The sequence below is a fragment of the Streptomyces sp. SAI-135 genome, assembly GCF_029893805.1.
Lineage (GTDB): Bacteria > Actinomycetota > Actinomycetes > Streptomycetales > Streptomycetaceae > Streptomyces.
Genome location: NZ_JARXYP010000002.1, coordinates 3,436,127 through 3,551,469, shown reverse-complemented (window position 1 = coordinate 3,551,469; position 115,343 = coordinate 3,436,127). Strand labels below are relative to the sequence as shown.

General features: G+C 72.4%; 96 protein-coding genes, 1 tRNA gene and 1 pseudogene (1 of these 98 cut by a window edge). 46 read left to right on the top strand and 52 right to left on the bottom strand.

Annotated elements, in window-relative coordinates; genetic code table 11:
* Nucleotides 1–98: 98 nt before the first annotated feature.
* Nucleotides 99–488, top strand: a complete 390-nt coding sequence (locus tag M2163_RS20435; protein ID WP_280851361.1) for a hypothetical protein — start codon at nt 99–101, stop codon at nt 486–488.
* A gap of 110 nt (nt 489–598) precedes the next feature.
* Nucleotides 599–2,038: a S28 family serine protease gene (locus M2163_RS20430; RefSeq protein WP_280851362.1), complete on the top strand. Its 1,440-nt coding sequence runs from the start codon at nt 599–601 to the stop codon at nt 2,036–2,038.
* Between the two features lie 25 nt (nt 2,039–2,063).
* Here M2163_RS20430 and M2163_RS20425 read toward each other — a convergent pair whose 3' ends face one another.
* Nucleotides 2,064–2,702, bottom strand: coding sequence for a hypothetical protein (locus tag M2163_RS20425; protein WP_280894655.1), 639 nt, complete (start codon nt 2,700–2,702; stop codon nt 2,064–2,066).
* A 133-nt stretch (nt 2,703–2,835) separates the two neighbouring features.
* On the bottom strand, nt 2,836–4,620 hold the full coding sequence (locus M2163_RS20420; RefSeq protein ID WP_280851364.1) for a glycoside hydrolase family 3 protein: 1,785 nt from the start codon (nt 4,618–4,620) through the stop codon (nt 2,836–2,838).
* A 358-nt stretch (nt 4,621–4,978) separates the two neighbouring features.
* Here M2163_RS20420 and M2163_RS20415 point away from each other — a divergent pair, with 358 nt between their 5' ends.
* The 5 genes from M2163_RS20415 (at nt 4,979) to M2163_RS20395 (ending at nt 9,366) form a co-directional block, all read left to right on the top strand.
* The gene (locus M2163_RS20415; protein WP_280894654.1) at nt 4,979–5,236 is read left to right on the top strand and encodes a hypothetical protein; all 258 of its coding nucleotides are present in this window, start codon (nt 4,979–4,981) and stop codon (nt 5,234–5,236) included.
* Between the two features lie 59 nt (nt 5,237–5,295).
* Nucleotides 5,296–6,561 (top strand): 3-phosphoshikimate 1-carboxyvinyltransferase, encoded by a 1,266-nt coding sequence (gene aroA / locus M2163_RS20410; protein WP_280851366.1) that lies wholly within the window; start codon nt 5,296–5,298, stop codon nt 6,559–6,561.
* 7 nt (nt 6,562–6,568) lie between these two features.
* Nucleotides 6,569–7,210 (top strand): GNAT family protein, encoded by a 642-nt coding sequence (locus M2163_RS20405; RefSeq protein WP_280851367.1) that lies wholly within the window; start codon nt 6,569–6,571, stop codon nt 7,208–7,210.
* A 284-nt stretch (nt 7,211–7,494) separates the two neighbouring features.
* Nucleotides 7,495–8,811 (top strand): cytochrome P450, encoded by a 1,317-nt coding sequence (locus M2163_RS20400; RefSeq protein ID WP_280894653.1) that lies wholly within the window; start codon nt 7,495–7,497, stop codon nt 8,809–8,811.
* 27 nt (nt 8,812–8,838) lie between these two features.
* Entirely contained in the window at nt 8,839–9,366 is a 528-nt protein-coding gene (locus tag M2163_RS20395) for a GNAT family N-acetyltransferase (protein ID WP_280894652.1), read from the top strand.
* On the opposite strand, the gene M2163_RS20390 is transcribed toward M2163_RS20395, so the two are convergent.
* The gene (locus M2163_RS20390) at nt 9,337–10,284 is read right to left on the bottom strand and encodes a LysR family transcriptional regulator (protein WP_280894651.1); all 948 of its coding nucleotides are present in this window, start codon (nt 10,282–10,284) and stop codon (nt 9,337–9,339) included. The genes M2163_RS20395 and M2163_RS20390 overlap by 30 nt on opposite strands.
* Nucleotides 10,285–10,331: 47 nt before the next feature.
* On the opposite strand from M2163_RS20390, the gene M2163_RS20385 reads away from it, so the two are divergent.
* A complete protein-coding gene (locus tag M2163_RS20385; protein WP_280894650.1) occupies nt 10,332–10,910 on the top strand; it encodes an alpha/beta hydrolase in 579 nt (192 codons plus the stop codon).
* Here M2163_RS20385 and M2163_RS20380 read toward each other — a convergent pair.
* The 6 genes from M2163_RS20380 to M2163_RS20355 form a co-directional block, all read right to left on the bottom strand.
* A complete protein-coding gene (locus M2163_RS20380) occupies nt 10,894–12,129 on the bottom strand; it encodes an MFS transporter (protein WP_280851372.1) in 1,236 nt (411 codons plus the stop codon). The two genes, M2163_RS20385 and M2163_RS20380, sit on opposite strands and share 17 nt — an antisense overlap.
* An 85-nt stretch (nt 12,130–12,214) precedes the next feature.
* Nucleotides 12,215–13,015: a sugar phosphate isomerase/epimerase family protein gene (locus M2163_RS20375; protein ID WP_280894649.1), complete on the bottom strand. Its 801-nt coding sequence runs from the start codon at nt 13,013–13,015 to the stop codon at nt 12,215–12,217.
* A 109-nt stretch (nt 13,016–13,124) separates the two neighbouring features.
* Complete coding sequence (locus M2163_RS20370; protein WP_280851374.1) at nt 13,125–14,057, bottom strand: bifunctional helix-turn-helix transcriptional regulator/GNAT family N-acetyltransferase; 933 nt, start codon at nt 14,055–14,057, stop codon at nt 13,125–13,127.
* Between the two features lie 77 nt (nt 14,058–14,134).
* Nucleotides 14,135–14,731 (bottom strand): dihydrofolate reductase family protein, encoded by a 597-nt coding sequence (locus M2163_RS20365; protein WP_280894648.1) that lies wholly within the window; start codon nt 14,729–14,731, stop codon nt 14,135–14,137.
* Between the two features lie 111 nt (nt 14,732–14,842).
* Nucleotides 14,843–15,781, bottom strand: coding sequence for a GntR family transcriptional regulator (locus tag M2163_RS20360; RefSeq protein ID WP_280894647.1), 939 nt, complete (start codon nt 15,779–15,781; stop codon nt 14,843–14,845).
* Between the two features lie 451 nt (nt 15,782–16,232).
* Nucleotides 16,233–17,279, bottom strand: coding sequence for a LacI family DNA-binding transcriptional regulator (locus M2163_RS20355; protein WP_280851377.1), 1,047 nt, complete (start codon nt 17,277–17,279; stop codon nt 16,233–16,235).
* 265 nt (nt 17,280–17,544) lie between these two features.
* Here M2163_RS20355 and M2163_RS20350 point away from each other — a divergent pair, with 265 nt between their 5' ends.
* The 3 genes from M2163_RS20350 to M2163_RS20340 are packed head-to-tail and all read left to right on the top strand — an operon-like array spanning nt 17,545 to nt 20,683.
* Nucleotides 17,545–18,702 carry a Gfo/Idh/MocA family oxidoreductase gene (locus M2163_RS20350; protein ID WP_280851378.1) on the top strand — a complete coding sequence of 386 codons (1,158 nt, stop codon included), beginning with the start codon at nt 17,545–17,547 and terminating at the stop codon, nt 18,700–18,702.
* Nucleotides 18,699–19,853 carry a dihydrodipicolinate synthase family protein gene (locus M2163_RS20345; RefSeq protein WP_280894646.1) on the top strand — a complete coding sequence of 385 codons (1,155 nt, stop codon included), beginning with the start codon at nt 18,699–18,701 and terminating at the stop codon, nt 19,851–19,853. Before M2163_RS20350 ends, M2163_RS20345 begins: the two co-directional genes overlap by 4 nt.
* Nucleotides 19,854–19,885: 32 nt before the next feature.
* Complete coding sequence (locus M2163_RS20340) at nt 19,886–20,683, top strand: sugar phosphate isomerase/epimerase family protein (RefSeq protein WP_280897287.1); 798 nt, start codon at nt 19,886–19,888, stop codon at nt 20,681–20,683.
* A gap of 201 nt (nt 20,684–20,884) precedes the next feature.
* On the opposite strand, the gene rbsD is transcribed toward M2163_RS20340, so the two are convergent.
* From rbsD to M2163_RS20315, 5 genes are all read right to left on the bottom strand, one after another.
* Entirely contained in the window at nt 20,885–21,274 is a 390-nt protein-coding gene (gene rbsD / locus M2163_RS20335; RefSeq protein WP_280851380.1) for a D-ribose pyranase, read from the bottom strand.
* Entirely contained in the window at nt 21,271–22,173 is a 903-nt protein-coding gene (locus tag M2163_RS20330; protein ID WP_280894645.1) for a ribokinase, read from the bottom strand. Before M2163_RS20330 ends, rbsD begins: the two co-directional genes overlap by 4 nt.
* A 66-nt stretch (nt 22,174–22,239) precedes the next feature.
* Nucleotides 22,240–24,177, bottom strand: a complete 1,938-nt coding sequence (locus M2163_RS20325) for a substrate-binding domain-containing protein (protein WP_280894644.1) — start codon at nt 24,175–24,177, stop codon at nt 22,240–22,242.
* The gene (locus tag M2163_RS20320) at nt 24,167–25,693 is read right to left on the bottom strand and encodes a sugar ABC transporter ATP-binding protein (protein WP_280851383.1); all 1,527 of its coding nucleotides are present in this window, start codon (nt 25,691–25,693) and stop codon (nt 24,167–24,169) included. The genes M2163_RS20325 and M2163_RS20320 overlap by 11 nt, the downstream gene beginning before the upstream one ends.
* Nucleotides 25,690–26,709, bottom strand: coding sequence for a LacI family DNA-binding transcriptional regulator (locus M2163_RS20315; protein ID WP_280851384.1), 1,020 nt, complete (start codon nt 26,707–26,709; stop codon nt 25,690–25,692). Before M2163_RS20315 ends, M2163_RS20320 begins: the two co-directional genes overlap by 4 nt.
* A 719-nt stretch (nt 26,710–27,428) precedes the next feature.
* Here M2163_RS20315 and M2163_RS20310 point away from each other — a divergent pair.
* Together M2163_RS20310 and M2163_RS20305 are read left to right on the top strand one after the other, a co-directional pair.
* Nucleotides 27,429–29,678 (top strand): ATP-dependent RecD-like DNA helicase, encoded by a 2,250-nt coding sequence (locus M2163_RS20310; RefSeq protein WP_280894643.1) that lies wholly within the window; start codon nt 27,429–27,431, stop codon nt 29,676–29,678.
* A 231-nt stretch (nt 29,679–29,909) separates the two neighbouring features.
* Nucleotides 29,910–31,199 (top strand): citrate synthase, encoded by a 1,290-nt coding sequence (locus M2163_RS20305; protein WP_280851386.1) that lies wholly within the window; start codon nt 29,910–29,912, stop codon nt 31,197–31,199.
* Between the two features lie 631 nt (nt 31,200–31,830).
* On the opposite strand, the gene M2163_RS20300 is transcribed toward M2163_RS20305, so the two are convergent.
* Nucleotides 31,831–34,044: a heavy metal translocating P-type ATPase gene (locus M2163_RS20300; RefSeq protein WP_280894642.1), complete on the bottom strand. Its 2,214-nt coding sequence runs from the start codon at nt 34,042–34,044 to the stop codon at nt 31,831–31,833.
* 78 nt (nt 34,045–34,122) lie between these two features.
* Nucleotides 34,123–34,362: a heavy-metal-associated domain-containing protein gene (locus M2163_RS20295; protein ID WP_031037814.1), complete on the bottom strand. Its 240-nt coding sequence runs from the start codon at nt 34,360–34,362 to the stop codon at nt 34,123–34,125.
* Nucleotides 34,363–34,512: 150 nt separating this feature from the next.
* On the opposite strand from M2163_RS20295, the gene M2163_RS20290 reads away from it, so the two are divergent.
* Nucleotides 34,513–35,556, top strand: a complete 1,044-nt coding sequence (locus M2163_RS20290; protein ID WP_280851388.1) for a zinc-dependent alcohol dehydrogenase family protein — start codon at nt 34,513–34,515, stop codon at nt 35,554–35,556.
* On the opposite strand, the gene M2163_RS20285 is transcribed toward M2163_RS20290, so the two are convergent.
* The 3 genes from M2163_RS20285 to M2163_RS20275 all read right to left on the bottom strand — a co-directional run bounded on the left by M2163_RS20285 (nt 35,537) and on the right by M2163_RS20275 (nt 37,539).
* Nucleotides 35,537–36,103, bottom strand: coding sequence for a GNAT family protein (locus tag M2163_RS20285; RefSeq protein WP_280894641.1), 567 nt, complete (start codon nt 36,101–36,103; stop codon nt 35,537–35,539). The two genes, M2163_RS20290 and M2163_RS20285, sit on opposite strands and share 20 nt — an antisense overlap.
* A 21-nt stretch (nt 36,104–36,124) precedes the next feature.
* Nucleotides 36,125–36,325 carry a MerR family transcriptional regulator gene (locus tag M2163_RS20280; protein ID WP_031037805.1) on the bottom strand — a complete coding sequence of 67 codons (201 nt, stop codon included), beginning with the start codon at nt 36,323–36,325 and terminating at the stop codon, nt 36,125–36,127.
* 296 nt (nt 36,326–36,621) lie between these two features.
* A complete protein-coding gene (locus M2163_RS20275) occupies nt 36,622–37,539 on the bottom strand; it encodes a sugar phosphate isomerase/epimerase (protein WP_280894640.1) in 918 nt (305 codons plus the stop codon).
* Between the two features lie 131 nt (nt 37,540–37,670).
* Between M2163_RS20275 and iolC the strand changes: the two genes are divergently transcribed.
* The 10 genes and pseudogenes from iolC to M2163_RS20225 all read left to right on the top strand — a co-directional run bounded on the left by iolC (nt 37,671) and on the right by M2163_RS20225 (nt 52,662).
* Entirely contained in the window at nt 37,671–38,621 is a 951-nt protein-coding gene (gene iolC / locus M2163_RS20270) for a 5-dehydro-2-deoxygluconokinase (protein ID WP_280894639.1), read from the top strand.
* Complete coding sequence (locus tag M2163_RS20265) at nt 38,618–39,499, top strand: deoxyribose-phosphate aldolase (RefSeq protein ID WP_280851392.1); 882 nt, start codon at nt 38,618–38,620, stop codon at nt 39,497–39,499. The genes iolC and M2163_RS20265 overlap by 4 nt, the downstream gene beginning before the upstream one ends.
* Before the next feature lie 10 nt (nt 39,500–39,509).
* Nucleotides 39,510–40,325: a 5-deoxy-glucuronate isomerase gene (iolB, locus tag M2163_RS20260; RefSeq protein ID WP_280894638.1), complete on the top strand. Its 816-nt coding sequence runs from the start codon at nt 39,510–39,512 to the stop codon at nt 40,323–40,325.
* Nucleotides 40,322–42,199 (top strand): 3D-(3,5/4)-trihydroxycyclohexane-1,2-dione acylhydrolase (decyclizing), encoded by a 1,878-nt coding sequence (gene iolD / locus M2163_RS20255; RefSeq protein WP_280851394.1) that lies wholly within the window; start codon nt 40,322–40,324, stop codon nt 42,197–42,199. The genes iolB and iolD overlap by 4 nt, the downstream gene beginning before the upstream one ends.
* 16 nt (nt 42,200–42,215) lie before the next feature.
* Nucleotides 42,216–43,718, top strand: coding sequence for a CoA-acylating methylmalonate-semialdehyde dehydrogenase (mmsA, locus tag M2163_RS20250; protein ID WP_280894637.1), 1,503 nt, complete (start codon nt 42,216–42,218; stop codon nt 43,716–43,718).
* A gap of 197 nt (nt 43,719–43,915) precedes the next feature.
* Complete coding sequence (locus M2163_RS20245; protein ID WP_280894636.1) at nt 43,916–45,307, top strand: APC family permease; 1,392 nt, start codon at nt 43,916–43,918, stop codon at nt 45,305–45,307.
* A 218-nt stretch (nt 45,308–45,525) separates the two neighbouring features.
* Entirely contained in the window at nt 45,526–48,150 is a 2,625-nt protein-coding gene (locus M2163_RS20240) for a CocE/NonD family hydrolase (protein ID WP_280894635.1), read from the top strand.
* Nucleotides 48,147–49,014 (top strand): annotated as a pseudogene (locus M2163_RS20235) (ABC transporter permease). The gene M2163_RS20240 and the pseudogene M2163_RS20235 overlap by 4 nt, the downstream one beginning before the upstream one ends.
* 147 nt (nt 49,015–49,161) lie before the next feature.
* Nucleotides 49,162–50,679, top strand: a complete 1,518-nt coding sequence (locus tag M2163_RS20230) for a von Willebrand factor type A domain-containing protein (RefSeq protein WP_280894634.1) — start codon at nt 49,162–49,164, stop codon at nt 50,677–50,679.
* Between the two features lie 72 nt (nt 50,680–50,751).
* On the top strand, nt 50,752–52,662 hold the full coding sequence (locus M2163_RS20225; RefSeq protein ID WP_280894633.1) for an AMP-dependent synthetase/ligase: 1,911 nt from the start codon (nt 50,752–50,754) through the stop codon (nt 52,660–52,662).
* A gap of 61 nt (nt 52,663–52,723) precedes the next feature.
* Here the strand turns inward: M2163_RS20225 and M2163_RS20220 are convergent, their stop codons facing one another.
* Nucleotides 52,724–53,122, bottom strand: coding sequence for a rodlin (locus M2163_RS20220; RefSeq protein ID WP_280851400.1), 399 nt, complete (start codon nt 53,120–53,122; stop codon nt 52,724–52,726).
* 250 nt (nt 53,123–53,372) lie between these two features.
* Between M2163_RS20220 and M2163_RS20215 the strand changes: the two genes are divergently transcribed.
* The 3 genes from M2163_RS20215 to M2163_RS20205 all read left to right on the top strand — a co-directional run bounded on the left by M2163_RS20215 (nt 53,373) and on the right by M2163_RS20205 (nt 55,254).
* Complete coding sequence (locus M2163_RS20215) at nt 53,373–53,765, top strand: rodlin (protein ID WP_280851401.1); 393 nt, start codon at nt 53,373–53,375, stop codon at nt 53,763–53,765.
* 242 nt (nt 53,766–54,007) lie between these two features.
* Nucleotides 54,008–54,259, top strand: a complete 252-nt coding sequence (locus M2163_RS20210; protein WP_280851402.1) for a chaplin — start codon at nt 54,008–54,010, stop codon at nt 54,257–54,259.
* 128 nt (nt 54,260–54,387) lie between these two features.
* Nucleotides 54,388–55,254, top strand: a complete 867-nt coding sequence (locus M2163_RS20205) for a chaplin (protein ID WP_280894632.1) — start codon at nt 54,388–54,390, stop codon at nt 55,252–55,254.
* 58 nt (nt 55,255–55,312) lie between these two features.
* Here the strand turns inward: M2163_RS20205 and M2163_RS20200 are convergent, their stop codons facing one another.
* Complete coding sequence (locus M2163_RS20200; protein ID WP_280854195.1) at nt 55,313–56,599, bottom strand: NAD(P)-binding domain-containing protein; 1,287 nt, start codon at nt 56,597–56,599, stop codon at nt 55,313–55,315.
* Entirely contained in the window at nt 56,599–57,903 is a 1,305-nt protein-coding gene (locus tag M2163_RS20195) for an ATP-grasp domain-containing protein (protein WP_280894631.1), read from the bottom strand. Before M2163_RS20195 ends, M2163_RS20200 begins: the two co-directional genes overlap by 1 nt.
* Before the next feature lie 116 nt (nt 57,904–58,019).
* On the opposite strand from M2163_RS20195, the gene M2163_RS20190 reads away from it, so the two are divergent.
* Entirely contained in the window at nt 58,020–59,330 is a 1,311-nt protein-coding gene (locus M2163_RS20190) for a glycosyl hydrolase (protein ID WP_280894630.1), read from the top strand.
* 22 nt (nt 59,331–59,352) lie between these two features.
* Here the strand turns inward: M2163_RS20190 and M2163_RS20185 are convergent, their stop codons facing one another.
* From M2163_RS20185 to M2163_RS20145, 9 genes are read right to left on the bottom strand one after another with little or no spacing between them, the layout of a single operon-like run.
* Complete coding sequence (locus M2163_RS20185; protein ID WP_280894629.1) at nt 59,353–60,450, bottom strand: GNAT family N-acetyltransferase; 1,098 nt, start codon at nt 60,448–60,450, stop codon at nt 59,353–59,355.
* Nucleotides 60,447–61,103 carry a lipopolysaccharide biosynthesis protein gene (locus tag M2163_RS20180; RefSeq protein WP_280894628.1) on the bottom strand — a complete coding sequence of 219 codons (657 nt, stop codon included), beginning with the start codon at nt 61,101–61,103 and terminating at the stop codon, nt 60,447–60,449. The genes M2163_RS20185 and M2163_RS20180 overlap by 4 nt, the downstream gene beginning before the upstream one ends.
* Complete coding sequence (locus M2163_RS20175) at nt 61,100–62,245, bottom strand: glycosyltransferase (protein WP_280894627.1); 1,146 nt, start codon at nt 62,243–62,245, stop codon at nt 61,100–61,102. Before M2163_RS20175 ends, M2163_RS20180 begins: the two co-directional genes overlap by 4 nt.
* A gap of 1 nt (nt 62,246) precedes the next feature.
* Nucleotides 62,247–62,999, bottom strand: coding sequence for a polysaccharide deacetylase family protein (locus tag M2163_RS20170; protein ID WP_280894626.1), 753 nt, complete (start codon nt 62,997–62,999; stop codon nt 62,247–62,249).
* Entirely contained in the window at nt 62,989–64,848 is a 1,860-nt protein-coding gene (locus M2163_RS20165; protein WP_280894625.1) for a lipid II flippase MurJ, read from the bottom strand. The genes M2163_RS20170 and M2163_RS20165 overlap by 11 nt, the downstream gene beginning before the upstream one ends.
* Nucleotides 64,845–66,209, bottom strand: coding sequence for an O-antigen ligase family protein (locus M2163_RS20160; protein ID WP_280894624.1), 1,365 nt, complete (start codon nt 66,207–66,209; stop codon nt 64,845–64,847). The genes M2163_RS20165 and M2163_RS20160 overlap by 4 nt, the downstream gene beginning before the upstream one ends.
* A gap of 6 nt (nt 66,210–66,215) precedes the next feature.
* Nucleotides 66,216–67,640, bottom strand: coding sequence for an exopolysaccharide biosynthesis polyprenyl glycosylphosphotransferase (locus M2163_RS20155; protein ID WP_280894623.1), 1,425 nt, complete (start codon nt 67,638–67,640; stop codon nt 66,216–66,218).
* Complete coding sequence (locus M2163_RS20150) at nt 67,637–68,812, bottom strand: glycosyltransferase (protein WP_280894622.1); 1,176 nt, start codon at nt 68,810–68,812, stop codon at nt 67,637–67,639. Before M2163_RS20150 ends, M2163_RS20155 begins: the two co-directional genes overlap by 4 nt.
* 16 nt (nt 68,813–68,828) lie before the next feature.
* The gene (locus tag M2163_RS20145) at nt 68,829–69,962 is read right to left on the bottom strand and encodes a DUF3344 domain-containing protein (RefSeq protein ID WP_280894621.1); all 1,134 of its coding nucleotides are present in this window, start codon (nt 69,960–69,962) and stop codon (nt 68,829–68,831) included.
* Nucleotides 69,963–70,216: 254 nt separating this feature from the next.
* Between M2163_RS20145 and chpG the strand changes: the two genes are divergently transcribed.
* The 8 genes from chpG to M2163_RS20105 all read left to right on the top strand — a co-directional run bounded on the left by chpG (nt 70,217) and on the right by M2163_RS20105 (nt 75,021).
* Nucleotides 70,217–70,456, top strand: a complete 240-nt coding sequence (gene chpG, locus M2163_RS20140) for a chaplin ChpG (RefSeq protein ID WP_037721718.1) — start codon at nt 70,217–70,219, stop codon at nt 70,454–70,456.
* A gap of 155 nt (nt 70,457–70,611) precedes the next feature.
* The gene (locus M2163_RS20135; protein ID WP_280894620.1) at nt 70,612–71,229 is read left to right on the top strand and encodes a hypothetical protein; all 618 of its coding nucleotides are present in this window, start codon (nt 70,612–70,614) and stop codon (nt 71,227–71,229) included.
* 85 nt (nt 71,230–71,314) lie between these two features.
* Entirely contained in the window at nt 71,315–71,596 is a 282-nt protein-coding gene (locus M2163_RS20130; RefSeq protein WP_280851416.1) for a hypothetical protein, read from the top strand.
* A 187-nt stretch (nt 71,597–71,783) separates the two neighbouring features.
* Nucleotides 71,784–72,284: a DUF5949 family protein gene (locus M2163_RS20125; protein WP_280851417.1), complete on the top strand. Its 501-nt coding sequence runs from the start codon at nt 71,784–71,786 to the stop codon at nt 72,282–72,284.
* Between the two features lie 4 nt (nt 72,285–72,288).
* On the top strand, nt 72,289–72,894 hold the full coding sequence (locus M2163_RS20120) for a vitamin K epoxide reductase family protein (RefSeq protein WP_280851418.1): 606 nt from the start codon (nt 72,289–72,291) through the stop codon (nt 72,892–72,894).
* Between the two features lie 124 nt (nt 72,895–73,018).
* Nucleotides 73,019–73,534: a hypothetical protein gene (locus tag M2163_RS20115; protein WP_280851419.1), complete on the top strand. Its 516-nt coding sequence runs from the start codon at nt 73,019–73,021 to the stop codon at nt 73,532–73,534.
* Nucleotides 73,535–73,679: 145 nt separating this feature from the next.
* A complete protein-coding gene (locus M2163_RS20110; RefSeq protein ID WP_280851420.1) occupies nt 73,680–74,171 on the top strand; it encodes a tyrosinase family oxidase copper chaperone in 492 nt (163 codons plus the stop codon).
* Complete coding sequence (locus M2163_RS20105) at nt 74,155–75,021, top strand: tyrosinase family protein (RefSeq protein ID WP_280851421.1); 867 nt, start codon at nt 74,155–74,157, stop codon at nt 75,019–75,021. Before M2163_RS20110 ends, M2163_RS20105 begins: the two co-directional genes overlap by 17 nt.
* Before the next feature lie 90 nt (nt 75,022–75,111).
* Here the strand turns inward: M2163_RS20105 and M2163_RS20100 are convergent, their stop codons facing one another.
* The 4 genes from M2163_RS20100 to M2163_RS20085 all read right to left on the bottom strand — a co-directional run bounded on the left by M2163_RS20100 (nt 75,112) and on the right by M2163_RS20085 (nt 77,254).
* Nucleotides 75,112–75,405: a chaplin gene (locus M2163_RS20100; protein ID WP_280851422.1), complete on the bottom strand. Its 294-nt coding sequence runs from the start codon at nt 75,403–75,405 to the stop codon at nt 75,112–75,114.
* A 138-nt stretch (nt 75,406–75,543) separates the two neighbouring features.
* A complete protein-coding gene (locus M2163_RS20095; RefSeq protein WP_280894619.1) occupies nt 75,544–76,503 on the bottom strand; it encodes a D-2-hydroxyacid dehydrogenase family protein in 960 nt (319 codons plus the stop codon).
* 73 nt (nt 76,504–76,576) lie between these two features.
* Nucleotides 76,577–77,059, bottom strand: coding sequence for an SAM-dependent methyltransferase (locus M2163_RS20090; RefSeq protein WP_280894618.1), 483 nt, complete (start codon nt 77,057–77,059; stop codon nt 76,577–76,579).
* A gap of 122 nt (nt 77,060–77,181) precedes the next feature.
* Nucleotides 77,182–77,254: transfer RNA gene (locus M2163_RS20085), tRNA-Arg, on the bottom strand.
* A 324-nt stretch (nt 77,255–77,578) separates the two neighbouring features.
* Here M2163_RS20085 and M2163_RS20080 point away from each other — a divergent pair.
* From M2163_RS20080 to M2163_RS20060, 5 genes are all read left to right on the top strand, one after another.
* The gene (locus tag M2163_RS20080) at nt 77,579–79,186 is read left to right on the top strand and encodes a dynamin family protein (RefSeq protein WP_280851425.1); all 1,608 of its coding nucleotides are present in this window, start codon (nt 77,579–77,581) and stop codon (nt 79,184–79,186) included.
* A 3-nt stretch (nt 79,187–79,189) separates the two neighbouring features.
* Complete coding sequence (locus M2163_RS20075) at nt 79,190–81,100, top strand: YfjP family GTPase (protein WP_280894617.1); 1,911 nt, start codon at nt 79,190–79,192, stop codon at nt 81,098–81,100.
* Nucleotides 81,101–81,297: 197 nt separating this feature from the next.
* Complete coding sequence (locus tag M2163_RS20070; RefSeq protein ID WP_280851427.1) at nt 81,298–81,759, top strand: single-stranded DNA-binding protein; 462 nt, start codon at nt 81,298–81,300, stop codon at nt 81,757–81,759.
* Nucleotides 81,760–82,085: 326 nt separating this feature from the next.
* Nucleotides 82,086–83,498, top strand: a complete 1,413-nt coding sequence (locus tag M2163_RS20065; protein ID WP_280851428.1) for a TQXA domain-containing protein — start codon at nt 82,086–82,088, stop codon at nt 83,496–83,498.
* A 33-nt stretch (nt 83,499–83,531) separates the two neighbouring features.
* On the top strand, nt 83,532–83,894 hold the full coding sequence (locus M2163_RS20060) for a hypothetical protein (protein ID WP_280894616.1): 363 nt from the start codon (nt 83,532–83,534) through the stop codon (nt 83,892–83,894).
* Nucleotides 83,895–84,070: 176 nt separating this feature from the next.
* Here the strand turns inward: M2163_RS20060 and M2163_RS20055 are convergent, their stop codons facing one another.
* Both M2163_RS20055 and M2163_RS20050 read right to left on the bottom strand, forming a co-directional pair.
* Nucleotides 84,071–84,475 (bottom strand): hypothetical protein, encoded by a 405-nt coding sequence (locus tag M2163_RS20055; protein WP_280894615.1) that lies wholly within the window; start codon nt 84,473–84,475, stop codon nt 84,071–84,073.
* A 429-nt stretch (nt 84,476–84,904) separates the two neighbouring features.
* Nucleotides 84,905–88,000 carry a tetratricopeptide repeat protein gene (locus M2163_RS20050; protein ID WP_280894614.1) on the bottom strand — a complete coding sequence of 1,032 codons (3,096 nt, stop codon included), beginning with the start codon at nt 87,998–88,000 and terminating at the stop codon, nt 84,905–84,907.
* 1,488 nt (nt 88,001–89,488) lie between these two features.
* On the opposite strand from M2163_RS20050, the gene M2163_RS20045 reads away from it, so the two are divergent.
* Nucleotides 89,489–91,540 (top strand): tetratricopeptide repeat protein, encoded by a 2,052-nt coding sequence (locus M2163_RS20045; RefSeq protein ID WP_280894613.1) that lies wholly within the window; start codon nt 89,489–89,491, stop codon nt 91,538–91,540.
* A gap of 43 nt (nt 91,541–91,583) precedes the next feature.
* On the opposite strand, the gene M2163_RS20040 is transcribed toward M2163_RS20045, so the two are convergent.
* The 4 genes from M2163_RS20040 to M2163_RS20025 form a co-directional block, all read right to left on the bottom strand.
* Nucleotides 91,584–91,943 carry a hypothetical protein gene (locus M2163_RS20040; RefSeq protein WP_280894612.1) on the bottom strand — a complete coding sequence of 120 codons (360 nt, stop codon included), beginning with the start codon at nt 91,941–91,943 and terminating at the stop codon, nt 91,584–91,586.
* Between the two features lie 269 nt (nt 91,944–92,212).
* Nucleotides 92,213–93,466: a hypothetical protein gene (locus M2163_RS20035; protein ID WP_280894611.1), complete on the bottom strand. Its 1,254-nt coding sequence runs from the start codon at nt 93,464–93,466 to the stop codon at nt 92,213–92,215.
* A gap of 402 nt (nt 93,467–93,868) precedes the next feature.
* Complete coding sequence (locus M2163_RS20030) at nt 93,869–94,279, bottom strand: PIN domain-containing protein (RefSeq protein WP_280894610.1); 411 nt, start codon at nt 94,277–94,279, stop codon at nt 93,869–93,871.
* Nucleotides 94,276–94,497: a type II toxin-antitoxin system VapB family antitoxin gene (locus tag M2163_RS20025; RefSeq protein WP_280851436.1), complete on the bottom strand. Its 222-nt coding sequence runs from the start codon at nt 94,495–94,497 to the stop codon at nt 94,276–94,278. The genes M2163_RS20030 and M2163_RS20025 overlap by 4 nt, the downstream gene beginning before the upstream one ends.
* 286 nt (nt 94,498–94,783) lie before the next feature.
* Between M2163_RS20025 and ettA the strand changes: the two genes are divergently transcribed.
* Genes ettA through M2163_RS20010 form a run of 3 tightly spaced genes read left to right on the top strand, consistent with a single transcriptional unit; the run spans nt 94,784 to nt 97,529 of the window.
* Entirely contained in the window at nt 94,784–96,448 is a 1,665-nt protein-coding gene (gene ettA, locus M2163_RS20020) for an energy-dependent translational throttle protein EttA (protein ID WP_280851437.1), read from the top strand.
* 2 nt (nt 96,449–96,450) lie between these two features.
* Nucleotides 96,451–96,864, top strand: coding sequence for a thioesterase family protein (locus tag M2163_RS20015; RefSeq protein WP_280851438.1), 414 nt, complete (start codon nt 96,451–96,453; stop codon nt 96,862–96,864).
* On the top strand, nt 96,861–97,529 hold the full coding sequence (locus M2163_RS20010) for a hypothetical protein (protein ID WP_280894609.1): 669 nt from the start codon (nt 96,861–96,863) through the stop codon (nt 97,527–97,529). Before M2163_RS20015 ends, M2163_RS20010 begins: the two co-directional genes overlap by 4 nt.
* 54 nt (nt 97,530–97,583) lie before the next feature.
* On the opposite strand, the gene M2163_RS20005 is transcribed toward M2163_RS20010, so the two are convergent.
* The 5 genes from M2163_RS20005 to M2163_RS19985 all read right to left on the bottom strand — a co-directional run bounded on the left by M2163_RS20005 (nt 97,584) and on the right by M2163_RS19985 (nt 105,376).
* Nucleotides 97,584–98,540 (bottom strand): ABC transporter ATP-binding protein, encoded by a 957-nt coding sequence (locus M2163_RS20005; RefSeq protein WP_280894608.1) that lies wholly within the window; start codon nt 98,538–98,540, stop codon nt 97,584–97,586.
* Nucleotides 98,537–98,761 carry a hypothetical protein gene (locus tag M2163_RS20000; protein ID WP_280894607.1) on the bottom strand — a complete coding sequence of 75 codons (225 nt, stop codon included), beginning with the start codon at nt 98,759–98,761 and terminating at the stop codon, nt 98,537–98,539. Before M2163_RS20000 ends, M2163_RS20005 begins: the two co-directional genes overlap by 4 nt.
* Nucleotides 98,762–98,805: 44 nt before the next feature.
* Nucleotides 98,806–101,586, bottom strand: coding sequence for an FtsX-like permease family protein (locus tag M2163_RS19995; RefSeq protein WP_280894606.1), 2,781 nt, complete (start codon nt 101,584–101,586; stop codon nt 98,806–98,808).
* Nucleotides 101,579–104,773, bottom strand: a complete 3,195-nt coding sequence (locus tag M2163_RS19990) for an FtsX-like permease family protein (RefSeq protein WP_280894605.1) — start codon at nt 104,771–104,773, stop codon at nt 101,579–101,581. Before M2163_RS19990 ends, M2163_RS19995 begins: the two co-directional genes overlap by 8 nt.
* Nucleotides 104,774–104,962: 189 nt before the next feature.
* Nucleotides 104,963–105,376 (bottom strand): globin, encoded by a 414-nt coding sequence (locus M2163_RS19985; RefSeq protein ID WP_280851444.1) that lies wholly within the window; start codon nt 105,374–105,376, stop codon nt 104,963–104,965.
* A gap of 68 nt (nt 105,377–105,444) precedes the next feature.
* Here M2163_RS19985 and M2163_RS19980 point away from each other — a divergent pair, with 68 nt between their 5' ends.
* A complete protein-coding gene (locus tag M2163_RS19980) occupies nt 105,445–106,425 on the top strand; it encodes a methyltransferase domain-containing protein (RefSeq protein ID WP_280894604.1) in 981 nt (326 codons plus the stop codon).
* Nucleotides 106,426–106,437: 12 nt separating this feature from the next.
* Here M2163_RS19980 and M2163_RS19975 read toward each other — a convergent pair whose 3' ends face one another.
* The 6 genes from M2163_RS19975 to M2163_RS19950 all read right to left on the bottom strand — a co-directional run.
* Nucleotides 106,438–108,279, bottom strand: a complete 1,842-nt coding sequence (locus M2163_RS19975; protein WP_280894603.1) for an FHA domain-containing protein — start codon at nt 108,277–108,279, stop codon at nt 106,438–106,440.
* Between the two features lie 49 nt (nt 108,280–108,328).
* Nucleotides 108,329–109,675, bottom strand: a complete 1,347-nt coding sequence (locus tag M2163_RS19970) for a VWA domain-containing protein (protein WP_280894602.1) — start codon at nt 109,673–109,675, stop codon at nt 108,329–108,331.
* 100 nt (nt 109,676–109,775) lie between these two features.
* Nucleotides 109,776–111,098: a protein phosphatase 2C domain-containing protein gene (locus tag M2163_RS19965; protein WP_280851448.1), complete on the bottom strand. Its 1,323-nt coding sequence runs from the start codon at nt 111,096–111,098 to the stop codon at nt 109,776–109,778.
* The gene (locus M2163_RS19960) at nt 111,099–113,603 is read right to left on the bottom strand and encodes a serine/threonine-protein kinase (protein WP_280851449.1); all 2,505 of its coding nucleotides are present in this window, start codon (nt 113,601–113,603) and stop codon (nt 111,099–111,101) included. It abuts the gene before it with no gap.
* Complete coding sequence (locus M2163_RS19955; RefSeq protein ID WP_280851450.1) at nt 113,600–114,934, bottom strand: hypothetical protein; 1,335 nt, start codon at nt 114,932–114,934, stop codon at nt 113,600–113,602. Before M2163_RS19955 ends, M2163_RS19960 begins: the two co-directional genes overlap by 4 nt.
* 56 nt (nt 114,935–114,990) lie before the next feature.
* Nucleotides 114,991–115,343: the end of a glutamate ABC transporter substrate-binding protein gene (locus M2163_RS19950; RefSeq protein ID WP_280851451.1), read on the bottom strand. The gene runs 712 nt beyond the window's last position; only the last 353 of its 1,065 coding nucleotides appear in the window; the start codon falls outside the window, past its right edge; its stop codon occupies nt 114,991–114,993.

The following is a 115,343-nucleotide window of genomic DNA, read 5'->3' as shown; positions in this document are numbered from 1 at the left end:
GGCGCGGTGGTCGGGGTGTCTCGTTGACGGTCGTGCAACCGTCCGACATACGTTGTGCGTCCGTACACCTGTACGCCCGAGCTGCGGGAGGGACGGCTGTGAAGAGTGGAGCGATACGGCGGCTGGCGCAAGGGCTGGCCGTGACGGCGGTGGCCGGCATGCTCGCGGTCGCCGCGCCGGGGCACGCGCATGCCGCGGCCACGTCGTGCGAGGGACGCAAGGTCAGGTCGTTCCCGTTCTCCACCGGCACCGTGGAGGTCTACAAGCGGCGCGGTTACGTGTGCGCGATCACGCTGCCCAAGCGTCCGGGGGTCCGCCAGTACATGAAGGTGTACCTGCGCGCGTACGGGTTGCTGCCGGTCGAGGACGCCGACAAGTACAAGTACCGCGCCGGACCCGTCACCGTGCACGCCGGGCAGCGGAAGGTGTGGGTGAAGGGCCAGGTCGGCCGGGGCAAGTACGACTCGGACGGCTGGATCCGGCTCTGAGGCACGGATTTCTCACAGGGTTTTCCCCATCGAGGCGCCATCTCCCCTGGTGCGGACCGCACTTGCGCCGCTAGCGTCCGGCGCACATCTGTACTCACAGGGGAGGGTGCATGCGCAAGGCGCTCAGATGGCTCCTCACGCTGGTCGTGCTCATAGGCACGGTCGGCACGGCAGGCGCGGCCACCGCCGCCGAGCCGGAGGCCCAAGGCACCGGTGCCACCACCGACATCAAGGATCAGCTCCTCGCCGTCCCGGGGATGAGCCTGATCGAGGAGAAGCCGTACACCGGTTACCGCTTCTTCGTGCTCAACTACACCCAGCCGGTCGACCACCGGCACCCGTCCAAGGGCACGTTCCAGCAGCGCATCACCGTGCTGCACAAGGACGTGAGCCGGCCGACGGTCTTCTTCACCGGCGGCTACAACGTCTCCACCACGCCTCGCCGCAGTGAGCCGACCCAGATCGTGGACGGCAACCAGGTCTCCATGGAGTACCGCTTCTTCAAGCCGTCGAGGCCCGACCCGGCCGACTGGAGCAAGCTGGACATCTGGCAGGCCGCCAGCGACCAGCACCGCATCTTCAAGGCGCTGAAGAAGATCTACGCGAAGAACTGGATCTCCACCGGCGGCTCCAAGGGCGGCATGACCGCCACCTACTACGAGCGCTTCTACCCGCGCGACATGGACGGCGTCGTCGCCTACGTCGCCCCCAACGACGTGGTGAACAACGAGGACTCCGCCTACGACCGCTTCTTCGCGAGCGTCGGCACCAAGGAGTGCCGCGACCGGCTGAACGCGGTGCAGCGCGAGGCCCTGGTGCGGCGCGAGCCGCTGGAGAAGAAGTACGCCGACTACGCGGCGGCGGAGGGCCTCACCTTCACCACCATCGGCAGCCTGGACAAGGCGTACGAGGCCGTCGTACTCGACTACGTCTGGGGCTTCTGGCAGTACAACCTGCTGGCCAACTGCGGTGACGACGAGCTGATCCCGCCGGACGCGAAGACCGCGACCGACGACCAGATCTGGAACTCCGTCGACACGATCTCCGGCTTCGCCGCCTACGCCGACCAGGGCCTGGACACGTACACGCCGTACTACTACCAGGCCGCCACCCAGCTCGGCGCGCCGACGATCGAGTTCCCGCACATCGAGAAGAAGTACATCCGCTACGGCTACCAGCCGCCGCGCAACTTCGTCCCGCGCAGCATCCCGACGAAGTTCCAGCCGTACGCCATGCGGGACGTGGACACCTGGGTGCGCCACAACGCCCACCACATGCTGTACGTCTACGGCCAGAACGACCCGTGGGGCGCGGAGCGGTTCCGCGTCGACAAGGGGGCGAAGGACGCCTACGTGTTCACCGCGCCCGGCATGAACCACGGGGCGAACGTCGCCGGTCTGGTCGCCGACCAGAAGGCGTTCGCCACGGCCAGGATCCTCTCCTGGGCGGGCGTGTCCGCCACGGCCGTGACCGAGGCCAAGCCGCTCGCGAAGTTCGACCGGAAGCTGGACGTACGGGACGTGGAGCGCGAGCCCGCCCTGCGTCCGTAGTCCGCTCGCCGCGCCCGGCCGGGGATCACAACGGCCGGGCGCAGCCCACCGGTTGAGGGCCGCCGAGCTGGACGTACAGGGCGGTCGACAGCGGGCACCGGCTGCGCGCGTCGACCGCCTTCACCACCTTGTACTGCGGCCGCCTGCCGCCCGTTCCGTCGCAGGCGGTCTCCCTGACCTGCCCGCTGCCCGAGCCGTACACGCAGTCGCCGACGATGGTCCGCGGCCCGCCCCCGCCGCCGGGATCGCCCGGGTGCGGCGGTTGCAGGTTGCGCATGCAGGCGTACCCCTGGGGCACAGCCCCGTCGCCGTCCTCGTCGGAGATCCGGCTCTGCTCACTGATGTGCAGCACGAAGTCGGTGGTCCCCGGGCACGGCGGCCCGTCGGTCGTGGTGCCGTCGTGCCGGGCCACCACCCGCGCCGCCGCCCGCTCACTGGTGCAGGGCACCTCGGTGAAGCTGGCCTTGCCGAAGGAACTGCACTCGTCGACCCCGAGGAACACCGCGCCGAATCCGGAGGCGCGGGGGGCGGACGGCGACACGGAGGCCGTCGCCGCCGGTGCCTCGTCCTGTCCGCCGGCGGCCGGCTGGGTGCACCCCGTCAGCAGGGCGGCGAGCAGCGCCGGCAGTACGCACACCACCCCCGTGAAGCTCTTCCCGCGCATCGCCATCCCCCCGGACCGTCCCCGCCGTCCAGCGTGACCGTCGCGACGGGGCCACGCCAGACGTGTGGGGTCCTTTGCGCCTTTCCGGGGTGATGTGCGAGTTGTGAGTCGTACGGGAACTACGTCCCGCGCCCTACCGGCCGTACGACAGCCCGTACCCGACGGGGTACAGCACCTTCGCCGGGTCGTCCGCCCGCTGCACCGGCACCGGCAGCCTCCCGCGCGGTGCCGCCTCACCGGCGATCACCCGCGCGGCCGCCCGCAGTTCGACGTCGGTCCAGGAGTAGGCCGCCAGGCAGGCGGGGACGGCGGACAGCTGGGCCACGTCGTAGGGGTTGCGGATCGCGACGGCCACCACCGGCCTCCCGGTCGCCACGAGCTGCTCGACGAGCGTCTTCTGGGCGGCCGTGATGTTGTACGTCCCCACGATCACCGCGTCCGCGTCGCGTGCCGCCGTGACGGCCCGGTCGACGACGGCCGCCGTGGGGGCCGTACCGGTGGACAGGGCGGTGGCCGTGAAGCCCAGTTCGGTCAGGGCGGCGGCCAGGACTCCGGTGGGCGGGCCCGTCGTACCGGACGGGGAGGCGGGGTCGGCGCCGACCACGAGCAGCCTGCGGTGGGTGCGGCGGGACAGGGGCAGCAGCCGCCGCTCGTTGACCAGCAGGGTCGTGGTGCGCTCCGCGATCCGGTCGGCCGCGGCGAGATGGGCCGGGGTGCCGACGGTCCGGGTGACACCGTCCTGGCCGACGTACGGGTTCTCGAAGAGCCGCAGCCTGGACTTGAGCCGCAGGATCCGCAGGATCGACTCGTCGAGGCGCGCCTCGGTGAGCTCTCCGTCCCGTACGGCCTTCAGGACCGCGTTCCACGCCACGTCCAGGGAGGGCGGGTTGAGGAGCTGGTCGACACCCGCCTTGAGGGCGAGGACGGGGACGCGGTCGTCGCCGTACTTGGTGCGGACGCCCTCCATGCCCAGGGAGTCGGTCACCACGACCCCGTCGTAGCCGAGTTCACCGCGCAGGATGCCGGTGAGGATCGGACGGGACAGGGTGGCCGGGTCGCCGGAGGCGTCGAGGGCCGGGAACTGGATGTGCGCGGTCATGATCGAGTCGATCCCGGCCCGGATCGCGGCCCGGAAGGGGACGGCGTCCAGCTTCTCCCACAGCTCCCGGCTGTGGGTGATGACAGGGAACCCGTAGTGGCTGTCGACGGCGGTGTCCCCGTGCCCGGGGAAGTGCTTGGCGGTCGCGGCGACCCCCGCGCCCTGGTAGCCGGCGACCTCGGAGGAGACGAGCCCGGCGACCGCGCCGGCCTCGGAGCCGAACGAGCGGACGCCGATGACCGGGTTGGCCGGGTTGACGTTGACGTCGGCCACGGGGGAGTAGTTCTGCCGGATACCGAGGGCCCGCAGCTCCTGTCCGGCGATACGGCCGAGGGTGCGGGCGTCCTTGCGCGAGCCGCCGGCGCCGACGGCCATGGCCCCCGGGAAGAGGGTGGCGGGCTCACCGACCCGGCAGACGATCCCGTGCTCCTGGTCGGTCGAGATGAGCACCGGCAGCCCGCGCGGCTGTGCCAGCGACGCCCGCTGGATGCCGTTGGAGAGGTCGGCGATCTGGTGCGGGTCACGGGTGTTGTGCGCCCAGGTGAAGTAGATGATCCCGCCCACCCGGTACCTGGCGATCATCTCGGCGGCCGTGCGGACGCCGATCTCCTTGAGGTTGGCGTCGATGTCGGCCTGGTCGGGGGCGGTGGCGGAGTGGCCGTAGACCCGCATCACGAAGAGCTGGCCGACCTTCTCCTCGAGCGTCATACGGGAGATGAGGGAGCGGAGCTTGTGGTCGTCGGCGTGTGCGGTCCCGCCGACGGCGAGGGCTGCGGCGGCGCCTGCCGTGGCGGCGAGGACGGTACGTCTGGAGGGCACGTGCGCTCCTTCCGGAGGTGATCCGCTGAAGGAAACTTCCGTGGGGTCACCAATATCCGGGAAGTTTCTGCCAGTCAAGGGAGTGCACAGTAACCAGGAAGGGGCCGCCATCGGCGCAGTTGGAGGGGGGCGCGCCGATGACGGCGTGCTGCCGGCCGCAGTACGGAGGAGAGGGTTGGTCAGCGTTCGCAGCCAGCAGCGAGGCCGACGCCGTACCGCGGTGACTCTCCGGCAGCTTGCGGATTGGACGAGCGGGGGCCGGGCCGGGTTCCCGCCTCCGGCCCGGTTTCCGCAAGTTGGTGGTGCCGGGGCCAACGGGGCGGACGAGACGCCGACTTGTCCGGCGTACGGTTGCCGTATGGGTCCTGTGCTGCCGCTTCTGGCCGTGGTCGGAGCTCTCGCCGTCGTGCTCGCTCTCCTCACCGCCCTGGCCGGTCATGTCCGCAGACGGGGTACCGCGGGCGGAGGCCTGCGCGGGGCGCTGGCCGCACACGACGAGGCGTACCACGGCACGGCGGCCGACTCGTACTACGAGATCCAGGTGCAGACGGACCGCAGGGCGCCGCTGCCCGACGACCGGTGGAAGCGGGGGCCACGCCCCGGCCGGCGCGCCTGACCGGGTCCATCCCGTGGACGTGCCGGCGTCGGAGGCGGCCGGGCGGCGATCATGAGGGCATGCCCGTCGACACGCCCGCCCCGCGGTCCCTCGCCCTGCCCGGCTCCAAGTCCATCACCGCCCGCGCCCTCTTCCTGGCCGCCGCGGCCGACGGCGTGACCACCCTCGTGCACCCCCTGCGCTCGGACGACACGGAGGGCTTCGCCGAGGGCCTGGTACGACTCGGCTACCGGGTGGGCCGTACGCCCGACACCTGGCAGGTGGACGGCCGTCCGCAGGGACCGGCTCTCGCCGAGGCGGACGTGTACTGCCGGGACGGCGCCACGACCGCCCGCTTCCTGCCCACCCTGGCCGCGGCCGGCCACGGCACCTACCGCTTCGACGCCTCGCCCCAGATGCGCAGGCGACCTCTGCTGCCGCTGTCGCGCGCGCTGCGCGACCTGGGGGTGGACCTGCGGCACGAGGAGGCGGAGGGGCATCATCCGCTGACCGTGCGGGCGGCGGGCGTCGACGGCGGGGACGTGGTGCTGGACGCGGGCCAGTCCTCCCAGTACCTCACCGCACTCCTGCTGCTCGGCCCCCTGACCCGCCGGGGGCTGCGCATCCGGGTCACGGACCTGGTCTCGGCGCCCTACGTCGGGATCACCCTCGCGATGATGCGGGCGTTCGGGGTGGAAGTGGCCCGGGAGGGCGACGTGTTCGTGGTCCCGCCGGGCGGCTACCGCGCCACGACCTACGCGATCGAGCCGGACGCGTCCACCGCGAGCTACTTCTTCGCGGCGGCGGCCCTGACCCCGGGCGCCGCGGTGACGGTCCCGGGCCTCGGCACGGGCGCCCTCCAGGGCGACCTCGGCTTCGTGGACGTCCTGCGGCGGATGGGCGCGGACGTGTCCGTCGGCGCCGGGGCCACCACGGTCCGGGGCACCGGCGAACTGCGTGGACTGACGGTCACCATGCGCGACATCTCGGACACCATGCCGACCCTGGCGGCCATCGCCCCCTTCGCCTCCGCCCCGGTCCGCATCGAGGACGTGGCCAACACGCGGGTCAAGGAGTGCGACCGCCTGGAAGCCTGTGCGGAGAACCTGCGGCGGCTCGGCGTGCGGGTGTCGACGGGACCGGACTGGATCGAGATCCACCCGGGGACGGCCGCTTCGGCCGGCACGGAGATCAGGACGTACGGCGACCACCGCATCGTCATGTCCTTCGCGGTCACCGGCCTGCGGGTGCCGGGAATCTCGTTCGACGACCCCGGGTGCGTACGCAAGACTTTCCCCGGTTTCCACGAGGCGTTCGCGGAGTGGCGCAGGAGCAACGGGAGTTGATGAGACGGTGGGCTTCCAGCTGAAAGGGCCGGTCCTTGAGGGCGAGTTGGTGCGCCTGGAACCCCTGAACCACGGACACACGGCGGACCTGGCCGAGGCGGCGGAGGAGAACCGCGGCACGTACGCGTACACCTGGGTGCCCAGGGCCGACGAGGTCGGCGCCTATGTCGACGCGCAGCTCGCGCGGGCGGCGACGGGAGTGCTCGCGCCCTACGCCCAGCTCTCGGTGGCGACGGGGCGGGCGGTGGGGGCCACGTCCTTCTGGGAGCCGCGCTGCTGGCGCTCGCCGGAGCAACTCGACGCCGTGGAGGTCGGGTTCACCTGGCTGGGAGCCTCGGCGCAGGGCACGGGCATCAACGCCGAGGCCAAACTGCTGCTCTTCCGGCACGCCTTCGAGGAGTGGGGCGTCCTGCGGGTCGACCTGAAGACGGACGCCCGCAACGACCGCTCGCGGGCCGCGATCCAGAGCGTCGGCGCCCGCTTCGAGGGCGTCCTGCGCAACTGGTCCCGCTCCTGGGCACCGGGCGAGGACGGGCTGCTGCGGGACTCCGCGATCTTCTCCGTCACGGCCGAGGAGTGGCCGCAATGCCGGGAACGGCTGGAGGAACGGGTGGCCGGATTTGTGTCCCGCACAAAGGCCGGCGCTTGATGTCCTGCGATTCTCGCACCCTTGACCGGGTCAAGGGCGCTGTATAGCCTCGCCGTGTCATAGATCCACTACGCCGGTTATATGCCAGGGGGTGCATTGCTATGCGTAAGCTGATTCTTACGGGCGCACTGTTCGCTCGACTCACTCGCAAGGACCGACTCACGGCTCCGTACATGTACTACTGAGAGCACGGGCGGTACCGGAAAATGCCGGGGCGCGGACACTTCCGCGCCCCGGTGTTTCCTTGAGGCGACGGCTGCGAATTCCGGACACGTGGGGGCGCGATGGCGCTGCGTACGCCGGCCGAAATGCCGGGACCCGACGGAGGGCGGGTGCTCGGAAATCTGCCGGACTTCTCGGCGGACCCGCTGGGCTTCCTCACCCGGTGCGCCAGGGAGTACGGCGACGCGGTCCGGCTGAGCCCGCGGAACGTGCTGCTGACCTCCCCCGAGGACGCGGTCCGCATGCTGGTGGACCGCGGGTCGGACTTCGTCAAGCAGGGCCCGGGCACCCGGCGCGCGGGCCGCCGGCAGTCCCTGCCGCTGTCCACGATGAGCAGCGACGGCGAGGAGTGGAAACTCCGCCGGGCACGCATCCACGGTGCCTTCGGCCGTGACCTGTCGGCCACCGCAGCCGCGGCGATGCCGGCGCAGGCGGAGCGGATGCTGGCCTCCTGGCGTCCCGGTCAGGTGCGCGACCTGCAGCAGGACGTCTCCGTCGTCACCCTGCGCCTGGTCACGCGGCTGATGTTCGGCGCCGAGTACACGGACGCGGAGATCGCGGACGTCGCCGGGCTCGTCGCGCCCATCATGGACCTGTCCACCTCGCCGGTGGTGCTCCCTGAGTGGGTGCCCACCCCGGCCAAGCTGCGGATCCGCCGCCACCTCAAGCGGGTCGTCACGACCCTGGAGCACCTCACGCGCTCCCCGGCCGCCGCCGATCCCGGGGCGGCCCCCGTCCTGTACGCGCTGCTGCACGGCACTCCGGCGCCGGGCGCCGACGAGATCCGTGACGAGCTGGCCACCCTGCTGATGGCCGGATTCGAGACCACCAATGACGCCGTGGTGTGGGCGAGCGTATTGCTGGCACAGCATCCCGATGCCGCGGAACGCGTCCACGGGGAGGCCGAAAAGGCACTCTCGGAAGACCTGAGCGGAATGGCACTGCTCAACGCGATGCCGTTCACCGACGCGGTGCTGAGGGAATCCCTCCGCTTGTATTCGCCCGTCTGGATAACCAGCCGGGACGCCCGGGTGGACGTGGAACTCGGCGACCATCTCATTCCGGCCGGAACCACGGTCACCGTGAGCCAGTGGGTGAACCACCGGGACCCGCGTCACTGGCCCGAAGCCGATGTCTTCCGGCCGGAACGCTGGCTCGAAAAAGAAACGTCCGCCATTCCCCGAGGCTCCTATTTCCCCTTCGGTCTGGGGCCGCGCACCTGCGTGGGCGCCGCCCTGTCGACCGTCGAGAGCGTGCTCCTCCTGGGCGCCGTCTGGTCCGCCCACCGCCTGCGCCTCAACACCCCCGACACCGTCCACCCCCGCCCGGCCCTCGCCTTGCAGCCGATGAACGCGGAGTTCGTCGTGGAGCGGTGGTGAGGCGGGCCATGGCTCCTGGAGGCCGTGATGCTGCTGCGTGACGTCACGGAGGCCGACCTCGGCGCCTACATAAGGATGCGCTGCGACCCCGTCATGATGGCGGACCTCGGCGGACCGTTGCCGCGCGACGGCATGGCGGACAAGGTGCGCCGGGACGCGCGGGAGGCGGCGGCCGACGAGTCCTGGATCAAGATGATCGTCCCCGACCCGGACCGACCCGAGGTGGTGGCGGGAGCGTTGACCATCTGGTCCCACGACCTGGGGGACGGACCTCTCTCGGAGATCGGCTGGATGGTGCTTCCGGAGTTCCAGGGGCGAGGATGGGGCAAGCGCTCGGTTGGTGCGCTGCTCGAAAGGGCGTGGCAGGACGGCCGTTGGGGAGACATCCACGCCTTCCCGGCGACCGGCAACGGCCCCTCGAACGGCATCTGCCGTTCGCTGGGCTTCCGCCTCGTCGGTGAGATCGACATGCCCTTCGCCGACCGGGTCCTGCGCAGCAACCACTGGCGGATCGCACCGCCCTCCTCAGACCCGCCCGCTCAACTCCAGCCCTGACAGCCGTAGTTGCTCCAGGACCGTGGCCAGTACCGGATCCGTCTCCGCGCCTGTGCGTACTGCCGCGAAGAGGTGCCGGGACGGAGGCGGGCCGTCCTTCGTCGTCAGGAGGGCCAGGTCGCGGTGGGCGTACGCCGGGCGGACCAGGCGGGGGATCAGTGCCACCCCGCGGCCCGCCTCGACCAGGGCGGCCAGCGCGCTCCAGTCGTCGACCGCGTGACGGATGTCCGGGGTGAAGCCGGCCGCGGCGCACACCGAGCGCGCCACCGCGCCCACGCAGCTGCGCGCGTCCCCCACGATCCACGGTTCCGCGGCCAGTTCGCGGAGCGATACGCGGTCCCGTCCGGCCAGCCGGTGTCCTGCCGGCACGGCGACGTCCATCACGTCGGTGAACAGCTCGGTGCGGCGGTAGCGGACGTCCGTGTGCGGGGGAGCCGCCGCGAAGTGCACCGCCACGGCGACGTCGACCTGCCCCGCGTCCAACGCCGTGAACAGGTCCGGGGGCTCGGACTCGACCACGTCGACCCGGACCCGGGGCAGACGCTCGGCCAGCGCCCGCAGCACGTCCGGCAGCAGGCCGAGGATCCCGCTCGCCAGACAGCCGATCGTCACCGACCCCCGGCCGCCCTCCCCGTACGCCTCCAAATCGGCCCGCGCCCGCTCCAGTTGGGCCGCGATGACATCGGCGTGCGCCAGCAGCACCCGCGCCTGGCCGGTCAGCCGTACGCCCCGGCCCTCCTTCTCCGTGAGCGGTACGCCCGCCTCGCGGGCCAGCGCCGCGATCTGCTGCGAGACGGCGGACGGGGTCAGGTGCAGGGCCTCGGCCGTCCTCGCGAGGCTGCCCCGGCGCTGGAGCTCGCGCAGGACGGTCAGCCGACGCAGGTCCACCGTGAAGGGATCGCTTACCTGTTCCACCATGAAAGATTAACTGGACCTGTGCCCCGGTGATCGAAACCATCGACCGCATGACGGCTTACCTCATCCTCCACGGCTGGCAGAACCACCGGCCCGAGAACCACTGGCAGCACTGGCTCGCCGACCGGCTCACCGACCTCGGCCACCACGTGGCCTATCCCCAGCTGCCCGACCCGGACGACCCCGACCTCGACGTCTGGCTCACCGAACTCGCCCGCCACCTCGGCGAACTCCCCGCCACGGGCGAACGGGCCGTCCTCGCCCACAGCGCCTCCGCCCTGCTCTGGCTGCACGCCGTCGACCGCGGCCTGCCCGGCCCGGCCGGCGTCGACCGCGTGCTGCTCGTCGCCCCGCCCTCCGCCTCCGTGCTCGCCCAGCACCCGCAGGTCGCCGCCTTCGCCCCGCCCGCCCTGGAGTTCGCCCTCCCCGGGCCCACCCGCCTGGTCGCGGGCGACGACGACCCGTACTGTCCGGAGGGAGCCCGCGAGACCTTCGGTGAGCCGCTCGGCATCCCCACCGACATCCTCCCCGGCGCCGCCCACCTGGACCTGGACGCCGGCTACGGCCCCTGGCCCGCCGTACTGGACTGGTGTCTCGACCCGGACGCGGCGATCACCCCTCGCCGGTAGCCGGAACCTCCCGCAACTGCGGTGTGCTCGCCCCCACGTACCCCACCGCCGCCACGCACATGAGGCCGCCCGCGATCAGCGCCGTCACGCCCGAACTCCAGCCCGCGACCAGGCCGCCGCGCAGATTCCCGAGGTGCGGGCCCGCCTGGCCGACGATCGTCTCGGCGGCGGTGACCCGGCCGAGCAGGGCGTCCGGGGTGCGGGTCTGGACGATGGTCGTACGGGAGAGGACGGCCAGGGCGTCCGCCGCGCCGGCCAGCGCCAGGACGCCGAGGCCCACCCACGCGCTGGTGGTCAGGCCGAACAGCGCCAGGGCCGCGCCCCAGGCCGCCGACGCGCACAGCATCACCGGGCCCGGCCGGGCCAGCCGGGTGACCGGCCCCGAGAAGACCGTCGCGGTGACACCGCCGACGGCGAGCGCGGACAGGAACAGGCCCAGCGTGCGCGGGTCGCCGCCGAAGCGCTCCTCGTTGACCAGCGGGAACAGGCTCACCGGCATGGACAGGACGGTGGCGGCCAGATCGGTCAGCAGCGCGCCGCGCACCACCCGGTGACCGGTCAGGAAACGCAGCCCGTCCAGGACGCCGTGCAGACCGGGGCGGGACTTCTCGCCCTCGGGCGGCAGCGCGGGCAGCCCGAAGGCGCCGTAGAAGGACATCGCGAAGCTCAGGGTGTCCAGGAGGTAGCAGACGCCGATGCCCCACCAGCCGAGCACGACCCCGGCGACGGCCGGCCCGACCAGCATCATCGCCTGACCGGTGACCTGCTGGAGCGCCAGACCGGCGGCCACCTGCTCGCGGGGCAGCAGCCGCGGCACGAACACCCCGGCGGCCGGCGCGCCGAGCGCGGCGAAGGAGGTCTGCGCCGCCACGAGCAGCAGGACGAGCAGCACGGGCGCGTGCCCGGCGAAGCCCTGCACGGCCAGCAGCAGGGAGCAGACCGCCGAGCCGACGGTGCCGGTGAGGTACACCCGGCGCCGGTCGGCCCGGTCCACCCAGGAACCCGCGAACAGGCTGACCCCGACCATCGGCACCGCCTGCGCGATGCCCACCGCGCCGCTCCAGACCGTGCTGTGGGTCGTGTCCCACACCTGGTACATGACGGTCACCATGGTCATGAAGGTGCCGAGCGTGGACACCGTGCGCCCGAAGAGCAGCCGCCGGAAGACGGGGGAGGTGCGCAGGGGCCGTACATCGAGGAACGTACGGCTGAGGCTCATGACACGGGACGCGGGGACGGCAAGGGCGGATGCACCCGGGGACGCTATCCGGCCGCGCCCGCCCCCGCATCCGGATTTCTCTCCGTCAGGCGGAGTCGTTCAGGAGCCGGGCCAGGTGGTCGCGGCCCGTGCCCAGCAGCTCCTGAAGCGGTGCGGCCGCCTCGTACCAGCGCTTCTCGTACTCCCAGCACAGCCAGCCGTCCCAGCCGTGCCGGGAGAGGACCTCCACGCACTCCGCGAGCGGCAGGACACCGGCGCCGAGCGCGACCGGGGTGGTGTCCTCGGCCGAGGAGATGTCCTTGACCTGGACGTATCCGAGGTGCGGGCCGAGGGCCGCGTAGGTCTCGGTGGGCTGTTCGCCGCCGAGCCAGGTGTGCATGACGTCCCAGAGGGAGCCGACCTGGCGGTGGCCGACCGGGCCGAGGATGCGGATCGCGTCGGCGCCCGTGCGGTGCGAGTCGTGGGTTTCGAGGAGGATGCGCACATCGAGGTCGCCGGCGTACTCCGCGGCCGTACCGAGCCGCCGGGCGGCCGTGGCGTCGGCCTCCTCGCGGGACTGGTCGGAGGCGGCGCCGGGGAAGACGCGCACGAAGCCGGCGCCGAGGTCGCGGGCGAGGTCCAGGAGACGGTGGATCTCCTCGACCACGGGTTCGTCGTCGCCCGGCGCGGCCACGCGCGCGTACCCCGCGAGCCCGAGGACCTCGACGCCCGCCGCCTTGAACTCGGCGACCGCGTCGGCCCGTTCGGCGAGCCCGATGCCGGGATGCACCGGTTCCTCGGGATGCGCGCGCAGTTCTACGCCGTGATAGCCGTGCGTGGTCGCAAGCCGCAGCACGTCGGTGAGGGGGAGGCCGGGGACACCGAGGGTGGAGAACGCCAGTTTCATGCGCCCTACTCTCACCCGGTCGAGTCGGTGAGGTCCAGCCGGGCGGGCGCGGTGCCGTCGGGTCGCCCACCCGTCACGCGCACCTCCTCACCCGCCCGCCGCGGACACCTCACTCACCCGTGCCGGTCAGGTCCAGTCGCCAGTCCTGTCCGTTCAGGTCCTTGCCGAAGGAGCGGTGGGGCTTCTCGGCGGCCAGGACGAATCCGTGGCGCTGGTAGAGGCGGCGGGCAGCGGCGAGGACGTCGTTGGTCCACAGCACCAGGTCGCGGTAGCCGGCCTCGCGGGCGAAGTCGACGACGGCCGACACCAGCCGGTCCCCGATGCCCAGTCCGCGCGCCTCGGGCTCGACGAGGAGCAGCCGCAGCCGGGCGGTCGCGGGCGCGTCGTCCCGTACGCACATCACGGAACCCACCGGACGCCCGTCCAGCTCGGCGATCCACACCCGCTCCAGATGCGGGTCGTGGTCCTCCGCGAAGTCGGCGACGATCCTCGCGACCAGGGCCTCGTAGTCGGCGTTGAAGCCGTACTCGACGGCGTACAGGGCCGCGTTGCGGGCCACGATCCAGCCGAGGTCCCCGGGGCCCGGCTCGCGCAGCACGACGTCCTCGCGGCGGGGAGGGCGGCCGTCGGACAGGAGGGCGCGGACGGTGTGCATCGCCTCGGTGAGCCGGGGCCGGTCGGCCGGGGGCACGGTGGCGAGGAGCGCGCCCACCGATTCGTCGGCGCGCTCGGCGAGCAGCGCGGCGGTCTGACGGCCGCGGGAGGTGAGGGTCACCCGCACCCGGCGCGGGTCCCGGCGGGAAGCCGTGCGCTCGATCAGCCCGTCCTGCTCGAACTTGTTCAGGATGCGGCTCAAGTACCCGGCGTCCAGGGAGAGTTCGGTGCGCAGATCGGCCGCGTCGGTGCGCGGCGAGTGTGCGAGCTCGTACAGCACGCGGGACTCGGTGAGGGTGAACGGGGCGTAGAGGCGGCGGCTGTAGTCGAGGGCGCCGATGACGTTGGTGTAGAAGCGGTTGAAGGCGCGGATGTCCTGGACGGTCATGATCGGTCGACCCCCGGATACTTGACTCGGTCAGAGATACCGATGGACCGAGCGTAGGACCTCCGCGCCCGCCGCGGCTACCCCTCGGTAGCGGGCCGGTAGACGCACAGCTGCACGCCGGTCTTCCCGGCGACCGTGGACACCAGCTCGAAGGGCCGCTTCGCGCCGTCCTCCGGGAAGATCGACTTGCCGCCGCCGAGCAGCACCGGCATCACGATGAGCTGGAGCTCGTCGACGAGCCCCTCGCTGATCAGCGTGCGGACGAGGGTGGGGCTGCCCATCATCGCCAGCTCGCCGCCCTCGCTCTCCCGCAGCTCACGGATCCGCGCGACGGCCTCGGAGCCCGGGATCCGCTCGGTGTTGTTCCAGGTCAGCTCGTCATCGCCGAGGGTGTCCGTGACGACGTACTTCTTCAGGGAGTTCAGCCGGTCGGCGAACGGGTCCCCGGCGCGCTCCGGCCAGGCCCCCGCCATCGTCAGATACGTCCGCCGCCCGTACAGCAGCGCCTCGGCCCGCTCCATCCCCTCGGTGAACGCCGGTCCCAGCACCTCCTCGTCGAAGTACGGGTGCGACCAGCCGCCGTGCACGAACCCGCCGTCGGTGTCCTCCTGGGGCCCGCCGGGCGCCTGCACGACGCCGTCCAGACTGATGAACTCACTTACCACGATGCGCATGGGACTCACTCCGGTTCCTTGGTGGATGACGGCAGTACAGACCGGGGAGGGGGGCGGAACTCATCGGTGGGGAGGAGGGTACGGCGTCCGCTCCCGGAGCCGGTGTGATGCCTACATGAACGACATCTCGGTGCTCACCGTCTCCCAGATGGCGTTGAACCAGAGATGCGACTGCTCCACGAAGGCTGTGTCCGCTCCATTGTCTCCGGCGCCGAAGGCCTGTACCAGGCCCATGGCGGCCGGGTCGTACACCTCCACCGCCCGGTGGCCGACCTCCACCTCGTGACGCGTGATCGTGTAGTACGAGAACAGTGCTTCCGTGCCGTTCAGGAGATACAGCTTCGCCATTGGTGTGAAAGGCATGGCCCGGTACTGGACCGTCACGTCGATGCCGTGCGTGGCCGTGAGAGACCGGAGCGCGGCCGTCATCGAGTAAGCGTGGGCGTTGCGCAGGGAGAGCCATGAACCATGGACGCTCTCGTCGCCGTCCCCGTCCGTGCCGACGTCCACGGCGCAGGGGAAGGCCAGCTCGATGTCCCGGCTCGGCAGCAGTACTCGGACGTCGATCCTCGCGGGTCTGACCACTCCGGCGTGGACCGCGTGAATGGGGTGTCCCATCGCCAGAGCGAGGGACTGACCGTTGAGGCACAGCGCGTCGATCTCGACATGCGGCGCTGCGAACGCCGCGGTGAGCCGGTCGCCGAGGGCCAGGAGGGTGGAGCCGAAAGGCAGCGGCGGAACGCTCGGCACGCTTCGGGGGCCGGAACCGTCGAGGAGTCGTCGCCAGTGTGCGTCGACAGGCGGATCCACCTTCGCCCAGGCGCACAACAAGCGCACTACTTTGAGCAGCTCATCGGCCTCGCGGGGCGCGTGGTTGCCGCGCCGCCAGTCGCTGAGCGTCGCCACAGGTACCCCTGAGTCCCGGCTGACCCGGGTCAGGGTCAACCGGCCCCCCGACTTGGACAGCTCTGCCTGAGCCCGGTCCCAGAGCTGTGACAACTCGACGAGCACTGAGGGCGGTACGCCTTCGTGCGCGGGCCTGCCCGGCATCCGAACCTCCACCGCCGGCGGTTTGGTTCCGAGTCGGAATTCCGACTCGCAACCCGATGATACGGAGCACCTCCGGTCTTTTCGGGGTGCTCCGGGATCCCTGCCGTCGAACCTTCCGGGCGGCGTCAATGGAGGCCAGGACGGGCGGAGTTGCAGGGCGCCCAGGGCAGGAGGTTGCTGTGGCCAGGAACAGGTCGACGGGTCGGCGGCTCGCACATGCCGCGCTGTTCGCGGTGGTCCGCGGAGCCGGAGCCGCGTTGGGCTCCGGTGCTGTGGCCACGCTTGTCTGGTGGGCGCAGAGCCGATGACTCGCCGACCGGGGGAGCGGGGACAAGCTCGGGACTTCGCCGCCCCTGCCCAGCAACACCGGCTGGAGATCGCCGAGTTCCTGGAAACGACCGCGGGCCGTCACGGAGCTCGTGTCGCCACGGACCCGCATCCACCCAACGCCTCAGCCCCGAGGCACACCCGAAGACCCCCGAACCATCAGCTCCCCCCGGACCGTCGCGATCCCCCCGGGCGGCGGCTCCTCCCGCCCCATCGCGATCCGGCCCGCCCGGGCCCCCGCCTCCGCCAGCGGCAGCCGTACCGTCGTCAGCGCGGGGACCGCGTCGATGCTGAAGGGCAGGTCGTCGAAACCGGCGACCGACACGTCGTCGGGGATCCGCAGCCCCGAGTCCCGCAGCGCCGCGCACGCCCCCAGCGCGACGGAGTCGTTGGCGGCGACGACGGCCGTGAGGGACGGGTCCCGGCGCAGCAGCTCCAGCGTGGCCTCGTAGCCGGACCGCCGGTCGTAGCGGCCGTGCACGGTCCAGCGAGGGTCCTCCTCGATCCCGTGCGCCTCCAGTGCCGCCCGGTGTCCCTCCAGCCGGTGCCGGGTCGTCGTCCGCTCCTCGGGACCCGCGATGTACCCGAGGCGTCGGTGCCCGAGCCCGATGAGGTGCTCGGTGAGTTCGCGGCCGCCGCCCCGGTTGTCGAAGGTGAGCGCGAACGCCCCGGTCTCCGGCGCCGGCGGCCGCCCGCACAGCACGATCCGCGTCCCCGCGTCCGCCAGCTTGCGCAGCTTGGCGGACATCGCGGCCTTGTGCGGCGCGTCCTCCACCGCCCCGCCCGTCAGGACGACCGCCGCCGCCCGCTGCCGCTGGAGCAGGGTGAGATACGTCAGCTCCCGCTCGGGAGAGCCCCCGGTGTTGCAGACGACCCCGAGCCGCTCACCGCCCGCGCGCCCGCCCGGCCCCCCGATCTCGGACTGGATCGCACCGGCCATGATCCCGAAGAAGGGGTCGGCGATGTCGTTCACGAGGATCCCGACGAGGTCCGAGGTGGCGGCGGCGAGCGAGCTCGCCGGACCGTTCAGCACGTAGTCCAGCTCGTCCACGGCCCGCAGCACCCGCTCGCGGGTGGACGCGGCCACGGGATAGTTCCCGTTCAGTACGCGCGACACCGTCGCGGGGGAGACCTGGGCGCGGGCCGCCACGTCCGCCAGGGTCACCGTCATCTCGTCGTCCTCCGGTCGCGCGCCGCAGCGCATCTCAGTCGTACTCCGTCGTACACGCGGGCATCCAGGGCCCGGTTCCGAGCCGACCTTAAGCCCCCCGACCCCCGCCGTTCGCCCCCTCGAACAACTCAACCGGTTCGCGGTCTTGTCCGGACCGCTGGTCAGAGGCTAGCTTCTCCCTAGATAGAAAGCGCTTGCTGTAACGCTCATCAGTGGAGCGTGCGCGGCGCGCACGACCGCGTACGACTCCTATGAAGGGAAAGACGTGACACGCAAGACGGTGCGTATCGCCATGAACGGTGTGACGGGGCGCATGGGCTACCGCCAACACCTCGTCCGCTCCATCCTCGCCATCCGCGAGCAGGGCGGTCTCGACCTCGGCGACGGCAGCGTGCTGTGGCCCGAGCCGATCCTCGTGGGTCGCCGTGAGCACGCGCTGAAGGCCCTCGCCGAGCAGCACGGCCTGGACCCGGCGAACATCTCCACCGACCTGGACGCGGTCCTCGCAGACCCGACCGTCGAGATCTACTTCGACGCCCAGGTGACCTCCGCACGCGAGGAGGCCATCAGGAAGGCGATCGCCGCCGGCAAGCACATCTACACCGAGAAGCCCACCGCCACCGGCCTCGACGGCGCCCTGGAGCTGGCCCGCCTCGCCGAGGCGAAGGGCATCAAGCACGGCGTCGTCCAGGACAAGCTCTTCCTGCCGGGCCTGCTCAAGCTGAAGCGCCTCATCGACGGCGGTTTCTTCGGCCGGATCCTCTCCGTCCGCGGCGAGTTCGGCTACTGGGTCTTCGAGGGCGACTGGCAGCAGGCCCAGCGCCCGAGCTGGAACTACCGGGCCGAGGACGGCGGTGGCATCGTTGTCGACATGTTCCCGCACTGGGAGTACGTGCTCCACGAGCTCTTCGGCCGCGTGAAGTCCGTGCAGGCACTCACCGCCACCCACATCCCGCAGCGCTGGGACGAGAACGACAAGCCCTACGACGCCACCGCCGACGACGCCGCCTACGGCATCTTCGAGCTCGACGGCGGCGCGATCGCCCAGATCAACTCCTCCTGGGCCGTCCGCGTCAATCGCGACGAGCTGGTGGAGTTCCAGGTCGACGGCACGGAGGGCTCGGCGGTCGCGGGCCTGCGCAACTGCCGCGTCCAGCACCGCTCCGCCACCCCCAAGCCCGTCTGGAACCCGGACATCCCCGCCACCGAGGTCTTCCGCGACCAGTGGCAGGAGGTCCCGGACAACGCCGAGTTCGACAACGGCTTCAAGGCCCAGTGGGAGCTCTTCCTCAAGCACGTCTACGCCGACGCCCCCTACCAGTGGGACCTCCTCGCCGGCGCCCGCGGTGTCCAGCTCGCCGAACTGGGCCTGAAGTCCTCGGCCGAGGGCCGCCGTCTCGACGTACCGGAGATCTCGCTGTGACGATCCAACTCCCCACCGGGCACGGGGGATTCAAGGCGTACGAACCCCGCGCAGAACCCCTCGCCGTCACGACCGGCTCGCCCTTCACCTCCCGTACGGTCTTCTCGGCGGCGCACGTCGTCGCCGATCCGTTCGCCGACACGACCCCCGACTCGCCCGCCGCCGTCGACTGGGACGCCACCCTCGCCTTCCGCCGCCACCTGTGGTCGCACGGGCTCGGGGTCGCCGAGGCGATGGACACCGCCCAGCGCGGGATGGGCCTGGACTGGGCGGGCGCGGCCGAGCTGATCCGGCGCAGCGCCGCCGAGGCCAAGTCGGTCGGCGGGCTCATCGCCTGCGGCGTCGGCACCGACCAGCTCACCGGACCGGCGACCCTGGACGAGGTCCGAGCCGCCTACGAGGAGCAGCTCGCCCTCGTCGAGGAGTCGGGAGCGCAGGCCATCCTCATGGCCTCCCGCGCCCTCGCTGCCGCCGCCCAGGGTCCCGAGGACTACCTGGAGGTCTACGGCCACCTGCTGCGCCAGGCCGGCGAGCCGGTGATCCTGCACTGGCTGGGCCCGATGTTCGACCCGGCCCTGGAGGGCTACTGGGGTTCGTCCGACCTGGACGCGGCCACCGACACCTTCCTGGACGTCATCGCCGCCCACCCCGACAAGGTCGACGGCATCAAGGTCTCGCTCCTGGAGGCGCAGCGCGAGATCGACATCCGCCGCCGGCTCCCGCAGGGCGTGCGCTGCTACACCGGCGACGACTTCAACTACCCGGAGCTGATCGCGGGCGACGACCAGGGCTTCTCCCACGCCCTGCTCGGCATCTTCGACCCGCTGGGCCCGCTGGCCGCCGAGGCGGTCCGGGTCCTGGACACCGGGGACGCCCAGGGCTTCCGCGAACTTCTCGACCCCACGGTCGAGTTGTCCCGGCACCTCTTCCAGGCACCGACCCGCTTCTACAAGACGGGCGTGGTCTTCCTCGCCTGGCTGGCCGGCCACCAGTCGCACTTCACGATGGTCGGCGGACTCCAGTCGGCCCGCTCCCTGCCGCACTTCGCGCGCGCCTACGAACTCGCCGACGGGCTGGGCCTGTTCCCCGACCCGAAGCTCGCCGAGGAGCGCATGAAGACCCTGCTGAGCCTGTACGGAGTGAACCAGTGACCGGCGACCTCTCCCGCTTCTCCATCAACCAGATGACGGTCAAGCAGCTGTCGCTGCCGGAACTGGTGTCCGTCTGCGGCGAGTTGGGCGTCCGCAACGTCGGCCTGTGGCGCGAGCCCGTCCAGGCGTACGGCGTCGAGGAGACGGCCAGACTGGTCCGCGACGCGGGTCTGACCGTCACCACGCTGTGCCGTGGCGGTTTCTTCACGGCGATCGACCCCGCCGAGCGGGCCGCCGCGCTGGACGACAACCGGCGCGCGGTCGACGAGGCGGCCACCCTCGGCACCGACACGCTGGTGCTGGTCTCCGGCGGCCTCCCGGCCGGCTCGAAGGACCTGCACGGCGCCCGTGAGCGCATCGCGGACGCCCTGGCGGTCCTGGGCCCGTACGCCGAGGAGCGCGGAGTGCGGCTGGCCATCGAGCCGCTGCACCCCATGTACGCCTCCGACCGCTGTGTGGTCTCCACGCTCACCCAGGCCCTCGACCTGGCGGAGCGCTTCCCCGCCCACCAGGTCGGCGTCACCGTGGACACGTACCACATCTGGTGGGACGACAACGCGCCCGCGCAGATCGCCCGCGCGGGTGCCGGCGGCCGTATCCACACCTTCCAGCTCGCGGACTGGACGACCCCGCTGCCGGAGGGCGTGCTGAACGGCCGCGGGCAGATCGGCGACGGCGCGATCGACATGCGTCAGTGGCAGCGGTACGTCGAGGCGGCCGGCTACACGGGCGCCATCGAGGTCGAGCTGTTCAACGACGCGCTGTGGGCCCGCGACGGCCGCGAGGTCCTCGCCGAGACGGCGGAGCGCTTCGTGGCCCACACCGTCTGAAGCGGTCCGGGCATTTCGAAGGGGCCCGGTCGACGACCGGGCCCCCTCGGGTTTCCCCTCCCCATCAGAACCCCCGCGATCCCCCCAGATCCCCCTCCAAGAGTCCTGATGCCAAGTACGACCCGCCAGGTCGCGGGAGGGTTGTACGGCTGCCCGGAGATTTTTCCGCGCCCCTCCCGGCGTGCCCCGGCCGCACCGGAATCAGAAGAACACCCCGCACCTGAGCAGCACGTTCGCGTACGGCCGCGCCTCCCCCGTGCGCACGATCAGCCGGGCGCCCGCCGACAGCTCCTTGAGCTTCTCGTGGGAGACCAGTTCCAGCCCGGGGAAGCGGGCGTCCAGCAGCTCCGCGGCCGCCGGGTTGGCGTCCCGCACCTCCCGCGCCGCCGTGCCCCCCTCCACCACCAGCTCGGCGAGCAGCCCGTCGAGGACCTCCGCGAAGGACGGCACCCCGGCCCGGAAGGCCAGGTCGACCACGCGCGGCCCGTGGGGGATCGGCATCCCGGCGTCGCACACCAGCACCCCGTCCCCGTGCCCCAGCTCGGCGAGCGCACCGGAGAGATGGCGGTTCAGTATTCCGGCCTTCTTCACAGGGCCTCGACCTCCCGCGCCGTCGGGAAGGAGTCCTGCGCGCCCTGGCGGGTCACCGCGACCGCCCCGACCCGGGAGGCGTACGAGGCCGCCTCCACCAAGGAGGCCCCGGCCCCCAGCCGGAACGCCAGTGCCGCCGTGAAGGCGTCCCCCGCGCCCGTCGTGTCCACGGCGTCCACCTTCACCGACGCCACCCGGCTCACCCCCGCCGAGGACGCCACCAGGGACCCCTCGGCGCCCAGTGTCACCACGACCGACCGCGGGCCCTTCGCAAGCAGCAACCGCGCCCAGTCCTCCGGCACGTCGCTCACACACGCGTCCCCGAGGATCACCTTCGCCTCGTGCTCGTTGACGATCAGCGGATCGCACGCGGCGAGGATCTCGGTGGGCAACGGCCGCGGCGGCGACGGGTTCAGCACGAACCGGCTGTCCGGCGACAGGTTCCGTACGACCTCCACGACCGTCTCCAGCGGGATCTCCAACTGGGTCGACACCACCCGGGAGGCGTGGAAGAGGCTGACCGCGGCCCGTACGTCCCCCGGCGTCAGGCGCCCGTTGGCGCCCGGCGAGACCACGATGCTGTTGTCCCCGGACGGGTCGACGGTGATCAGTGCGACCCCCGTCGGGGCCCCGCCCACCAGCACCCCCACCGTGTCGACCCCGGCCGCCCGCAGCGAGTCGAGCAGCAGCCGGCCGTGCCCGTCGTCGCCGACCCGGGCCAGCAGCGCCGTGCGCGAGCCCAGCCGGGCCGCCGCGACCGCCTGGTTGGCGCCCTTGCCCCCCGGGTGCACGGCCAGGTCCGAGCCGAGCACCGTCTCGCCGGCCCCCGGCCGCCGCTCCACGCCGATCACCAGGTCGGCGTTGGCCGACCCTACGACCAGAAGGTCGTAGTCGTACATGAATGACTCCCCTAGTCAGTGACGCGGGGCGGGCGGTCGTGGTGACCGCCCGCCCGTGCGCCGTCGTCAGCCCGTGAAGCCGGCCACGTTCTCCTTCGTGACCACCTTCACCGGCACCTTGATCGTCTCCTCGACCTTCTTGCCCTTGAGGGCCTTCAGCGCGTTGTCCACCGCGATTGTGCCGAGTTGGGAGGGCTGCTGTGCCACGGACGCGTACAACGTGCCGCCCTTGACCGCGTTCAGGCCGTCGGGAGTGCCGTCGAAGCCGACCACCGAGACCGACTTGCCGGCCTTGGAGCCCAGCGCCTTGATCGCGCCGAGCGCCATCTCGTCGTTGGCGGCGATGACGCCCTGGACGTCCGGGTGGGCCTGGAGCAGGTTCGACATCACGTCGAGGCCCTTGGTGCGGTCGAAGTCGGCCGGCTGCTGGGCGACGACCTGGATGCCCGGGTAGGCCTTGAGCCCGTTGGCGAATCCCTCGGCGCGCTCGCGGGCGGCCGACGTGCCCGCCTGGCCCTGGAGGATGACGATCTTGCCCTTGCCGCCGAGCTTCTCGCCGATGGTCCTGGCGGCGAGTTCACCGCCGGCGACGTTGTCGGAGGCCACGAGAGCGTCCACCGGCGCCTTGTTGACGCCCCGGTCCACCGCGATGACCGGGATCCCCGCCTTGTCGGCGGCCTTCACCGAGTTGCTCGCCGCGTCCGAGTCCACCGGGTTGACGATGATCGCGCCGAGGTCCGAACTGGTGAAGTTCTGGAGCTGGTTGGCCTGCTGGGAGGCGTCGTTCTGGGCGTCCGTGACGGTCAGGTCCACGCCCAGCTTCTTCGCCTCGGCCTGGGCACCGGCCCGGATCTGCACGAAGAAGGGGTTGTTGAGGGTCGACAGCGACAGACCCACCTTCGGGTTCGCCGTGGCGGAGGAGTCGTTGTGCAGGAAGGAGGTCGCGCCGACGATCGCCACGGTGACCACGGCCGCGAGACCGTACGTCGCCGCCTGGCGCCGCTTGCCGCCCTGCGGGGCACCGGCCACCGGGGTCGCCCCGGCCTTGCGGCGCAGGGTGTCCAGGAGGACCGCGAGCGCGATGACGACACCGATGACGACCTGCTGCCAGAACGCGGAGACGTTCAGCAGGTTGAGGCCGTTGCGCAGCACCGCGAGGATCAGCGCGCCGATCAGCGTCCCGGACGCCTTGCCGGTGCCGCCCGCGAGCGAGGCGCCGCCGATGACGACCGCCGCGATCGCGTCCAGCTCGTAGCCGTCGGCGGCCTGCGGCTGCGCCGAGGACAGCCGGGCGGCGAGCACGACACCCGCGACGGCCGCGAACACACCCGAGAAGGCGTAGATGGCGAGCTTCTGCTTCTTCACGCGGAGACCGGAGAGGCGGGCCGCCTCCTCGTTGCCGCCGATGGCGTACATGGAGCGGCCGATGTACGTCCGGCCCAGCACGAAGGCCGCGATCAGCCCCATGACGACCATGACCAGGACGGGCACCGGCAGCCAGCCGCCGAGCGTGTCACCGAGGTGCGAGACGGAGTCGGGGAAGGCGATCGGGGAGCCCTCGGAGATCACCAGCGACAGACCGCGGGCCACCGAGAGCATGGCCAGGGTCGCGATGAACGGGGGGAGCTTGCCGTACGCGATCAGGAAGCCGTTGACGAGACCGGCCGCGATGCCGGTCAGCACGGCGAGGACGACGGCTATGAGGACCGGGACGCCGTGCGACGTGGCGCTCCAGGCGAGGACGGTGGCCGACAGGGCCGCCACCGAGCCGACCGACAGGTCGATGCCCGCGGAGACGATCACGAAGGTGACACCGAAGGCGAGGATGGCGGTCACGGCCGCCTGGACGCCGACGTTGAGCAGGTTGTCGGTGGTCAGGAAGTCACCGGACAGCGCCGACATGGCGATGACGAGGACGATCAGCGCGGTCAGCGCGCCGTTGTCGAGCAGGAGACGGCGCAGACCACCCGCGCTCGCTCCGCTTCTGAGCGTGTCAGTGGCCACGGGGGGCCTCCTTGTCGGTCTTGACGGTGTTCGTGCTGACGGCGAGGGCCATCACGGAGTCCTGTGTGGCCTCGTCGGCGTCCAGTTCGCCGGCGATCCGGCCCTGGGCCATCACCAGCACCCGGTCGCTCATGCCGAGCACCTCGGGCAGATCGCTGGAGATCATGAGGACGGCGGCACCGGCCGCGGTGAGTTCGTTGATGAGCTGGTAGATCTCGACCTTGGCGCCGACGTCGATCCCGCGCGTGGGCTCGTCGAGGATCAGCACCTTGGTGTCGGCGAGCAGCCACTTGCCGATGACGACCTTCTGCTGGTTGCCGCCGGAGAGGGTCCGCACCTGCTGGTGCAGGCCCGCCATCCGCACCCCGAGCTGCTCGGCGATCCGGGCGGCGGCCTCCCGCTGTCCCTTGAGGTCGACGAGCCCGCCACGGGTCGCCGAGCGCATGGTCACCAGCCCGAGGTTCTCCTCGACCGACTGGTCGAGCACCAGGCCCTGGCCCTTGCGGTCCTCGGGGATCAGCCCGATCCCGGCCGCCATGGCGGCCCCCACGTCATGGCCCTTCAGGGCGGCCCCGGCGACATGCACGGCCCCCTTGTCGTACGGGTCCGCGCCGAACACGGCCCGTACGACCTCGGTACGGCCCGCGCCGACCAGCCCCGCGATGCCGACCACCTCACCGGCGTGCACCTCGAAGCCGATGTCGTGGAAGACGCCGTCGCGCGTGAGGCCCTCGACCTTCAGCAGGGCCGGGCCGGTGTCGCCGCGCTCCCGCGGGTACTGCTGCTCGATCGACCGCCCCACCATCAGGCGTACGAGCTCGTCCTCGGGCGTGGAGGCGGGCACCTGCCCGACCGACCTGCCGTCCCGGATCACCGTGACCCGGTCGCCCAGGGCGGCGATCTCCTCCAGGTGGTGGGTGATGAAGACGATCCCGACGCCGTCCTCGCGCAGCCTGCGCACGATCGCGAAGAGCTTGTCGACCTCCTCGGAGGTGAGCACGGCGGTCGGCTCGTCCATGATCAGCACGCGCGCGTCCAGGCTGAGCGCCTTGGCGATCTCGACCATCTGGAGCCGGGCGATGCCGAGTTCACGCACCCGCGCGCGGGGCGACACGGTGACCCCGACGCGCTGGAGCAGCACCTCGGCGTCGGCCTCCATCCGCTTCCGGTCGATCATCCCGAGGCGGCGCGGCTGGCGGCCGAGGAAGATGTTCTCGGCGACCGTGAGGTCGGGGACGAGGTTGAACTCCTGGTAGATGGTGGCGATGCCCAGCCGCTCGGCGTCCTGCGCCCCGCGGATGTGCACCTCCTGACCGTCCACCAGGACGCGGCCCTCGTCGGGGTGGTAGGCGCCCGAGAGCATCTTGATCAGCGTGCTCTTGCCGGCGCCGTTCTCGCCGAGCAGTACGTGCACCTCGCCCCGGCGCAGATCGAAGTCGACGCCGTCGAGCGCGACCACGCCGGGGAAGGACTTCCGTATGCCCTCGATGCGCAGCAACTCGTCCTCGTTGCTCACGACGTGCTCCTTTGCACAGGGTTGGGGTTCTCGCCGCACGAGCGGCGGACGACCAGACGGGCGGGGAGGGTGACCGACGCGGGCGGCCGTCCCTCGATGCGGTCGACGAGCGCCCGCACCGCGGCCCGCCCCAGCTCGCCCGTGGGCTGGGCGATCGCGGTGATCGGCGGATCGGTGTGCACGAACCACGGGATGTCGTCGAACGCGGCCAGGGCGAGGTCCTCCGGCACGCGCAGCCCACGCGCGCGTACGGCGTCCAGGGCGCCGAGCGCCATCAGGTTGTCGGCCGCGAAGACGACCTCGGGCGGCTCCGGCAGGTCGAGGAAGCCCTCGGTGACCCGTCGTCCGCTCTCGGCCTGGAAGTCGCCCTGCCCTATGTAGTCCTCGGGCAGTTCCAGGCCGTAGGCCTCCAGGGCCTCCCGGAAGGCCGCCACGCGCTCCTGGCCGGTCGTGGTGGCGGCGGGCCCGGCGATGATGGCGAGCCTGCGGTGCCCGAGGCCGTGCAGATGGGCGACGAGATCGCGCACCGCGGCCCGCCCGTCGGCCCTGACGACCGGCACGGCCACGCCCGGGATCCACCGGTCCACGAACACCATCGGCGTCCCCGTCCGCACGGCGTCCAGCATCAGCGGGGAGCCGCCGTCGGTGGGGGAGACCAGGAGGCCGTCGATCCGGCGGTCCAGGAGGTTCCGTACGTGGTGGTCCTGGAGGTCCGGGCGCTCGTCGGCGTTCCCGATGATCACGCTGTAGCCCAGCGCGCGGGCCTCCTCCTCGACGGAGCGGGCCAGCTCGGTGAAGTAGGGGTTCAGCACGTCGCTGATGACCAGGCCGAGGGTGTGGGTCTGGTCGGTGCGCAGGGAGCGGGCGACGGCGTTCGGGCGGTAGCCCAGGGCCTCGACGGCGGCCAGCACGCGGGTGCGTGCGTCCGCGCTGACCGACGGATGGTCGTTCAGGACCCGCGACACCGTGGCGACGGAGACCCCCGCCTCGGCAGCGACGTCCTTGATGCTCGCCATCGCCGCTCCACCTCCTTGTGGAATCGATTACACGAGTTCGTGCAGAAGGATTGGAATCGATTACACGAGCGGAATCAAGACCCCGGTCGCATGCCGAGACCTGATCGTGACGAAGGCGCGCGGAGCACGGGCGGGTTCCTCCGGATTCTCGTCCCTCCGTGCCGGCCTGGCGGCACTCGGTGCCGACGGACGGTCCGAGGGTCGACCCCGAGTGCCCTCTCCTCGGTCAACTGCGGGATGGTGGAGGCGTGTTCGCCCCCAACACGTGAGGGCGCGGACGTGACCTCAGCGGCGCGGGACGCCATCCCGCATCGACGGCCTTGTGGCCGGAGAGGAGCCGATCTTGAAACTGAGGGACTGGTTGCGAGATCGGTGGAAGGAACGGGTGCGACCACATCTCTCCTCGGAGAGGATCTCGGCGGCCTGCGATGTGATCATCCTGGTCGCGTGGGTGTGGAAGTTCCGGTCCTGACGTGCGTGGACCCCGGCTGACGAGTCGGCCGGGGCCCGCGGACACCACACCAGGAGCCTCGCCCCTGAAGGTCCGCGGAGGCCACCGCGGAGGGGCGGGGCTCTCTGGTCGTTCAGGCCCGGCGCCGGGCCGGCGCCGCACCCGCGACGAGGCTACCAACCACTGCGTTCGGCGGCTCGGGCGTCCGCGGCCGTAGGACTCCGCCTGACCCCTCGGTGCTGTCAGTGCGAGCCGATACCGTCGGATCATGGCTCAACAGGCGGGGAACCCCACGGGTGAACGACGGCTGGCCGTACTCGAAGGCGTGCTGGAGCGCATCACGTACGCCAACGAGGACAACGGCTACACCGTCGCCCGCGTCGACACCGGCAGAGGCGGCGGCGACCTCCTCACCGTCGTCGGCGCGCTGCTCGGTGCCCAGGTGGGGGAGTCCCTGCGGATGGAGGGCCGGTGGGGCTCCCACCCGCAGTACGGCAAGCAGTTCACCGTCGAGAACTACACGACCGTCCTGCCCGCCACCGTCCAGGGCATCCGCCGCTACCTCGGATCGGGGCTCGTCAAGGGCATCGGCCCCGTCTTCGCCGACCGCATCACCCAGCACTTCGGCATGGACACCCTGAAGATCATCGAGGAGGAGCCCAAGCGGCTCATCGAGGTCCCCGGCCTCGGCCCCAAGCGCACCAGGAAGATCGCCGACGCCTGGGAGGAACAGAAGGCGATCAAGGAGGTCATGCTCTTCCTCCAGACCGTCGAGGTGTCCACCTCCATCGCCGTGCGCATCTACAAGAAGTACGGCGACGCCTCGATCTCCGTCGTCAAGAACCAGCCCTACCGCCTTGCCTCCGACGTCTGGGGCATCGGCTTCCTCACCGCCGACAAGATCGCCCAGTCCGTCGGCATCCCGCACGACAGCCCGGACCGCGTCAAGGCGGGCCTGCAGTACGCCCTTTCGCAGTCCACCGACCAGGGTCACTGCTACCTCCCCGAGGAACAGCTCATCGCCGACGCGGTCAAGCTCCTCCAGGTCGACACCGGCCTGGTCATCGAGTGCCTGGCCGAACTCGCCCTGCCCGACGAGGACTCCGGCGAGCCCGGCGTCGTGCGCGAGAAGCTCCCCGGCCCCGACGGCCATGAGGTCACCGCGGTCTACCTGGTCCCCTTCCACCGCGCCGAACTCTCCCTCTCCGCCCAGCTGCTGCGCCTGCTGCGCACCGGCCAGGACCGGATGCCGGCCTTCCGCGAGGTGGCCTGGGACAAGGCGCTGGGCTGGCTGAAGTCCCGTACCGGCACCGACCTCGCCCCGGAGCAGGAGGCCGCCGTCAGGCTGGCGTTGACCGAGAAGGTCGCCGTCCTCACCGGCGGTCCCGGCTGCGGCAAGTCCTTCACCGTGCGCTCGATCGTGGAGCTGGCCCGCGCCAAGAAGGCCAAGGTCGTCCTCGCCGCCCCGACGGGGCGTGCCGCCAAGCGGCTGGCCGAACTCACCGGCGCCGACGCCTCCACCGTCCACCGCCTCCTGGAGCTGAAGCCCGGCGGCGACGCGGCCTACGACAAGGACCGCCCGCTCGACGCCGACCTGGTGGTGGTCGACGAGGCCTCCATGCTCGACCTGCTGCTCGCCAACAAGCTGGTGAAGGCGGTGCCGCCGGGCGCGCACCTGCTGTTCGTCGGGGACGTCGACCAGCTGCCCAGCGTCGGTGCCGGAGAGGTCCTGCGCGACCTCCTCGCCGAGGGCGGCCCGGTCCCCGCGGTGCGCCTCACGCGTGTGTTCCGCCAGGCCCAGCAGTCCGGAGTCGTCACCAACGCGCACCGGATCAACGCCGGGCAGCACCCCGTCACCGACGGCATGAAGGACTTCTTCCTCTTCGTCGAGGACGACACCGAGGAGGTCGGCCGGCTCACCGTGGATGTGGCGGCCCGTCGGATTCCGGCCAAGTTCGGTCTCGACCCGCGCCGGGACGTCCAGGTGCTCGCGCCCATGCACCGCGGCCCCGCGGGCGCCGGCACGCTCAACGGCCTGCTCCAGCAGGCCATCACCCCGGGCCGCCCCGACCTCGCCGAGAAGCGGTTCGGCGGCCGGGTCTTCCGGGTCGGCGACAAGGTCACCCAGATTCGCAACAATTACGAGAAGGGCTCCAACGGCGTCTTCAACGGCACCGTGGGCGTGGTCACCTCGCTCGACCCGGTCGACCAGCGCCTGACCGTGCTGACGGACGAGGACGAGGAGGTGCCGTACGAGTTCGACGAGCTGGACGAACTGGCCCACGCGTACGCGGTGACCATCCACCGTTCCCAGGGCAGCGAGTACCCGGCCGTGGTGATCCCGGTCACCACCAGCGCCTGGATGATGCTGCAGCGGAACCTGCTCTACACGGCGGTCACCCGGGCGAAGAAGCTGGTCGTCCTCGTCGGTTCGCGCAAGGCGATCGGTCAGGCGGTGCGCACGGTCTCGGCGGGACGGCGTTGCACGGCGTTGGACTTCCGGCTCTCGGGCCCGTGACGGGGGTCAATCGTGAGACAACACAAAAAATGATCGATCAAATGAGTCACGTGGGTCACAGAGCTCTTCCGCAAGTGGGTGGGGAGGGGCAGGATGAGCAAGTTGGCGGCACTCAGTGCCGCTGATACGCCCAACGGCCGACCCCGAGTGCACTCTCCTGCGCCAAATGGGGGATGGTAGAGACAGTCAGGGCAACCTCGAAGAAGAGGCACAACGTCGGTGAGGGATGACGTGAGCGACAACTCTGTAGTAGTGCGGTACGGCGATGGCGAGTACACCTACCCGGTGATCGACAGCACCGTCGGCGACAAGGGCTTCGACATCGGGAAGCTCCGCGCCCAGACCGGTCTGGTCACCCTGGACAGCGGCTACGGCAACACGGCCGCCTATAAATCCGCCATCACCTACCTCGACGGTGAGGCCGGCATCCTCCGGTACCGCGGCTACCCGATCGAGCAGCTGGCCGAGCGCTCCACGTTCCTGGAGGTCGCCTACCTCCTGATCAACGGTGAGCTTCCGACCGTCGACGAGCTCTCGGTGTTCAAGAACGACATCACGCAGCACACCCTGCTGCACGAGGATGTCAAGAACTTCTACCGTGGCTTCCCGCGCGACGCCCACCCGATGGCCATGCTGTCCTCGGTCGTCTCCGCGCTGTCCACCTTCTACCAGGACAGCCACAACCCCTTCGACGAGAAGCAGCGCAACCTCTCGACGATCCGCCTGCTCGCCAAGCTCCCGACGATCGCGGCGTACGCGTACAAGAAGTCGATCGGCCACCCGTTCGTCTACCCGCGCAACGACCTCGGTTACGTCGAGAACTTCCTGCGCATGACCTTCTCGGTCCCCGCGCAGGAGTACGACCTGGACCCGGTCGTGGTGGCGGCCCTGGACAAGCTGCTCATCCTGCACGCCGACCACGAGCAGAACTGTTCGACCTCCACGGTCCGCCTCGTCGGCTCGTCCCAGGCGAACATGTTCGCGTCGATCTCCGCCGGCATCAACGCCCTGTGGGGTCCGCTGCACGGCGGTGCCAACCAGTCCGTGCTGGAGATGCTGGAGGGCATCCAGACCTCCGGCGGTGACGTCGACTCCTTCATCCGCAAGGTGAAGAACAAGGAGGACGGCGTCCGCCTGATGGGCTTCGGCCACCGGGTCTACAAGAACTTCGACCCGCGCGCGAAGATCATCAAGGCCGCCGCGCACGACGTCCTCTCGGCCCTCGGCAAGTCCGACGAGCTGCTGGACATCGCGCTCAAGCTGGAGGAGCACGCGCTCTCCGACGACTACTTCGTCTCGCGCAGCCTCTACCCGAACGTCGACTTCTACACGGGCCTGATCTACCGGGCCATGGGCTTCCCGACCGAGATGTTCACGGTCCTGTTCGCCCTCGGCCGCCTCCCGGGCTGGATCGCCCAGTGGCACGAGATGATCAAGGAGCCGGGCTCCCGCATCGGCCGCCCGCGCCAGATCTACACGGGCATCGTCGAGCGCGACTTCATCCCGGTCGAACAGCGCTGACAAACGCCGGTGCCGGGGCTGACCTGCTTTTTCAGGGGCGCGGGGAACTGCGCGACCAGCCCCCACCGGCCCGCGGCCGATGACGAACCGTAGTTCCGGCTGAATCCGCGAAGCGAAAGGCGCCCTGGCGACGGTCCCCCCACGGGCCGGCGTCCAGGGCGCCTTCCCATGTCCCGGTGCGGATTCCCCCCACGGGATCCGGCCGGGCGTCTGAGAGACCAGCGCCTGAATTCGCTGTCTTTCCGGTACTGCCGTTTGAGCAGAACGAGCAGATTTCGCCGTACTACTCCTGTGTGCGGTCTGCCGGGACAACGCACGGTCGGGAGGGCCGCTCAAAGCTTCCCTATGTGCGTGGCCCCGGCAACGCAGCTCCGAGGAAGTCCCCCAAGACATCCTCAGACGTCAGTCAACGCCCCCCAAGACGCTGCCTGACATCGCCAACTTAGACCTTCGAACCCCTTCGATGGTTACGTTCGCATCACTGTGATCTGCGTCTCTTGCATATGTCCGTTAGCTACGCAAGAGCCCGGATACGGTGAACGGGACCCCAGCGTAAGGACGATGCGCGAGTCTTGTGAAGAGCTTATGTGAGCGTGGCTCCGGACTCCAGAGGGGGTCCGTCAAAGGATCCTCAACGGAAGGCCCGCAGCCGCAGGCTGTTGGTCACCACGAACACCGAGGAGAACGCCATCGCCGCCCCGGCGATCATCGGGTTCAGCAGTCCGGCCGCGGCCAGCGGCAGCGCGGCCACGTTGTACCCGAAGGCCCACACGAGATTGCCCTTGATCGTGGACAGGGTGCGCCGGGAGAGCCGGATCGCGTCCGCGGCCACCCGCAGGTCCCCGCGCACCAGCGTCAGATCCCCGGCCTCGATCGCCGCGTCGGTCCCGGTGCCCATCGCGAGCCCCAGGTCGGCGGCGGCGAGCGCGGCCGCGTCGTTGACCCCGTCGCCGACCATCGCGACGACCCGTCCCTCGCCCTGGAGCCGGCGTACCGCGGCGACCTTGTCCTCGGGCAGCACCTCGGCGATCACCTCGTCGATCCCGACCGCCCGGGCCACCGCCTCGGCCACCGTCCGGTTGTCCCCGGTCAGCAGCACCGGCGTCAGCCCCAGCTCCCGCAGTGACCGCACCGCCTCGGCGCTGGTCTCCTTGACCGCGTCGGCGACGGCCAGGACCCCGCGCGCCACACCGTCCCACCCGACCACGACAGCCGTACGGCCGTCCCGCTCGGCCGCCTCCTTCGCCCGGGCCAGTTCGGCGGGCAGTACGTCGAACAGGCGCCCCACGGCCACCTCGCGGCCCTCGACGAGGCCGCGTACGCCCCTGCCGGGGACGTTCTCGAACCGCTCGGCCTCCGGGAGCGGCCCGACGCGCTCCTCGGCGCCCTCGGCCACCGCCCGGGCCACGGGATGCTCGGAGGCGTGCTCCAGGGCGCCCGCGAGCCGCAGCACCTGCTTCTCGTCGGCGTCCTGGACGACGTGGATCTCCTGAAGCGTCATGCGGCCGGTGGTGACTGTGCCGGTCTTGTCCAGGACGACGGTGTCGACGCGCCGCGTGGACTCCAGGACCTCCGGCCCCTTGATGAGGATGCCGAGCTGGGCGCCGCGCCCGGTGCCGACCATGAGCGCGGTCGGGGTGGCCAGGCCCAGCGCGCAGGGACAGGCGATGATCAGCACGGCGACGGCCGCGGTGAACGCGGCCACGGTGTCCCCGGTGGCGCCGAGCCAGACCCCGAAGGTGGCCGTCGCGACGAGGAGGACGGCGGGCACGAAGACGGCGGAGACCCGGTCGGCCAGCCGCTGCACCTCCGCCTTGCCGTTCTGCGCGTCCTCCACCAGCTTCGCCATCCGCGCGAGCTGTGTGTCGGCACCGACCCGGGTCGCCGTCACCACGAGCCGCCCGCCGGCGTTGACGGTCGCGCCGGTGACGACGTCCCCGACGCCGACGTCCACCGGTACCGACTCGCCGGTCAGCATGGAGGCGTCCACGGCCGAGGTGCCCTCGACGACGGTGCCGTCGGTCGCGATCTTCTCGCCGGGCCGGACGACGAACGTGTCCCCGACGGCCAGCCGCTCCGCCGGGACGCGCACCTCCCGCCCGTCCCGCAGCACGGAGACGTCCTTGGCGCCCAGCTCCATCAGGGCCCGCAGAGCGGCTCCCGCGTGGCGTTTGGCGCGGGCCTCCAGATAGCGCCCGAGCAGGATGAAGGCGGTGACTCCCGCGGCCACCTCCAGATAGATCGTCGAGGCACCGTCCATGCCGCCCGCGGTGAGCTCGAACCGCTCGCGCATGCCCGGCATCCCCGCGTCACCGAAGAACAGGGCCCACAGCGACCAGCCGAAGGCGGCGAGGGTCCCGACCGAGACGAGGGTGTCCATGGTGGCCGCGCCGTGCCGGGTGTTGGTCCAGGCGGCCCGGTGGAAGGGCCAGGCGCCCCAGACGACGACGGGTGAGGCGAGGGTCAGCGCGAGCCACTGCCAGTTGTCGAACTGGAGGGCGGGGACCATGGAGAGCGCGATGACGGGGACGGCGAGCGCGACGGAGACGAGGAGCCGCTGCCGCAGGCCGGTGAGCTCGGGGTCCGTGTCCTCGGGCTCCGGTGCGGCGGGCGCCGGCTCCTGGGCCGTGTAGCCGGTCTTCACGACGGTCGCGATCAGGTCGGCGACCTCGACCCCCGCGGGGTAGACGACTTTGGCCTTCTCGGTCGCGTAGTTGACCGTGGCGCTGACGCCGTCCATCCGGTTGAGCTTCTTCTCGACCCGGGCGGCACAGGAGGCGCAGGTCATCCCGCCGATGACCAGCATGACCTCGGACACGGGCGCTATCGGGGCCGTGGTGGACATGTTCCCTACTCCAGAAAACGGTTCAGCCGCGGCAGGGCATCGGTCGCCGACGCCCTGCCGCGGCACTCCTTCGGCCGCTCAGGCCTTGCCGACGAGCTCGAAACCGGCCTCGTCGACGGCGGCCCGCACGGCTTCCTCGTCCAGCGGTTCCGCCGACACGACCGTCACCTCGCCGGTGGAGGCGACCGCCTTCACCGAGCTGACCCCCGCGATCTCGGAGATCTCGCCGGAAACGGAACCCTCGCAGTGCCCGCAGCTCATCCCGCTCACCTTGTAGACGGCGGTGACGGAACCCGGGGTGTCGGTCTGGGCGGTCATGTCGTTCTCCTCGTGGAGGCGTGTGGGGTTACTGCATCACAGCCTATACCCCTAGGGGGTATTTCTCCAAGAGTCGTGGGCCGGGTCACGGCGGCGGGTCGGTGACCAGTCACGATGGACCGGCAGACGGAACCGGCGAGGGAGACATGGATGCGAGCGGTTGTCTTCGAACACTACGGCGAACCCGCACAGGTGCGAGAGGTGCCCGACCCCCGCCCGGCGGACCATGGAGCCGTCGTCCGGGTGGAGGCCACGGGCCTGTGCAGGAGCGACTGGCACGGCTGGCAGGGCCACGACCCGGACATCACCCTCCCGCACGTGCCGGGCCACGAACTCGCGGGCGTGGTGGAGGAGGTCGGCCCCGGTGTGCGCGACTGGCACCCCGGCGACCGGGTCACCGTCCCCTTCGTCTGCGCCTGCGGCACCTGCGCGTCCTGCGCGGCCGGCGACCACCAGATCTGCGAGCGCCAGACGCAGCCCGGCTTCACCCACTGGGGCTCGTTCGCCCGGTACGTGGCGCTGGACCACGCCGACGTGAACCTCGTGTCCGTCCCGCCGGACATGTCCTTCGCCACGGCCGCCTCCCTGGGCTGCCGTTTCGCCACGGCGTTCAGGGCGGTCGTACAGCAGGGGCGGGCCGCCGCGGGGGAGTGGGTCGCGGTGCACGGGTGCGGCGGGGTGGGACTGTCCGCGGTGATGATCGCGGCGGCCTCGGGGGCCCGCGTGGTCGCCGTGGACGTGTCCGCCCGGGCCCTGGCCCTGGCGCGGGAGTTCGGCGCGGCGGAGTGCGTGGACGCGGCCGGCACACCGGACACCGCGGCGGCGATCCGTGAGCTGACCGGCGGCGGGGCCCATGTGTCCCTGGACGCCCTGGGCTCCCCGGCCACCTGCGCGGCCTCGGTCGGCTCCCTGCGCCGTCGCGGCCGGCACGTCCAGGTCGGCCTGCTGCCCTCGCCGGACGGGACGACCCCGGTCCCCATGGCCCGCGCGATCGCCCTGGAGCTCGAACTCCTCGGCAGCCACGGCATGGCCGCCCACACCTACCCGCCGATGCTGGAACTGGTCGGGGCGGGCGTGCTGCGACCGGATCTGCTGGTCACCTCCACGATCGCGCTGGACGCGGTCCCGGCCGCCCTCGCGGCGATGGGCACGGCCCCCGGGGCGGGGGTGACGGTCATCGAGCCGTGGAGGTGAGGGCGGCCCACTCGCGGTCGAGGAGGCCCATCACCACCCAGTCCACCCAGGCGCCGTCGCGCAGGTCGGCCTCCCGCCGCACCCCCTCGACCCTGAACCCGGCCTTCTCGTAGACCCGCAGGGCGCGGGCGTTGTGGCCGTAGACCTCCAGCTCGATGCGGTGCAGGCCGAGCCGCTCGAACCCGTGGCCGACGACGAGACGGGTGGCCTCGCTGCCGAGCCCGCGGCCACGGCCCCGGGGGCCGATGAGCGTGCGGAACGTGCAGCTGCGCGCCTGGGCGTCCCACTCGTGGAGGACGACCTCCCCGACCAGCTCGCCGGTGGCGCGGTCGGTGACGGCGAGGTCGAGACGGTCGGGCTGCGCGGACCGGGATCCGTACCAGGACCGCAGCCGCTCCAGGGTGAGCTCGCCGGAGGGGGTTCCGGTGAAGCGGACGACCTCGGGGTCCTGGACGATCTCCGCCATGACCTCGGCGTCCGCCTCGGTGAACGGTCGCAGTACGGTCCTGTCGCCGGCCAGCACGGGTTTGACGGAGAAGTCGCTCATGGCCCGACTGTGTCAGACGGGCTAGTCCTCTCTCCGCCCCCGGTTCCCCGGCCGGGAGGCGACCCACGCGCGCACGGTGTCGGCGTACCAGAAGGGTTTGCCGCTCTCGACGTGGTCGGGCGGCGGCAGCAGCCCGTGTTTGCGGTACGACCGCACGGTGTCCGGCTGCACACGGATGTGCGCCGCGATCTCCTTGTACGACCAGAGCCTTCGGTCGGTCATGTGGTCCAACCTCCTCGCGCGCACCGCGGCGGCGGCCGGGATGGGCCGTCGGGGGTACCGGGCGCTGCGCTGGCGATCACAAAGCCTGCGCTCGGTGAACGACCCCGGGTGACCGACGGTCAGGGCCTGTGCGCCGGGTGTGACGGACAGCCCGCGTACACGCGACATGTGTGACACGGAAGAGGACTTTGTGACAGACGTGACGCAAAGGCGCACGCGGGCGCATGGGCGCGGCGCGTTGACACCGGGGGCCACCGGCCTCCGCGGCCGGCCCCCACGCGCCCGCGGACGAACGACTACGCCCCGCAGGACCGCAGGAACGCCCGAGTCCGCCGGGCGATCGGCAGCGGCTTGTCCGGCTCGCACGGGTACATGTCCTGCTCGACGATCGCGAACAGGTCCACGTCCAGCTTCTGCGCCGCCTCCAGCACCGGACCGAGCTCCGGCACCCCGGACGGCGGCTCGCACATCACGCCCTGCGCCACGGCGGGCCCGAACGGCGTCCCCTTGGCCCGCACGTCCGCCAGGATCTCCGGGTCCACCTGCTTGAGGTGCAGGTACCCGATCCGCGACCCGTACGTCTCGATCAGCTTGACGCTGTCGCCGCCGCAGTACGCGTAGTGCCCGGTGTCCAGGCACAGCGACACCAGGGAGGAGTCGGTCGCGTCCAGGAAGCGGACCACGTTCTCCTCGCTGTCGATGTGGGTGTCGGCATGCGGGTGGACGACGATCTGCAGGCCGTACTCGTCGCGCACCCGCTGTCCCAGCCGCTCGGTCAGCGAGCTGAGGTTGCGCCACTGCTCGGGCGTGAGCGTGTCGGACTCCAGCACCTCACCCGTCTTGTCGTCCCGCCAGAACGACGGGATCACGACCAGGTGCCTGGCCCCCATCGCCTGGGCGAGCACCGCGTTGTCCGCGACATGCGCCCAGGTCTTGTCCCACACGGCCTCGCCGTGGTGCAGGCCGGTGAAGACGGTCCCGGCCGACACCTTCAGGCCACGCCGGGTGACCTCCTCGGTGAGGACCGCGGGATCGGTCGGCAGGTACCCGTACGGCCCCAGCTCGATCCATTCGTAGCCGGAGTCCGCGACCTCGTCGAGGAAGCGCTGCCAGGGGACCTGCTGGGGGTCGTCGGGGAACCACACGCCCCAGGAGTCCGGAGCCGAGCCGATCCGGATGCGGGACAGTGAGGGCTGAGGTGCGGGCGCTGTCATGCCGGTCAGCTTCGGTTCACGCAGCAAGCGCTGTCAAGGTCTCGTCCGAATGTCTGGACAAAACATTGACAGGGCTCCTCGTCCAGGGCTACAAACGCCGGGAGAGCCGACGCAGGTACGAAGGGAAGCCGATGGCGTACGACCTGATCACCATGGGGCGGATCGGTGTGGACCTGTATCCACTCCAGACCGGTGTCCCGCTGCCGCAGGTGACGTCCTTCGGCAAGTTCCTCGGGGGGTCGGCGACGAACGTCGCGGTCGCCGCCGCCCGTCTGGGACGACGGACCGCGGTGATCACCCGCACCGGCGACGACCCGTTCGGCACCTATCTGCACGAGGCCCTCCAGGGCTTCGGCGTCGACGACCGCTGGGTCACCCCGGTCGCGGGCCTGCCGACCCCCGTCACCTTCTGCGAGGTCTTCCCGCCGGACGACTTCCCGCTGTACTTCTACCGGCAGCCCAAGGCCCCGGACCTGGAGATCGACGCCCACGAGCTGGACCTCGACGCGATCCGCGAGGCGAGCGTCTTCTGGGTCACCGGCACCGGCCTGAGCGAGGAGCCCAGCCGTACGGCGACGCTGGCGGCCCTCGCCCACCGGGCCAAGGCGGGCACCACCGTCTTCGACCTGGACTGGCGTCCGATGTTCTGGAAGGACCCCGAGTCCGCCCGCCCCTTCTACGAGGAGGCCCTGCGCCACTCCACCGTCGCCGTCGGCAACCTCGACGAGGTCGAGGTCGCGACCGGGGTGCGCGAGCCCCGCGAGGCGGCCCGGGCGCTGCTGGACGCCGGTGTCGAACTCGCGGTCGTCAAACAGGGCCCCAAGGGAGTCCTCGCGGTCGACGGCAAGGGCAACGAAGCGGAAGTACCGCCCCTGCCCGTGAACGTCCTCAACGGCCTCGGCGCCGGTGACGCCTTCGGCGGCTCCCTCGTCCACGGCCTGCTCGCCGGCTGGGACCTGGAGAAGATCATGCGGCACGCCAACGCGGCCGGCGCCATCGTCGCCTCCCGGCTGGAGTGCAGCTCGGCGATGCCGACCACCGACGAGATCGAGAGCGCGGTCGCGGCGGGAGCGGTCAAGTGAGCGTCGACATCACCGAACTCGTACGGCTGCGCGCCGAACGCCCCGAGGCGATCGCCGAGGCGGCGGCCCGCCGTACCCGCAGGCCGCTGCTGAACGACAGCGGCCGCCTGATGATCGTCGCCGCCGACCACCCCGCCCGGGGCGCGCTCGGTGTCGGCGGCAACCGCATGGCCATGGCCAACCGCGCCGACCTGCTGGAGCGCCTGGTCCTCGCGCTGTCCCGCCCCGGCGTGGACGGCGTCCTCGCGACCGCCGACATCCTGGACGACCTGCTCCTCCTCGGCGCCCTGGACGGCAAGGTCGTCATGGGCTCCATGAACCGCGGCGGCCTCCAGGGCGCCAGCTTCGAGCTCGACGACCGCTTCACCGGCCACCGCCCCGAGGACATCGAGCGGCTCGGCTTCGACGCGGGCAAGCTGCTCCTGCGCATCGACTACGCCGACCCGGGCTCCCTGACCACCATGGAGTCCACCGCCCGTGCCATCGACGACATGGCCGCGCGCCGGCTCCCCGTCTTCGTCGAACCGTTCATCAGCGGCCGCACCACCGAGGGCAAGGTCAGGAACGACCTGTCCGCCGAGGCCGTCACCAAGTCCATCGCCATCGCCTCCGGGCTGGGCGGCAGCTCGGCCTACACCTGGCTCAAGGTCCCGGTCTGCGACAACCCCGACGACATGGGCGAGGTCATGGCCGCCTCGACCCTGCCCGCCGTGCTGCTGGGCGGCGAGGTCGGCGACGACCAGGACGGCGCGTACGAGAAGTGGCGCGGTGCCCTGCAACTGCCCACCGTGCGCGGCCTGGTGGTCGGCCGCTCGCTGCTGTACCCGGCGGACGGAGACGTGGCCGCCGCCGTGGACACCGCCGTAGGACTGCTGTGAGGGCCGCCGCATGACACACAACGAGCTCTACGTCCCCAAGGGCGCCTCGACCAACGCCCGGTACACCGTGGACATCGACCCCAAGCGGGCCGGCTGGACCCACAGCAGCCTGCGGATCGTCGAGCTGGCACCGGGTGGCACGCACACCTTCACCTCCGGTGACAGCGAGTGGATCGTGCTTCCGCTGGAAGGCGGCTGTACCGTCCGCACAGGTACCGAAGAGTTCCAACTCCTGGGCCGGGAAAGCGTGTTCGCCGGAGTCTCGGACTTCGCGTACGTGCCCCGGGACGCCCAGGCATCGATCGCCTCCGGCGCGGGAGGCCGCTTCGCCCTGGCAGGAGCGAAGTGCGAGCGACGACTCCCCGCCCGCTACGGCCCCGCGCCGGAGGTCCCCGTCGAACAGCGCGGCAGCGGCACGCAGTTGCGGCACGTGCGCAACTTCGCCTCCGCCGACGCCTTCGACTGCGACAAGCTCATCGCCGTCGAGGTCGTCACCCCCGGCGGCAACTGGTCCTCCTACCCCCCGCACAAGCACGACGAGCACCGGCCGGGCGTGGAAGCCGAGTTGGAGGAGATCTACTACTTCGAGATCGACGGCCCGAACGGTTTCGGCTATCAGCGCGTATCTCCCTCCCGTGAGGGCGGATCCGACGTCCTCGCCGAGGTCCGCTCCGGCGACGCCGTCCTCGTCCCCGACGGATGGCACGGCCCGTCCATCGCCCAGCCCGGCCACGACATGTACTACCTGAACGTCATGGCGGGGCCGGGCGAGACGCGGGAATGGCGGATCTGCTTCCACCCGGACCACACGGAGGGGTACCGATGACCACCCGCCTGACCGTCGCACAAGCGCTGGTCCGCTTCCTGGCCGCCCAGTACACCGAACGCGACGGCGTACGGCAGCGGTTGATCTCCGCGACCTGGGGCATCTTCGGCCACGGAAATGTCGCCGGGCTCGGCCAGGCCCTGGTCGAGTACGGCGACGACATGCCCTTCCACCAGGGCCGCAACGAGCAGTCCATGGTGCACGCGGCCGTCGGTTACGCGCGTCAGTCGGGCCGTCTCTCGACGCACGCGGTGACGACCTCGATCGGCCCGGGCGCCACCAACCTGGTGACCGGTGCCGCCCTCGCCACGATCAACCACCTCCCGGTCCTGCTCCTGCCCGGCGACATCTTCGCCACCCGCGTGGCCGACCCGGTCCTCCAGCAGCTGGAGGTCCCGTACGCCGGTGACCTCTCGGTCAACGACTGTCTGCGCCCGGTGTCGAAGTACTTCGACCGCGTCACCCGGCCCGAGGCCCTGATCCCGGCCGCCCTCCAGGCGATGCGCGTTCTCACCGACCCGGTCGAGACCGGCGCCGTGACGCTCGCGCTGCCCCAGGACGTCCAGGCCGAGGCCCACGACTGGCCGGACGAGTTCTTCGCCGAGCGCACCTGGACCGTACGGCGCCCGGGCGCCGACCCCACCGAACTCGCCGAGGCCATCAGCGTGATCAGGTCGGCTCAGCGGCCCCTGGTCATCGCCGGCGGCGGAGTCCACCACAGCCGCGCCGAGGAGGCCCTCGCCGAGTTCGCGAGCGCCACCGGCATCCCGGTCGCCTCCACCCAGGCCGGCAAGGGCTCCCTGCGCCACGACCACCCCCAGGACGTCGGCGGCGTCGGCCACACCGGCACCGCCACCGCCAACGAACTGGCCCGCCAGGCCGACCTGGTGATCGGCGTCGGCACCCGGTACACCGACTTCACCACGGCCTCCGGCACCCTCTTCGCGGGCGACGGCGTCCGCTTCCTCAACCTCAACATCGCGCCCTACGACGGCCACAAGCTGGCCGGCATGCCCCTGGTCGCGGACGCCCGCAGCGGCCTGACGGAGCTCACCGAGGCACTCCAGCTGCACGCCCACCGCGTCACGAGCGTGTACGCCGACGAGTACACCCTGGACAAGGAGCGCTGGGAGCAGCGCGTCGACGCCTGCTACGAGGCCGAGGAACCCGACATCAGGCCCACCCAGCCGCAGGTCCTCGGCGCCCTGGACGCCCTCGTCGACGAGTCGGACGTGATCATCAACGCGGCCGGCTCCCTCCCCGGCGACCTGCACAAACTGTGGCGCGCCCGGTCGAGGGACCAGTACCACCTGGAGTACGGCTACTCCTGCATGGGCTACGAGATCCCGGCCGCCATCGGTGTGAAGATGGCCGCTCCCGACCGCAACGTCTGGGCGCTGGTCGGCGACGGCACCTACCTGATGATGCCGACGGAGATCGTCACGGCCGTGCAGGAGGGCATCGCGATCAAGCTGCTCCTCGTCCAGAACCACGGCTACGCCTCCATCGGCGGCCTGTCCGAGACGGTCGGCGGCGAGCGCTTCGGCACGGCCTACCGCTACCAGTCCGACGACGGCACCTACACGGGCGCCCCGCTGCCCGTGGACCTGGCCGCCAACGCGGCCAGCCTCGGTATGCGCGTGCTGCGGGCGAAGACCGTACGAGACCTCCGCGCCGCACTCGAACAGGCGCGGGCCGCCGACACTCCCACATGTGTCTACGTCGAGACCGAAACGGCAGACACAGTGTCGGGCGCGCCTCCGGCGCAGGCCTGGTGGGATGTTCCTGTGGCCGAGACCGCGACGCGCGCGTCCGCGGTGAAGGCCCGCGAGCTGTACGAACGGCACGTCTCAACCCGACGCCGCCATCTCTGAAAGGGAGTACTCGGTCATGACGAAGATCGTCAACCACTGGATCGGCGGCAAGACCGTCGAAGGCGCGTCGGGGAACTACGGGCCGGTCACCGACCCCGCGACCGGCGCGGTCACCACCAACGTGGCGTTCGCCTCCGTCGAGGAGGTCGACGCCGCCGTAGCCGCCGCCAAGGACGCGTTCCAGACCTGGGGCACCTCCTCGCTCGCCAAGCGCACCACCATCCTGTTCCGCTTCCGGGCCCTGCTGGAGGCGAACCGGGACGCGATCGCCGAGCTGATCACCGCCGAGCACGGCAAGGTGCACTCCGACGCGCTCGGCGAGGTCGCGCGCGGTCTGGAGATCGTGGACCTGGCGTGCGGGATCACCGTGCAGCTCAAGGGCGAGCTGTCCACCGAGGTCGCCAGCCGCGTGGACGTGGCGTCCATCCGCCAGCCGCTCGGTGTCGTCGCGGGCATCACGCCGTTCAACTTCCCGGCCATGGTGCCGATGTGGATGTTCCCGATCGCCATCGCGACCGGCAACACCTTCGTGCTCAAGCCGTCCGAGAAGGACCCGTCGGCCTCCATCAAGATCGCCGAGCTGCTCGCCGAGGCCGGTCTGCCCGACGGCGTCTTCAACGTCGTCCAGGGCGACAAGGTGGCCGTCGACCGCCTCCTGGAGCACCCGGACGTCAAGGCGGTCTCCTTCGTCGGCTCGACCCCGATCGCCCGCTACATCCACACCACCGCCTCCGCCAACGGCAAGCGCGTGCAGGCCCTGGGCGGCGCCAAGAACCACATGCTGGTCCTTCCGGACGCCGACCTGGACGCGGCCGCCGACGCCGCCGTCTCCGCCGCCTACGGCTCGGCCGGCGAGCGCTGCATGGCGATCTCCGCGGTCGTGGCCGTCGGTGCGATCGGCGACGAGCTGGTCGAGAAGATCCGCGAGCGCGCCGAGAAGATCAAGATCGGTCCGGGCAACGACCCGACCTCCGAGATGGGCCCGCTGATCACCAAGGTCCACCGCGACAAGGTCGCCTCCTACGTCGAGGGCGCCGCCGCCGAGGGCTGCGAGGTCGTCCTGGACGGCACAGGCCACACCGTGGAGGGCTTCGAGGACGGCCACTGGATCGGCATCTCGCTCCTCGACAAGGTCCCCACCACCGCCAAGGCGTACCAGGACGAGATCTTCGGCCCGGTCCTGACCGTGCTGCGCGTCGACACCTACGAGGAGGGCCTGGCGCTCATCAACGCCTCGCCCTTCGGCAACGGCACCGCCATCTTCACCCGGGACGGCGGCGCCGCCCGCCGCTTCCAGCTGGAGGTCGAGGCCGGCATGGTCGGCGTGAACGTCCCGATGCCGGTCCCGGTCGGCTACCACTCCTTCGGTGGCTGGAAGGACTCGCTCTTCGGCGACCACCACATCTACGGCAACGACGGCACGCACTTCTACACCCGCGGCAAGGTCGTCACCACCCGCTGGCCCGACCCGGCCGACGCCCCGGCGGGCGTGGACCTGGGCTTCCCGCGCAACCACTGAGCACCCCGACGGGGCCGTCCGCATGGCGGACGGCCCCGTTTTTTTGTGTCCGTGCGCTGCGGTTCCCGTACTCCCCAAATCGCGGATTTCTTCACGGCGAACTGTTGAATCCGCCATCCCGACCGGTTCTTCACTGCGGATTTCGCAGCAAGTCATCTATTGACGGGTCGGTTTTCGTCGGGGTTGCATGCAGCACCATGACCGACACCCTCCGCCCTGCCGACAACGCCGTCCCAGAGGCGCTGGAGCACGGCCACGCCAAGCTCAACCGTTCCATCGGCGTGGTCGGCGGCACCCTCCTGACGCTGTCCTGCGTGACCCCGGCCTCCACGCTCTTCGTGGTCGTCCCCGACCTCTTCGGATCGCTCGGCACCGCCACCGCCCTGACCATCGCCATCGGCTCCCTGCTCTGCATCGCCGTGGCCTTCTGCTACTCGGAGCTGGGCACCCTCATCCCCAGCGCGGGCGGCGAGTACGCGATGGTCTCGACGCTGGCGGGACGACTCGCGGGCTGGCTCGTCTTCGTCCTCTCCCTCCTGGTCGTCATGATCGTCCCGCCGGTGATCGCGATGGGCACGGCGGACTACCTGGCCCCCGTGATCCACCTGGACCCCTCCCTGGCGGGCGCCGGCGTCATGCTCCTGGCCACCCTCGCCGGCCTCCTCGACCTGCGCGCCAACGCGTGGATCACGGGCATCTTCCTCGTCCTGGAGGTGATCGCGGCCGCGGTCGTGGCGCTCCTGGGCTTCACCCACGCCCAACGCGGACCGAGCAGCCTGGTGTCGATGCAGGTGGCGGGCGCGAACGGCGGCACGGACACGGTGACGGCCATGCTGGTGATCTCCGGCCTCGCGATCGCCCTCTTCGTCACCCAGGGCTTCTCGACGGCCGTCTACCTCTCCGAGGAACTGGAGAACCCCCGCCGCAACGTGGCCCGCACGGTCCTGGCCACCCTCGCCATCTCCACCGTGATCATCCTGGTCCCGGTGGCCGCGATCACCATGGGCGCCTCCGACCTGACCGCACTGACCGGCGGCGACATCAGCACCATGGTCACCGCCTGGTCCAACTCCGCGGTCGGCACCTTCGTCAGCCTGTGCGTCGCCCTCGCGATCATCAACGCCGGCATCGTCATGGTCATCCAGAACTCCCGGGTCCTGTTCGCCTCGGCACGGGACAAGGCCTGGCCGGCCCCGGTCAACACGGTCTTCTCCAAGCTCGGCCGCTTCGGCAGCCCCTGGGTCGCCACCCTCGCGGTCGGCATCCCGGGCGCGGCCCTGTGCTTCGTGAACCTGGACACGCTGTACGGCGTCACGGGCGTCTCGGTGACGGGCATGTACCTGCTGGTGGCGATCGCGGCCCTTCTCTCCCGCCGCACCCACCACAAGCACACCCCGGCCTGGCGCATGCCCCTCTGGCCGGCAGTGCCGATCCTCCTGATAGCGGTACTGGCCTACATCCTGACCCAGCAGGAGACGCAGTACCTGCTGTGGACGGGCGGAATCACAGCAGCGGCGACCCTGTACTGGGCGCTGTACCTCCACCCCCGAAGGGAAACAAGGTGGCTCGTATCGATTCCGAGCGAGTAGCCCCACCCAGGGGCGCGGGCTGTATCGATGTGCGGCTCCGCCGCGTGGGCGCGACCGGCCACGACGAAACCCGCACCCGGCATCCGAACGGCTGAGACCGAGCTCGTAGCCGTACCGCACCCGCTGTACACGACGAACCCCCATCCACCCCCAGGATGGCCCGCAGTTCAGCCCTCAGTCGATAAGTGACCGACAGCTTCACCCCGTACCGTTGACGCATGGATCTTCGACGCCTCCGGAGGCCGCGGTGGGTCGCCGCCGCGGCCTCCGTCGTCGTGCTCGCCGCCGCCGGGACCTGGACGGCCGCCGCCTCCGACGACCCACCCCCGGTGCACCGCGCGGACCAGATCATGGCGATCGACGGCGTCCGCATCGACACCTCGTACTTCACGACGAACGGCGCCGACCGGCGCCCCGCGGTCCTCCTCGGCCACGGCTTCGGCGGCAGCAAGGCCGACGTACGGGAACAGGCCGAGGACCTCGCGAGAGACGGCTACGCGGTCCTGACCTGGTCGGCGAGAGGCTTCGGCAGGTCGACGGGCAAGGTCGGCCTCAACGACCCCGATGCCGAGGTCAAGGACGTCAGCAAGCTGATCGACTGGCTGGCGAGGCAGCCCCAGGTCCAGCTCGACAAGCCCGGCGACCCCAGGGTCGGCATGGCGGGCGCGAGCTACGGCGGCGCGATCTCCCTCCTCGCCGCCGGTCACGACCGGCGCGTGGACGCGATCGCCCCGTCGATCACGTACTGGAACCTCTCGGACGCCCTCTTCCCGAACGGCGTCTTCAAGAAGCTGTGGGCCGGCATCTTCGTCAACTCCGCGGGCGGCTGCGAGAAGTTCGAGCCGCAGATCTGCGCGATGTACCAGCGGGTCGCCCAGTCCGGCGTCCCGGACGCACAGGCCGTGAAGATGCTGGAGGAGCGCTCCCCCTCGGCCGTCGCCCAGGACATCGAGGTCCCCACCCTCCTCGTCCAGGGCCAGACGGACTCCCTGTTCCCCCTCGGCCAGGCCGACCAGGCAGCGAAGGCGATCCGCGCCAACGGCGCCCCCGTGGACGTCGACTGGATCGCGGGCGGCCATGACGGCGGCGACCTGGAGACGAGCCGGGTCCGGGCCCGCGTGGCCGACTGGTTCGACCGCTACCTCAAGGACGAGAAGTCCGCCGACACCGGCCCCGCCTTCCGCGTCACCCGCACCCTCGGCACCGACACCGGTGACGGCGAGACCCGCCTGACCGGTGTCACCGCCGACACCTACCCCGGCCTGGAGGGCGACGACCACAGGATCGCCCTGACCGGCCGCGCACAGGACTTCACCAACCCGGCCGGCGCCAGCCCGCCCGCCGTCTCGGCCCTCCCCGGCCTCGGCGCCGGCGGCCTCTCCCAGCTCTCCTCCCTCGGCGTCGGCGTCTCCCTCGACTTCCCGGGCCAGTACGCCGCCTTCGAGTCGGCCCCGGTCGAGGACGACCTCCGCATCACCGGCTCGCCCACGGTCACCGTCCACGTGCGGTCGACGACCGACGACGCCGTCCTCTTCGCCAAGCTGTACGACGTGGGCGGGAGGGATCAGCAGACGCTGCCCTCCCAACTCGTCGAGCCGATCAGGGTCGAGGGCGCGAAGGCCGGCAAGGACGTCACGATCACCCTCCCGGCGATCGACCACGAGATCGACGACGGCCACCGCCTGCGCCTGGTCCTCGCCTCCACCGACCTCGGCTACGCCTCCCCGACCACGCCGGCGACGTACACCGTCTCCCTGAAGGGCGACCTGAACGTCCCCGAGCCCCTCGGCGAGAAGAACACCCAGGCTCCCCTGCCCGCCTGGGTGTGGTGGCTGCCGCTGGCCGGCGCGGTGCTCGCCCTGGTCCTCGTGGTGACGGGCCGCCGCCGTACGACCGCCCCCGCGGCCCCCGAACCGGAGCTGACCGAAGTCCCCCTGCAGATAACCGACCTGAGCAAGCGGTACGCCAGGTCGGCGGACCGGTACGCGGTCCGCGACCTGTCCTTCCGCGTCGAGAAGGGCCAGGTCCTCGGCCTGCTCGGCCCGAACGGCGCGGGCAAGACGACCACCCTGCGCATGCTGATGGGCCTGATCAGGCCGGACGGCGGCGAGGTCCGCGTCTTCGGCCACGCCATCGCGCCCGGCGCCCCGGTGCTCTCCCGTGTCGGTGCCTTCGTCGAGGGCGCGGGCTTCCTCCCGCACCTGTCGGGCCGGGAGAACCTGGAGCTGTACTGGCAGGCCACCGGCCGGCCGCCCGAGGACGCCCACATGGAAGAGGCGCTGGAGATCGCCGGACTCGGCGACGCGCTGTCCCGCGCGGTCCGCACCTACTCCCAGGGCATGCGCCAGCGCCTGGCCATCGCCCAGGCCATGCTGGGCCTGCCGGACCTGCTCATCCTCGACGAACCCACCAACGGCCTCGACCCGCCGCAGATCCGCGAGATGCGCGAGGTGATGATCCGCTACGCGGCGGCCGGACGCACGGTCATCGTCTCCAGCCACCTCCTGTCGGAGGTCGAGCAGTCCTGCACCCACCTCGTGGTCATGGACCACGGCAAGCTGGTCCAGGCGGGCCCGGTCGGCGAGATCGTCGGCTCCGGCGACACCCTCCTGGTCGGCACGGCCGTACCGGTCGAGGAGCCCGTGGCCGAGAAGGTGGCGGCCCTGCCGGGCGTGGCCTCGGCGGTCACCACCGACGACGGCCTCCTCGTACGCCTCGACGCGGACGGCAGCGCGGCCCGCCTGGTCGCCGAACTCGTCCGGCTGGAGGTCCCCGTGGAGTCGGTGGGCCCCCACCGCCGCCTGGAGGACGCCTTCCTCACCCTGATCGGAGACTCCGCATGAGCAGCACGCTGACCGAGCGCGCGGAGGTCGCCGACGGCTACCGCGCGGGCCGTACGCTGCCGGTCCGGGTGGAGCTGGTACGGCAGTTGAAGCGCCGCCGCACCCTCGTCATGTTCGGCATCCTGGTCGCCCTGCCCTTCGTCCTGCTGATCGCCTTCCAGGTGGGCGGCGGGCCGGGCTCGGGCAACACCCGCGTCAACCTGATGGACACGGCGACGGTGTCCGGGGCGAACTTCGCCGCGGTGAACCTCTTCGCGAGCGCGGGCTTCCTGCTGGTCGTGCCGGTCGCGCTGTTCTGCGGGGACACGGTCGCCTCGGAGGCGAGCTGGTCCTCCCCTGCGCTATCTGCTCGCGGCCCCCGTGCCGAGGGCCCGCCTGCTGTGGTCCAAGCTCGTCGTCGGCCTGCTGCTCAGTCTGGCCGCGATGCTCCTGCTCCCGCTGGTCGCCCTCGCGGTCGGCACGGCCGCCTACGGCTGGGGCCCGCTCCAGCTCCCCACCGGCGGCGCGCTGGAGGCGGGCACCGCGGCCCAGCGCCTGCTGATCACGGTGGCGTACATCTTCGTCTCCCAGCTCGTCACCGCCGCCCTCGCGTTCTGGCTCTCCACCCGCACCGACGCCCCGCTCGGCGCGGTCGGCGGCGCGGTCGGCCTGACCATCGTCGGCAATGTGCTGGACCAGGTGACGGCCCTCGGCGACTGGCGGGACTTCCTCCCCTCGCACTGGCAGTACGCCTGGCTGGACGCCGTACAGCCGAAGCTGCAGTGGTCCGACATGATCCAGGGCACCTCCCTGTCGATAACGCTCGCCCTGGTGCTGTTCGCCCTGGCCTTCCGGGGTTTCGCCCGCAAGGACGTGGTCTCCTAGGTCAACGGAAGATCTCCCACCGGTCTCGACAGGCCGTCTTCGTGCCCCCTTCGATACCCATCCGCAACGCCCCGTGGCGCACGTTCCGGACCCACGGCCCGTCACAGTCGCAGAAGCCGACGTCAACAGGCCCAGGGGGTACGGACGATGGAGCGACAGCGGACACGACGGGTGATGCTCGCCCTCACACTGGCGGGCGGCCTGCTGCTCACCGGTTGCGGCGGCAGCGACGACACGGGCGACAGCAGCGCGGAAGGGGCGAAGGGCGGCTCGTACGACTCGGGCTTCCCGGCCCCGGACCGGCCCGAGGGCGAACAGAACTCCGACGGGTCCCGCGGCGACCACGTCACCCCGTCCCCCGACCACCTCTCCACCTTCGCCCTCGACGTCGACACCGCCTCCTACGGCTACGCCCGCCGCACCCTCGCCGAGGGCCGCCGCCCCGACCCCTCGACCATCCGCCCCGAGGAGTTCGTCAACAGCTTCCGCCAGGACTACGACCGCCCCGACGGCAACGGCTTCACGGTCACCGTCGACGGCGCCCGCACCGACCGGGACGGCTGGTCCCTGGTCCGGGTGGGCCTGGCCACGAGGAGCGCCGCCGAGGAGTCGGAGCGCCCGCCGGCCGCCCTCACCTTCGTCATCGACATCTCCGGCTCCATGGCCGAACCCGGCCGCCTGGACCTCGCCCAGCGGTCCCTCGACACCATGACGGAACGGCTGCGCGACGACGACTCGGTCGCCCTCGTCACCTTCAGCGACCGGGCCGAGACGGTCCTGCCCATGACCCGCCTCGGCGACCACCGCGACCGCGTCCACGAGGCGATCGACAGCCTGGAGCCGACGTACTCCACGAACCTCGGCGCGGGAGTCGAGACCGGCTACGAGACCGCGGTGGCGGGCCTGCGCGAGGGCGCCACCAACCGGGTCGTCCTCGTCTCCGACGCCCTCGCCAACGACGGCGAGACCGACCCCGACGCCATCCTCGACCGCATCGACGGCGCCCGCCGCGAGCACGGCATCACCCTCTTCGGCATCGGCGTCGGCAGCGACTACGGCGACGCCCTCATGGAACGCCTCGCCGACAAGGGCGACGGCCACACCGTCTACGTCTCCGGCGACGACGCCGAGAAGGTCTTCTGCGAACAGCTCCCGCGGAACATCGACCTGACCGCCCGCGACGCCAAGGCCCAGGTCGCCTTCGACCCGGAGACCGTCGCCTCCTTCCGCCTCGTCGGCTACGACAACCGCCGCGTCGCCGACGACGACTTCCGCGACGACCGCGTGGACGGCGGCGAGGTCGGCCCCGGCCACACCGTCACCGCGCTCTACGCGGTCCGCACCAGGCCCGGCGCCGACGGCCGGCTCGCCACGGCCACCGTCCGCTGGCAGGACCCGAGGACCCGGGCCCCGCACGAGAAGTCGGCCCAGCTGGAGACCTTCGACGACTCGCTGCGGGACGCGAACCCCCGCTTCCAGGTCGACGCGGTGGCCGCCTACTTCGCCGACGCCCTGCGGGACGGTTACGCGGAGGACCGGCTGCCGGGACGCCCCTCGATGCGCGAACTGGCCGACTGGGCGGACGACTTGGGGGACCGCACCGAGGACACCGCGGTACGGCAGCTCGCCGACACCATCCGCCGGGCCCGGCACCTCGCGGACTGACGCCGGACCCATTGACCTTTTCTTACTTGAGAGTAAGTTAGCGGCCCAGTCGGAGCCGACCGGGGAGCCACCATGGGCGTACGCAAAGACCTGAAGAGGGCGAAACACCTGGCGGGCCGGACCAGGGTCGAGATCGTCAAGGACGAGAACGGCGTCGTACGGGAGGCCCGCACACCGACCCTCGCCCCGCCCCCGACCACGGGCAGCATCGCCGACCTCCCCTACACCAACGCGGCCGAGGCCCCCGACACGGTGGTCCTGCACCGCCGGGACGGGACGGACTGGCGTCCGGTCACCGCCCGGCAGTTCGCCGACGAGGTCACCGCCGTGGCCAAGGGGCTGATCGCCGAGGGGCTCGAACCGGGCGGCCGGGTCGCGGTGATGTCCCGCACCCGCTACGAGTGGACCGTCCTGGACTTCGCCGTCTGGGCGGCCGGCGGCCAGACGGTCCCCGTCTACGCCACCTCCTCGGCCCAGCAGGTGGAGTGGATCGTCCGGGACTCCGGGGCGCGCCACTTCTTCGTGGAGACCGACGACAACCTGAGGACCGCGACCGCCGCCGACCACCCCTCGCCCGACCTGGTGCGGTACTTCCAGATCGACAGCCACGACCTGGCCGCCCTCAGGGCCAAGGGGCTCGACGTCCCCGACGAGGAGGTCACCAAGCGCCGCTCGGCCCTGACCCCCGACACCATCGCCACGATCTGCTACACCTCCGGCACCACCGGCCGCCCCAAGGGCTGCGTCCTCACCCACGCCAACCTGCACGCCGAGGCCGCCAACACCGTCGAACTGCTCCACCCCATCTTCAAGGAGGTCACCGACCAGACCGCCTCCACCCTGCTCTTCCTCCCGCTCGCCCACATCATGGGCCGCACCCTCCAGATCGCGTGTCTGATGGCCCGCATCGAGATCGGCCACTGCCCGAGCATCAAGCCCGACGAACTGCGGCCCGCGCTCAAGGAGTTCCGCCCGACCTTCCTGGTCGGCGTGCCGTACCTCTTCGAGAAGATCCACGCCACCGGCCGCGCCACCGCCGAGAAGATGGGCCGCGCCGCCTCCTTCGACCGGGCCCACCGCATCGGCGTCCGCTTCGGCGAGGCGTACCTGGACAAGTTCCTCGGCCGCGGCAAGGGGCCGGGCCCCGGCCTCTACGCCGCCTGGGGCCTGTACGACCTGCTGGTCTACCGCCGTATCCGCAAGGAGCTCGGCGGCCGCATGCGCTACGCCATCAGCGGCGGCTCACCCCTGGACCGCGAACTCAACCTGTTCTTCTCCGCCGCCGGGATCATCATCTACGAGGGCTACGGCCTCACCGAGACCAGCGCCGCCGCCACCATCGTCCCGCCCCTGGCCCCTCGCCCCGGCACGGTCGGGCAGCCCGTTCCCGGCACCGCGATCCGCATCGCCGAGGACGGCGAGGTCCTGGTCAAGGGCGGGGTCGTCTTCGGTGCCTACTGGAACAACCCCGAGGCCACCGACGCCGTCCTGAAGGACGAGTGGTTCGCCACCGGCGACCTCGGCGCCCTCGACGAGGACGGCTACCTCACCATCACCGGCCGCAAGAAGGACCTCCTCGTCACCTCCGGCGGCAAGAACGTCTCCCCGGCCGTCCTGGAGGACCGCCTGCGCAGCCAGGCCCCCGTCGGCCAGTGCCTGGTCGTCGGCGACAACCGCCCCTTCGTCGCCGCCCTGATCACCCTCGACCCGGAGGCGATGGCCCACTGGCTGTCGGTGCGCGGGCTGCCCGCCGACACCCCGCACTCGGAGCTCGTCGAGGACGAACGGCTGCGCGCCGACATCCAAAGGGCCGTCGACCACGCCAACGCGGCCGTCTCCCGCGCCGAGTCGATCCGCGCCTTCCGGCTGGTCGAGGGGGAGTTCACCGAGGACAACGGCATGCTCACGCCGTCCCTGAAGCTCAAGCGGCACGTGGTGACGACGGCCTACGCGCAGGAGATCGAGGCGCTGTACCGGCGCTGACACGCCGAAGGGGCCGCCGAGATGCTCGGCGGCCCCTTCGGCCTCGACCGGGAGACCGGGATCAGCGACCCGACTCCTCGGCGGTGGACAGGATCGACACGTCCTCCAGCAGGTGGGCGAGCGCGCCGTCCCGCTTGGCCTGGGTCGAGTTCTCGGCACACTGCTGGGTCTGCTGGTCCGACAGGATCGGCACGTCCTGGACGTTGACGACCTGGAGCACACCGATGGGCAGGTCGCTGACGGCGATGCAGGGCTTGTTGAAGGACCCCTGGATCAGCGCCATCTGCGGGCTCATGTTCCCGTGGGTGCTGGAGTTGCCGAAACTCTGCCACGAGCCGTTGCCGTTCGACGCGGTCGGCCCCTGGTCATTGCCGATCGCGAGGGCCTGCGGAGCCGCTGCGGCGGAGGCACCCATGGCGGACGCGGCGATCGCCGCGGTGGCAACAAACTTCTTGATCACTGGCCAGTCCTTTCTGAGGAAGCCCCGTGGACCGGAGCGTTCTGGCTAACTGCGCGCCCGCGACGAGGTTTCTCCCGTTCACTCCGACGGCCGATACCGGGAGGGGCCGAGAACCCCCTGGGAACCCGGTGCCGGCCGGGCCTCAGGTGACACCGATAGGGCCAATGGAGTGAACGCCCGCAACCATTCCTCACGTGCCGGGTTGATGTGGCCGTAGGGCATTGTGTCGCTACGAGGAAAGGAACGCGAAGTGCTTAAGAAGGCAATGGCCGCCGCGGCGGCCGCCGCTTCTGTCGTCGGAATGTCGGTGGCGGCAGCTCCGACGGCGCTTGCCATCGGCAACGACAACGGACCGACCGTGCAGAACGGTAACGGCGCCACGTCGTCGTTCGGCAATTCGGCGACCAAGGGTGACATGAGCCCCCAGCTCTCGCTGGTCCAGGGCACGCTCAACAAGCCGTGCCTCGGCCTGAGCGACACCAACGTCGGCGTCCTGCAGATCGTCAACGTCCAGGACGTCCCGATCCTGTCGGACCAGCTCACCCAGCAGTGCAGCGACAACTCCACCCAGTCCAAGCGGGACGGCGCCCTGTCGCACGTTCTCGAGGACCTGTCGGTTCTGTCGGCCGCCACCGAGGACTAAGGCGCATCCGAACGACCGACCGGGCGGCCCGCGGCACTGTCTGCGGGCCGTCCGGGTTTTTTGTGTGGCCTTTTCCCGCGCGGTCGAGGGGGAAATGAGTGACGGCACAGGGCAATCGAGTGAATTGTCGCGCGCCACGCGTTCGGTAGTTTCTCCTTCGGCTATCCCTCGTTCTACAGCCTGCAGGTCATGGCGCGAGCCGCTCCGTCTGTGCTCGCTCGGTCAGACGCCGACAAAGGGGCATGACCGCAGAGAAGGGAAATCTCATGAAGAAGACCGCCGCTGTCGCCGCGGGCGTGATCATGGCCTTCGGCGTGGCCGCCCCGGCCTTCGCGGACGCCGGAGCCCAGGGCGCCGCCATCGGTTCCCCGGGTGTCCTCTCCGGCAACGTGGTCCAGGTGCCGATCCACGTTCCGATCAACGTGTGCGGCAACACCGTCAACGTCATCGGTGCGCTGAACCCCGCGTTCGGCAACCACTGCGTGAACGACTGACCACGTAACGCCTCAGCCGTACCGGCTGTCTTGGCCGGCCCTGGACCGCTCGACTCCGTCCGGGGCCGGCTTTTCCCACTTCTACAAGCAGGAAGACAACGAGATTGCGACAGACCCTGAGTAGGGGAATGGTCGCGGCCGCCGCCGCGACAAGCATTCTGTCCCTGTGCAGCAGCCCTGTTCTCGCCGACACGCGCACGAGCGGGGTCGCCACGGATTCGCCCGGCGTTCTGTCCGGCGACAGCGTGGCGGCGCCCGTCGAGGTGCCGGTCAACGCCTGCGGCGACTCCGTCGACGTGGCCGCCGCGCTCAATCCGGCGTTCGGCAACTCCTGTGCCGTTCAGCCGGGTTCGGGCAAACACCGCGTACCCGGCACGCCGCGCGGTCACGCCGACGCGGGTTACGGAGACGACTCCGGGCATGAGGGGGACGGCGGGTACGGGGACGACTCCGGGCAGGAGGAGGGCGGTGGCTACGGCGACCACACGCCTCCGCCGGGCGGCCACACGCCGCCTCCCGGTGGCCACCACACGCCTCCGCCTGGTGGCGGGGAGCACACGCCGCCTCCTGGCGGGGAGCACACGCCCCCGCCCGGTGGCCACCACACCCCGCCCCCCGGTGGGGAGCACACGCCTCCTCCCGGTGGGGAGCACACCCCGCCTCCTGGCGGCGGGCACACGCCTCCGCCTGGTGGGGAGCACACGCCTCCTCCCGGTGGGGAGCACACCCCGCCTCCTGGCGGCGGGCACACGCCTCCGCCTGGTGGGGAGCACACGCCGCCCCCCGGTGGCGGGCACACGCCTCCTCCCGGTGGTGGTCATACGCCGCCCCCTGGTGGGGAGCACACGCCACCCCCCGGTGGGCACCACACGCCCCCGCCCGAGCTGCCCCACACCGGTGCCGAGGCCATGCTGGCCGCTTCCGGTGCCAGTGCCGCGATGATCGTGGGCGGGGTCGTTCTGTACCGCCGGGGCCGGGCCGCCTCCCGCCGATAGCGCGCCGGGTGCCGGACAGCGAACGTCCGGCACCCGCGCCCCGGTCCAAGGCGGGCCGTCAGCCGCGCGCACCCGCCGGCGCCCCGCTGCGCCCCCGCCTCCCCGGCGCCGGAACCACCGCACCCACGCCCCCGTCCCGCAGCCGACGCCGTACTCCCCGTACCAGCGTCCCCGCCGTGTAGCCCGCCCCCTGCACGAACCGCATCGCCGGGCCGAACTCCGGTGCGGTGATCAGGCCGGCCAGGAAGAGACCGGCGTGCGAGGACTCGAAGGCCGGACTCACCCGCGGTGAACCGGCCGCCGTCGTCGTGAGGGCAGCGCGCAGTTCGGGGGAGAGGAGGGTCAGACGGTCACAGGTGGCCGTGAACCCCGTAGCCGCGATGACGTGGTCGGTCTCCAGGACCGTGACGGCCCCGGCCTCCTCGCCACCGGTCCGGCGGACCACCTCCAGCCGCACCCCGGTCCCGTCACCCACCGACCGTGCCGACGCGACCTCGTGACCGGGCAGGACCTGCACCACCCCCTCGACCCGGTCCCGCACCCACCACGCGCCCGCCGGGCCGAGCGCCGTCGAGGTGACGCGGGTGCGGGTCGATTCCGGGAGGCGGTGGAAGAGACCGGGGCGTTCGGCGTAGAACCAGTTGCGCCAGCCGCAGCCCAGGCCGCTGTGCGGGGCGCGGGCCGACTGCCACCAGGGGCGTTCCCAGGGAGGTGGCACGTCGTTCCAGGACAGGTGGCCGGAACGCACCAGCACCCTGACCCGCGTGCCCTGTTCGGCGAGCAGTGCCGCCGTCTCCAGCGCCGCCTGGCCGCCCCCGACGACCGTCACGTCCCGGCCGCGGAAGCGGGAGAGGTCGTGGTGGTGGCTGCTGTGCGAGACGAGGGACGGGGGCAGGTCGCGCAGGGCCGTCGGGATCTCGACGAAGGGGATCACACCGACCGCCAGGGCGACCGTACGGGCGTGCACGACCTGTCCGTCCTCCGTGACCGCCTCGAAGCCGCCGGGGCAGGGGGACACCCGGGTCACCGTGCGTTCGTCGACCTCGGGGACGCAGTTGCGGGCGAACCACAGGCCGTACTCGGCGAACGTCTCCACCGGGATCGGCTCCCCGTGCCGGGCGCCGACCCGCCGGTCCGCGCAGTACCGGTCCAGCCGCCAACGGCCTTCCGGATCGGAGAGGTTGGAGGCCCATGGCTCCGACTTGAGGAACATGCCCCGGGGCATGTGGTCGCGCCAGGACGCCATGGGCCGGCCGAGGACACGCAGCCCGAGCCCGGCGGCCGCGGCGTGGGAGGCGACGGACAGGCCGTAGGGTCCGGCGCCCACCACCAGCAGGTCGTACATCAGCAACTGCTCGCCTTCTCGTCCCGGACGCCGTCGGACGCGTCGTCGCCGGACAGGTCGTGGGGGAGGTTGTGGAGGGGGTCCTGGAGCAGGGCGCGGGGCGACCCGGTGGAAAGGGCGGTGCCGGAGGCGCGGGCCAGCAGCCGGCACCGCACATGGCGTGCCCACAGGCCCCACATGGCCCGTCCGGGCCCCCGGTCGTCCCGCGCGTTCCAGGCCAGTTCGCGCCCGGCGGGAGGGGCGGGCCGCAGCGCGGTGAGCGGGGCGTAGTTCTCGACCACGAACTCCCGCCCCGGCAGCGGCGCCCCGTCCGGCAGCGGACGGTGGGTCAGGTCGAGGTGCAGTGCGCGTACGACGTCCAGCCCGGCGGTGTCGGTGAAGAGCCGGAACTGCGCCCCGGGACGCGGGTTGAAGTCGAGCAGGTGGTAGCGCCCCGTCGTGCCGCAGCGGCGGAAGTCGAGGTCGAAGATGCCGCGGTAGCCCAGTTCCGTCGCCAACCGCTCGGCGAGCAGCTGCACCTGCGGATTGGGGGCCCAGCGGCCGACCGCCGTCAGCCCGGCCCCGCGCGGCCAGGCCCGTGTCTTGACGCCGGGCCCGCCGCCGCACACGGTCCCGGACCGGTCGGCGTACCCGTGGAAGAACCAGTCCCGTTCGGGGCCCGGAGGCAGGAAGGCCTGAAGCAGCAGGCGGCTGCCGGCCTCCCCGCTCCGCAGGTACAGGTCCCGCGCCTCCTGCGCCGAGCGGACCACGACCGTGCTGCGCAGCCCGGTCCCCGGGGGCACGAGCCAGGGCCGGCTCCACTTGGCGATCACCGGGAGGCCCAGTCCCCGGGCGGCGCTCACGGCGTGGTCCGCGCTCTCCGGGACGACCGTCCGCGGATGGGGCACGCCCGCCGCCGCGCACACCTCGGCCAGCTCCGCCTTGTCGGCCACGCGTTCGGGCAGGGCGCCGGGCTGCTGGGGCAGCAGATACGCGGGGGCCAGTTCCTCGCGCAGCCGGCCCACCGCGATGCCGCTCGCGTCGTCCATCGGGATCAGTACGGCCGGACGCGCGACGCCGGTCGCGATCCGGCGCAGCGCGACAGCGATGTCACCGAGGGAGGCGCCGGGCGGCGGCGGGGGGTGGATCTGGCGTACGAAACGGGATGCCCGTACGGGACTTCCGGCGGAGTCCGCGACGAGATGGACCTGGACCCCGGCCCTGCCGAGTGAGCGCACGGCCCCCAGCGTTCCGTGGTGAAAGGGGTTCCGGTCGATCCGCAACAGGATGGCGGGGACACGGGTGTCGAGCAGCGACACGGGCATTTCCTTCGGGTGGTTTCACTCGGGCGGGCGATCGGTGCACTCGAAAGCCGTAACCACGGTGGCGTTGGTCATATGGACGTGACTGAGTGTCAGTTATCGGAGAGAAAGGAGCAGGCATGTCCTCACAGCAGCGAGGGGCCCGTTCCCGACGACTGGCGGTCACCCTGGCGGCGGTCGCCGCGTCGGTCGTCCTGGCGTCGGGTCCCGGTTTCGCCGCGGGGACGGCGCGGGTCGCCGATCCGCCCGCTCCGACGCCCACGGTCGCCCCGCCGGTCCCGGCGCCGACGGTCACCCCGCCGATGCCGACGATCCCGCCGGTCCCGGACCCGCCGGCGCAGCACGTTCCCGCCTTCGGCGCCTACCTCGACTACGGCCCCCGCGGTGTGGCCCGGATCGCCGAGCTCAGTCACTGGCTGGGCGGTGCCGAGCTGCGCGTCGGGCACACCTATCTGCCCGGCGACCGCTGGAGCAACATCGAGGGCCGGTACGGCTTCCTCGACGTGTGGGCGGACTGGCGCACCCGGCAGGCCGACCGGCTGCTGGTCCTCAACGTGCCCATGATGGAGCGCAACGAGGAGAACGTCTCCGACTCCGAGGTGCGGTCGCTGCTGCGCCGGGCCGCCGCCGGGGAGTACGACCGCCACTTCCGCGCACTCGCCGAGCGGCTCGTCGAGCTGAAGGTGCCGGACACCGTGCTGGTCCTCGGCTGGGAGATGAACGGCACCACGTACACCCACCGCTGCGGGCCCGACCCGGAGGCGTGGAAGACGTACTGGAAGAGGGTCGTCACCACGATGCGTGCGGTGCCGGGCCAGAAGTTCCGCTTCGACTTCGCTCCGAGCCGTGGCCGGGACGCCGTTCCCTGGACGCAGTGCTACCCCGGGGACGACACGGTCGACATCATCGGGATGGACTCGTACGACCAGCCGAGCGGACTGTCGTTCGAGCAGCAGGTGAAGGAGCCGTACGGCCTCCAGGCCCAGGTCGACTTCGCGAAGGCCCACGGGAAGCCCATCTCCTATCCGGAATGGGGTCTCTTCCGCAACGGTGACAACTCCGCGTACATGCGGGGCATGCTCGCGTGGATGGACACGCACAAGCCGCTGTACAACACGCTGACGGACTACTGTCCGCACGGTGTCTGGCAGTGCGCCGACAACCCCAGGTCCGCGCAGGTCTACCGGGCCGCGCTCTTCGGCCGCACCGACAACCCGACCCCGACCCCGACTCCGACTCCGACCAAGCCCGGCGGACAGACCACCCCGACGCCACCCACGCCACCCACGCCACCCACGACGCCATCCACTCCGACCGCACCGGTCACGCCCCCGGCCAACTGCTCGCCGCTGCAACTGGGCGACTGGGTCGAGTACTGGCTCGGCGGGAAGCTGTGCCTGCGCTTCGACTGGTGGTCGCGCAGCCGGTGAACCCCAGGCGGCGGCGGGTCGGTCACGGCCCGTCGCCACCGCGCTCCCTCCACCGTCGCACCAGCTCCTTGCCCCGCCGCCGGGCGGCCACGTCGCACAGCGTCGCCGACAGCAGCGGGGCGGTGCGCCGCCGGGCCAGCAACAGCCGCTGGTTGACCACCGGTTCGGGGCGCCAGTGATGCTTGTAGGGCTCGTTGCCGCGCAGCAAACTCAGCGTGCCGCGCCCGCCGGCGCGGGTGTGCTCGGCGCACGCGTCGAGCAGCATCACCGCCACGTCCGCCTTGCTCTCCCGCAGCCGCGGATGGGCGCCGTACAGATAGCCGCCCGCCAGCCCTCGCGACAGCAGGGTGAGGTCCACGGCCACCACGTCCTCGCCGAGGCGGAACTCGGTGACCACCGCGTCCCCGGAGCGCACCATCGGCTCGACCGAGCGCACCAGGTGGTCGCAGAACCGGCTCCGCAGATGCTCCGACGTCACCTTCCGCCCCTGCCACTGGAGCCGGTGCAGCTCCAGCAGCCGCCGCAGCGCCGTGTCGACCTCCTCCGGCCGCACCGCCTGGCGCTCGACGCCGAGCGCGGTCAGCTTGCGCAGCTTGGCCCGCACCCGCTGGGCCTTCGCCGAGGGCAGCCGGGCGACCAGGTCGTCCATCGGTACGGCGGGCAGCTCCAGGCACAGCGAGTCGCTCACCCGGCGCCGCGGGCCGCGCCAGCGGTCGTAGATCCGCTCGGCCGCGCCTCCCGGCCGTACCTCACGGAAGTCGATCAGCGCGGTGCGGGCCGCCGAGGCGAGCCCCTCGGTGAGGGCGCTCACCGCCTCCTCGCCGCGCTCGTCGTCCAGCAGCACGTCCCCGTAGTCGGAGATCGCCCCGCCGAGCGGCACGAGCGTCGGCACCGGACGCCGTACCCGCATCAGGGGCGCGGCGGCGACGAGTTCGCGGCCGTCGCGGACCAGCAGCAGACGCAGCCGTCCGCGCGTTCCGTAGGACAGCCACCACGAGTGCAGCCAGGCGTGGCTCTGGAACGGGGTCGCCGCCGCGCACCTCGCGTACAACCGGCGCCATTCCGGGCCCAGTTCGGCGAACGCGGTGTCGTCGGTGACGAGTTCAACGGAGTACTTCACAGCTGCCCGTGGACGTCGGCGGCGGTGGCCGGGCCCGGCACCGACGGCGGCCGTACGGGGTCGCCCGTGTCCCGTCGGGGCCGGACCAGCAGCACAAGACCGCCGAGCAGACCGCCCGCGCTCGCCCCCACCAGACCCGTCACCGCCGGTGACGCCGAGGACGGCCCGTCGGGACGGGTGGCGCGGGCGAACTGCCGCAGCTCCACGTGGGTGTCGGCCTGGGAGTCGTTCGCGTGCCGGGTCAGCGCGCGCGAGACGGCGTTGGCCATGTCGGCGGCGAGGTCCGGGCGCGAGGAGGTCGCCGTGATCGCGACCATCGGCGCGTCCGGCGAGGTCGCCGTCTGCACGCTCGACCGCAGCGTCCGCACCGGCACGCCCGCCCACACCTGCGCGTCCCCGAGCACCGCGAGCTGGGGGGCGACCCTGCCGTAGGCCTGCGCGAAGCCCAGCGCGGTCGCGGAGTCGGACCGCTCGTCCGGCACGGCTACGACATAGCTGGTGGCCGTGTACGTCGGCGTCTTGACCAGGCCGTACGTGCCGCCGAGCAGACCGCCGGTGAGGACACCGGCAGCGAGCAGGGACCAGGCCGGCAACGACCTCGCGCGAGTGAGGGCGCGGGACGGGCTGCGGGGGCCGGTGGGGTTCTCGGTCATGAGGAACGGGCTCCGTGAGGTGACGGGGACGAGGAGTGGGCCGCCGCGTAGACGTCCATGAGCAGCGCGGCGCTGCGGGCGATGCTGTAGTGGTGGGCCGCGTCGGACGCGGTGCGCGGGAGGGGGCCCTCGGCGCGGGCCGCCGCCAGTGCCCGGGCGAACGCGTCGGGGCCGCCCGTCACCCGGCGCGCGGCCGGCGCGGAGTGCGGGGGCAGGTCCTCGACCGCGGGGCAGGCGGCGTAGCGCACGGGCAGCCCGGCGGCGAGCGCCTCCACGACGGCCAGCCCGAACGCCTCCTCGGCGCACGGCGAGGCGAGCAGATCCATCGCGGAGGTGAGCGAGGGGAGGTCGGGGCCGGGGGAGCCGTCGGGGACGCCGGGGCGTTCGCCGGTGAACAGGACGCGGTCCGCCACCCCCGCCTCGTGCGCGGTGCGCCGCAGGACGTGCTCCTCGGGCCCGCCGCCCACCAGCACCAGCCAGTAATTCTCCGGGAGCCGGGCGAGGGCGTGGATGAGCACGTCGAACCGCTTGGCCGCCGTGAGCCGGCCGATGCCGCCGACGACGTACGCGGTCTCCGGCAGCCCGAGCCGCTGCCGGGTGCGCAGCCGCCGCGCCGGGTCGAAGCGGAAGCGGGCCAGGTCGATGCCGTTGGGGACGACCTCGATCCGCGGGGCGGGCACCCCCCAGCGCCTGAGCCGGTCGGCGACCGTGGGGGAGACGGCGACGGTGGACCGGCCGAGCCGCTCGCTGGCCAGGTACAGCGCCCGCACGCCCGGGGTGAGCCTCCGCCCCTCCATCTGCGAGTCGCCCAGGGAGTGTTCGGTGGCCACGACCGCCCGGACGCCCGCGAGACGCGCGGCGAGCCGGCCGTAGACGCAGGCACGGTAGAGATGGGTGTGCACGAGGTCGTAGCCGCCCCGGCGGATGAGCCGCACCAGCCGGGGCAGGGCGGCCAGGTCGCGGTTGCCGGCCATGCCGAGGTGCGTGACCCGCACCCCGTCCGCGGCGAGCCCGTCGGCGACCGGGCCCGGGTTGGTGAGGGTGACGACCTCGCAGTCGGCGGGCAAGTGGCGCAGCAGGAGCCGCAGTTGCTGCTCGGCGCCGCCCACGCCGAGTCCGGTGATGATGTGCAGGGCCCTCATGTCACGCACCCTCCACGGGGCGCCGCCGCAGCCGGTGCAGCCGGTACTTCAGGAACAGGCGTACGGAGTCGTCGTGCTGCCCGATGTGGAGCCGGGGCAGGGCGAACGGGCCGGTGAGCGGGCCGGGGTCGATGGCGCAGGCGTAGCGGTACCCGGCGCTCCTGACGGCCTCGACGGCTCGCTGGTCGAGCGTGCCGTAGGGGTAGCAGAAGCCGTCCACCGGTGCGTCGAGCAGGTCCTCCAGCGCGGTCCGGCTCTCGACGGCCTCGGCCTTCAGCCGGAGGTCGTCCACCGTCGTCAAATCGACGTGCGTGAGCCCGTGCGAGCCGATCTCGATCCCCGCCCGGGCGGCCCGCCGGATGCCGTCGGCCGTGAGCAGCGGCTTGCGCGGGCCCAGCGGGTCCCAGGCGTTGTCGCCGCCGAGCCGGCCGGGCAGCACGAAGAGGGTGGCGCCGAAGTCCAGCCGGCGCAGCACGGGCAGGGCGTGGTCGACGAAGTCGGCGTAGCCGTCGTCGAAAGTCAGCCCCGCCAGCCTGCGGCCCTCGCCGCGCGCGCGTGCGGCCAGCAGTTCGGCCATGGACACGCCCCGCACCCCGCGCAGGGCGAGCCATCTCAGCTGCCGCTCCAGCCGGTCGGGAGTGACGGTGATGCGGTACGGGTCGTCCGGGCAGTCCGTCACCGAGTGGTACATCGCCACCCAGGGAACGGAACCGCGGCGGGGCGTCGTGCGGGAGCCTGCGGAGTCAACGGCCATGCGGGAGCCTTCGGGTGATGGTACGGGCGGCGGCCCGTACGGAACGGAGGGCGGGTGCGAAGCCCTGGGCGCCCAGGGCCAGGCCGAGCAGGACGAACACGGCGGCCACGGTCGCCGACCCCGCCAGGAGCCCCGGCAGCGGTGCCCCGGCCCGGTTCGCGACGAGCCAGCCCGCCGGCGTCGCGACCGCGGCCGCGCACACCGGCCGGATCAGCTCCGCGAGGACCTTCCGGGTGCGCACGGGAACACCGCGCGGGACGCCCCGGTACGCGGTCCCCATCCCGGCGAGCAGCAGCGACGCCGTCACGGTGATCCCGGCGGCGTTGGCGGCGGCGATCCCGGACACGCCCCAGGGACCCACCGCCCAGGCGCCGGACCACGAGGTGACGACGATGCCCGCGGCCATCGCGCAGACCGGGTACCAGGTGGGGCGGCCCGCGGAGAAGTACGAGCGGATCAGCGCGCCGACCAGGGTCTGGCCGAGCAGCCCGAGGGCGTACACGCGCATCACGCCCGCCGTGGCCGCCGTGTCCCGGGCGGTGAACGCGCCGCGCTGGAAGAGGACTTCGATGATCTGCGGGGCGCACGCGATCACCGTGGCCGCGCCGAGCAGCACCGTGCAGGCGGCCAGCGCCAGGTCCCGCTCCACGCGGGCGCGGGCCCGCTCGGTGTCGCCGTCGGCCAGGGCCCGCGCGACCACCGGGAAGGTGACCGTGCACAGCATCAGCGACAGGGTCATCGGGATCTGGGCCACCTTCTGCGCGTAGTTCAGGTGCGAGATGGCCCCGGCGGGGAGGGGTGAGGCGAGGAATCGCTCGACGAGGACCTGGGACTGCCGGCACAGCGCGAACAGCAGCACGGTGGCGACGAGCGCCAGGGTCACCGCCCGGTCCGGGGTCTCGACGGGCTCCTCTCCACGCACCGGTGATCGACGCAGCTGCCGCCACATCGCCGGGAGTTGGACCGCCACCATCAAGGCACCGCCCGCCGCGACACCCACGGCGGCCGAACGCACCCCCCAGTCGCCGCCCAGCACGAACATCGCCGCGATGATGCCGGTGTTGTACGCCACGTAGATCGCGCCCGGCATCAGGAACCGCCGGTGCGCCCGCAGCACCGCGCTGCAGTACCCGGCGAGCCCGAAGCTCAGCACACAGGTCGCGGTGAGCCGGGTGCAGTCCACGGCCAGGGCGGGGTCGGGCAGGCCCGGTGCCAGGGCCTGGACCAGGTAGGGGGCGGTGGCGACGATCAGTGCGGATGCGGCGACGAAGACCAGGACCAGACGGGGCAGGGTGGCGCCGACCAGGGAGCGGACCGGGTCACCGGGGGCGCCCTGGGCACGCCGGGCCAGGGCCAGGCTGAACGCCGGGATCAGCACGAAGGCCAGCCCGTCCTCGATGAGCAGCGTGGACGCGAACTCCGGCACGGTCCACGCCACCAGGAAGGCGTCCGTCCCGCTGCCGGCCCCGAACAACCGGGCCAGCGACTGGTCCCGCACCAGCCCGAGCAGCGCCCCGGCGACGGACAGGGCGGCGGTGACGGCGGTGGCCTTGGCGAGGAAACGGCGGGAGACGGGGGGCAGTTCGGGGGCACGGCGGACCGGCTCGGCGGCGCTGCGTGCCGGGGGGACGATCAACGGTCCACCGCTTCCGGGGCCTGCGTCGGTTCGGGCCCCGGGCCCCGGGCCCACGTCGGTCCCGGTACCGGACCCCGGGATCATGCCGGACCCGGATCCGGAGCTCACGCCGGACCCGGCCCGCGGGCCCACGCCGGTCCCGGACCCGAACCCCGGGCCCACTCCGGACCCGGACCCCGTCGATCCCGAGGGATGCGGAGGTGTCACCGTCATCGGGTCCCGGCCCCCTCGGCCGCGCCGGACCCGTCCCGCGCCGGCACGGCAGCGCTCTCGGCCCGTGCCCGCACGGCACCGCTTCCGACCAGCGCCCACCAGGCCACCACCCCGAAGCACACCGCGGTCAGCACCGTCGAGGGGCCGCCGATGTCCGCGTAGGCGAAGTCCGTCAGCTGCCACACCAGCAGTCCGCAGCCGACGAGCGCGCAGTCGAGCCCCCGCCCGGACCCGCGCGCCCGCACCAGCCCCCGCAGCCCGCACACCAGCAGCGCCAGCCAGCCGCCCGCGAGGGCGAGCAGGCCGATCAGACCCTGTTCGGCGAGCACGAGGAGGTACATGTTGTGGGGGGACAGCAGCGGCTGCCGCCGGAAGGCCGCCCCCGCGCCCTCCGTGTCGCTGCCGGCCGACAGGGCCAGCGAGGCGTGCGCGTCCCGCTGCTCGGGGAAACCCTTCAACCCCACGCCCGTCAGCGGCTGTTCGCGCCACATGCCGACGGCCGCCGCCCACATGGTGTACCGGTCGGTGACGGACTGGTCGGGTGCGTCGGTGACCTGTGTGATGCTGCTGATCCGCTCCTGCAGCTGGGCCGAACCGACCCCGAAGCCGCCCACCAGGACCACACCGACGGCGGCCACCACGGCCCCCACCGCAAGCGCCCGCCGCAGCCCGGCCAGCACCAGCTGCACCGAGCAGGTCACGGCCGTGGCGATCCACGCACCCCGGCTGAAGGACAGCGCGAGCGGCAGGAGCAGCGCGAGCACGCACCCGGCGGCGACGGCCCGCTGCCGTACGGACGCCTGTCCCAGGGCCAGTCCGAGCGCGCACACCAGACCGAAGGAGACGACGGTCGCCATCCCCATCACGTCCGCCGCCCCGAAGGTGCCGACGGCCCGGATGTCCTCCCCCTGGTAGGAAGCGCCGGTCCCGGTCGCGTACTGGTGCACGCCGAGCGCGCCCTGCCACCCGGCGAGGGCCACCAGCGACCAGGCCAGCAGCCGGAAGTCGCGCCGGTCCCGGACCAGCATCAGCACGGCCGCCGGGACCAGTACGAAGACCTGGAGGTAGCGGCCCATGCCGGTGAGTCCGGCGGCCGGCGAGGAGGCGCCCACCGCGGCCACGGCCAGCCCCGCCACCGGCAGGCCGAGGACGACGGCCGCCGTCCGCGACAGGGGGCGCCGCCGTTCGCGCAGCAGCCGGACCACGCAGTACAGCACCACGAGGCCGGAGACCGCGTCGGCCGGACCCGCACCGCTCTCGGCGGTCGGCGACACCGGCAGTGCCAGCAGGGCGACCACGGCCACCACCGGCAGTACGGGAGTCAGCTCCCGCACCCGTGGCAGGCTCAGCGCGAGACTCATGCGCGCTCAGCTCCCCGTCGGACGCACGAGCGTGGCCGCGGTGCGCAGCAGGATGCAGATGTCCTGCCACAGCGACCAGTTGTCGATGTACGCGTTGTCGAAGCGGCAACGGTCCTCGATCGAGGTGTCACCGCGCAGACCGTGGATCTGGGCGAGCCCGGTGATGCCGGTCCGCATCCGGTGGCGGGCCGCGTAACCGGGGTAGGTCTGGCTGAACTTCGTGACGAAGTAGGGGCGTTCGGGCCGCGGACCGACCAGGCTCATGTCGCCCCGCAGGACGTTCCACAGCTGGAGCAGCTCGTCCATCGAGGTGCGTCGCAGGAAGCGGCACAGCCACGGCATCCGGTGCTCGTTCGCCACGCTCCAGCGCGTCGCCGCCTCGTGCGCGTCGACCGGCCGGTGGGTGCGGAACTTCAGCAGCGTGAACGGCTTGCCCTCCTTGCCGATCCGCTCCTGCCGGAACACCACGCCCGGACCGCCGGTCAGCCGCAACGCCACCGCGCACACCAGCAGCAGCGGGCTGACCAGCAACAGCAGCGTCCCGGACACGACCACGTCCAGCGCCCGCTTCCCGGCGCTGCCCCGCCGCCGCGACCCCATCACCAGGCGCCGGCAGGAGAACCCGGCGAGCTGCTCCCGCATCTCGTACGACGGCGACTCCGCGTCGATCTCCCACACCGCGCAGCCCGACTCGGCGAGCGCCCGCAGCAGCGGCCCCTGCCGGGACCGTACGGACGGGTGGACGGTCAGGACGTCCCGTACACCGTTCTGGATGAGCGCCCGCTCGACCTCCTCGCCGGTGGTCAGCACGGGCAGCCCCTCGCCGCCCTCGGGCTGTTCGGTCACGATCCCCACCGGCCGCACCCCGCAGCCCGGATGGCGCAGTACGGCGGCGGCCACGCGCTGCGCGGTCGCCGCCGGACCGACGACGAGCGCGGCGTGCGGCCGGGAGAGCCGGGCGAGGCGCTGCCCCCGGCGTACGGTGCCGCGTCCCGCGCAGGCCGTCACCGACTGGAGCAGGAAGCCGACGAGGAGGACGGTCGGCGACAGTGCCCGGTCCGCGTCGTAGGAGGCCACCGCGGCGGCGAGGACCAGCCAGGCGACCGCGATCCTGGCGCAGACGGCGGGCAGTTCGTCGAGGACGCCGGCCACCTGGCGGGGCGGCAGCGGGCGCAGCAGCACCGAGGCGGCCACCAGCACCGCCACGAGCAGCGGCCGCCACCGGTCACCGGAGAACGCGCACGCTCCCACCAGGGCGGCGACGAGGTCCGCGGTGAGCAGCGGGACCGGGGAGGCGGGGCGGGCCGGGGGCCGCCGGGCGGGGAACCTGAATCCCGAGCCGGAGCCGCGCGGCGGCATGATCGAGACGGAGGGGAATCCCAGGTCCCTGGTCTGTCCGCCGGGGGAGGGGACGGTGCTTTCCGCGGTCACGAGTGGATGGGCTCCCTGTACTCGGTGGGCGCGACGCGCGCGGCGGGCCCGGCGTCGAGCAGGCCGCGGTACAGGCCCGCCACCGCCTCGGACGTGTGCCGCACGTCGTGCGTGGACAGGACGTGACGGCGCCCCTGGTGGCCGAGCGACGCGCGCAGCGACGGGTCGGGCAGCAGTGCGGCGACGGCGTCGGCCAGCGCCGCCGGGTTCTCCGGGGGCACCAGGCAGCGCGGCGCGAGCGCGGGCGGCAGGCTCTCCCGGGCGCCGTCCACGTCCGTCACCACCACGGGCCGCCCGCAGGCCATCGCCTCCAGCGGGGCGAGCGCCATGCCCTCCCAGCGCGACGGCAGGACGACCAGATCGGCGGCCCGGTACCAGGGCACGGCATCGGCGACAGCCCCCGTGAACAGCACGGACTCCGGGGCTCGTGCACGCAGGCGGCCCTCCTCGGGCCCGTTCCCGACCAGCACGAGGCGCGCCCGCGGAACCCGTCGCAGCACCGCGTCCCAGGACCGCAGCAGGACGTCCTGCCCCTTCTGCCGGCACAGCCGCCCCACGCACACCACGAGCGGCGCCGCCGGATCGATCCCGGGCAGGAGTTCCGCCCGTGCGGTGTCCGCGGCGGCGGGACGGAAGCGTTCGGTGTCGATCCCGTTGGGGATCACGCTCCACCGCCCCGCGATCCCGGCCCGCAGCCCCGTCCGCCGCTCCGCCTCGCTGACGCACACCGTCCGCGCGGACCAGCGCGCCGCCCGCCGCTCCCAGCCGAGCGCGAGGGCGGCGGTGACGCCGCCGACCGCCTCGAACGACCAGGCGTGCGGCTGGAACACGGTCGGGATCCGCCCCCGTACGGCGATCCGTCCGGCCAGTCCGGCCTTCGCGCTGTGCGCGTGCACCAGATCGGGCCGCACCTCCTCGATCACCCGGGCGAGGCGCCGTACCTCCCCGAGGAGTGCCGGACCCGGCGAACGCGTCGCCCGCCACCGCCGTACGTCCGCGCCGAGGGCCCGCAGGTCCGCGGCGAGGAGGCTGTCCGGGCAGGCCACCGTGACGTGCAGACCGGCGGCGACCTGGGCCCGCGCCAGGTCCGTCACCACCCGGGCGACCCCGCCGTCCACGGGTTGCGTGACGTGCAGGACCCGCGGCCTTGGGTCGGTTGCTGACTGGTGCATTGCGCGGTTTCCTCGCTCACGGATGTGCTCGGGACGGGCCGGAACGCGCCTGCTGCCGGGCGTCGGCGACGACGAAGAGCGCGCCGGCCCATGCCGCGTCCCGCTGGGAAACGAGCCGGAAGGCCAGGTGGTCACCGCCGCGCCGCAGAGCGTTCCCGAGTTCGAACACGTCCGAGTCGTAACCGAGGGTGTGCGCGTAGGAGGGCACACGCTCCGGCGCGGGCGCCCCCGCCTCGGAGATCGTCGAGTTCAGCACGTCGTCGCGGGGGCCGCCGGGACCGGCGAGCACGGTGTGCGGACCGCGGCCGGTCGACACGGTGAGCGAATCACCCGTGCGGCCGCGGTCGCCGTCGTACGCGACGAGTCCAACCCGGCCGGTGCCGTGCCCCGCCAGACGCAGCCCGCCCAGCCGGATCTCCTGGGCGGTACGGGAGTGCAGGGCGTCGAAGCCGTCCAGGACGGCGAGGTGCCGCAGCGGCAGGTCCGGGTTCTCGTACGCCACCACCAGCGTCCAGCCGCCCCACGCCCCGGCCGTGGACCTGCCCATCGCCGCGTTGACCTGGGCCACCGTGTACAGGCCCGAACCGCTGTCCCGGACCAGACCCGTGACGTCCGCCGAGGCCTGGAAGGCGTCCGCGCCGTGCGCCACCCGGTGGCCCACCACGGTGTCCGCGAGAAACGCCTTGTACCGGCCACCGGGCTCGGCGATCAGCACCCGCCCGTTGTCCTTCGGCGGCTTCTGCTCGCCCACCCGCAGATTGCCGCCCCAGTACAGGCGCGCGTACGTCACCCGCGAGCCCTCCGGCAGCCGGACCTCGGCGCGGGAGGAGTTGTAGGTGTTGGGGTCGCGGTCGACGTCGACGTAGAACATGTCGAAGTCGCCGTTGGCGCCCTTGCCGCCCGCGCGTACGGCCGGGCAGGTCGGCGTGGCCTGCGGGCCGGTGGCACGGCAGCTGACGGAGGTGTTGGCCGCGCGGACGATGCCGCCGTGCTGCGTCGCGCGGTAGCGCTCGGTGAAGGGGAGCCGCCGCGCCTCCGCGGCCTCGGGGGCGGGCGTCACCGCCTGCGCGCGGACCGGCGTGCACAGGGCCGCCAGCAGGATCACCCCCGCCATCGCGGGGCGCAGCAGTGGACCCGGGGATCTGTGCATGACCGGCGTCGCCCTTTCGGGAAGGTACGGCGCCCCATGCGTGCGACGTGCCGTCCGTGGGGGCGCCGGGAGGTCCGCAACTCTAGCCGCGATCCGGACTATTACTGTCAAATCGGTCTACCGTGTCGGCGTCGCGCAGCCGCGGTCCCGGCAGATCACCCCTTTGGCCGCACAACCCGGGCGGGCGCCACGCGTTGACACAACGCCGGGCATCCGCCCGGGTGTTTGTGTCAACCCCCAAGGAGCAACTCTCCATGTCGCGTATCGCGAAGGGCCTGGCCCTGACCTCCGTTGCCGCCGCGGCCGTCGCCGGTGGTGCGGGCATCGCCGCTGCCGACAGTGGCGCGCAGGCCGCCGCCGCCCACTCCCCGGGCGTGCTGTCGGGCAACGTCGTCCAGGTTCCGGTTCACGTCCCGGTCAACGTCTGCGGCAACACCGTCGACATCATCGCCCTGCTGAACCCGGCGTTCGGCAACCAGTGCGAGAACGACTGACGTTCACACGCCACCCCGTAGGCCGGCCGCCCTCCCGTGTTCCCACGCGGGAGAGCGGCCGGTCTGCGTTGCCCCGAACGGGGGGTACGAGTTGCGGGGCGCAGGGGGTGAATTCACGGTGGGCACAGATCCGGAGCTCATCGAAGGGAACCCCCATGCGTGGTCTGCCCGCACGGCGTATCGCGTCCACCGCACTGTGCGCCGCCCTCCTGGTCGGCCTGGCCGGTCCGGCCGCCGTCGCAGCCGACCCGGCCCGGGAGCGGGCCCACGCCGCGTCCCGTGCGCCCCTCCCCGACGCGGACGCACTCCTCGCCCAGGTCAAGAGCCTCGGCGACCTCGGCGGCGTGCTCACCCCGGCCACCGACCTCCTGAACGCCGTGCTCAAGGCCGACAACGGCCAACTCCCCGCCGCCGACGCCGCCGAGCTCGGCACCGCCGTGAAGGACGCCATCGCCAAGGTCACCGGAGCGGCGGCGGCCACCCCGGCGACCACGCTCCCCGCGCTCCCCGCGCTCACAAGGACCGGTGGCGCTCCCGCCGACGTCATCGGGGACGCCCTGGCCGCGCTCCAGAAGGCGATCGACGAGCTGATCAAGGCGGTGACCTCGGGGGAGGCCGCTCAGGTGACCCCGGCGGTCACCACCACCGTGACGAGCCTCGTCAACACCGTCGCCGCCACCCTCCTCGGCGGAAAGCTGCCCGCACCGAGCCTGCCGAGCCCACCGAGCCCGCCGGCCCTGCCGACGGGCGGGATCTCATATGAGGACTCATAGGAAGGGTTTCCGCTCAGGCCGCAACTCGTTGGGCACGGCGTCAGAATTCCCTCTGGCGACATGAGTTGCCGAAGAAAGGAACACGATGAAGTCCCTGAAGGCCGCTGCTGTCGTTGCCGGTTCCCTGGTCCTCGCCGGTGCCGCAGCGCCCGCGTTCGCCTACAACAGCGCCGACCTCACGCCCACCAGCCTCAACGGCGCCGTGAACGCGCTCACCAGGGGTCCCATCGACGTGATGCCGCTGCAGCACCAGTCGGACGCGCTCGACACCGAGAACAAGGGCTCCATGCTCAACACCGTGAAGGGCGCGACGCAGGACCTGAACAACGACGGCGGAATTGCCGGCGTTCTTCCCATCGGCGGCTGAACCCGCTTCTCCCGGCACCGGGGACATCCGGGAAAGGGCCGATTCCTCGGTGGCCGTCCAGGGCCGGGGGATCGGCCCTTCGCGCTGTTCGAGCCCGTCCCTCGTTCGTGTGGAGGCACGGCGGCCCCTCGCCCGCTCGGGTGAGAACGCGCCCGGCGGCCGTGCCGAGCGTCGGTATGGTCCCCCGGTGACCTCAACCTCAAGCGAAACCCGGCCCTTCAGCTCCGCCGACCTGGGCACCGTCGTCGTACTGCCCTGGAGCGGGGAGAACGCCGACGGCATCGACATCCCCCACCTCCTGGTCTGTTCCCTCGGGAACGCCGAGGGCGGGCCGGAGACGACCTCCGCGGCGGTCGAGCGGCTGCTGACGGACAACGGCCTGCCGGTCGGCCGGGAACTGGTCGACGGCATCGCCCGCCCCAGCCTCCCGGTCGGTCTGCTCGTCGTCGCGGGCCAGGCCGTCCTCACCATGCCGAAGCTCAACGTCCAGTGCACCGTGCCGCCGGAGTGGCTGGAGGCCGTCGAGGCCCGCGGCTTCGCCTACCTGATCTTCACCACCCGTGCCTGGACCGAGGCCGAGCCGGGCGAGTCCGTCGATCCTGAGGCGCTCGCCGCGTTCGTCAACGCCGACGAGACCCTGGACGCCGCCGCGCACATCGTGCTGCCGGCCCGCAGCCTGCGCGCCTGACGCCGTGACCGGCCCGGGGCGGCCCCCGCCGGAACCGACGGGCGCCGGGCGGGCCTTCGCCCTCCTGCTGGTGGTCACGGGGGCGGCCGGGCTGCTGGCCTCCTGGGTCATCACGCTCGACAAGTTCAAGCTGCTGGAGGACCCGGACTTCACCCCCGGCTGCAGTCTCAACCCGGTGGTGTCCTGCGGCAGCGTCATGAAGAGCGACCAGGCCTCGGCCTTCGGATTCCCCAACCCGATGCTGGGCCTGGTGTCCTACGGCATCGTGATCTGCGTCGGCATGAGCCTGCTCGCCGGTGCCCGCTTCCCCCGCTGGTACTGGCTGCTCCTCGGCGCCGGCTGCCTGTTCGGCGTCGGGTTCGTGTCGTGGCTGCAGTTCGAGTCGCTGTACCGGATCAACGCCCTGTGCCTGTGGTGCTGTCTGGTGTGGGTCGCCACCATCCTGCTGTTCTGGTACGTCCTCGCGCACGCCGTACGCCACCGGTTCCTGCCCGCGCCCGCCCCGGTGAGGGCGTTCCTCGACGAGTTCGCCTGGGTGCCCCCGGTCGCGCACACCGGGATCGTCGGGATGCTGGTCCTGACCCGCTGGTGGGACTTCTGGACCGGCTGACCGGCCGCTGTCGGTTCGTCGTACTACTGCGGCACCCGGGGGATTCTTGCGCTGGTGGCCGCCCCAGGATCGTTACGCGGTAAGGACGTTGAGCCCCCGACCCCTGAAAGGGACCGCACCTGCCATGAAGTCGACCACCCGAGGAACCCTTGCCGCCGTCGTCACGGGCGTCGCGGCCGCCATGGGCGCGGCCGCCGCGCCCGCCGCCGCGGTCGGCACGGTCCCCGTCCCGGTGCCCCTGGAAGGCGCCGAGAAGAGCCTCAACATGGAGCTGCCCAGTCTGAGCGGCGAGATCCCGCTGCCCAGGCCCGGGAAGCCGGACGGCCCGCAGTTCGTAGAGGGCCGGCTCCTTCCCGCGCGGACCCTGCCGCAGCTGCCGATCACCGGCGGTCTGCCCGGCGCGGGCATGCGGGCGCCCGTGCCCCACGTCCTCGGAACGGAATTCGACCACGTCGGTGTCGGCGTGCCCGTCTCCGACCTGCGCACCCTGTCGCCCGGCCTGAGCGTGGACGCCCCGTTGACCCGGCCGAACCCCGACCACATGGGCCTGCCGGACACGAAGCTCCCGCAGGCGGGCATCCTCGCCCCGGTCCTGCAGGCGGTGCCCGGCGCCGAGCTGGGCCTGGGACCGGGTCTGTAGGACCGCCCCGGCACGGTCACGGGCGCGCGGGCAGGAGGCCCGGACCCCGTCGGGTCCTCCCCGTACCGCCCGGGCCGCGGGAGTGACCACGGGGGCCCTCGGGCGGTTACGGCTGTGTACATCGGAACCGGACGAGGAGCACACGATGGTCGTCAGCGTCGGTGGGGGAGTGGCGGGGGCCGGGACGGGGGCGGTGAGACCCGGGGCGGTACGCACCGCGCGGCGGGACGCGGTGCGCGGGCTGCTCGCCGCGGCCGTGGCCATGGCGCTGGCCCCGGTCGTCGCGGCCTCCCGTCCGCTGCGCAGGCCCGAGCCGCCGGTGGACCCGGCCCACGAGTTCGAGGAGACGCACCGCGGCCGGCGCATCCGGGGCTCGCGGACGACCGCCGCCGGACACCCCGTCGGCGCCGGCGCCGCCCCGTGGCACGTCACCGTGGACGGCCGGCCGCTGCACCTCATGCGCCGCGCCGACGGCAGCTGGCTGAGCATGGTCGACCACTACCGCTCGTACCCCACCCCGCTGGAGGCGGCCCGCGCCGCCGTCGACGAACTGGGCCCCGGGCAGCGACTGCGCGACACGGCCGCCCTGACGGACGGTCACGCGCACATGGGGGGCCACCGTGGTGTACACGCGTAAGGACGTCAGCACCCTGACCGCCGGCGAGAAGCGGCGGTTCGTCAACGCGATGCTGGAGCTGAAACGGCGCGGCGAGTACGACGAGTTCGTGCGCACCCACATCCAGTACTACGTCTCCGACGGCGAGGACGGTCTGCGTACGGCCCACATGGCGCCCTCCTTCCTGCCCTGGCACCGCCGCTTCCTGCTGGACCTGGAGCGGGCGCTGCGCCGGGTGGACTCGTCGGTGACGGTGCCCTACTGGGACTGGACCCGGGACCGCACGACGACGTCCGTGCCCTGGACCAGGGACCTCCTCGGCGGCAACGGGCGGCGCTCGGACCGCCAGGTGATGACCGGGCCGTTCGCCTACACGAGCGGCAACTGGACGCTCAGGGAGGGCGTCACCGACGGGGAGTTCCTCACCCGGGACCTCGGGCGCGCCGCCGCTCCGCTCGCGTTGCCGACCAGGAGCGAGCTGGAGGGGGCGCTCGCCGACCCCGTCTACGACGTCTCCCCGTGGAACTCGACGGTGACCAAGGGCTTCCGCAACAAGCTGGAGGGGTGGGGGAGCGGGCGGGGCAGTGTCTCCTGGCGCAACCACAACCGGGTGCACCGCTGGGTCGGCGGGGCCATGGTCGGCGGCGCGTCCGTCAACGACCCCGTCTTCTGGCTGCACCACGCCTTCATCGACCTGTGCTGGTACCGCTGGCAGCGGCGGCACAGCGGGGCCCGCTACCTGCCCGCGAGGCCGCCCGGTCCGGCCAGCGACCAGTACGAGCGGGTCGTGGCCCGGCACGAGAAGCTGCCGCCGTGGAACGTGACACCGGATCAGCTGGAGGACGTCAGCGGGATCTACCGGTACGCCTGATCTCGTTGACGGTCCCGCCCCGGGCCGGACCGGACAGCGGAAGAGCCCCGGCGCTCGAGGTGCCGGGGCTCTGGTGCCGCGTACGGACGATCAGCTGCCGTAGCCGCCGTGTCCACCCGGGCCGGGGTTGCCCTTGTGGCTGTCGCTGACGTTGGCGCAGCTGTTGCCGAAGGCCGGGTTCAGGAGACCGATCACGTTGACGGTGTTCCCGCAGACGTTGACCGGGATGTGGATCGGGACCTGGACGACGTTGCCGGACAGGACGCCGGGCGAGCCGACAGCGGCGCCGTCGGCGCCCGCGTCCGCCAGGGCCATGCCGGCGCCGCCGATGACCACGGCACCGGTGCCGAGGGCGACTCCTGCTGCCTTCGCGATGCGAGACATCACGTTCTCCTTCTGATCGGTAGGTGCGACGGCAGGACGCGCCGTCGCACTTCCCCTTCAACGCGGAGGCTCACTCCTGGTAACGGCGTTCATCAGCGGATCACCCTTCTTGAAGCGGAGGCCCGGGTACCGCGCGTCTCAGGGGAGCCGCCGTACCGGGGAGCCCGCCAGGTAGGCCTGGATGTTCTCGACGGCCTGGCCGTAGTACGTCGCGTAGTTGGCCTGCGAGACATAGCCGAGGTGCGGGGTGGCGAGCAGGCGCGGGGCCGTGCGCATCGGGTGGTCGGCGGGGAGGGGCTCGGTGTCGAAGACGTCGACGCCCGCGCCCGCGATCCGGCCCTCGTGCAGGGCGGCCAGGAGCGCGTCCTGGTCGACGATCGCCGCGCGCGAGGTGTTGACCAGGTAGGCGGTGGGCTTGAGGAGGGCGAGTTCGGCGGGCCCGAGCAGGCCTCGGGTGCGGTCGCCGAGGGCGAGGTGGACGGAGACGAAATCGCTCTCGGCCAGCAGTTCCTCCTTGGACCCGGCGAGGCGCACGCCCACCTCGTCGGCCCGCTGCCGGGTGAGGTTCTGGCTCCAGGCACTGACCTCCATGCCGAAGGCGAGCCCGACCTGGGCCACCCGGCCGCCGATCTTCCCCAGGCCGAGCAGCCCGAGCCGGCGGCCGTGCAGGTCGGCGCCGACGGTGGACTGCCAAGGACCGCGCGTGCGCAGGGCGTTGCTCTCCTCGACGATCCCCCGTGCCAGGCCGAGCAGCAGCGCCCAGGTCAGTTCGACCGGCGGGGTCGACGAGCTCGCCGTACCGCAGACGGTGACTCCGTGCGCCTCGGCGGCCGCGTAGTCGATGACGGAGTTGCGCATGCCGGAGGCGATGAGCAGCTTCAGGCGGGGCAGGCGGGCGATGAGGGAGGCGGGGAAGGGGACGCGCTCGCGCAGGGTGACCACGATGTCGGCGTCGGCGAGGGCGGCGGCCAGGGCGTCCTCGTCGGCGAAGTGGGTGTCGTACGGGACGACGTCGACCCGGTCCGCGAGCGGCGACCAGTCGGCGAGCCGGGTCGCCACCCGCTGGAAGTCGTCGAGCACGGCACAGCGCAGACGCATGGCGGTCCTTCCCCTCTCAGGAAGATCGACTCTACGCCGTGGCACTGTCAGTAGTAGCTGTCACTAGTAACTGTCAGTAGTAGTCGCGCATGATCTCGGTCGCCCAGGCGGGCTGGTCCGTGGGGCCCTGCGGGCCGAACTCGGCCATGTAGGGCTTGATGTCGAGGACCGGGGTGCCGTCGACGGCGTCCAGGCCCTGCACGTGGATGTCGAGGCCGTCGGTGCGCAGCAGCCGGCAGCGGGAGACGCCGATGCGGTTGGGACGGTTCTTGCCGCGCTGGGCGAAGATGCCGACCAGGGGCCAGTCGGTGTTGCCGCGCGGGTGGCGTGCGCCGGTCTCGACCCTGTCCGCCGGCACCCGGTCGAAGTGGTAGACGACCTCCAGGTGCGAGAAGTCGTCCAGCCCGGCGAGCGCCTCCGGCCCGAAGCGGTCCGCGTCCAGCCGTATGACGGCGGTCTCCTTGCCCCAGTCGTCGTCCAGCACCTTCGCTCGCCCACCGACGACGGTCCCCACGGGGACGGAGACGACCTCTGCCACAGAGCTGTTCTCGGCCACGCGGGCCCCTTCCGTTGCCTGGACTCGCGCTCGCACTACCCCGAGGCGCTTGGTCACATACCCCCGCGCGGGGCGGACATGAAAAGACCCCCTGTCCACATCGCGTGGTCAGAAGGTGATTGCGCCCCCGGCAGGACTCGAACCTGCGGCCAAGCGCTTAGAAGGCGCCTGCTCTATCCACTGAGCTACGGGGGCCGGGTGTGGTGGCCTCTGTCTTGGGTGTGCCCGGGTGTGGGCCGTTCCGTGACGTTGCCGGGGACAAGGATAGGGCTCCCACGACCTTGTCCCTGTTGCTTCGCCTCCGTGGCTCGATGTGGAGGTTCAGTGAAGCGGTCCTGATAATCGCAGGCAGGTACGAATCGTGCATCGCTTTTCGCGCCTCGCGCACCGGGTGTTGTGCACTCGTTATGCCTGGACTGTGCCTGCGTCCCAGTCGTCCCTTCCATCCCTTGTGTCCGGTCGGCGCGCAGACATGTTCATATGCTTCAGAATTCCCCCAAAATTGGGCATTCTTCACATGTGGTGACCTTGGACGTACGGCCTCAGCTGCTCGACGCACTCTCCGCCCTGCGCGACCGTGTCGCCGCCGCACGCTTCCCGCTGCCCCTGGCGGGGGCCCCACGCGCGCGTGCCAACCGCGACGAACTGCTCGCCCAGCTCGACGACTATCTGGTGCCCCGGTTGAGGGACCCCGAAGCGCCGTTGCTGGCCGTGGTGGGCGGTTCCACCGGGGCCGGCAAGTCGACCCTCGTCAACTCCCTTGTGGGGCGGCGGGTGAGCGAGGCGGGAGTGCTGCGGCCGACCACCCGGACGCCGGTGCTGGTCTGCCATCCGGAGGACCATCACTGGTTCAGCGGAATGCGCGTACTGCCCGACCTCACCCGCGTGTGGGTGCCCCACCAGGAGGCCGGGGACGAACTCCTGCTGCCCGGCGAGAACCCCGCGCGCGTGCTGCGCGTCGAGACCGCCGACACCCTGCCTCCGGGCCTCGCGCTCCTGGACGCGCCCGACGTCGACTCCCTGGTGGCCGACAACCGCGTCCTCGCCGCCGAGCTGATCTGCGCCGCCGACATCTGGATCATGGTCACCACGGCCGCCCGCTACGCCGACGCCGTCCCCTGGCATCTCCTGCGCACCGCAAAGGAGTACGACGCCACCCTGGTGACCGTCCTCGACCGGGTGCCGCACCAGGTCGTCTCCGAGGTCTCGCGGCAGTACGGCGCCCTGCTCACCAAGGCGGGCCTCGGGGAGGTGCCCCGGTTCACGGTGCCGGAGCTGCCCGAGTCGGCCTGGGGCGGCGGGCTGTTGCCGGCCACCGCCGTGGCCTCGCTGCGGACCTGGCTCGTCCATCAGACGCAGGACCCCGCGGCCCGGCAGCACGCCGTCGCCCGTACGGCCCACGGCGTGCTCAACTCCCTCAAGTCCCGGATGCCCGAGCTGGCCAGTGCCGCCGCCGCGCAGTACGCGGCCGCGCTGCGGCTCACCACAGCCGTCGAGGGGGCGTACGACAGCGAGTACGCGCGCGTGCGGGGGCGGCTCCAGGCCGGTGCCGTGCTCGCCGGTGACGCCCTCAAGCGCTGGCGGGCCTTCCCGCTCGACTGCACCGCGGCCGAGCTCCTGGATGCGCTGGTGGAGAGCCTGGGCGCCCTCCTGCTGTGCGCGGTCGCCGCGGCCGACGAACGCGTGGACGAGGCCTGGCGGCGCGAACCGGCCGCCGCCGCACCGGAACTGACGGAGCGCGACCCGACCCCGGAGAGCGCCGAACACCGGATCGGGATGGCCGTACGACGCTGGCGGCGGGAGCTGGAGGAGTACGCCGAGGAGGAGATCCGCGACCTGGACCGCGGGGTCGCGCCCGATCCGGAGACGGTGGCCGCCCTCGTCGCCACCGCGCTGCTCGGCGGGCGCCGGGCGCGGGTCGCGGGTGAGGGGCTCGCCCAGCGGATCGGCGCCCACGGGGCCCTGCGGCTGCGCGACCGGGGCGGGCGGCTGCTCGCCGAGCACCTCGACCGGGTCGTGCACACCGAACGCGAGCGCCGGCTCGCGCCGCTCGACGCACTCGACGTACACCCCGAACCCCAGGCCGAACTCATCGCCGCGCTGTCCGTACTGCAGAAGGAGAGGTGACCGATGACCGCCGTCACGGATCAGGACCACACGGAGCGGGCGGGGGACGCCGAGTCGGGAGGCGGGGAGGGACCGGCCGGGGGACCCGTGGGAGGCGCGGCCGACGCGGACCGCAAGGACGGGCACGCGCGCGGGGAGCGCGCGAAGGGCGGTGACGGGCGGGCGGACGCCGGGCACGCGCGCGGGGACGCCGCGGACACCTCCGAGGGTCCGGACGACGCCGACTCCGGGGATGCCTGGGACGACGGGCTCATCGCTCGCCGGGTCACCGCCGAGACCGAGCAGGCGGCGGCCGTGGAGGTGCGAGGGCCCAACGTTCCGCCCGCCGCCCCGCTCAGCTACGACGGGGCCCTGCGCTCCCGTCTGGAGGCGCTGCGGGAGCTGGTGGGGCTCTCCCGGGCCCGGCTCGACAGCCGTACGCTCGCCGAGGCCGGCCAGGTCCTGGACGAGGCGGCCGCCCGGCGCAGGCTCTCCGGGCAGCACACCGTCGTCGCCATCGCGGGCGCGACGGGCAGCGGCAAGTCGCAGCTGTTCAACGCGCTGGCCGGGGTGGCCATCTCGGAGACCGGCGTGCGCCGGCCCACCACGGCCGCGCCGATCGCGTGCAGTTGGAGCGATGGCTCGGCGAGCCTCATCGAACGGCTGGGCATCCCTCCCCGGTTGCGGCGGCGGCCGGTGCAGAGCGCCGAGGCGGAGGCGCAGTTGCGCGGGCTCGTCCTGGTGGACCTGCCCGACCACGACTCGGCCGCCGTCCAGCACCGCGAGCACGTGGACCGGATCCTGGCGCTCGTCGACGCGGTCATCTGGGTCGTCGACCCAGAGAAGTACGCCGACGCGATCCTGCACGAGCGCTATCTGCGGCCCATGGCCGGTCACGCCGAGGTCATGTTCGTCGTCCTCAACCAGATCGACCGGCTGCCCGGGGAGGCCGCCGAGCAGGTCCTCGACGATCTGCGGCGGCTGCTGGACGAGGACGGCATCGCCCTCGGGGAGTACGGCGAACCGGGCGCGACCGTGCTCGCGCTGTCGGGCCTCACCGGGGACGGGGTGGGGGAGCTGCGGGAGGCGCTAGCCCAGTTCGTGGCGGAGCGCGGGGCTCCCGCGCGGCGGATCGCGGCCGACGTGGACGCGGCGGCGTGGCGGCTGCGGCCCGTCTACTCGACGGGCCGGCGCACCGGGCTGAGCGAGGAGGCGCGCGACGACTTCGCCGCCCGGCTCGCCGACGCGGTCGGCGCCACCGCGGCGGGCGAGGCGGCCGAACGCGCCTGGCTGCGCAACGCCAACCGCGCGTGCGGCACGCCCTGGCTGCGGCTGTGGCGCTGGTACCAGGACCGGCGCGAACCTCCCACGGGACGGCTGCCGTTGCGCGCCCAGCCCGAGGAGGAGGCGACCGCGCGGCAGCGTGTCGAACAGGCCGTACGGACGCTCGCCGACCGGGCCTCGGCGGGACTGCCCGCGCCATGGGCGCAGGCGGTGCGCGAGGCGGCCGTACGCGGCTCCCAGGGGCTGCCCGAGGCGCTGGACGAGCTGACGGCCCGGGCCGGGCTGCCACCGGGCCGTCCGCCGCGTCCGGGCTGGTGGCCGGTGGCCGTGCTGGCGCAGGCGTCCATGACGCTCCTTCAGGTCGTGGGCGGGCTCTGGCTGGTGGGCCAGATCGTCGGGGTCATGGCGCCGAACCTGGGCGTCCCGGTGCTGCTGATGGTGGCCGGAATCGTCGGCGGCCCGCTCGTCGAGTGGAGCTGCCGGATGGCGGCGCGGGGGCCCGCGCGCCGCTACGGCGTGGAGGCGGAACGGCGGCTGCGGGAAGCGGCGTCCGGGTGCGGGCGGGCGCGGGTGCTGGATCCGGTGGCGGCGGAGCTGCTGCGCTACCGGGAGGTCCGCGAGCAGTACAGCAAGGTCGTCGGGGTGGGGTGAAAGACGGTCCCGCGAGCGGAGGGCCTCGTTCGGGTGGCGGGGTTTTCCACAGGGTGGGGACGGTCCACAGGGCGCAGCGGGCTCGGCCCGGCGGAGGCAGTCTGGCTTCGCGGCGATCGCGGTGACGCGGTCGGCACGCGGACAGCAGCAGCCGTACGGGACGGGCCCGTACGCATGTCAGGGAGGGGCTCCCAGCGATGAACGAGACCATGATCTGCGCGGTGGGCAACGTGGCGACCCAGCCGGTGTACCGGGAACTGGCGACGGGTGCGTCGGTGCGGTTCCGGCTCGCGGCGACGGCGCGCTATCTGGACCGCGAGAAGAACGAGTGGACCGACGGGCACACCAACTTCTTCACGGTGTGGGCCAACCGGCAGCTCGCCACGAACGTGGCGGGGTCGATCAACGTGGGTGATCCCGTGGTCGTGCAGGGCCGGCTGAAGGTCCGTTCGGAGGTGCGCGAGGGTCAGCCGGCCTGGACCTCGGCCGACATCGACGCGGTGGCGATCGGCCATGACCTCGCGCGCGGCACCTCCGCCTTCCGGCGCACACAGCGGCCGGAGAGCGCGGCCGCGGGGCCGTCCGGGCAGCCCGAGCCCGTCTGGGAGACACCGGCGGGCGAGACCGCGGACCGACAGGAGCCCGTCGCGGTGACGTGACGCCGTGTTGCGGGCGCGGCGTCGGCTCGGGGCGTGACCGTCAGTCCGGGGGGCGCGGCGTCGGCTCGGGGGTGCGGCGGCACCGGCCGAAGTGCGGCTTATCGACACATATGCTCCGGATGCTTCCGGTCGACTTGTCGATAAGCCACGCGGGTGAAAGGCCGTGGCGATAACGATTCCGAGTCGGATCGATCTTCCGACCGCATCCTCGGGAAGAGGGGGGCGGCCGCGTCCCTAGGATGCCGAACACAGCTCCCGTGGCTACTGATTGCGCTGGTGGGACCGCCAGCCCGCTCGACAACGGGTCCTGCTCGAAGGGGAATTCCGTGTTTTCTGCGTTCTCTGCGCTGTCCGTGCGCGGACGGGCGGCGGCTCGCCTCGCGGCCGCCACGTTCGTCTCCGGCCTGCTCGCCGCCGGTGCGACGGTGGCCGTCGCCGGCACGGCGTCGGCGGACGAGGCGGCGCAGAACCAGAGAGGGGCGACCGCCACCATAGGGGGCCTGAAGACCTACGGTGACGCGGTGATCCACGACACCGACGGCGATCTCCAGGTGCCGGCCGGGCTGTTCGAGATGTCCGTCGAGGGCGGCGGAACGCTCCAGACCTACTGCGTCGATCTCTACAACCCCACGCAGAAGGACGCCAAGTACCACGAGACCGACTGGAGCAGCACCTCGCTGGGCGCCAACAAGGGGTCCGGCAAGATCCGTTGGATCCTGCAGAACTCCTACCCCCAGGTCAACGATCTCGCGGCGCTCGCCGCCAAGGCCGGTATCGCCTCGGGCCTGACCGAGCAGGACGCGGCGGCGGGCACCCAGGTGGCGATCTGGCGCTACTCGGACCACGCGGACGTCGACGCCGCCGACCCGCAGGCCGAGAAGCTCGCGGACTACCTGGAGAAGAGCGCCCGCGACCTCACGGAGCCCGCGGCGTCCCTCACCCTCGACCCGCCCGCGGTCGCCGGCCACCCCGGCGAGCTGCTCGGCCCGGTGACCGTCCGCACCAACGCCACCGGCGCCACGGTCACCCCGCCGGCGGACGCGGCCACCAGCGGCGTGCGGATCGTCGGCAAGGACGGCACGCCGGTGACCTCGGTGAGCAACGGCAGCCGGCTGTACTTCGACATCCCCGAGGACGCGGAGGCGGGCTCGGCCGACCTCACCGTGCAGGCCTCGACCACCGTGCCGGTCGGCCGGGCGTTCGCCTCCGAGAGCCGGAGCCAGACCCAGATCCTCGCGGGCTCCAGCGAGTCGACCGTCTCGGCCACGGCGAGCGCGACCTGGGCGAAGGAGGGCGCCGTACCGGCCCTCTCCGCGACGCGCAACTGCACCGAGGGCGGCCTGGACATCACGGCGGTCAACCAGGGTGACGAGGAGTTCGCGTTCGAGCTCATGGGCACGCAGTACGCCATCGCGGCGGGCGAGTCCCGCACGGTGACGGTGCCGCTCCAGGAGGACCAGGCGTACGACTTCACGATCACCGGTCCCGACGGTCTCGCCGAGCGCTTCACGGGCGTCCTCGACTGCCGCACCCGCAGCAGTGAGAGGGGCGCCACGACCCAGACCCTCAGTGAGCCCAGCCCCGCCACGGTGGCCGTCCCCACCACCGACGTCAACCTCGCCGAGACCGGTGGTTCCGCCACCACCCCGCTGATCGCCGGGACCGCCATCGCCCTGGTCGTGATCGGGGGCGCGGCGCTGGTCCTGACCGGCAGGAAGCAGAACCGGGCACAGGACTGACCCGGGCGGGCCGGGGGCGGGCAGAATGGCGGCATGACCAAGCCATCCCTGTCACCGGCGCGTCACTCCTCCTCCGGCTCGGTGCTGTCCCTGTGGTCGCAGGACTCGGTGCTGTCGATCGGCTCGGTGGGCTCGGTGCTGTCCATCGGTTCCGTGGGTTCGGCCCTGTCCTTCGGCTCGATCGGCAGCGCCCTGTCCGTGGGCTCGATCGGCTCGGCCCTGTCCCTGATCTCGGCGGGCTCGTGGCTGAGCACGGGGTCGCTGCTGTCGGCTCAGTCGAGGTGGTCGGTGCTGTCGTGGCGCTCGTCCCAGGGGCTCATGCGGTCCGCGGGTGTCGTGGGAGCGGTGGCCGCGGGGGCAGGTGTGCTGCTGGCCGTGCGCAAGGCGGGCGACTGAACCGACGGTGCCGGTCGGCAGGGTGTGGTGTTCTTCGGGCAGGGCGCTCGGCGGTGACGCGGTGGTCGTTGAGGCAGGCTGCGTGCGAGCGGGGAAAGCGGAGGGTCTCCAGCCCTGGGGCACCGTGCGCGGCCGGCCGGGCCGGGGTGCGGACGCCGGGCCCGGGAGGGCCGGGTTCAGCGGTCCGCGGGCGGTGGGTGCGGGGACCGGTTCCGGGGCGGGGTTTTGAAGGTGATGCCGGAGAAGTCCCGTCCCTGTACGACCGGTCCGTGCTGTGTGCCGCCGCTGATGGCGTTGTGGGTGTCCCCGTCGCCGGTGCGCAGGAGCTGCGCCTGCTGCTGCCACTGCGTCAAGTGCGCCCGGAACGAGGGGTCCTGCTCGGCGCGGTGGCTCAGAGCCTCGCTGAGCGCGCGCGCTCGCTCGACGTCGTGCGGGGCCTGGGACAGGGCGGTCAGTTCGGCTTCGCCGGTGGCCGGACCGGTGTGCACCAGTCCCCGGAGCGCGGACCAGAGTTGGCGGCCCAACTCACCACCGGCTCCGGTCGCCGCCGCCACGAGCAGGCTTGCCGAGATCGGATCCACTCCGGTACCCCCAGTCGCCCAACGGAGTCGAACGCATCGGTAGGCCATCGTCCCAGAACGGGAGTGGTCGGGGGTGGTGGGTGTCGGCCAGATTCGGGGTGGTGTCCGGCACCGGATGCCACGAGCAAGAGGTACCGGACACCGGCCGGTTCACATGTCGAAGTACGTCGGACCGTGACTGCTCGACCAGGTCACATATGCAATGCACGTCAGTACCAGGACATGTCTCAGGTAGTTCACGAAGTTCTTTGCCTTCCGTGCTTTCCACGAACGTGGGTTTGCGGCTGAAGTGCGGGCAAGGTCCAGCTGCAGCCCGGAATGACGGCAGGAGTGCCTCGTCGCACGACAGGGATAGTAGTGCCTTGATCGAGCACATGTCCGCCTCGGTGAGAAACCAGGTCGGACAGCCCTGGTTCTACACGCGTATCCCTATGTTTCCGGCGTGCTCGACGGAATTGAACTGGGCGGCGACTCGCCCCGAAGCTCGGTCAGTGCACCAGCGGCCCGCGCCTCTTCGGCGGGCGCCCCGATGCGCCGGCTCACCGTCAGGCTCTCCTCGAGATGGGTCAGCGCCAGGGAGATGAGCCCCGCGTCCCGTTCGGTCAGGGCGAGGTCGTGGAGGACCTCGGCCTCCTCGCCCGCCGCATGAATGGCACGTGTGATCTCAAGTGCGGCGATGTGCTGTCGCAGGGCCTCCTCGGTGCGGCCGGCCGTGCGGTACGTCCTGCCGATGCGCGTGAGGGCGATGGCCTCCGCCCGCCGGTCTCCGACATCGCGCAGCACCGGCAGGGCAGTGCCGTACAGGGCGAGGGCCTCGTCTGCTCTGCCGAGCGCGTCCAGCACGGACGCCAGATTCATCTGGAGCGTGGCCCGGTCGCGTGGATTTCCCATCCGTTCCGCCACGATCATCGCTTTTCGATAGGCGAGCGCGGCTTCTTCCGGGCGTTCTGCTCTCTTGTGGAGCTCCGCAATATTGTTCAACGCGCTGTATTTTCCCCGCTCGTCCCCTATCTCTGTGAAATCAGTCAGGGCCGAGCTGAAGCAGGCGAGAGCTTCGTCGTTCTCCGCCAGGTGGAGATGGTTTATTCCGAGTAAATTCCGGCAGCGTGCGATGCGGAGTCGGTCGCTTGTTTGCGACAGGAAATCAAGAGACTCTTTGAGCAGCGATCGGGCCGACCTGTACTGCCCGGTCTGCCACAGGGGGATCGAGAGCTGGTGGACGCATTCGCTCTCCAGTTCTCGGTCACCCAGGGTGCGGGCAATGTCGAGAGCCTCGCGTGCGGTCGCGATCGCCTCCTCGTAGCGGGAGCCGTGGGTGTGCACCGCGCAGAGGTCGAGCAGGGCTCGCGCCCTGGCCGGGTCCTCACCTGCGGCGTTCCAGTGGGCGATGGCCCGCCGCAACAGTGGCTCCGCCGCGGCCAGATGCCCTTCCATGTCCAGGAATCCCGCCAACGTGTGCACAGCAATGGCGAGTTCATGTTCCGTGCCGTGGTGTACAAGCCAGTTCAGAGTGTCCAGAAGATTGCCCGACTCGGCGATCAGCCACTGTTCCGCCGACTGCGCATCGACGATTTCCGGACAGGTGGCAGGCCCGGAATCACCGGTGTCTAGATCGGTGCGCGAACGGAAGGGATAGGCCAGTCGGTCCGCTCTGTCCGCGGTGTGCACGTAGTGATCCACAAGTCTTCGCACGGCCTGTCGGGTCTCGTCCACGGATTCGGTGCCGCCCGAATCGATCAGTGATCTGGCGTAGTCCCGTAAAAGATCATGCATGGTGAAACGGTGGGGAATGGGCTCGGCCAGGAGGTGGTGGGCGAGCAGTTCTTCGAGTACGTGTTCAGCTGTCGCCGCCGGGAGTCCTGTGAGAGCGGCGACAGCCCGAGGCCCGAACTCGACCCCCGTGTGCAGTCCGATACGGCGGAAGACCAGTTGCTGCTCGGCGTTGAGAGCCCTGTACGAGACCGCGAAGACATGGGTCAACGTCCTCTCCAGGTCGTGGAGTTGAGCGAGGTGGCCGCTGCCTTCGCTCAGCTGGCGCAACAGGTCGGCCGTGGTCCAGGAGGCGCGGGCGAGCAGCCGGCTGGCGGCGATCTCGATCGCCAGCGGGAGGTGCCCGCACCTGCGGACGATCTCTCTCACCTCCGCGGGGTCCGTGTCGCGTGTTCTCCCCAGCCGCTGGGAGAAGAGCGCCGCCGCGTCCTCGGGAGGCAGCACGTCCAGGGAGAGCGGGCGTACGCCGGGGAGTCCGGGCAGACGGCGGCGGCTGGTCACCAGGACCGCTGTCGGGGAGGCGCCCGGGAGAAGGGGGCGGATCTGCTCGGAGGAGGTCGCGTCGTCGAGGATCACCAGCATCCGGCGATCGCGCGCGACCGAGCGCCACAGGGCGACCAACTCGTCCAGTTCGTGCGGTAGTTCCCTTGTGCCGTGGCCAAGCAGCCGCAGTAGTTCGGTGAGGGCGCGGGCCGGGGTCGGCGGGGTCCGGTCGGTGGAGCAGCCGCCGAGGTGGAGGTGGATGCGGCCGTCGGGGAAGCGGTCCCGTAATCGATGCGCCAGGTGGACGGCCAGGGCCGACTTTCCGACCCCGCCCATGCCGTGGATCGCCTCGACGGTGACCACGTCCGAGGCTCCGCGTCCCTCGCACAGCGCGGCGGTGAGCTGCCGCAGTTCATCGCGCCGTCCGGCCCACGGGACATCGCGAGGCAGGTTGTCCGGCACCTGGCGCGTCGGCCGCGCGAGGTGCTTGTCCTTGGCGCCGGGGCGGGGCAGGAGGCTCGCCGCGGGGGTTCCCGCCAGGATTCCCTGGTGGACCCGGTGCAGTCCACGGCCGGCGTCGAGGCCGATGTCGCGGACGACGCGCTGCCGGGTTCGCTGGAGGAGTCTGGTGGCCTCGGCCGTCCGGTTGCTGCCGTACAGGGCGACGGCGAGTCGCTCGGCCAGCGCCTCGTCCACGGGGTGTGCCTCTGCCTGTGGCATGAGCACCGGTACGGCATCGCTGAACTTCCCCGCGTCCAGGAGGATTTCGGCTCTGGTCAGCGCGGCGACGAGGCTGGTCTCGCCGACGGCGGCCCGCAGATGCTCGGCCCAGGAGCCGGTGATCCCGGCCAGCGGCTCGCCGTGCCACAGTGCCTCCGCGCGGTCCAGCAGGCGCAGTCCGGCCTCCTCGTCCCCGTTGTCCCGCAGGGAACGGGCCCGCTCGACACAGTTCGTGTAACGGCGCAGGTCCACGCGTTCCGGGTCGACCTCCAGGGCGTACGAGTTCGTACGGCTGACGATCGGGGGAGCGTCGCCCCCGGCCATGCGCAGGGCGCCTCGGATTCGGGAGATGTGGGCGTGGAGCGCCTCCCGGGCCTTGGCGGGCGGATGCTCGTCCCAGATGCGGTGGATCAGGGTGTCCACGCTCACCGTGCGGCCCGCGTCCCAGGCGAGGCCGGCGAGCGTCAGCCGTGTCTTGGTCGATCCGAGATCGCTACGGCGGCCCGCCGTTCGGATCTCCACCGCTCCCGAAAGCCTGATCTCGAACTCCACCAGCGTCCTCCCCGCCGGTAGGGCCTGTGATTGCCGAGCATTCGAGAGTGTCATGAACCTGGGAAGAGTGCCCACAAGTGGGCGGGTGGTGTTCAAAGTTGACCGATAAATAGCCGTATGGGTTCACATCTTCTCCGAGTGGGGAGTGACTTCGGGGGACCGGAAGGAGTCGCGTACGTGTGTGCTTTCTCCTCGGAGGGGTCGGAGGCGTTGCTGTCGGCCCTGGTCGCGTGTGGCGCCGACACGGGGGCACCCGCTTGGCGCGAACTGGCCCGGGTGATGGAGGTCGCGGCCCGTGTGCACCCGGCGGTGGGGCGGCTCTGGACCCCTGGTGCGGGGCAGGGGTTGCCGGTCGAGAGGGCTGTTTGCGAGCAACTGGCCTCGCAGTTGGTGGAGTTGACGGCTCGCGATCCGGCGACCCGGGAGGCGTTGAGCGCGTGGCTGCACTCCGGGCCCGGCGCCGGGCCGACGCCGGCCACGGCCCTTGGCGCGGCGCTCGGAGGGTCGACCACGTCGTCCGGGGTGCCTGCGTCGTCGGCATCGACGGCGTCGCACCGGTCGGGTGCCGGGCCACCTGTGTCCGGGCCGTGGCCGCCCACGCCGGCGTCCGGACCGTCCGCAGCGGCGTCCGCGTCCGCGCCGTGGCAGCCCACGTCGGTCTCCGGACCATCCGCGACGGCGTCCGCATCCGCGTCCGTGCCGACGCCGCCGTGGCCTGCCTCCGTGCCGTCCGCGTCCGGGGGCCCGTCGCGGGGGTGGGGCAGCGCGTGTTCCGCCTTCCCGCCGGGGTCGCCCGGGCCGGCGCCCGCGTCACCCGCCGCCGCGCCCGCGCCTTCTGCCTGGCCGTCGGGGCTGCCTGTGTCTGCGTCGGTCTCTCCCGGTTCGGGTGTCGTCGTGCCGTCCGTGTCCGCTTGCGGGTTCCCGTCTTCCGATCGGGGCGTCGTGCCGGGCGTTTCCGCGTTTGCGTCGCCCGGGCCGGCGCCCGCGTCACCCGCCGCCGCGCCCGCGCCTTCCGCCTGGCCGCCGGGGCTGCCTGCGTCTGCGTCTCCTGCTTCGAGTGTCGTGCCGCTCGCCTCTGCGCCTGCGGCTGCGCCCTCTGCCTTGCCGTCGGTGCTGCCTGTGTCTGCGTCTCCGGATTCGGGTGTCGTGCCGTCCGCTTGCGCGTCCCCGCCCTCCGATTCGGGCGCCGTGCCGTCCGCTTCCGCGTCTCCGCCGCCTGATTCGGCCCCCGTGCCGCTCGCCTCCGCGCCCCCACCCTCCGCGCCCCCACCCTCCGCGCCCCCACCCCCCGAGCCCCCACCCTCCGAGCCGCCCCCCACGACACCCGGACCCGCTCCCGGGTCCGCCCCCACCACCAACCTCATCAGCGGCAGTCCCGTGTTCCACGGGCCCAGCGTGCAGGCCCGGGACATTCACGGTGGTGTCCACTTTCACCACGCCACCCCGGCGCCGCCGCCCCCTCATCCCGTCCCCCGTCAACTGCCGCCGGTGACCGCCCGGTTCGTCGGGCGGGAGGCCGATCGGCGCGCACTCGACGTGCTGTGGGCCGAGCGGTCGGCGCACGCGGCGCAGGTTCTGGTGGTCAGCGGGCTCGCGGGCGTCGGGAAGACCACCCTCGCCGCCCACTGGCTCCACGAACACGCCGACAGCTTTCCCGACGGTCAGCTCTACGCCGACCTAGGAGGCAGGAGCACCCTCGCGGACGGCGCCCCCGTCTCCCCGGCCACCGTCCTGGAAGCCTTCCTGGTCGCGCTGGGCGCCTCCTCGGTGCCGAACGGGACCGCGCAGCGGAGCGCGCTGTGGCGTTCCACGACCTCGGGGCTGCGGCTGGCCGTCCTGCTGGACAACGCGTTCACAGCCGCCCAGGTACGCCCCCTCCTGCTCGGCACTGCGACCGGACTCACCATGGTGACCAGCAGGAACAACCTCACCGGGCTGCGTGTCGACGGCGCGTCCGTGCACCGGCTGGAAGGGCTCCCCACCGCCTCGGCCGTCGAACTCCTCGCCGTCGGCGGTGGAACGCGCGTCGCCCGGGAACCCTCCGCCGCGCGTGAGGTGGTCAGACTGTGCGGCCGCCTGCCGCTGGCCGTGGCCCTGGCCTCCGCCCAACTCGCCCTGCGGCCCCATCGCCCGGTGTCCGCCCTGGCCGAGAGCCTGTCGCGGGGGCGGGGTGCCGTCGAGGCGCTGCGTGTGGACGGGGAGGCCGTGATGCGCACGGCGCTCGACATGGCGTACGGCGTCCTCCCGGACGGGAGCCGGGCGCTGTACCGCCGGATGGGACTGCTGCCCGCCGACCGCCACGACTTCTCCTTCCTGACCTCCCTCGCGGACGACGCCGAGGGACCAGGCGCCGAGGAACCAGGCGTCGAGGAACCAGGCGTCGAGGAACCGGTCGTCGTCGACCGCGCGGAGGCCGCCGACATCGCCGTGAACGCGCTCGTGGAGGCGAATCTGCTGGAGGAGACCGGGCCGGGCACCTACCGGTTCCACGACCTCGTCCAGCCGCACGCCCGACGGCTCGGTGAGGAGGAGGGGCTGGCGCATCCCGGCCGACGCGAGCGCACCCTGCGGCGGTTCGTGGACTGGTGTCTGGCCACCGCGGCTTCGGCGGAAGGCATCCTCACCCCCAGCCACCGGCTCGCCGGGCACGACCTGTCCGCGAGCGCGGCCGACGCGACACCGCTCGACGGTCCGGAGGCGGCGCTGACCTGGCTGGACACGTACCGCAACGTGCTGATGGGCGCCGTGCGCCTCTCGGCCCGGCTCGGCTGGCACGACTCCTGCTGGCGTCTGACGGACCTCATGTGGCCCCTCTTCCTGCGGCTGCGTCCCTCGCAGATGTGGATCGAGGCGCACGCGCTCGGTCTCGAAGCGGCGCGGCGAAGCGGTGCGCGGCAGGGGGAGGGCCGCATGCTCACCTCCGGCGCGATCGGCCTGCGCAACGCGGGACGGTACCGGGAGGCGGCCGACTGGTACCGGCAGGCGCTGGAGATGGCCACGGCCGACGGGGACGTACGTCAACAGGCCCAGGCCGTCAGCGGGTTGGGGCACGTAGCACTCCTGGCCCACCGGCTCGACGAGGCACGCGGCCACTTCGAGCACGCCCTGCGGCTGAGGGAGTCGATCGGATACCGACGCGGCGCGGCCCTGACCCGGCGGCGCCTCGGCGAGACCGCGCTGGCCGCCGGTGACCTGGCCACGGCCGCCGAGCAGTTGCGCCGGGCGGGCACCGAACTGGACGCGCTGGGGGAGGCGTACGAGGCGACGCGCGTCCTGGCCCTTCTCGGTCATGTCCTCGACCGCCACGGGGACCCCGACGGCGGCGAGCGGCGGCTGAGGGAGGCGCTCGCCCGCTTCCGGACGGGCGCCTCCCGGTCCGAGCACTGGGAGGCCCGCTGCCTGGAATGGCTCGGTCAGGCCGCCGAGACGCGGGGCGACCGAGAGGAATCGGTACGGCATTACGAGGCCGCCCGCGCCCTTCTCCGCCGCCTCAGCCCCGAGGACGCGCAACGCCTGGACGAGCGGCTGCGGCAGCCGTGAGCGCGGTTCGGGCCGACGCCGCCGCGGGCCTCCTCCCGTCCGGTCAGTGCGACGAGAACGGCACCGGCATCGGCATCGGCGTGAGGCCGCGCAGCGCGCCCGGTGATCTCCCGGCCACCATCCAGGCGTGCATGACCGAGACGACCGTGCGCGGCGGGAGCGAGGCGCCGGGCGTGCTGCCCCGCGACGGCCGTAGGAAGGACCCATGGCCCGCTCCACCGTGCCGTACCGCCACGGCACACGTTGTGGCGGTGTCGGGTACGGCGACGGCAAGGCACCCGGGATGGGCGGCCAGCAGTTCGAGCACCCTTCGGCGGGCCGCGCCGGGCGCCAGGGGCACGCGGCTCACCAGGACGTCGGCCTGGGCCAGCAGCGCCGGCCGCTGCGGGCTGTCCGCGTCCACCCACAGGTGCACGTCGCACGGCAAGGGGCCGCCGGGCGGGTGCGGGCAGCGCGGGGGGTACGGATGCCCGGGGCCCCGGGCGGACCGGGGCAGCGGATCGGACCGTACGAGCACCGGCCCGTGGGCCGTGTCCGAGCGCCAGACCGCGAGGGACCACCGATCGTGCGAGCCGCCTGGGTGAAGGCGCCCGCCTGGGTGTGCGGGCTGGAAGCACACCGTGGACCATGCCGCGTCCGTGCCCGCGTCCGGGGCCGGTGGCCGGGCGCTCGTCATGCCGCACCGCTGCCGGCGGAGAGCTCCCACCGGCTCAGCTCGGGGGGCGGCGGGGGCGGTGTGAGGAGAGGCGGACGGGCGGGTTCTCCGAGTCCGAGCAGGCGGTAGAGGACCGAGCGCATCCGACGGTGGAACTGCCCCGGCGCCGACGACAGCGAGGCCGCGACATGGTCGTACTGCCCCGGCCGGTGCAGCTGTGCCGCGTAGTCGAGCTGCTCCGCGAGCGGGTATCCCGGTGCGACGACGGGTGCCACGGCCGAGAGCAGGGCCGCCGGGGAGGACGCCGACACCTCGCGCCGGGGGCCGGCGCTCAGCAGCAGGGTCGCTTCCGTGAGCGTGCCGTACGCGGTCAGGGATCCGTGGTCGCCGATGATCCAGTCGGCCGCGATCAGCGGCGCCTGCCAGTCCGCCTCGGGCGGCACCACGGCGAGCCCCCGGCCCCGGGAGCAGGACAGCCAGCGGTGCACCTGCCGGGTGCCGTGGCCGGCGAACACGTTGGGATGGACGAGCATCGCGACGCGGTAGCCGTCGTCCGGCAACTGGCTCAGTAGCTGCGGCAGCAGGGAGTCGAGCCGACCGAACGTCGAGGCGGGCCCCCAGGTGGACGTGACGACGACGAGTCGTTGCCCGTCCTCGATCCCCAGTGCCCGGCGGTAGGCATCGCGGCCGGGCAGGCCGGCCAGGATCCGGTCGACGCACGGATCACCCGCCACGTGGGCCACCGCGAGTGCCTCCGGGCAGGTCCGGGACAGTTCCTCCAGGTCCCGGTCGTGGGCGTAGACGATCGCGGCCGGGACCAGCCGCCCCTCGTGCAGCAGGTGCCGGCGGCTCAGCATCCCGGGCGGTCTCGGCTCTCCCGGCGCCAGCGCGGTGACGTCGGTGAGCAGTTTGATCTGACCGGCACCGTGCGAGACGCGTACGACCGGAGCCCGCAGTTCGTGCACCCCGCGGGAGCCCGCGGCGAGAGCGAGGTCGAACTCGGCGCGCCGGGCCTCCTCCCAGGGCACCGTGCCGATGCCCAGGCTCCGCAGGTACTCGGTGGTGCCGTTGCCGAAGGCGTGCGGTGCGACCGTGAAGACCAACTGGACGCGCAGGTCGGTCTCCAGGAGTTCGAAGACCTCGCGCAGTCGCTGGGCGAAGGTCACGGTGTGCACGACGACCAGGACCCGTTTGCAGTCCCGTACGGTCAGCCAGTGCCCCTGCTCGATCAGTGCTGATCTCGTCGTTCCTACGGACACGCGATCCCCCATCGCTCGTCGCTGCGTACAACGGACGGCTGGGGGGTGCCCGGCGCACACGGCGCTTTCCTTGCACGCGCCTTGCAGCACCCTTGCCCGACCGCCGATGACGGTCACCCGGATGCCCTTGCACTCTCTGAGCAGGCGCGTAGCGCAGCGCATGAACAGAAAAGGAGCGGACAGTGCACGGGGTCCGTCTTTGACCGCCCGGCCGGTTGCCACACCAGCAAGTGATCTGTCCTGGCGTGATCATCGCCGCTGACGGCGGTGTTCGGGAAGAAGGCCGGCCGGTGCAGCCCGACCGATGGGCCCGACCAGCCACAGAGCTCGAGATCACCAGCGTCCGCGACGCAATCGAGGGCTGCTTCCTGATCCGACGGCATCCACAACGCACCTGCGCCGATCACGGGAGCCTCAGGAGACGTCGTGGACGTTGTGTTCGGTCAGGTTCGACGCGTGCCGAGCGATGGCACGGTAGTCGGCGTCGTCGTGGAGGACGGCCAAGCCGTGGTGAGCCGCGGTGGCAGCGATCACGAGGTCCACCGCCGAGGCGCTGCGGTGCTCGCCGGCCTGGGCCATACGGTGTTGCACCCCGCCGATCCAGCGTCCCGCATTCTTCGGCACCGACACGTCCGGGTAGAGATCGGTGAACATCTCCACGATCTCGTCGTACTCGCGTCCGGTCCGGGCGCTGTGCAGGAACTCGGTGCGCTGCACATAGCAGGATGCGATGGCTCCGGCGTCGATCGCGTCGTACCAGGCCGATTGCAGTTGTGCATCGCGGAGCAGCCGGACCAGGCCGGACGTGTCGAGCAGGTAGATCACCGGCTGTTCTTCTCCGCCTGGTGCAGGCGCTCGGCGTCCTCGACGGCACCCCACTCACGCGCACGCTCGAAATGACGGCTGATGCGCGCCGCACGCTCCTGCTGCTCGGCGTAGAAGCGCAGAGCGAGGTTGACCGCCTCCTTCTTGGTCCTGACTCTGGCCAGAGCCATGGCGCGCTCCAAAGCGTCGTCATCGATGTCGATCTGGGTCACAGACATGCGGCACCCCCCTCGATGTTGGTTATGTACATAGAAGAATACGTCACCAACATTGACGCGGCCACGTCTTCGTTTCGGACCTACGGCCGCAACGGACACCCGCGACGTGCTCCCGTCGACGGCAAGCACCGTGGCCGAGGCGGTCGTCGGTTGAGGTTCATGCAGGCAGCAGTGAAGCGCCAGGTCAGCGGGCCCGGACCATACGCGTTTCCCCCCAGGGGTGGCGGTCAGGCAAGATGGGGTGTATCTGCCCACTGCCAGATTTCAAGCTGCCGGACGGTTTCTCTTGGCTGAGTACATCTACACCATGCGCAAGACGCGCAAGGCAATCGGCGACAAGGTCATCCTTGACGACGTCTCGCTGAACTTCCTGCCTGGCGCGAAGATCGGTGTGGTCGGCCCGAACGGTGCCGGTAAGTCGACCATTCTGAAGATCATGGCGGGGCTGGAGCAGCCGTCGAACGGCGATGCCTTCCTGTCTCCGGGTTACACCGTGGGGATCCTCCTGCAGGAGCCCCCGCTGAACGAGGAGAAGACCGTCCTGGAGAACGTCCAGGAGGGCGTCTCCGAGGTCAAGGGCAAGCTCGACCGGTTCAACGAGATCGCCGAGCTGATGGCGACCGACTACTCCGACGCGCTGCTCGACGAGATGGGCAAGCTGCAGGAGGAGCTCGACCACGCCAACGCGTGGGACCTCGACGCCCAGCTCGAGCAGGCCATGGACGCGCTCGGCTGCCCGCCCGGCGACTGGCCCGTCACCAACCTCTCCGGTGGTGAGAAGCGGCGCGTGGCCCTGTGCAAGCTGCTGCTGGAGGCCCCCGACCTGCTGCTGCTCGACGAGCCCACCAACCACCTCGACGCCGAGTCGGTGAACTGGCTGGAGCAGCACCTCGCCAAGTACGAGGGCACCATCGTGGCCGTCACCCACGACCGGTACTTCCTGGACAACGTCGCCGGCTGGATCTGCGAGGTCGACCGCGGCCGCCTGCACGGCTACGAGGGCAACTACTCCAAGTACCTGGAGACCAAGCAGACCCGTCTCAAGGTCGAGGGTGCCAAGGACGCCAAGCGCGCCAAGCGGCTCAAGGAAGAGCTGGAGTGGGTCCGCTCCAACGCCAAGGGGCGGCAGGCCAAGTCCAAGGCCCGTCTCGCGCGCTACGAGGAGATGGCCGCCGAGGCCGACAAGATGCGGAAGCTGGACTTCGAGGAGATCCAGATCCCGCCGGGCCCGCGGCTCGGCAGTGTCGTCGTCGAGGTCAGCAACCTCAGCAAGGGCTTCGGCGACAAGGTCCTGATCGACGACCTGAGCTTCACGCTGCCGCGCAACGGCATCGTCGGTGTCATCGGCCCCAACGGCGCCGGCAAGACCACCCTCTTCAAGATGATCCAGGGCCTGGAGGAGCCGGACTCCGGCACCATCAAGGTCGGCGAGACCGTCAAGATCTCCTACGTCGACCAGAGCCGCGCGAACATCGACCCGAAGAAGACGCTGTGGGCGGTCGTCTCCGACGAGCTCGACTACATCAACGTCGGCCAGGTCGAGATGCCGAGCCGGGCGTACGTCTCGGCCTTCGGTTTCAAGGGCCCGGACCAGCAGAAGCCGGCCGGTGTCCTGTCCGGCGGTGAGCGCAACCGCCTCAACCTCGCGCTCACCCTCAAGCAGGGCGGCAACCTCCTGCTCCTCGACGAGCCCACCAACGACCTCGACGTCGAGACCCTCGGCTCGCTGGAGAACGCGCTCCTGGAGTTCCCGGGCGCGGCCGTGGTCGTCTCCCACGACCGCTGGTTCCTGGACCGGGTCGCCACCCACATCCTCGCCTACGAGGGCGACTCCAAGTGGTTCTGGTTCGAGGGCAACTTCGAGTCGTACGAGAAGAACAAGATCGAGCGGCTCGGCCCGGACGCGGCTCGTCCGCACCGCGCCACCTACAAGAAGCTGACCCGGGGCTGATCTTGCGGCACATCTACCGCTGCCCGCTGCGCTGGGCGGACATGGACGCGTACGGCCACGTCAACAACGTGGTCTTCCTCCGCTACCTGGAGGAAGCCCGTATCGACTTCCTGTTCCGCCCGGAGAAGGACTTCCAGCAGGGGTCCGTGGTGGCACGCCATGAGATCGACTACAAGCGGCAGCTCGTCCACCGGCACGCGCCCGTGGACATCGAGCTGTGGGTCACCGAGATCCGGGCGGCGTCCTTCACCATCGCCTACGAGGTGAAGGACGGCGACGACGTCTACGTCCGCGCGTCGACGGTGATAGTGCCGTTCGACTTCGCGGCCCAGCGGCCGCGCCGGATCACCGCGGAGGAACGCGAGTTCCTCGAGGAGTACCGGGACGACGACGAGGAGGAGGCCGTCGCCGCATGACGGTGCTCCACCTCGCCGACGAGGGGGAGGCAGCGGACCTCGCCGCCTTCCTCTCCCGGCTGCTCCACTACGACCGCTCGGCCGCGGTACGGCTCCAGGGCACCGGCACCGCGCTCGCCGTCTTCGGGCGCCCGCCGTCCTTCGAGGTACTGGCGATCCGGGCGGTCCGCCTCGCCAAGCCGTACGAGAACGGGCTCGACGTCACCCTCGACGTGACCGTGTCCGCCGGGGAGCTCCTGGAGTCCGTCGACGAGAGCGCCGGCACGGCTGTCGTGCCGGGGGCGGTGACCGGGCCGCCGTGGGCCGGAGTGCTGCCGCCGCGTGGCGGATGGCAGCCGGTGACCGGGCTGCCCGAGCCGACGGAGCTGCGGGCTCTCGTCCTCTCCGGCGTCGCCGAATTCCGGGCCCGCACCGAGGAGTTGGGCTCCGAGGAGCGTACCCGGGCGGCACTCGACCGGATCGGGCGGGAGATCTGGTCCCGGGCCGTGGGGGACACCCGGCTGCCCGTGCGGGCCGTGCACGCGGCCCAGTCGCTCGGCTTCCTGCGCCCCGGAGGCCAGGCGGCGCTGTTCGCGTCGGGGGCCTGGCTGCGGCTGCGCACGCCGTACGGCTCGATCGCCGTACGTCAGGGGGGACTCGGAGCGCTCGGCGTCAGCGTGCGCTGACCAGCTCACCGGCTCACCGGCTCACCGGCTCACCGGCTCACCGGCTGACCGGCGTCAGTCCCGGTCGCTGTCGTCCGGCCACACGCCGATGTGGTCCGGCTCCAGTTCCAGCGCGACCCTGTCCCGCATGCCCAGCGCCTCGGTGTACTCCTTCGGCAGTTGGAGCCGGCCCGCGCGGTCGAGCATCGCGTACTCCCTCGCCACCAGGGTCTCGTGGCCCGTCGTCGCGTCCACCTCGCTGCGGCGCAGGACCTCCGTGGAGGTACGGCCGTCCCTGATGGCCACCGCGCGGCGGACCTCTCCGGCCACCGCCGGGTCGTGGGTGACGATGACGATGGTCGTGCCGAGCTGTTCGTTGGCCGCGCGGAAGGCGGCGAAGATCTGCTCCGCGGTGTGGGAGTCGAGTTCGCCGGTCGGTTCGTCGGCCAGCAGGACCGCGGGTTTGTTGGCCAGCGCCACCGCTATCGCCACGCGTTGCTGCTGGCCGCCCGACATCTGGTGGGGGCGGCGGTTTCGGCAGTCGGCCACCTCCAGCAACTCCAGGAGTTCCAGGGCGCGTTCGGACTGGGCGCGGCGGGAGGTCCGGGAGCCGGAGAGCTGGATGGGCAGGGTGATGTTCTGGGCGGCGGTGAGATAGGGGAGGAGGTTGCGGGAGGTCTGCTGCCAGACGAAGCCGACCGTCCCCCGGCGGTAGGCCAGGCGGTCCTTCGCGGTCATCGTCAGCAGGTCGTGGCTCGCGACCCTCGCGGCACCGGCGGTGGGGGTGTCCAGTCCGGCGAGGATGTTCATCAGGGTGGACTTGCCGCTGCCGGACGCACCCACGAGGGCGAGCAGTTCGCCCTCCCGGACGAGCAGGTCGAGGCCCTGGAGGGCCTGGACCTCCACGCCGTCCGTGGTGAAGATGCGCACGAGCCGGTCGCAGGTGATCAGGGCGTCGTGGCCGTAGGTGGGCCGGGAACGGGCCTCGGTCGCCTTGTGGGCGAGGTCGGTGAGGGTGGGGTTCGTGGTCACTGGCCGTCTCCTGTGGGGGCGCCTGTCGATGTGCCGCGCTGTGCTGTCGGGCGGGTGCCGCCGCCGGGCCCCGCGGGGGCGGGTTCCGTCGGGCGGGTGCCGCCGTCGCCCGGCTCCGCGGGGGCGCCGGTGGCGTCGTGCGGCGCGTCGGCGGGTACCGCGCGGTGGCCCGCGGGCCGTCGTGCCGCCGGGGCGGCCTTCCCCCGCGCGAAGTGGTTCATCCCGTGTCCTCCGCCTGCGGGAGGTCCCGCCCGCACGAGGCTCCTCATCTCGCATCCCCCGCTCGCAGCTCCTGCACCGAACCCCGTCTCCCCGACCACCATGCCTGCCCGATGCCCATCCCCACCGCCAGGAGCAGCACGGCTGTCGCCGGTATCGCCAGGGACAGGGTGTCCGTGCGCAACTCCGCCGCGGTCGCCGCGGGTTCGGCCGCGGGGAGCGCGATGGCCGTCAGGTCGACTCCGGGGGACAGGAGGCGGATGGTGGCCCAGCCGGTGAGGACGCCTCCGAGGGCGGCCAGGAACGCCTGGGGCAGGGACTCCAGGATCAGCAGGCGGCGGCCCGCGGCCCGGGTCAGGCCCATCGTGCGCAGGCGGGCCAGCAGGGCCGTGCGCTCGGGGGCCGTGCGCAGGAGGGACAGCAGCAGGGCCAGGACGGCGTAGCCGGTGCCGGCCGCCACCGCGGTCGCGTAGACGCCTTCCGCACCGGTCTGGAGGGGCGAGTCGACGAAGCGCCGGCGTTCCTCGGACTTCAGGTGCACGGACGCCGCCTCGGGCGCCGCCCTTCGCAGCGCGGCCCCGTCCAGGCCCTGCCCCGTCAGCAGCAGGGCCGTCGGGCGTGCCATCGCCGGGCTCAGTGCCTCGCGGTTCACGACCAGGAAGTCCGAGCCCGCCACCGCCGGAGTGCGGTCGAGGACGGTGGTGATGCGGACGGTGAGCGAGCTGCCGTCCGGGAGGAGGACCGGGAAGGGGCGGGTGCCGTACGTCCGGGCGGTGGCCGTGGCGGCCAGCGCCGGGACCGGCGTACCGGCGGCCCCCGCCCGCAGCCGGGTCGCCGCGAAGGCGCCGATGTCCGTCCGGGACGAAAGGGCCGCGTAGTCCGCGGGGTCCACCCCGACCAGCGGCAGCGACTGGGCTCCGTTCTCCGGCTTCGCGTCGGAGGTGACGCTCACCGCGGACAGGTCGCTCACCCCCCGTGAGCCGCGCAGCCGGTCCGGCAGCCCGGACGGGAGCGGTGCCGCCGTCTCCACGCGCGCGTCGGCGCCGACCGCGAGCAGGGCCGCCCGGTCGCGGGCGTCCTGGACGCCCGCGAGGACCGAGCCGCCGAAGGCCGCCGTGGTCAGGGCGGTCAGCAGGGCGAGCAGCGGCAGCACGGCGGAGGCCGAGGTGCGGCCCGCCCGGGCCAGGGACAGGTGGGCGAGGACACCGCGCAGCCGGGCGGCCGGGCGGGCCAGGCCGCGCAGCGGGAGCGGGTACAGCCGGACCAGGACCAGGGCGGCGATCACGCCCACCAGCACGGGTGCCAGGGAGACGAGGTCGCCGGAGGTGCCCGATGTGCCGCGGCGGCGCAGCGACTCCACCGCTCCCGCCGCCAGCACCAGCAGCGTCAGCTCGGCGACCGTACGGCGCCGGGACGGTCGTACGGCGGAGATGTCCTCGCGGCCGGTGTGCACGCGGACCACGCGGTGGGCGGCCGCCGTGCGCAGCGGGAGGGCGGCGCAGACGACGGCGGTGACGGCCGCGGCGGCCGCGACCGCGTACCGAAGGCGGCCCCCGGGGACCGCGACGAGCGCGGCGGCCAGGCCCAGGGCGCCCGCCGGGACGGCCACGACCGCCGTCTCGGCGAACAGGCGGGCCGTCAGACCCCGCAGGGAGGCGCCGCGGGCCCGCAGCAGGGCGAACTCGGCGCGGCGGCGCTCCGCGGTGAGACCGCCCGCCATCAGCAGGACGACGACAGCGACCGTGCCCGTGCCGAACGCGGCGACCGCGACCAGCGGCGCGACTCCCGCGCGGAACCGGTCGTAGGCGGCGAGGACCTCGTCGAGGTCGGTGAGGACCTCGGTCTGGCCGGTGATCTGTGTCAGCTCGGTCACTGGACCGTCGATCCTCAGCCGCACCTTGCGCAGCGCGGGCCCGGCCTCCAGGGAGGCGAGCGCGGACCGCAGGTCCGGCGTGTCACGGGCCCGGAGGCTGCCTGCCGAGGGCGCCAACTGCCAGTAGCGTTCCGGGCGTCCCGGCGTGGCCAGCAGGACCGGGGCCGCCTCGGGGGCGATGAGCAGGGCGCCGAGCCAGTGCATGTCCACGGACGGCGCGGGCTCGCGGACCAGGGACGGGGTGCGCAGGGTGGGCCGGGTGGACCAGTAGGCGCCCTCGGGGTCGCGCGGGGTGACGATGCCCGTGACGCGGATGGGGAGGGTGCGGCCGGCGGCGGGCGCGTGGAGCACCGAACCGACCTTGATGTGCAGGGCCTTGGCGGTCTCCACGGTGACCGCGGCCTCCAGCTCGGGTGCCGCGGAGGTCACGTCCTCGTCCGCACGCGGCAGACGTCCCCGGGCCAGGGAGGAGTGGGCGCCGAGGCCCGTCTGGGCGATCAGGGTCACCTCCGCGGGCTTGCCGGTCGGCCGCGGCAGCCACGGGTCCGGTACCGGCAGGTCCAGGGTGGTGCGCACCCCGTACGTCGACTGCTCCGGATCGAGGACGAGCGCGCGCGGGACCTCGGCACGGACCTTCGTGTACTGCCTGGCCAGCAGTTCGGGGCGCAGCACGTCCTCCCGCTCGCGCGGCGACAGCATCACGGACGGCGGCGGGGCGTACACCTCGACGCTGGTCCGGTCGGGGCGGGCCTGCTCGGCGGCCCGGCGCAGCCCGGCGTCCTCGTACCGGTCGACCGCCGGTGGGAACGCGCCCGCCAGGCAGGCGGTCAGCGCGACCAGCAGCGCGAGCCAGAACGCGGTGCCGGGCGCGGTCCGCAGCCGGGTGCGCACCCAGGGCACGCTCTCCTCGCGGACGCCCGGCTCGGCCCTCCTGAGGAACCTCACCTCACTCACCCCCCTCACGCAGTGCCCGCGCCGGATCCGCCCGCCGCAGCGCCAGCGCCGCCGTGACCAGGAGCGGGGCGAGGGCCACCGCCGCCAGCAGCGCCGCCGCCTGCGCGAGCGGCAGCTGGACCAGGACCCGCGGGACCGGTCTGGTCGCCTCGTCCGTCAGCACGATCAGCGGGACCACGGCCCGGGTCAGCGCTGCGCCGAGGAGCGCGCCCACCAGCAGTGCCAGCACCACCAGGAGGCCTTGTTCCACGGCGACCGCCCGGGCCAGCCGCCGCCGCGGGGCCCCCAGGGCGCGCAGTACGGCGAACTCCGCGCCGCGCTCGCGCAGCGACCCCGCCGCGCTCACCGCGAACCCGACCGCGGCCAGCGCCGCCGCCACCGCGGCCGCCGCGGCGAACGCGGCCTCGGGGCCCGCGCCGAACGGGTCGTCGCGCAGCTGCCCGGCGAGTTCGTCCCGCACCACGACCTGCGTGGGGTCCATGTCGGGCCGGGCCCGCAGGGCCGCCGCCACCCTGTCCGACGCGCCCGGTCGCGTCGACAGCCACCACTCGGTCGGCTCCACACTGCGCCCGGACTGCTCCTGCAACTCCCGGTTCACGGTCCGCAGATCGATCAGCAGGGCCCCGCCGTCGTCCGAGGCGGTGGGCAGGTCCCTGATCGTGCGCACGATCCGCACCGAGACCGTCTCGCGGTTCAGCGGCACGTCCAGGCTCTCCCCGACGGTCGCGCCCGCCGAGGCGAGGAAGCTCTCGGTGGCGACGCCCGTGATCGCGGCCGCCTTCGGCTGCGGGGCCTTCACCCGGACCGTCAGTGAACCGGAGCTCCAGGAGTCGTCCCACGGGATGAACCCGGTCCCGTAGTCCACGCTCAGCCCTCCGGGTCCCGAACTCAGGCGCGGCGGTGTGGGTTTGGTCTTGGGATCGGGGACGGCGCTCACCCCGTCGCTCTGCGAGTCGGCGGACCAGTCGGTCGGCAGCCGGAGCCGCCGGACCGACCCGTCGGTGCCCTTCGCCGTCAACTCGCTCACCGTCAAGCGCTGTCGGTCGGCCTTGCCACCCGGGACCGACACCACCAGTTCCAGGGAAGTGAGGGTCAGCGGGCCCCCGGCCACATAGACGTCCAGCGGGTGGGCCCGGCCGTCGGCGGCGAGTTCGCCGGCCGGCAGCCGGTAGGGGGTGCCGTAGCCGTCCACCAGGGTGACCGCGGCCTGTGCCGTCGTGCTGGGGACCGCGCTGCGCAGGGTCGCCGTCAGCCGCAGCCAGGCCGTGTCCGCGGGCACCCTCACCCCCGCGATCGCGCCCTCGGGGGCGAGGCCCTCCAGGAAGGGGCCCGCATGCAGGTCGGAGCGGATCAGCATCGAGGCACGCGAGGTGTCCAGCGCCAGCACGGTCGCCACCCGGCTCCCGGACAGCGGCAGTTCGGAGCGGGCGGCGGGCGCGGCCTGCCGTACGCCCGCGACGGCCGCGTACTGCTCGGTGCGGCCGAGCCCCGCGTCCCCGGAGACCAGCACCCGCACCGGCGCCCCGGCCCGGAAGTCCGCCTGGTCGGACTGCGAACGGTCCCAGGAGGCGCCCTGGCCGATCGCCAGCATGCCCAGTGCCATCGCGAGGACCAGCAGCAGCACCGGGCCCGCCCCGCGCATCGGGCGGCGGGCGATCTGCCAGCCGGCCAGGGCCGCGGTCAGCCCGCGCCCGCCGGTCGCCCGGCGTTCGGCGAGCCGGGCCAGCGGCGGCAGCAGCCGCAGCGTCAGGACGGTCCCGGCGAGCAGCGCGAGAGGGGGCGCCGCCACCAGCAGCGGGTCCACGCCCAGCGTGCCGGAGGTGTCGTCGGAGACGGCACCGGAGGTCTGGCGGCTGAGCTGGAAGTACGCCACTCCGGCCACGGCCAGCAGCCCGAGGTCCGCACCCGCGCGCACCGCGCCGGGCAGCGCCCGGGCCCGGCCCCGAGCGAACGAGGAGGTCAGGGCGGGCAGGGTGACCGCCAGCGCGCACCCGAGCGCCACCGCCCCCGCCACCAGCCACACCCCGAGCCGTCCGCTCGACGGCACCTCCAGGTGCAGCCCGATCCGGGCCAGCGGTCCCCGACCGGCCAGGATCCGCGTCAGCGGGCCCGCCAGCAGGGGCGCGCACAGCAGCGCGGGCACCGCGAGCAGCACCCCCTCCAGGGCGGCGAGGCCCGCGATCCGGGCACGGGAGGCACCGCGCGCCAGCAGCAGCCGGCTCTCGCCCGTGCGCTCACTGCTCAGCAGCCCCGCCACCAGCAGCAGGGCGCAGCCCGCGAGGAGCACCAGTTGCAGGGCCACGATCAGCAGGGTCGAGCGGGAGACCAGCAGGGAACGGTCGGCGCGGTCGAGGACCTCGGGCAGCGCGGTCGACGCGGTCGAGGCGCCGCCCAGGGAGGCCTCCTTGCGCAGGGCCGCGTTCCCCGCGACGGCCGACTTCCGCAGCGCGTCCGACCGCGCGGTCGTCACCGTGGCGAAGTCGGCCGACGCCAGCCATCCCGACGTCCCGACGCTCACCGTGCCGTCGGCCAGCACGCCGGGATCGGCGAGCAGGGGGCCGTACGTCGTGAAATCGAGCTTGTTGACGCCCCGCCCGTGCAGGTCGTCGAGGAGCCAGTACGGGTCGTCCGCGCGGACGGGCCGGTACAGGCCGGTCACCGCGACCCGGACCGCCGGGCCGCGCAGCCGGTCGGTGAGGGTGAAGCGGGCGCCGGGAGCGAGGTGCAGCGCGCGGGCGGCGGCCTGCGGGAGCGCCACCTCCACCAGCCCCTCGGCCGGACGCGGCAGCCGCCCCTCGACCAGCCGCACCCGGCTGCGGTCCAGAGCCGCGAAGTGGGTCAGATCCGGGTCGCCGGACCGCGCGGACTCGGGCTGGAGCGACCGCGGCAGCGCGTACGGGCCGGACCGCAGGAAGGTCCGCACGGTCACCGGCAGCCCGTCGAAGGCCCGCCGCGCCACGTCGCGTACGGCGGTGTCGGCGGCCTTGCGGCGCTCCTCGGGTACGTCGGCCTTGACGACCAGCGCGGTGTCGGCGGCGTTGCGCGGGTCCGCGAGGGAGTGGCGCAGGGCCGCGTCGCCGATCGCGCCGGAGTAGGCGGTGAGGGTCGCCAGGACCGCGGTGGTGAGCAGGACCGTGAGCAACGCGGCGGCCAGCAGCAGCCGGTGCGCCCGCGCACGCAGTAACACCAGACGTGCGATTCCCCCGAACCCCGTCACCCGGCCCCCCGCCGTGTTGTGCCAGATCTCCGGCGAGGATGTCAGAGGGGATCGTCGGGAGTAAGCGCTTGTAGCGAGGGCTTGACCGGATTGTGACCGGAATCCGGCACCGCGAGACCGGAATCCGGCAATCAGTGAACGCCGGTCACCGAGTGCTGATCAGTCGGGGGTGTTCACCATCGAAGCGGCCGCGTACGTCAGGTAGTTCCACAGCTGCGTCTCGTGCTCCTCGGACAGACCGAGGTCGTCCACGGCGTCCCGCATGTGCCGCAGCCACGCGTCGTGCGCCTCACGGTTGACCACGAAGGGGGCGTGCCGCATGCGCAGCCGGGGATGGCCGCGGTTGTCGCTGTAGGTCGTCGGGCCGCCCCAGTACTGCATCAGGAACAGCGCGAGGCGCTCCTCGGCCGGGCCGAGGTCCTCCTCGGGGTACATGGGCCGCAGGACCGGGTCCTCGGCCACCCCCTCGTAGAAACGGTGGACGAGGCGGCGGAAGGTCTCCTCCCCGCCGACCTGCTCGTAGAAGGTCTGCGTCTGAAGCGTGCCGCGCCGGATCTCTTTCACGTCCACCATGGTCTCAGACGGGGTGGACGAGGACTCAAGGCTTAGGACCTCCGGGGCTCAGGGTGCAGAGTGGAGGCATGGGCGCGCACGCTCTCGACAGGGACCTCGCCGAACTCGCCGCCTCCGCGCGGGCCGCGCTGGTGCGGGAGATCGACGCGAGCGGGGCCTGGGCCGCCGACCCGGCATGGCGGGAGGCCTTCGAGGCGGTGCCCCGGCACCTCTTCGTGCCGTACTACTACGTGGGCGTCATGGGGGGCTACGAGCGGCGCTGGGGCGAGAGCCCGGACCCGCGCACCCGGGAGAAGTGGGTCCGCGGGGCCTACGCCGACGCCCCGCTGGCCACCCGGCTGCGCGACGGCGAACTCGTCTCCTCCAGCAGCCAGCCCTCGCTGATGGCGATGATGCTGGCCGAACTGCGGGTACGGGACGGCGACCGGGTCCTGGAGATCGGTGCGGGCACCGGCTACAACGCGGCCCTGCTCGCGCACCGGCTCGGCGACGACTCCGTCACCACCGTCGACCTGGAGCCGGAGATCACCGAGGCGGCGCGCAGGCATCTGGCCGCCGCCGGGTACCACCCCGTCGTCGTCACCGGGGACGGCGCGCGCGGGGTGCCCGAACGCGCTCCCTTCGACCGGATCATCGCGACCTGCGCCCTGGCCTCGGTCCCGACCGCCTGGCCGGCCCAGTGCCGCCCCGGCGCGCGCATCCTGAGCCCGCTCGCCACCGGTCTGATCGTCCTGACCGTGCGGGACGCCGGGCACGCCGAGGGGCGGTTCCTGCACACGCCGGCCTACTTCGTGCCGTTGCGCGGCGCGGACCGGCGGGACCGGGAACCGGCGGACCCGAGCGGGCTCCCGCGCCGGGCCCGGGAGAACGACCTGTTCCGGTTCCTGCTGGCCCTGAGCGGGGACAGCCTCGAACCGCGGGAGGCGTACGCGCTGTGGGAGCGCGAGGGGCGGCCGGGCCGGGAGCGGTACGGCGTCACGGTCAGCGGGGACCGGGAGTGGGCGTGGCTGGACGACCCGGAGGGACCGTGTGCGTGGCCCCTCCGGTGACGTGCCCGCTCGCTAGCCGCGGCGGATCGTGATCGTCGTCCAGGCGCCGACGTGCACCCGGTCGCCGTCCTGGAGCGGCACCGGCACGAAGGGCGTGATGGGCTCCTCGGCGCCGTTGACCGTGGTGCCGTTCGTGGAGTTCTGGTCGACGACCGCCCAGGAGCCGTCCGGCTGCTGCACCAGCACCGCGTGCTGGTGCGAGACGCCCGGGTCCTCCGGCGGCACCGACAGGTCGACGTCGGGGGTGTCACCGGTGGAGTGCCGGCGGCGGCCGATGGTGACCTGGTTGCCGGTGAGCGTGCGCTGCTGCTCGGGGGAGTACGCGGGCAGGTTCAGGCCCGCGGCCTCGGGGCCGGAGCGCTGCATCATCGCCATGAAGTACTCGCGGTCCGGGCCGATGGTCGCCGTCCAGGTCGCGGGCTGCTGCGGGAAGGACGGGCCGGCCGGCGCGGGCGGGGCCTGGGTGGAGCCGGGCTGCGGGTAGCCGTAGCCGCCGGGACCGCCCGGACCACCGGGACCGCCGCCGGGGCCTCCGGGGGCGGTGGAGGACGGCGGGGAGATGACCCAGTCGTCGGCGCCGCCGCCGAAGGGCGGACCGCCCTGGGGTCGGTTGGTCTCCTGCGGGAAGGCGGGCGGGGCGGACGCGCCCTGCGCCTGGAAGCCCTGCGGGGCCCCGCTGGTGGCACCGGGGCTGCCCGGGGGCGGCGGGACCGGGCGTGAGGGGTCCTGACCGAAGTTCGGCGGACCGCCGGGACCGCCACCGGGTGCGGAGGGGCCGCCCGGGCCGGGCCGGGACGGGTCGCCGGGGAAGCCCTGCGGACCGCCGGGGCCGGGCTGTCCGGGGCCGCCGGGTCCGCCCGGGCCGGGCTGGGTCGGAGGGCCACCGAAGCCCTGCGGGCCACCCGGCCCACCGGGACCACCGGGGCCACCGGGACCGGAAGGTCCGGGCGGGGCCTGGGTGGAACCGGGCTGGGGGTAGCCGTAACCACCGGGACTGCCGGGGCCGGGCTGTCCGGGGCCGCCGGGGCGGGAGGGATCGCCGGGGAAACCGGAGGGGCCGGGACCGCCCGGACCACCCGGTCCGCCCGGGAAACCGGAAGGGGAACCGGGTGCGCCGGGGCGCCCGGGGTCACCCGGGAAGCCCTGCTGGCCACCGGGGCCGGGCTGTCCGGGGCCGCCGGGGCGGGAGGGGTCGCCGGGAAAACCGGAGGGGCCGGGGCCGCCGGGACCACCCGGTCCGCCCGGGAAACCGGAAGGACCGGAGGAACCGGGTCCGCCGGGGCCGGACTGGCCGGGGCCGCCGGGCCGGGCCGGGTCACCCGGGAAGCCCTGCGGGCCACCGGGACCACCGGGGCCGCCGGGACCCGAGCGGCCCGAGGGCTCCGAGCCGAAGGGGATCGGTTCCGCCGGGCGGTTCACCTGGGACGGGCGCGAGCCCTGGTACTCGTACGAGTCACCGCCGCCGCCGAAGGACGGCCCGGGACCCGACTGCTGCTGGAAGTGCGAGGGCGGACCGCCGGCCGGCGGGCGCGGGGCGGCCGGGGTGTACGAGGTCGCCGTGTTCGTCAGGAAGTTCCACCGGCACTCCTCGCAGAAGGGCGCACCGCCCTCACGGGGCGTACGGCACTGCGGGCAGAGCTCCGGCTCGGGGTCCGGCACGGCGGACAGATTCGGGCGTCCACCGGGCTGGCCACCGGGACCGCCGGGACCACCGGGCGGCGGGAAGCCGTAGCCGCCTCCACCCGGACCGGGCGGCGGCGGAGGGGGCGGAGGTACGGCACCGGCCATGCGGTGACCGCAGACCTCGCACCAGTCGTCGGAACCCGACTGGTGTCCGTTCGGGCAGGTCGGCATGTCGGCGCTTCCCCCTCTCGGATCAGGGAACTTCTCCGTCGGAAACTGTCTACTTCTTTACACGAACAGTCTTTGTCGACCGGGTCTCGAGAGTCATCTCGTCGGCCTCCTCGACCTTCGCCTTCAGTCGCACAGTACCTGTCGTGGCATCGACGACGTCCACCACCTTCGAAAGCAGTTTCGTAGTATCGGCGTTCCCCGAGTCGTTCGCGAGCTGAACGGCACGGCCCAGTTTGGCCGTTGCTCCGTCGATATCACCCGCTTTGCGAAGGTCGAGACCTTGTTGGATGGCCTGTGCCAGTTCGGCCTGGCCGGTGTAGTGGGCGACCTGGGGATTGATCGACGTCGAGGCGACCATGTCGTCGGTCCACACGGCCCTGACGAGGCCCTGAGCACCCAGGTTCTGCGTGCTGCCGTCGGGCTGCGGGACCACCAGGGAGACCCGGGCGGCGAGCATCTCCTGGCCGATGTTCGCGGCCGGGACCTCGACGCAGACGTGGTAGTCACGGGACTCGTCCCCCCAGGAACCGGTGGGGTAGTCCCCGGCGCGCGGACCGGCCTCGGTGCGGCGGTCGGTGAGCTCCTCGACCGTGGGCGCGACCTGCTTGACGAACTTGATGGTGGTGCCCACCGGGGTCCACACCCGCAGGGCCACGTCGGCGACCTCCTTGCCCATGGCCGTCTCCATCATCTGCGTGAAGTCGGCGGCGAGGGCGGCCGGATCGGCCACGATGTCGGCGGTGCCGAGCAGAGCCGAGGCGATCCCTGTGACTTCTTTCACTTCCCAGTCGGTGCCCACGCCCCGGGCGTCACAGGTGAAACGTCCCGCGCAGGCGTCGAGGGAGGCCTTGAGGTCCTCCGGCGACTCGTGTTCGTTGCGTCCGTCGGTGAGCAGGATGCCGTGCCGTATGGCGACGTCCGCCGAGGACAGCAGGCGGTCGGCCAGGCGCAGCCAGGTCCCGATCGCCGTACCGCCGCCCGCGCTGAGCTTGCGCAGGGCCTGTTTGGCCTGGTCGCGGGTGGTGGCGTCGGCGACCGCGAGCCGTCCGCCGCCGGGGTAGACCTCCTTGGCCACATGGGTGCCGCCGATCACGGCGAAGTGCACGCCGTCGCGCAGGGTGTCGATCGCGGCGGCCGTGGCGTCGCGGGCGTTGCGCATCTTGGTCGGCGGGTAGTCCATCGACCCCGAGCAGTCGACCATCACCGCGACCGCCGCCGAGGGACCCTGTCCCGCCGACCAGAGGTGCGGGGCGGCGACCGCGCTGCCGATCGTGCCGCCGCCGGTCGCGGTCACCGTGACGATCGCGTTGACCTCGCGGCCGCCCTCGGGCAGGTACTCGTTCTGGTAGACGTCCATCGCGAACTGCGGCACGTTCGACTTCGAGAAATTGGCCATACCTGCTCGAATCCCCCTCATGAACCCCACAGTCGTGGGGCGACGACTGATCGCGGACCGGTCCCCTCCGGCCCGCCGAGGCTTCCCCGTTCGTGCGGCCTCAGGCCGATCCTGCCCCCTGCACGGGGGTCGGGAACGGGACGACGGCCACTGTTACGTTGTCGTGGCCCCCGCCGTCCAGGGCGTGACCGACCAGCACCCGGGCGCTGTGCAGCGGGCGGGCGGCGGCGTCGGCCGGCACGGCCTGGGCCATCTCGTCGGCCGCCTCCGCGTAGTTCCACAGGCCGTCGGTGCACACCACCACCACACCAGGGCGGTCCGGCTTGAAGGAAGCGGTGTGCGGGTCGAGTTCGTAGGCGTCCGCGCCGAGCCAGCCGGTGATCGCGTGGGCACGCTCGTCGGCGTACGCCTCGGCCTCGTTCATCAGGCCCGCGGCGACCATCTGCGCGGCCCAGGAGTCGTCCTCGGTGAGCCGGGCCGGAGGCGAACTGCGGTCCGTGGGCACCCAGTAGACGCGACTGTCGCCGACCCAGCCGACGACCAGCAGGGTCGGGGTGACGACCGAGCCGACGATCGTGCACGCCGGGGCGTTCTGGTGCGGCTGGTGCTCGCGGGCCGTGGCGGGTTCGCCGGCCAGCGAGTTGACCGCGCGGGAGGCGGCGACGATCGCCTCGTGCATGGCCTGCTGGGGGTGGGTGCCCTGCGGCAGGGCCGCCTGCAGTGACTCGGCGGCGGCCCGGGACGCGGCCAGGGAGGCGTCGTCGGGACGGGTCGCGGAGGACACGCCGTCGCAGACCACCGCGAAGGTCGCCGGTTGACCGTCGGGCAGCACGCTGGTGCCGAGGCTGAAGGCGTCCTCGTTGCGGTGGTGGCGCAGTCCGCGGTCGCTGACGGCGGCGATCGGGCCGGCCTCCTGCTCCATGTGGTCGCGCTCGCGCGGCTGGGCGTGCCCGCAGTTCTCGCAGTAGCCGTCGTCGTCGACCCGGCCGGCACGGCAGGCCACGCACACCTTGGTTCCTTCGGCAGGGGCGGCCGGTCCGGCGGCCACACGCGGGTCCGGCGCCTGCAGGGGGTACTCGTCGGGCTCCGGCGTCCGGTCGAAGCGCACGCCGGACGCGGGCGAGACCGGCGATCCGAGCACCGGCCCCGACTGGGGCGGCACCGGCGGCAGTTCGTGCTCACCCGAGGCGGAGGCCCGCAGATCGGTCGGCAGCCGGAGCTCCCCCGGCGGGTGCGGGGCCTGCGGCCAGGGGCCGTCCGGGGGCGCGCCGTTCAGGGCGATGGTCGGGCTGTCGTCCGGCCGTGCCGGGACGGCGGACAGGTCGTATCCGCACGCACCGCAGAAACGGTCGCCCGACTCGAGGGGTTCCTCGCAGCTCGGACACCTCGAAAGGGCGGTCTGCTGGGGCATCTGCGACATCAACTACACCCACGTCCGGGGGCGGTAACGGTTGGCTCGTTCCACCAGGTCGATCCTCTCCTCGCCGCCCTGCGCGAGCCGGGCCAGCGCGCGGTACGAACGCTCCAGGCCGAAGCGCAGTCCTCGCTCGTCCAGTCCGCTGCCGAGCAGTGCCCGTCCCCCGGTGGCGGGGGCGACGGAGTCCTGGCCACCGGAGAGTATCCAGTCCAGGGCCGCGCCCAGCACCTCGGCCGACAACTGCTCGCGACGCACCGGATCCAGTCCGTACGCGTCCAGCGCCTCGACCTGCCCGGCGGCGGCGGTCAGGTCGTCCAGGAAGGGTACGTCGCCCGCGGTCGCGGTGCGGCCACGCAGCCGCGCGCGCACCGCCGCCACTCTGGCGGCCGTGTAGTGGATCGAGGACTCCGGCACCGACTCCAGGGTCCGCACCGCGCCACGGCGGTCCCCGGTCGCGAGTTGCACGCGCGCGAGGCCGAACGCGGCGCTCACATAGCTGGGGTCGGTCGACCAGACCAGACGGTAGTACTCGGCGGCGTTGTCGAGCTGCCCGAGCACCTCCGCGCACAGGCCGAGGGCCAGCTTGGGGGCGGGCTCGCCCGGGAAGGCGTCGTAGATCGCGTCGAAGGCGAGCGCGGCGGCCTCGTGGTCCCCGGTCACCAGAGCGGCCACGCCCCGGTACCAGACCACCCGCCAGTCGTCGGGCCGTTCGTCCTCAAGACGCCGCAGCGCCTCGTCCGCGGTGTGCGCGTCGCCGTTCTCCAGCCAGGCCCGCACCTGCCGGAGCCGGGTCTCCGCCGACGGGGCCGGAGCGGCCGCGAGGGCGCCGAGCAGCTCGGCGGGCGCGGTGGTCATGAGCCCGGCGAGGAAACCGGCGTTGGGGTCGGAGGGGTCGACGTGCGGGACGGGCAGCGCCAGGGAGGCGACGGACGCGTCGACGTCCTTGACGAGGCCGCGGTCGGGAGGGGCGGCCCCGGCGAGGGCCGGGACGCCGGCGCCCTTGCCGCGGGCGGGCAGCAGCCGCGCTCCCCAGCGCGACACCTCCCCGTCCAGCTTGGGGAACAACTCCGTGTCGGTGACGCGGACTTCGGGGCCGAACAGGGTCGACAGGGAGGGCCTGGCGCGGCCCGTCTGCAGCGAGACGACCTCGCGCAGGACACCCGTGAGCTGTTCCGACATCTCCTGCGCGGAGGCGAAACGGCGGGCCGGGTCCGGGTCGGTCGCCCGGACCAGCAGCCGGTAGAAGGACTCGTACCGGCGGAAGACCTCGATGTGGTCGGGGTCGGGCAGCGAGTCGACGAAGACGTTGGTGTAGCCCTGGAAGTCGAAGGTCAGCACGGCCAGGGTGCGGCCGACGGTGTAGAGGTCGGAGGCGACCGAGGGGCCCACGTCGGCGACCTCGGGCGCCTGGTAGCCCACCGTGCCGTAGATGGCCGACTCCTCGTCGTCCATCCGGCGCACCGCGCCCATGTCGATCAGCTTGAGCTGGTCCTCGGTCTGGATGGCGTTGTCGACCTTGAAGTCGCAGTACAGGAGGTTGCGGCTGTGGAGATGGCCGAGCGCCTCCAGGGCCTCGATGCCGTAGGCGCACGCCTGCTCCACCGGCAGCGGGTCCCGCTTGCCGTCGGGCGAACGGCGGCCGTTGGCGATCTCCTTGAGCGACTTGCCGCCGACGTACTCCATGACGATGTAGCCGTCGAGGGAGCCGGTGCGCTGGTCGAGGTGCTCGACGAAGTTGTAGATCCGCACGATGTTGGCGTGCTCGATCTCCGCGAGGAAGCGCCGCTCGGAGATCGCCGCGGCCATCGCGTCCTGGTCGCCGGTGTCCAGGAGGCCCTTGAGGACCACCCAGCGGTCGGACACCGCGCGGTCCACGGCGAGATAGACCCAGCCGAGCCCGCCGTGCGCCAGACAGCCCGCCACCTCGTACTGGCCGTGCACGATGTCACCGGACTTCAGCTTCGGCACGAACGAGTACGGGTGGCCGCACTTGGTGCAGAAGCCCTCCGTGCGCCCGGGCCGCTCACCGCGCGAACGCCCCACGGGGGCCCCGCAGTCGGAGCGTGAGCAGAACCGCTTGCGCTCGGGCACCTCCGGGTTCTCCAGGACCATCTCGCGCGGGTCGGGCCGCGGCACCCCGGGCACCTCGACGAGGCCCGCGCCGAGCCGGCCCCGCCCGCTGGACCCGGCGGCGGAGCCGGAGCTGCGTACCGACACCGAACGGCCCGTGGACCTTCCGGAGACCGAGCGCGAGAGCCGTCCCGACACCGAGCGGCGTGACTTCGACGAGTGCGAGGACGTACGCGCGGAACCGCGGCCGGTGGAGCGCGAACCGCCGCTGCCCTGCGAGTCCGGGCCGCCGGTCGTGCCGCTGGGCACCGAGCCGCCCCCACGGCTCCCCGCGACGACCGGCGCGAGGCCGCAGGTGTCGCAGTACAGCTCGCCGCCGCCCATGTCCTCGTAGCTGCCCTCGCAGCCCGGCCGCTGGCAGGGCTGCTGTTCCTGACTCATGACGACGACTCCCCCCTACGGTCTTCGGGACCGCTCTGCTGCGACACCCGCGGGGCGCCCAGCAGTTCGGCGGCCGCGTGCTGGTAGCGCAGCACGGCCTGTTCGGCGACCCTGAGGTCGCAGGGCGCGCTCCACAGCATCCGCCGGGCCGCGTCGTACCGCTCGATCAGGAACGGGTCCTCGGCCAGGCCGTGCCGGGCGACCTTCGCCTTGTACGCGTCGAGCCGGCCGCGCAGCTCGGCGCGGACCGCGAGCGGCGCGGTGACCGCGGTCAGCGACTCGCGGGCGCGCAGCAGTTCGTCCTCCGCCTTCTGCTCCAGGGACTCCAGGAGCGGGGACAGCCGGTGCCACTGGCCGTGTCTGCGGTACTCGGCGGCCGTCGCCAGCTGCTCCTGCAGCACGGTCGGCGGTCCGCTGACCACCGGCACCTCCGTGGCCGCGATCTTCGCGAGGACCTCGCCGCGCGCGATACGGGCCTCGGCGAGCGTGCGGTCCGCGCGCGAGAGCACGTCCCGCAGCTTGACCAGCCGGGCCTCGGCGTCCTGCCGGACCGTGAGCACGGCGTCGATCTCCCGGCGCACGTCCTCCAGGGCCCGCGCCTCCCGGTCGTAGGCCGTGGTGTCCGGCCTGCCGCCGCCGGGGGCCGAACTGCCCTGCGCGCGCTGCCAGAAGGCGAGCGGGTCGGAGATCACCCGCTCGCGCAGTGACGTGAGGGTGCGGGTGATGCGCTCCAGGTCGTCCCCGGCCGGGTGTTCCCCGGGGCGTACGCCGACGGAGTGCGCGAGCTGGCGGGTGCGCTGGAGTTCGGCGGACAGGAGGTCTATCCGCGCGGGCAGCGCCGACCAGACCGCGTCGGCGGCGACGACCATGTCCAGGCTCGTGGCGTACAGCTCGTTCATCCGCTCCACGAGCGTCACCAGCGAGAACCGCTCGCTGAGCTTGCCCGGACTGCCGTGCAGGGTGGGCGCGTTGGCGGTGGCGGTGGCCGAGCCCGCGACCGTGACCGACTCCCCGCGCAGCAGCTCGGTCAGCTCCACCAGGTCCTCGCGGCTGGACCAGCGGCGCCGGGAGCGGATCTCGCGGGCCGAGCGCAGCGCGTCCGTGTACGCGTCGAAGTACGCCCACAGCAGGGTGATCGACGCGTCGGCGGACTCCCAGCGCTCCTTGGTGACCCCGGTGAGCTCGGCGCCTTCGAGGAGCCTGCGGCCCGCGTGGTCCTGCAGGGCGAGGAGCGAGGTCTCGATCGCCTCGTGCTCCGCGCCGAGCCGCGCCAGCGCACGGTCCACCTCGTCCCGGTCCATCACCGGCCCGGGGGGTCCCGTGACGCCCATCGATCACCTCTCGCTGCTGAAGGGTTGCTCAGTGGATGTTGGTCTTGGCCGGTCCGTCAGCTCGTGCGCAGGTACTTCGGTGGCGGCGGTTCCGACTTCGCCGAGTTCTTGTCCAGTGTGGCGGACAGCCACCTGTCGTACGACGCCTGCCAGCCGTTCGTGTCGTCCTTGCGGTAGTCCACCAGGATCTGGTTGACCCGGCGTACCAGATCGTCGGCGTCGCTCTTCATCGCCACGCCGTAGTACTCGGTGGTGAAGGGGGAGCCCTTCAGTTCGACCGTGGGGTCCTGGGCGGCCTGACTGGCGGCGAGCGCCCCGTCGGTGACCACGGCGTCGACCTCGCCGAGCTGGAGCCTGACCAGGCAGTCGAGCTGGTTGGGCACCGTGGTGCGGATGTCGGCGGAGGCGA

Bases quoted from the DNA above. Each gene is read 5' to 3' on its own strand.
- M2163_RS20430 (WP_280851362.1), top strand. From the start codon at position 599: ATGCGCAAGGCGCTCAGATGGCTCCTCACGCTGGTCGTGCTCATAGGC.
- M2163_RS20425 (WP_280894655.1), bottom strand. From the start codon at position 2,702: ATGCGCGGGAAGAGCTTCACGGGGGTGGTGTGCGTACTGCCGGCGCTG.
- M2163_RS20415 (WP_280894654.1), top strand. From the start codon at position 4,979: ATGGGTCCTGTGCTGCCGCTTCTGGCCGTGGTCGGAGCTCTCGCCGTC.
- aroA (WP_280851366.1), top strand. From the start codon at position 5,296: ATGCCCGTCGACACGCCCGCCCCGCGGTCCCTCGCCCTGCCCGGCTCC.
- M2163_RS20400 (WP_280894653.1), top strand. From the start codon at position 7,495: ATGGCGCTGCGTACGCCGGCCGAAATGCCGGGACCCGACGGAGGGCGG.
- M2163_RS20395 (WP_280894652.1), top strand. From the start codon at position 8,839: ATGCTGCTGCGTGACGTCACGGAGGCCGACCTCGGCGCCTACATAAGG.
- M2163_RS20390 (WP_280894651.1), bottom strand. From the start codon at position 10,284: ATGGTGGAACAGGTAAGCGATCCCTTCACGGTGGACCTGCGTCGGCTG.
- M2163_RS20385 (WP_280894650.1), top strand. From the start codon at position 10,332: ATGACGGCTTACCTCATCCTCCACGGCTGGCAGAACCACCGGCCCGAG.
- M2163_RS20380 (WP_280851372.1), bottom strand. From the start codon at position 12,129: ATGAGCCTCAGCCGTACGTTCCTCGATGTACGGCCCCTGCGCACCTCC.
- M2163_RS20375 (WP_280894649.1), bottom strand. From the start codon at position 13,015: ATGAAACTGGCGTTCTCCACCCTCGGTGTCCCCGGCCTCCCCCTCACC.
- M2163_RS20370 (WP_280851374.1), bottom strand. From the start codon at position 14,057: ATGACCGTCCAGGACATCCGCGCCTTCAACCGCTTCTACACCAACGTC.
- M2163_RS20365 (WP_280894648.1), bottom strand. From the start codon at position 14,731: ATGCGCATCGTGGTAAGTGAGTTCATCAGTCTGGACGGCGTCGTGCAG.
- M2163_RS20360 (WP_280894647.1), bottom strand. From the start codon at position 15,781: ATGCCGGGCAGGCCCGCGCACGAAGGCGTACCGCCCTCAGTGCTCGTC.
- M2163_RS20355 (WP_280851377.1), bottom strand. From the start codon at position 17,279: ATGACGGTGACCCTGGCGGACGTGGCGGCCCGCGCCCAGGTCTCCCCC.
- M2163_RS20340 (WP_280897287.1), top strand. From the start codon at position 19,886: ATGACGGTCAAGCAGCTGTCGCTGCCGGAACTGGTGTCCGTCTGCGGC.
- M2163_RS20330 (WP_280894645.1), bottom strand. From the start codon at position 22,173: ATGTACGACTACGACCTTCTGGTCGTAGGGTCGGCCAACGCCGACCTG.
- M2163_RS20315 (WP_280851384.1), bottom strand. From the start codon at position 26,709: ATGGCGAGCATCAAGGACGTCGCTGCCGAGGCGGGGGTCTCCGTCGCC.
- M2163_RS20310 (WP_280894643.1), top strand. From the start codon at position 27,429: ATGGCTCAACAGGCGGGGAACCCCACGGGTGAACGACGGCTGGCCGTA.
- M2163_RS20300 (WP_280894642.1), bottom strand. From the start codon at position 34,044: ATGTCCACCACGGCCCCGATAGCGCCCGTGTCCGAGGTCATGCTGGTC.
- M2163_RS20295 (WP_031037814.1), bottom strand. From the start codon at position 34,362: ATGACCGCCCAGACCGACACCCCGGGTTCCGTCACCGCCGTCTACAAG.
- M2163_RS20290 (WP_280851388.1), top strand. From the start codon at position 34,513: ATGCGAGCGGTTGTCTTCGAACACTACGGCGAACCCGCACAGGTGCGA.
- M2163_RS20285 (WP_280894641.1), bottom strand. From the start codon at position 36,103: ATGAGCGACTTCTCCGTCAAACCCGTGCTGGCCGGCGACAGGACCGTA.
- M2163_RS20280 (WP_031037805.1), bottom strand. From the start codon at position 36,325: ATGACCGACCGAAGGCTCTGGTCGTACAAGGAGATCGCGGCGCACATC.
- M2163_RS20275 (WP_280894640.1), bottom strand. From the start codon at position 37,539: ATGACAGCGCCCGCACCTCAGCCCTCACTGTCCCGCATCCGGATCGGC.
- iolC (WP_280894639.1), top strand. From the start codon at position 37,671: ATGGCGTACGACCTGATCACCATGGGGCGGATCGGTGTGGACCTGTAT.
- iolB (WP_280894638.1), top strand. From the start codon at position 39,510: ATGACACACAACGAGCTCTACGTCCCCAAGGGCGCCTCGACCAACGCC.
- iolD (WP_280851394.1), top strand. From the start codon at position 40,322: ATGACCACCCGCCTGACCGTCGCACAAGCGCTGGTCCGCTTCCTGGCC.
- mmsA (WP_280894637.1), top strand. From the start codon at position 42,216: ATGACGAAGATCGTCAACCACTGGATCGGCGGCAAGACCGTCGAAGGC.
- M2163_RS20245 (WP_280894636.1), top strand. From the start codon at position 43,916: ATGACCGACACCCTCCGCCCTGCCGACAACGCCGTCCCAGAGGCGCTG.
- M2163_RS20240 (WP_280894635.1), top strand. From the start codon at position 45,526: ATGGATCTTCGACGCCTCCGGAGGCCGCGGTGGGTCGCCGCCGCGGCC.
- M2163_RS20230 (WP_280894634.1), top strand. From the start codon at position 49,162: ATGGAGCGACAGCGGACACGACGGGTGATGCTCGCCCTCACACTGGCG.
- M2163_RS20225 (WP_280894633.1), top strand. From the start codon at position 50,752: ATGGGCGTACGCAAAGACCTGAAGAGGGCGAAACACCTGGCGGGCCGG.
- M2163_RS20210 (WP_280851402.1), top strand. From the start codon at position 54,008: ATGACCGCAGAGAAGGGAAATCTCATGAAGAAGACCGCCGCTGTCGCC.
- M2163_RS20205 (WP_280894632.1), top strand. From the start codon at position 54,388: ATGGTCGCGGCCGCCGCCGCGACAAGCATTCTGTCCCTGTGCAGCAGC.
- M2163_RS20200 (WP_280854195.1), bottom strand. From the start codon at position 56,599: ATGTACGACCTGCTGGTGGTGGGCGCCGGACCCTACGGCCTGTCCGTC.
- M2163_RS20195 (WP_280894631.1), bottom strand. From the start codon at position 57,903: ATGCCCGTGTCGCTGCTCGACACCCGTGTCCCCGCCATCCTGTTGCGG.
- M2163_RS20190 (WP_280894630.1), top strand. From the start codon at position 58,020: ATGTCCTCACAGCAGCGAGGGGCCCGTTCCCGACGACTGGCGGTCACC.
- M2163_RS20180 (WP_280894628.1), bottom strand. From the start codon at position 61,103: ATGACCGAGAACCCCACCGGCCCCCGCAGCCCGTCCCGCGCCCTCACT.
- M2163_RS20175 (WP_280894627.1), bottom strand. From the start codon at position 62,245: ATGAGGGCCCTGCACATCATCACCGGACTCGGCGTGGGCGGCGCCGAG.
- M2163_RS20170 (WP_280894626.1), bottom strand. From the start codon at position 62,999: ATGGCCGTTGACTCCGCAGGCTCCCGCACGACGCCCCGCCGCGGTTCC.
- M2163_RS20165 (WP_280894625.1), bottom strand. From the start codon at position 64,848: ATGACGGTGACACCTCCGCATCCCTCGGGATCGACGGGGTCCGGGTCC.
- M2163_RS20160 (WP_280894624.1), bottom strand. From the start codon at position 66,209: ATGAGTCTCGCGCTGAGCCTGCCACGGGTGCGGGAGCTGACTCCCGTA.
- M2163_RS20150 (WP_280894622.1), bottom strand. From the start codon at position 68,812: ATGCACCAGTCAGCAACCGACCCAAGGCCGCGGGTCCTGCACGTCACG.
- M2163_RS20145 (WP_280894621.1), bottom strand. From the start codon at position 69,962: ATGCACAGATCCCCGGGTCCACTGCTGCGCCCCGCGATGGCGGGGGTG.
- chpG (WP_037721718.1), top strand. From the start codon at position 70,217: ATGTCGCGTATCGCGAAGGGCCTGGCCCTGACCTCCGTTGCCGCCGCG.
- M2163_RS20135 (WP_280894620.1), top strand. From the start codon at position 70,612: ATGCGTGGTCTGCCCGCACGGCGTATCGCGTCCACCGCACTGTGCGCC.
- M2163_RS20130 (WP_280851416.1), top strand. From the start codon at position 71,315: ATGAAGTCCCTGAAGGCCGCTGCTGTCGTTGCCGGTTCCCTGGTCCTC.
- M2163_RS20115 (WP_280851419.1), top strand. From the start codon at position 73,019: ATGAAGTCGACCACCCGAGGAACCCTTGCCGCCGTCGTCACGGGCGTC.
- M2163_RS20110 (WP_280851420.1), top strand. From the start codon at position 73,680: ATGGTCGTCAGCGTCGGTGGGGGAGTGGCGGGGGCCGGGACGGGGGCG.
- M2163_RS20100 (WP_280851422.1), bottom strand. From the start codon at position 75,405: ATGTCTCGCATCGCGAAGGCAGCAGGAGTCGCCCTCGGCACCGGTGCC.
- M2163_RS20095 (WP_280894619.1), bottom strand. From the start codon at position 76,503: ATGCGTCTGCGCTGTGCCGTGCTCGACGACTTCCAGCGGGTGGCGACC.
- M2163_RS20075 (WP_280894617.1), top strand. From the start codon at position 79,190: ATGACCGCCGTCACGGATCAGGACCACACGGAGCGGGCGGGGGACGCC.
- M2163_RS20070 (WP_280851427.1), top strand. From the start codon at position 81,298: ATGAACGAGACCATGATCTGCGCGGTGGGCAACGTGGCGACCCAGCCG.
- M2163_RS20060 (WP_280894616.1), top strand. From the start codon at position 83,532: ATGACCAAGCCATCCCTGTCACCGGCGCGTCACTCCTCCTCCGGCTCG.
- M2163_RS20035 (WP_280894611.1), bottom strand. From the start codon at position 93,466: ATGGGGGATCGCGTGTCCGTAGGAACGACGAGATCAGCACTGATCGAG.
- M2163_RS20025 (WP_280851436.1), bottom strand. From the start codon at position 94,497: ATGTCTGTGACCCAGATCGACATCGATGACGACGCTTTGGAGCGCGCC.
- M2163_RS20010 (WP_280894609.1), top strand. From the start codon at position 96,861: ATGACGGTGCTCCACCTCGCCGACGAGGGGGAGGCAGCGGACCTCGCC.
- M2163_RS20000 (WP_280894607.1), bottom strand. From the start codon at position 98,761: ATGAACCACTTCGCGCGGGGGAAGGCCGCCCCGGCGGCACGACGGCCC.
- M2163_RS19985 (WP_280851444.1), bottom strand. From the start codon at position 105,376: ATGGTGGACGTGAAAGAGATCCGGCGCGGCACGCTTCAGACGCAGACC.
- M2163_RS19980 (WP_280894604.1), top strand. From the start codon at position 105,445: ATGGGCGCGCACGCTCTCGACAGGGACCTCGCCGAACTCGCCGCCTCC.
- M2163_RS19975 (WP_280894603.1), bottom strand. From the start codon at position 108,279: ATGCCGACCTGCCCGAACGGACACCAGTCGGGTTCCGACGACTGGTGC.
- M2163_RS19970 (WP_280894602.1), bottom strand. From the start codon at position 109,675: ATGGCCAATTTCTCGAAGTCGAACGTGCCGCAGTTCGCGATGGACGTC.
- M2163_RS19960 (WP_280851449.1), bottom strand. From the start codon at position 113,603: ATGAGTCAGGAACAGCAGCCCTGCCAGCGGCCGGGCTGCGAGGGCAGC.
- M2163_RS19955 (WP_280851450.1), bottom strand. From the start codon at position 114,934: ATGGGCGTCACGGGACCCCCCGGGCCGGTGATGGACCGGGACGAGGTG.